The 112,817-nt window shown below is 67.9% G+C and carries 102 protein-coding genes, 2 tRNA genes and 1 riboswitch (2 of these 105 cut by a window edge); of the genes, 56 read left to right on the top strand and 48 right to left on the bottom strand.

Annotated elements, in window-relative coordinates; translation table 11 throughout:
• The 3 genes in view from ABLE38_RS09880 to ABLE38_RS09890 are tightly spaced (at most 1 nt apart) and all read right to left on the bottom strand, a layout consistent with a single transcriptional unit that may run on beyond the window.
• A protein-coding gene (locus ABLE38_RS09880; protein ID WP_348973978.1) for an ImmA/IrrE family metallo-endopeptidase crosses the window boundary here: on the bottom strand, positions 1-486 show its 5' end (the start). The gene continues 642 nt to the left of window position 1, outside the view; only the first 486 of its 1,128 coding nucleotides appear in the window; it begins with the start codon at positions 484-486; its stop codon lies beyond the left edge, outside the window.
• 1 nt (position 487) lies between these two features.
• On the bottom strand, positions 488-1,063 hold the full coding sequence (locus ABLE38_RS09885; protein WP_348973979.1) for a hypothetical protein: 576 nt from the start codon (positions 1,061-1,063) through the stop codon (positions 488-490).
• Positions 1,060-2,142 (bottom strand): hypothetical protein, encoded by a 1,083-nt coding sequence (locus ABLE38_RS09890; RefSeq protein WP_348973980.1) that lies wholly within the window; start codon positions 2,140-2,142, stop codon positions 1,060-1,062. Before ABLE38_RS09890 ends, ABLE38_RS09885 begins: the two co-directional genes overlap by 4 nt.
• A gap of 669 nt (positions 2,143-2,811) precedes the next feature.
• Between ABLE38_RS09890 and ABLE38_RS09895 the strand changes: the two genes are divergently transcribed.
• Complete coding sequence (locus tag ABLE38_RS09895; RefSeq protein WP_348973981.1) at positions 2,812-3,258, top strand: SHOCT domain-containing protein; 447 nt, start codon at positions 2,812-2,814, stop codon at positions 3,256-3,258.
• 159 nt (positions 3,259-3,417) lie between these two features.
• Here ABLE38_RS09895 and ABLE38_RS09900 read toward each other — a convergent pair whose 3' ends face one another.
• Complete coding sequence (locus tag ABLE38_RS09900) at positions 3,418-3,987, bottom strand: hypothetical protein (protein ID WP_348973982.1); 570 nt, start codon at positions 3,985-3,987, stop codon at positions 3,418-3,420.
• Positions 3,987-5,021, bottom strand: coding sequence for a hypothetical protein (locus ABLE38_RS09905; RefSeq protein ID WP_348973983.1), 1,035 nt, complete (start codon positions 5,019-5,021; stop codon positions 3,987-3,989). The genes ABLE38_RS09900 and ABLE38_RS09905 overlap by 1 nt, the downstream gene beginning before the upstream one ends.
• 589 nt (positions 5,022-5,610) lie before the next feature.
• Here ABLE38_RS09905 and ABLE38_RS09910 point away from each other — a divergent pair.
• The 3 genes from ABLE38_RS09910 to ABLE38_RS09920 all read left to right on the top strand — a co-directional run bounded on the left by ABLE38_RS09910 (position 5,611) and on the right by ABLE38_RS09920 (position 7,164).
• Positions 5,611-6,057, top strand: coding sequence for a hypothetical protein (locus tag ABLE38_RS09910; RefSeq protein ID WP_348973984.1), 447 nt, complete (start codon positions 5,611-5,613; stop codon positions 6,055-6,057).
• Between the two features lie 112 nt (positions 6,058-6,169).
• Entirely contained in the window at positions 6,170-6,595 is a 426-nt protein-coding gene (locus ABLE38_RS09915; protein WP_348973985.1) for a hypothetical protein, read from the top strand.
• A 431-nt stretch (positions 6,596-7,026) separates the two neighbouring features.
• The gene (locus ABLE38_RS09920) at positions 7,027-7,164 is read left to right on the top strand and encodes a hypothetical protein (protein WP_348973986.1); all 138 of its coding nucleotides are present in this window, start codon (positions 7,027-7,029) and stop codon (positions 7,162-7,164) included.
• 150 nt (positions 7,165-7,314) lie between these two features.
• On the opposite strand, the gene ABLE38_RS09925 is transcribed toward ABLE38_RS09920, so the two are convergent.
• Positions 7,315-7,388: transfer RNA gene (locus tag ABLE38_RS09925), tRNA-Gln, on the bottom strand.
• A 189-nt stretch (positions 7,389-7,577) separates the two neighbouring features.
• On the opposite strand from ABLE38_RS09925, the gene ABLE38_RS09930 reads away from it, so the two are divergent.
• Genes ABLE38_RS09930 through ABLE38_RS09940 form a run of 3 tightly spaced genes read left to right on the top strand, consistent with a single transcriptional unit; the run spans position 7,578 to position 9,576 of the window.
• Positions 7,578-8,609 carry a Ppx/GppA phosphatase family protein gene (locus ABLE38_RS09930; RefSeq protein WP_348973987.1) on the top strand — a complete coding sequence of 344 codons (1,032 nt, stop codon included), beginning with the start codon at positions 7,578-7,580 and terminating at the stop codon, positions 8,607-8,609.
• A complete protein-coding gene (locus ABLE38_RS09935) occupies positions 8,606-9,292 on the top strand; it encodes an RlmE family RNA methyltransferase (RefSeq protein WP_348973988.1) in 687 nt (228 codons plus the stop codon). The genes ABLE38_RS09930 and ABLE38_RS09935 overlap by 4 nt, the downstream gene beginning before the upstream one ends.
• On the top strand, positions 9,289-9,576 hold the full coding sequence (locus ABLE38_RS09940; RefSeq protein ID WP_348973989.1) for a hypothetical protein: 288 nt from the start codon (positions 9,289-9,291) through the stop codon (positions 9,574-9,576). Before ABLE38_RS09935 ends, ABLE38_RS09940 begins: the two co-directional genes overlap by 4 nt.
• Positions 9,577-9,581: 5 nt before the next feature.
• On the opposite strand, the gene ABLE38_RS09945 is transcribed toward ABLE38_RS09940, so the two are convergent.
• Both ABLE38_RS09945 and rpoZ read right to left on the bottom strand, forming a co-directional pair.
• Positions 9,582-9,806, bottom strand: a complete 225-nt coding sequence (locus ABLE38_RS09945; protein ID WP_348973990.1) for a hypothetical protein — start codon at positions 9,804-9,806, stop codon at positions 9,582-9,584.
• A gap of 90 nt (positions 9,807-9,896) precedes the next feature.
• Positions 9,897-10,241 (bottom strand): DNA-directed RNA polymerase subunit omega, encoded by a 345-nt coding sequence (gene rpoZ, locus ABLE38_RS09950; RefSeq protein WP_348973991.1) that lies wholly within the window; start codon positions 10,239-10,241, stop codon positions 9,897-9,899.
• A 227-nt stretch (positions 10,242-10,468) separates the two neighbouring features.
• Between rpoZ and ABLE38_RS09955 the strand changes: the two genes are divergently transcribed.
• Positions 10,469-11,638, top strand: coding sequence for a phosphatidylserine/phosphatidylglycerophosphate/cardiolipin synthase family protein (locus ABLE38_RS09955; protein ID WP_348974483.1), 1,170 nt, complete (start codon positions 10,469-10,471; stop codon positions 11,636-11,638).
• Between the two features lie 139 nt (positions 11,639-11,777).
• Here the strand turns inward: ABLE38_RS09955 and ABLE38_RS09960 are convergent, their stop codons facing one another.
• Complete coding sequence (locus ABLE38_RS09960) at positions 11,778-12,239, bottom strand: Lrp/AsnC family transcriptional regulator (protein WP_348973992.1); 462 nt, start codon at positions 12,237-12,239, stop codon at positions 11,778-11,780.
• Positions 12,240-12,337: 98 nt separating this feature from the next.
• On the opposite strand from ABLE38_RS09960, the gene putA reads away from it, so the two are divergent.
• From putA to ABLE38_RS10010, 10 genes are all read left to right on the top strand, one after another.
• A complete protein-coding gene (putA, locus tag ABLE38_RS09965) occupies positions 12,338-15,919 on the top strand; it encodes a trifunctional transcriptional regulator/proline dehydrogenase/L-glutamate gamma-semialdehyde dehydrogenase (protein ID WP_348973993.1) in 3,582 nt (1,193 codons plus the stop codon).
• A 51-nt stretch (positions 15,920-15,970) separates the two neighbouring features.
• Positions 15,971-16,076, top strand: a riboswitch (SAM-I-IV-variant riboswitch).
• A 54-nt stretch (positions 16,077-16,130) separates the two neighbouring features.
• Positions 16,131-17,186: a low specificity L-threonine aldolase gene (locus ABLE38_RS09970; protein ID WP_348973994.1), complete on the top strand. Its 1,056-nt coding sequence runs from the start codon at positions 16,131-16,133 to the stop codon at positions 17,184-17,186.
• Positions 17,187-17,263: 77 nt separating this feature from the next.
• On the top strand, positions 17,264-18,184 hold the full coding sequence (locus ABLE38_RS09975) for an NAD-dependent epimerase/dehydratase family protein (RefSeq protein ID WP_348973995.1): 921 nt from the start codon (positions 17,264-17,266) through the stop codon (positions 18,182-18,184).
• 38 nt (positions 18,185-18,222) lie between these two features.
• A complete protein-coding gene (locus tag ABLE38_RS09980) occupies positions 18,223-19,029 on the top strand; it encodes an undecaprenyl-diphosphate phosphatase (RefSeq protein WP_348973996.1) in 807 nt (268 codons plus the stop codon).
• Between the two features lie 123 nt (positions 19,030-19,152).
• Positions 19,153-20,604, top strand: a complete 1,452-nt coding sequence (locus ABLE38_RS09985) for an NAD(P)-dependent oxidoreductase (RefSeq protein WP_348973997.1) — start codon at positions 19,153-19,155, stop codon at positions 20,602-20,604.
• Between the two features lie 8 nt (positions 20,605-20,612).
• Entirely contained in the window at positions 20,613-21,314 is a 702-nt protein-coding gene (locus ABLE38_RS09990) for a DUF2059 domain-containing protein (RefSeq protein ID WP_348973998.1), read from the top strand.
• Positions 21,314-22,057, top strand: coding sequence for a hypothetical protein (locus ABLE38_RS09995; protein ID WP_348973999.1), 744 nt, complete (start codon positions 21,314-21,316; stop codon positions 22,055-22,057). Before ABLE38_RS09990 ends, ABLE38_RS09995 begins: the two co-directional genes overlap by 1 nt.
• Positions 22,058-22,092: 35 nt before the next feature.
• The gene (gene gltB, locus ABLE38_RS10000) at positions 22,093-26,562 is read left to right on the top strand and encodes a glutamate synthase large subunit (RefSeq protein ID WP_348974484.1); all 4,470 of its coding nucleotides are present in this window, start codon (positions 22,093-22,095) and stop codon (positions 26,560-26,562) included.
• Positions 26,563-26,623: 61 nt separating this feature from the next.
• A complete protein-coding gene (locus ABLE38_RS10005) occupies positions 26,624-26,992 on the top strand; it encodes a hypothetical protein (RefSeq protein ID WP_348974000.1) in 369 nt (122 codons plus the stop codon).
• 42 nt (positions 26,993-27,034) lie between these two features.
• Positions 27,035-27,463, top strand: a complete 429-nt coding sequence (locus ABLE38_RS10010) for a hypothetical protein (protein ID WP_348974001.1) — start codon at positions 27,035-27,037, stop codon at positions 27,461-27,463.
• A 3-nt stretch (positions 27,464-27,466) separates the two neighbouring features.
• Here the strand turns inward: ABLE38_RS10010 and ABLE38_RS10015 are convergent, their stop codons facing one another.
• Complete coding sequence (locus ABLE38_RS10015) at positions 27,467-27,814, bottom strand: hypothetical protein (RefSeq protein ID WP_348974002.1); 348 nt, start codon at positions 27,812-27,814, stop codon at positions 27,467-27,469.
• Between the two features lie 75 nt (positions 27,815-27,889).
• Here ABLE38_RS10015 and ABLE38_RS10020 point away from each other — a divergent pair, with 75 nt between their 5' ends.
• Positions 27,890-28,561, top strand: a complete 672-nt coding sequence (locus ABLE38_RS10020) for a glutathione S-transferase family protein (protein WP_348974003.1) — start codon at positions 27,890-27,892, stop codon at positions 28,559-28,561.
• Positions 28,562-28,710: 149 nt separating this feature from the next.
• A complete protein-coding gene (locus tag ABLE38_RS10025; protein ID WP_348974004.1) occupies positions 28,711-29,322 on the top strand; it encodes a YbhB/YbcL family Raf kinase inhibitor-like protein in 612 nt (203 codons plus the stop codon).
• A gap of 181 nt (positions 29,323-29,503) precedes the next feature.
• On the opposite strand, the gene ABLE38_RS10030 is transcribed toward ABLE38_RS10025, so the two are convergent.
• From ABLE38_RS10030 to ABLE38_RS10045, 4 genes are all read right to left on the bottom strand, one after another.
• Entirely contained in the window at positions 29,504-30,355 is an 852-nt protein-coding gene (locus tag ABLE38_RS10030) for an SDR family oxidoreductase (RefSeq protein ID WP_348974005.1), read from the bottom strand.
• A 527-nt stretch (positions 30,356-30,882) separates the two neighbouring features.
• Positions 30,883-31,899: a GGDEF domain-containing protein gene (locus tag ABLE38_RS10035; protein WP_348974006.1), complete on the bottom strand. Its 1,017-nt coding sequence runs from the start codon at positions 31,897-31,899 to the stop codon at positions 30,883-30,885.
• Positions 31,900-32,024: 125 nt separating this feature from the next.
• The gene (locus tag ABLE38_RS10040) at positions 32,025-32,570 is read right to left on the bottom strand and encodes a peroxiredoxin (RefSeq protein ID WP_348974007.1); all 546 of its coding nucleotides are present in this window, start codon (positions 32,568-32,570) and stop codon (positions 32,025-32,027) included.
• Between the two features lie 32 nt (positions 32,571-32,602).
• On the bottom strand, positions 32,603-33,670 hold the full coding sequence (locus tag ABLE38_RS10045) for a phospholipase A (protein ID WP_348974008.1): 1,068 nt from the start codon (positions 33,668-33,670) through the stop codon (positions 32,603-32,605).
• Positions 33,671-33,735: 65 nt separating this feature from the next.
• On the opposite strand from ABLE38_RS10045, the gene hisN reads away from it, so the two are divergent.
• On the top strand, positions 33,736-34,533 hold the full coding sequence (gene hisN, locus ABLE38_RS10050) for a histidinol-phosphatase (protein WP_348974009.1): 798 nt from the start codon (positions 33,736-33,738) through the stop codon (positions 34,531-34,533).
• Between the two features lie 284 nt (positions 34,534-34,817).
• Here hisN and ABLE38_RS10055 read toward each other — a convergent pair whose 3' ends face one another.
• Positions 34,818-35,918 (bottom strand): VWA domain-containing protein, encoded by a 1,101-nt coding sequence (locus ABLE38_RS10055; RefSeq protein ID WP_348974010.1) that lies wholly within the window; start codon positions 35,916-35,918, stop codon positions 34,818-34,820.
• 54 nt (positions 35,919-35,972) lie between these two features.
• A complete protein-coding gene (locus ABLE38_RS10060) occupies positions 35,973-38,117 on the bottom strand; it encodes an AsmA family protein (RefSeq protein ID WP_348974011.1) in 2,145 nt (714 codons plus the stop codon).
• Positions 38,118-38,283: 166 nt separating this feature from the next.
• Here ABLE38_RS10060 and rpmI point away from each other — a divergent pair, with 166 nt between their 5' ends.
• The 7 genes from rpmI (at position 38,284) to ABLE38_RS10095 (ending at position 45,646) form a co-directional block, all read left to right on the top strand.
• Positions 38,284-38,487, top strand: coding sequence for a 50S ribosomal protein L35 (gene rpmI, locus ABLE38_RS10065; protein WP_056616276.1), 204 nt, complete (start codon positions 38,284-38,286; stop codon positions 38,485-38,487).
• Between the two features lie 14 nt (positions 38,488-38,501).
• Positions 38,502-38,867 (top strand): 50S ribosomal protein L20, encoded by a 366-nt coding sequence (rplT, locus tag ABLE38_RS10070; protein WP_180146221.1) that lies wholly within the window; start codon positions 38,502-38,504, stop codon positions 38,865-38,867.
• A gap of 97 nt (positions 38,868-38,964) precedes the next feature.
• The gene (locus ABLE38_RS10075) at positions 38,965-40,674 is read left to right on the top strand and encodes a molecular chaperone HscC (protein ID WP_348974012.1); all 1,710 of its coding nucleotides are present in this window, start codon (positions 38,965-38,967) and stop codon (positions 40,672-40,674) included.
• Entirely contained in the window at positions 40,671-41,651 is a 981-nt protein-coding gene (locus ABLE38_RS10080; RefSeq protein ID WP_348974013.1) for a hypothetical protein, read from the top strand. The genes ABLE38_RS10075 and ABLE38_RS10080 overlap by 4 nt, the downstream gene beginning before the upstream one ends.
• A 67-nt stretch (positions 41,652-41,718) precedes the next feature.
• Entirely contained in the window at positions 41,719-42,819 is a 1,101-nt protein-coding gene (gene pheS, locus ABLE38_RS10085) for a phenylalanine--tRNA ligase subunit alpha (protein ID WP_348974014.1), read from the top strand.
• Entirely contained in the window at positions 42,816-45,227 is a 2,412-nt protein-coding gene (pheT, locus tag ABLE38_RS10090; protein ID WP_348974015.1) for a phenylalanine--tRNA ligase subunit beta, read from the top strand. The genes pheS and pheT overlap by 4 nt, the downstream gene beginning before the upstream one ends.
• Positions 45,227-45,646, top strand: a complete 420-nt coding sequence (locus ABLE38_RS10095; RefSeq protein ID WP_348974016.1) for a hypothetical protein — start codon at positions 45,227-45,229, stop codon at positions 45,644-45,646. The genes pheT and ABLE38_RS10095 overlap by 1 nt, the downstream gene beginning before the upstream one ends.
• On the opposite strand, the gene ABLE38_RS10100 is transcribed toward ABLE38_RS10095, so the two are convergent.
• Together ABLE38_RS10100 and ABLE38_RS10105 are read right to left on the bottom strand one after the other, a co-directional pair.
• Positions 45,617-46,144: a hypothetical protein gene (locus ABLE38_RS10100; protein ID WP_348974017.1), complete on the bottom strand. Its 528-nt coding sequence runs from the start codon at positions 46,142-46,144 to the stop codon at positions 45,617-45,619. The genes ABLE38_RS10095 and ABLE38_RS10100 overlap by 30 nt on opposite strands.
• Positions 46,145-46,152: 8 nt before the next feature.
• Positions 46,153-46,467: a hypothetical protein gene (locus ABLE38_RS10105; protein ID WP_348974018.1), complete on the bottom strand. Its 315-nt coding sequence runs from the start codon at positions 46,465-46,467 to the stop codon at positions 46,153-46,155.
• Positions 46,468-46,540: 73 nt separating this feature from the next.
• On the opposite strand from ABLE38_RS10105, the gene ABLE38_RS10110 reads away from it, so the two are divergent.
• From ABLE38_RS10110 to ABLE38_RS10120, 3 genes are read left to right on the top strand one after another with little or no spacing between them, the layout of a single operon-like run.
• Complete coding sequence (locus ABLE38_RS10110; protein ID WP_348974019.1) at positions 46,541-47,275, top strand: SDR family NAD(P)-dependent oxidoreductase; 735 nt, start codon at positions 46,541-46,543, stop codon at positions 47,273-47,275.
• A 7-nt stretch (positions 47,276-47,282) separates the two neighbouring features.
• Complete coding sequence (locus tag ABLE38_RS10115) at positions 47,283-48,164, top strand: aldose 1-epimerase family protein (protein ID WP_348974020.1); 882 nt, start codon at positions 47,283-47,285, stop codon at positions 48,162-48,164.
• A gap of 18 nt (positions 48,165-48,182) precedes the next feature.
• Positions 48,183-49,754: a peptide chain release factor 3 gene (locus ABLE38_RS10120; RefSeq protein WP_348974021.1), complete on the top strand. Its 1,572-nt coding sequence runs from the start codon at positions 48,183-48,185 to the stop codon at positions 49,752-49,754.
• Here the strand turns inward: ABLE38_RS10120 and ABLE38_RS10125 are convergent.
• From ABLE38_RS10125 to ABLE38_RS10135, 3 genes are all read right to left on the bottom strand, one after another.
• Positions 49,751-50,329: a septation protein IspZ gene (locus tag ABLE38_RS10125; protein WP_348974022.1), complete on the bottom strand. Its 579-nt coding sequence runs from the start codon at positions 50,327-50,329 to the stop codon at positions 49,751-49,753. The two genes, ABLE38_RS10120 and ABLE38_RS10125, sit on opposite strands and share 4 nt — an antisense overlap.
• Before the next feature lie 198 nt (positions 50,330-50,527).
• Positions 50,528-51,787 carry an MFS transporter gene (locus tag ABLE38_RS10130; protein ID WP_348974023.1) on the bottom strand — a complete coding sequence of 420 codons (1,260 nt, stop codon included), beginning with the start codon at positions 51,785-51,787 and terminating at the stop codon, positions 50,528-50,530.
• Between the two features lie 75 nt (positions 51,788-51,862).
• On the bottom strand, positions 51,863-54,211 hold the full coding sequence (locus ABLE38_RS10135) for a TonB-dependent receptor (RefSeq protein ID WP_348974024.1): 2,349 nt from the start codon (positions 54,209-54,211) through the stop codon (positions 51,863-51,865).
• Between the two features lie 130 nt (positions 54,212-54,341).
• Here ABLE38_RS10135 and ABLE38_RS10140 point away from each other — a divergent pair, with 130 nt between their 5' ends.
• Both ABLE38_RS10140 and ABLE38_RS10145 read left to right on the top strand, forming a co-directional pair.
• On the top strand, positions 54,342-54,980 hold the full coding sequence (locus ABLE38_RS10140) for a TetR/AcrR family transcriptional regulator (RefSeq protein WP_348974025.1): 639 nt from the start codon (positions 54,342-54,344) through the stop codon (positions 54,978-54,980).
• Positions 54,981-55,038: 58 nt separating this feature from the next.
• The gene (locus ABLE38_RS10145) at positions 55,039-55,518 is read left to right on the top strand and encodes a hypothetical protein (RefSeq protein ID WP_348974026.1); all 480 of its coding nucleotides are present in this window, start codon (positions 55,039-55,041) and stop codon (positions 55,516-55,518) included.
• A gap of 39 nt (positions 55,519-55,557) precedes the next feature.
• Here ABLE38_RS10145 and ABLE38_RS10150 read toward each other — a convergent pair whose 3' ends face one another.
• Both ABLE38_RS10150 and ABLE38_RS10155 read right to left on the bottom strand, forming a co-directional pair.
• Positions 55,558-56,109 carry a YceD family protein gene (locus ABLE38_RS10150; RefSeq protein ID WP_348974027.1) on the bottom strand — a complete coding sequence of 184 codons (552 nt, stop codon included), beginning with the start codon at positions 56,107-56,109 and terminating at the stop codon, positions 55,558-55,560.
• Entirely contained in the window at positions 56,106-56,615 is a 510-nt protein-coding gene (locus ABLE38_RS10155; protein WP_348974028.1) for a ubiquinol-cytochrome C chaperone family protein, read from the bottom strand. The genes ABLE38_RS10150 and ABLE38_RS10155 overlap by 4 nt, the downstream gene beginning before the upstream one ends.
• Before the next feature lie 120 nt (positions 56,616-56,735).
• On the opposite strand from ABLE38_RS10155, the gene ABLE38_RS10160 reads away from it, so the two are divergent.
• Positions 56,736-57,221, top strand: coding sequence for an outer membrane protein assembly factor BamE (locus ABLE38_RS10160; RefSeq protein WP_348974029.1), 486 nt, complete (start codon positions 56,736-56,738; stop codon positions 57,219-57,221).
• A 186-nt stretch (positions 57,222-57,407) separates the two neighbouring features.
• On the opposite strand, the gene pbpC is transcribed toward ABLE38_RS10160, so the two are convergent.
• Together pbpC and ABLE38_RS10170 are read right to left on the bottom strand one after the other, a co-directional pair.
• Positions 57,408-59,504 carry a penicillin-binding protein 1C gene (gene pbpC / locus ABLE38_RS10165; protein WP_348974485.1) on the bottom strand — a complete coding sequence of 699 codons (2,097 nt, stop codon included), beginning with the start codon at positions 59,502-59,504 and terminating at the stop codon, positions 57,408-57,410.
• Between the two features lie 152 nt (positions 59,505-59,656).
• Complete coding sequence (locus ABLE38_RS10170; protein ID WP_348974030.1) at positions 59,657-65,419, bottom strand: MG2 domain-containing protein; 5,763 nt, start codon at positions 65,417-65,419, stop codon at positions 59,657-59,659.
• 160 nt (positions 65,420-65,579) lie between these two features.
• On the opposite strand from ABLE38_RS10170, the gene ABLE38_RS10175 reads away from it, so the two are divergent.
• Together ABLE38_RS10175 and ABLE38_RS10180 are read left to right on the top strand one after the other, a co-directional pair.
• Entirely contained in the window at positions 65,580-66,965 is a 1,386-nt protein-coding gene (locus ABLE38_RS10175; RefSeq protein ID WP_348974031.1) for a glycosyl transferase family protein, read from the top strand.
• On the top strand, positions 66,962-67,957 hold the full coding sequence (locus ABLE38_RS10180; protein ID WP_348974032.1) for a hypothetical protein: 996 nt from the start codon (positions 66,962-66,964) through the stop codon (positions 67,955-67,957). The genes ABLE38_RS10175 and ABLE38_RS10180 overlap by 4 nt, the downstream gene beginning before the upstream one ends.
• Before the next feature lie 3 nt (positions 67,958-67,960).
• Here ABLE38_RS10180 and ABLE38_RS10185 read toward each other — a convergent pair whose 3' ends face one another.
• From ABLE38_RS10185 to ABLE38_RS10200, 4 genes are all read right to left on the bottom strand, one after another.
• Positions 67,961-69,631 carry a DUF87 domain-containing protein gene (locus tag ABLE38_RS10185; protein ID WP_348974033.1) on the bottom strand — a complete coding sequence of 557 codons (1,671 nt, stop codon included), beginning with the start codon at positions 69,629-69,631 and terminating at the stop codon, positions 67,961-67,963.
• A gap of 69 nt (positions 69,632-69,700) precedes the next feature.
• Positions 69,701-70,420, bottom strand: a complete 720-nt coding sequence (locus ABLE38_RS10190; RefSeq protein WP_348974486.1) for a TIGR02186 family protein — start codon at positions 70,418-70,420, stop codon at positions 69,701-69,703.
• A gap of 86 nt (positions 70,421-70,506) precedes the next feature.
• Positions 70,507-71,421 (bottom strand): sulfite exporter TauE/SafE family protein, encoded by a 915-nt coding sequence (locus ABLE38_RS10195; RefSeq protein ID WP_348974034.1) that lies wholly within the window; start codon positions 71,419-71,421, stop codon positions 70,507-70,509.
• 472 nt (positions 71,422-71,893) lie between these two features.
• Positions 71,894-73,369, bottom strand: a complete 1,476-nt coding sequence (locus tag ABLE38_RS10200; RefSeq protein WP_348974035.1) for a M23 family metallopeptidase — start codon at positions 73,367-73,369, stop codon at positions 71,894-71,896.
• Between the two features lie 253 nt (positions 73,370-73,622).
• On the opposite strand from ABLE38_RS10200, the gene ABLE38_RS10205 reads away from it, so the two are divergent.
• From ABLE38_RS10205 to ABLE38_RS10230, 6 genes are all read left to right on the top strand, one after another.
• A complete protein-coding gene (locus ABLE38_RS10205; RefSeq protein ID WP_348974036.1) occupies positions 73,623-76,112 on the top strand; it encodes a helicase-related protein in 2,490 nt (829 codons plus the stop codon).
• Complete coding sequence (locus tag ABLE38_RS10210) at positions 76,105-76,407, top strand: S4 domain-containing protein (protein ID WP_348974037.1); 303 nt, start codon at positions 76,105-76,107, stop codon at positions 76,405-76,407. The genes ABLE38_RS10205 and ABLE38_RS10210 overlap by 8 nt, the downstream gene beginning before the upstream one ends.
• Before the next feature lie 60 nt (positions 76,408-76,467).
• A complete protein-coding gene (gene fdxA, locus ABLE38_RS10215) occupies positions 76,468-76,806 on the top strand; it encodes a ferredoxin FdxA (RefSeq protein WP_348974038.1) in 339 nt (112 codons plus the stop codon).
• A 248-nt stretch (positions 76,807-77,054) separates the two neighbouring features.
• Positions 77,055-77,588 (top strand): CarD family transcriptional regulator, encoded by a 534-nt coding sequence (locus ABLE38_RS10220; protein WP_348974039.1) that lies wholly within the window; start codon positions 77,055-77,057, stop codon positions 77,586-77,588.
• Positions 77,589-77,700: 112 nt separating this feature from the next.
• A complete protein-coding gene (locus ABLE38_RS10225; RefSeq protein WP_348974040.1) occupies positions 77,701-78,429 on the top strand; it encodes a head GIN domain-containing protein in 729 nt (242 codons plus the stop codon).
• Between the two features lie 37 nt (positions 78,430-78,466).
• Positions 78,467-79,171: a DUF2807 domain-containing protein gene (locus tag ABLE38_RS10230; RefSeq protein WP_348974041.1), complete on the top strand. Its 705-nt coding sequence runs from the start codon at positions 78,467-78,469 to the stop codon at positions 79,169-79,171.
• A gap of 212 nt (positions 79,172-79,383) precedes the next feature.
• Here ABLE38_RS10230 and pdeM read toward each other — a convergent pair whose 3' ends face one another.
• The 6 genes from pdeM to ABLE38_RS10260 form a co-directional block, all read right to left on the bottom strand.
• Positions 79,384-80,046, bottom strand: a complete 663-nt coding sequence (gene pdeM, locus ABLE38_RS10235; protein WP_348974042.1) for a ligase-associated DNA damage response endonuclease PdeM — start codon at positions 80,044-80,046, stop codon at positions 79,384-79,386.
• Positions 80,047-80,077: 31 nt separating this feature from the next.
• Positions 80,078-80,509, bottom strand: coding sequence for a hypothetical protein (locus tag ABLE38_RS10240; protein WP_348974043.1), 432 nt, complete (start codon positions 80,507-80,509; stop codon positions 80,078-80,080).
• 41 nt (positions 80,510-80,550) lie between these two features.
• Positions 80,551-81,960, bottom strand: coding sequence for a M20/M25/M40 family metallo-hydrolase (locus ABLE38_RS10245; RefSeq protein ID WP_348974044.1), 1,410 nt, complete (start codon positions 81,958-81,960; stop codon positions 80,551-80,553).
• An 83-nt stretch (positions 81,961-82,043) separates the two neighbouring features.
• Positions 82,044-83,168: an N-acetylglucosamine-6-phosphate deacetylase gene (gene nagA, locus ABLE38_RS10250; RefSeq protein ID WP_348974045.1), complete on the bottom strand. Its 1,125-nt coding sequence runs from the start codon at positions 83,166-83,168 to the stop codon at positions 82,044-82,046.
• Entirely contained in the window at positions 83,168-84,199 is a 1,032-nt protein-coding gene (locus tag ABLE38_RS10255; protein ID WP_348974046.1) for an SIS domain-containing protein, read from the bottom strand. Before ABLE38_RS10255 ends, nagA begins: the two co-directional genes overlap by 1 nt.
• 4 nt (positions 84,200-84,203) lie before the next feature.
• Positions 84,204-84,947 (bottom strand): GntR family transcriptional regulator, encoded by a 744-nt coding sequence (locus tag ABLE38_RS10260; protein ID WP_348974047.1) that lies wholly within the window; start codon positions 84,945-84,947, stop codon positions 84,204-84,206.
• 227 nt (positions 84,948-85,174) lie between these two features.
• Here ABLE38_RS10260 and ABLE38_RS10265 point away from each other — a divergent pair, with 227 nt between their 5' ends.
• The 4 genes from ABLE38_RS10265 to nagE all read left to right on the top strand — a co-directional run bounded on the left by ABLE38_RS10265 (position 85,175) and on the right by nagE (position 94,414).
• Positions 85,175-87,853 (top strand): TonB-dependent receptor, encoded by a 2,679-nt coding sequence (locus ABLE38_RS10265; protein WP_348974048.1) that lies wholly within the window; start codon positions 85,175-85,177, stop codon positions 87,851-87,853.
• Between the two features lie 143 nt (positions 87,854-87,996).
• Positions 87,997-90,264 carry a family 20 glycosylhydrolase gene (locus tag ABLE38_RS10270; RefSeq protein WP_348974049.1) on the top strand — a complete coding sequence of 756 codons (2,268 nt, stop codon included), beginning with the start codon at positions 87,997-87,999 and terminating at the stop codon, positions 90,262-90,264.
• Positions 90,261-92,714, top strand: coding sequence for a phosphoenolpyruvate--protein phosphotransferase (ptsP, locus tag ABLE38_RS10275; RefSeq protein ID WP_348974050.1), 2,454 nt, complete (start codon positions 90,261-90,263; stop codon positions 92,712-92,714). The genes ABLE38_RS10270 and ptsP overlap by 4 nt, the downstream gene beginning before the upstream one ends.
• Positions 92,711-94,414, top strand: coding sequence for an N-acetylglucosamine-specific PTS transporter subunit IIBC (nagE, locus tag ABLE38_RS10280; RefSeq protein ID WP_348974051.1), 1,704 nt, complete (start codon positions 92,711-92,713; stop codon positions 94,412-94,414). The genes ptsP and nagE overlap by 4 nt, the downstream gene beginning before the upstream one ends.
• Positions 94,415-94,466: 52 nt before the next feature.
• Here nagE and ABLE38_RS10285 read toward each other — a convergent pair whose 3' ends face one another.
• On the bottom strand, positions 94,467-94,910 hold the full coding sequence (locus ABLE38_RS10285) for a hypothetical protein (RefSeq protein WP_348974052.1): 444 nt from the start codon (positions 94,908-94,910) through the stop codon (positions 94,467-94,469).
• 118 nt (positions 94,911-95,028) lie between these two features.
• Between ABLE38_RS10285 and ABLE38_RS10290 the strand changes: the two genes are divergently transcribed.
• Both ABLE38_RS10290 and ABLE38_RS10295 read left to right on the top strand, forming a co-directional pair.
• A complete protein-coding gene (locus tag ABLE38_RS10290; protein WP_348974053.1) occupies positions 95,029-96,216 on the top strand; it encodes a hypothetical protein in 1,188 nt (395 codons plus the stop codon).
• Positions 96,217-96,339: 123 nt separating this feature from the next.
• Positions 96,340-96,507, top strand: a complete 168-nt coding sequence (locus ABLE38_RS10295) for a hypothetical protein (RefSeq protein ID WP_348974054.1) — start codon at positions 96,340-96,342, stop codon at positions 96,505-96,507.
• A gap of 111 nt (positions 96,508-96,618) precedes the next feature.
• Here the strand turns inward: ABLE38_RS10295 and ABLE38_RS10300 are convergent.
• The 4 genes from ABLE38_RS10300 to ABLE38_RS10315 all read right to left on the bottom strand — a co-directional run bounded on the left by ABLE38_RS10300 (position 96,619) and on the right by ABLE38_RS10315 (position 98,517).
• A tRNA-Arg gene (locus tag ABLE38_RS10300) sits at positions 96,619-96,695 on the bottom strand.
• A gap of 46 nt (positions 96,696-96,741) precedes the next feature.
• Positions 96,742-97,398, bottom strand: coding sequence for an endonuclease III (gene nth, locus ABLE38_RS10305; RefSeq protein ID WP_348974055.1), 657 nt, complete (start codon positions 97,396-97,398; stop codon positions 96,742-96,744).
• Positions 97,398-98,126, bottom strand: coding sequence for a 4-hydroxy-tetrahydrodipicolinate reductase (gene dapB, locus ABLE38_RS10310; protein ID WP_348974056.1), 729 nt, complete (start codon positions 98,124-98,126; stop codon positions 97,398-97,400). The genes nth and dapB overlap by 1 nt, the downstream gene beginning before the upstream one ends.
• Positions 98,127-98,166: 40 nt before the next feature.
• On the bottom strand, positions 98,167-98,517 hold the full coding sequence (locus ABLE38_RS10315; protein ID WP_348974057.1) for a hypothetical protein: 351 nt from the start codon (positions 98,515-98,517) through the stop codon (positions 98,167-98,169).
• A 212-nt stretch (positions 98,518-98,729) separates the two neighbouring features.
• On the opposite strand from ABLE38_RS10315, the gene ABLE38_RS10320 reads away from it, so the two are divergent.
• The 3 genes from ABLE38_RS10320 to ABLE38_RS10330 all read left to right on the top strand — a co-directional run bounded on the left by ABLE38_RS10320 (position 98,730) and on the right by ABLE38_RS10330 (position 100,168).
• Positions 98,730-98,927 (top strand): excalibur calcium-binding domain-containing protein, encoded by a 198-nt coding sequence (locus ABLE38_RS10320; RefSeq protein ID WP_348974058.1) that lies wholly within the window; start codon positions 98,730-98,732, stop codon positions 98,925-98,927.
• A 49-nt stretch (positions 98,928-98,976) separates the two neighbouring features.
• Complete coding sequence (locus ABLE38_RS10325; RefSeq protein ID WP_348974059.1) at positions 98,977-99,681, top strand: NAD-dependent deacylase; 705 nt, start codon at positions 98,977-98,979, stop codon at positions 99,679-99,681.
• Positions 99,682-99,904: 223 nt separating this feature from the next.
• Complete coding sequence (locus ABLE38_RS10330; RefSeq protein ID WP_348974060.1) at positions 99,905-100,168, top strand: antibiotic biosynthesis monooxygenase; 264 nt, start codon at positions 99,905-99,907, stop codon at positions 100,166-100,168.
• A 19-nt stretch (positions 100,169-100,187) separates the two neighbouring features.
• Here the strand turns inward: ABLE38_RS10330 and ABLE38_RS10335 are convergent, their stop codons facing one another.
• The 5 genes from ABLE38_RS10335 to lepB form a co-directional block, all read right to left on the bottom strand.
• Positions 100,188-101,171, bottom strand: a complete 984-nt coding sequence (locus ABLE38_RS10335; protein ID WP_348974061.1) for a nitrilase-related carbon-nitrogen hydrolase — start codon at positions 101,169-101,171, stop codon at positions 100,188-100,190.
• Positions 101,168-102,088, bottom strand: a complete 921-nt coding sequence (gene era / locus ABLE38_RS10340; RefSeq protein ID WP_348974062.1) for a GTPase Era — start codon at positions 102,086-102,088, stop codon at positions 101,168-101,170. Before era ends, ABLE38_RS10335 begins: the two co-directional genes overlap by 4 nt.
• Positions 102,089-102,096: 8 nt before the next feature.
• Entirely contained in the window at positions 102,097-102,417 is a 321-nt protein-coding gene (locus tag ABLE38_RS10345) for a GIY-YIG nuclease family protein (RefSeq protein ID WP_348974063.1), read from the bottom strand.
• A gap of 64 nt (positions 102,418-102,481) precedes the next feature.
• Positions 102,482-103,153, bottom strand: coding sequence for a ribonuclease III (gene rnc / locus ABLE38_RS10350; protein WP_348974064.1), 672 nt, complete (start codon positions 103,151-103,153; stop codon positions 102,482-102,484).
• Positions 103,150-104,004: a signal peptidase I gene (lepB, locus tag ABLE38_RS10355; protein ID WP_348974065.1), complete on the bottom strand. Its 855-nt coding sequence runs from the start codon at positions 104,002-104,004 to the stop codon at positions 103,150-103,152. The genes rnc and lepB overlap by 4 nt, the downstream gene beginning before the upstream one ends.
• Before the next feature lie 105 nt (positions 104,005-104,109).
• Between lepB and pgi the strand changes: the two genes are divergently transcribed.
• The 3 genes from pgi to gorA all read left to right on the top strand — a co-directional run bounded on the left by pgi (position 104,110) and on the right by gorA (position 107,447).
• Positions 104,110-105,606, top strand: coding sequence for a glucose-6-phosphate isomerase (pgi, locus tag ABLE38_RS10360; RefSeq protein WP_348974066.1), 1,497 nt, complete (start codon positions 104,110-104,112; stop codon positions 105,604-105,606).
• Complete coding sequence (locus ABLE38_RS10365; RefSeq protein ID WP_348974067.1) at positions 105,603-105,902, top strand: alkylphosphonate utilization protein; 300 nt, start codon at positions 105,603-105,605, stop codon at positions 105,900-105,902. The genes pgi and ABLE38_RS10365 overlap by 4 nt, the downstream gene beginning before the upstream one ends.
• 198 nt (positions 105,903-106,100) lie before the next feature.
• Positions 106,101-107,447: a glutathione-disulfide reductase gene (gorA, locus tag ABLE38_RS10370; protein ID WP_348974068.1), complete on the top strand. Its 1,347-nt coding sequence runs from the start codon at positions 106,101-106,103 to the stop codon at positions 107,445-107,447.
• A 110-nt stretch (positions 107,448-107,557) separates the two neighbouring features.
• Here the strand turns inward: gorA and ABLE38_RS10375 are convergent, their stop codons facing one another.
• Both ABLE38_RS10375 and ABLE38_RS10380 read right to left on the bottom strand, forming a co-directional pair.
• A complete protein-coding gene (locus tag ABLE38_RS10375) occupies positions 107,558-108,646 on the bottom strand; it encodes an AbrB family transcriptional regulator (protein ID WP_348974069.1) in 1,089 nt (362 codons plus the stop codon).
• The gene (locus ABLE38_RS10380; protein ID WP_348974070.1) at positions 108,643-109,911 is read right to left on the bottom strand and encodes a dicarboxylate/amino acid:cation symporter; all 1,269 of its coding nucleotides are present in this window, start codon (positions 109,909-109,911) and stop codon (positions 108,643-108,645) included. Before ABLE38_RS10380 ends, ABLE38_RS10375 begins: the two co-directional genes overlap by 4 nt.
• Before the next feature lie 72 nt (positions 109,912-109,983).
• On the opposite strand from ABLE38_RS10380, the gene glmM reads away from it, so the two are divergent.
• On the top strand, positions 109,984-111,324 hold the full coding sequence (glmM, locus tag ABLE38_RS10385) for a phosphoglucosamine mutase (RefSeq protein ID WP_348974071.1): 1,341 nt from the start codon (positions 109,984-109,986) through the stop codon (positions 111,322-111,324).
• A 39-nt stretch (positions 111,325-111,363) separates the two neighbouring features.
• On the opposite strand, the gene ABLE38_RS10390 is transcribed toward glmM, so the two are convergent.
• Positions 111,364-112,542 carry a heme-binding protein gene (locus ABLE38_RS10390; RefSeq protein ID WP_348974072.1) on the bottom strand — a complete coding sequence of 393 codons (1,179 nt, stop codon included), beginning with the start codon at positions 112,540-112,542 and terminating at the stop codon, positions 111,364-111,366.
• A 218-nt stretch (positions 112,543-112,760) separates the two neighbouring features.
• Between ABLE38_RS10390 and ABLE38_RS10395 the strand changes: the two genes are divergently transcribed.
• Positions 112,761-112,817, top strand: partial view of a DUF1272 domain-containing protein gene (locus ABLE38_RS10395; protein ID WP_348974073.1) — the 5' portion only. It continues 168 nt past the right edge of the window; 57 of the gene's 225 nt are visible here — the first part of the coding sequence; it begins with the start codon at positions 112,761-112,763; its stop codon lies beyond the right edge, outside the window.

The raw sequence follows: 112,817 nt of genomic DNA on the forward strand, positions 1-112,817 counted from the left end.
TAGGCGACTGACAATGACGCCCTCGAGCGACCCCAGAACGAGAAACAGGTCGCTAGCCGGTTGCTCTTCGTGATCCTCAAACACCATCCGCCTGAACTGCTTCGCTAGCCGATCAGCCTCGGCATAGGTTCTCTCGCCCGCTCCGATTGCTTGAAGCCAACCCGGAAGCCCGGACCTAGGTGGTAAGATCTCCAGCGCCGCTTCAATGAACGACGCAACCTTCTCAACGGTAAGGTCGTAGGAGGCCTGTCCTTTCTTTGTATCGCGAAACAGGGGGCGCACCGAGGTGGCTTCGCTAGCCGGGCGCGCGCGGGCGAGGAGATGCAACGGAACGCGCAAGCCTGCGGCGATTGCCCGGACCTCAGATAGCGCGGCATTTTCGCCCGACAATATCGCCTCAACGCGCTCAAGAGGCAGCCTTGAACGGTTCGCGATCTCTTTTGGGCTAATTTTCAGCCCGCGAAGCGCATCGGCGACAGCAGTCACGTCACTTTGCCGCAGTTTTTATGCCGCGAAGCCAATCCATCAAACCGTGAACCTGATCCTCATTCAATCTGCGATGGCGACCGAGAATGTCGATGGCTCGGTTTCCTGGTCGCTCGAACATCTCAGAAAGCTTCCGCAATGAGCGTTCTCTCCCGAGTTCGATTTCTCTTGCGGTCTGCAGCGCAGCGGACTGATCACCCACGATATAGTTTCGAATACGCCGTTCAAAGGTGTCGGGTTTGTGATGATCCAACGGATGTTGGCGGCCTTGCGCGTCGACGATGATATTACCGCGAACGAAGCCATTCTCATCACGCCTGAGGCGATTTTGGGGGAAGCGTCCGTAAGCGGCTAACGCGTCGAGCTTCTCAGCAACGCGCATTCCCCCGATAACGTACTGCTGCACGTTCTCAGCCTTGCCAGACACAACAAACAGATAGTCGCCTGGATCGACAAATTGCCGAAGATTAGTCATGCATGCGCCCAAGGTCGGCGGATCGCCGAACAATGGGTCGTCGAGGTTGTTGTGCAGCCCTGGATCAGCGCCGGTGCCAGTGATGTAGATGTAACCCTTCACGCAACCTGCCCCTTCGTTCTCTTGGCCGCCTTAAGCGCTTTTATCGTCGTCACAAAGGGATTGCACACTACACGCCGGCGGCCCGCCGTGGAAAACTCGGTCCCGCAACTTTCGCATTGATGCTCGTTGTGGGGGCGGAAAGCGAAGTCGCCGCGATCAAAAAGCTCGGCCCCGCAAGACGGGCAAGATAGATGGACGACCTTCCCCTTAAGATAGGTAAGTGCATTTTGCGCCATGAAGGTGCGCAGATGCTTCTCGTCCAACTCAATGCCGTCAATTCTTACATTGCTGAAGGTGCCGTCGAGCTTCGGATTTACCCCTGGTTTTACCCAGCCGTGGACGTGGATGCCTTCTTGCTCGCTTCTATCGGAAGTCCACAGCAGTGCGGGATTGGATGCCCAAATTTGCAGCCCCCCGGGATAATCAGACTGCCCGATATCAATGCTGCCCTTGGCTCGCCGCATCTTTGCGGCCGGTGCGATCGCGTTCAAATGGTGATGCACCATCTCCAACGGATTGGAGACGCGCTTCTGCTCCTCGCGGAAAAGCCTATTACAACCGTGACACAGATGGACGCGATGCGGTTTCACAGCGAACCAATCGGAATCCAAGTGGGGCGTGCCGCAGTGGTGGCAAAATAGGCCAACAATATTCCTGCCAAGGAAACGACTAATGTAGTAAGCAACCGCTGTCTCAGCGGTGATGAGAACTCGCTCCTGATTGAAAAGGTCACGGTTTACTGCAAGCTCAACCGCGTCAAAAGTAGCGTCGATGTCCTTCTTTCCGCCTGGCCGCTGTCGAGCATGCACATGGATACCTCGGTCGGCGGGCTCGTCGGCGGTATTGTAAACTGGCTCGACTGCCCCCCAAAGCGCGACTCCACCCGGAAAGTCATCTGGATTCAGCCGGAAGCGCCGAAAGTCCGCGATCGTTTGATATGCACCTTCGCACCGGACCATTCGCCCGCCGAAACGCGCAGTTGCGGATGCATTGTGCGAGAAACACCAAAAGCGCGGTTTCCCGCCCCGAGGCTTCGGCACCGCATGGATATGGCAATCATCAGCAATAACGCTCGCCATCTAAGTATTGCCTCCCGGACAATAATCGGAATGTAGGAATCGTAAGTGCGGTTGTCGAGCGCAACGGTGCAGCCTGAATCGTTTCGTGGAAGTCGTGGCGACTTCTGAATGATGACGAGGTTCCCGCACGAGCTGGCCGGCCCAATGCCGGACAGGAGAGATGAGTTCGGGGTTGCGTTACTATTCGATTCTTGCCAGCCCTAAGGCTAACCGAAGCCGACCAAACCATTTCCTATCTCATTCGAACAGCGATCGTTCGCGAGGGCGACTTGGGCTTTAATGGCAAGGCGCTGAATATGAATATGCGATGGAAAGTAAGCGCTGACCCGCCGGGACCGACCGACACAACAGCACCGGATCGACCTCCATCGAGCTGGTCAGCGCGATCGGAACCGACCGATATCCTACCGACAGCCTGATACGCCTCCGATAGCTATTCAATCGTCAGAGGGGGGAATGGAGATCGCCAGCTTAAAGGTCGAGAATTTCAGAGGCGTGCAGAACGGTGTGATCCGTTTCTCGCCGCACACGGCGCTTGGTCATCCAACACGCGGGGCTTCGTTGCGCGTGCAGCGAAGCGCCGGCCGGCAACACAAAGGGTGGGGGGCGAGCAGCGGCCTAGACATAGTCCCGGGCTACAAATAGCTTTGCCCGCAATGGGGGAAGCAAATGATCGATGAAGCGCAGCCACTAAAGGCAGGTGGAATTACGATTTGGACCGAGGGCGACCTCCTGGTCCTTAAATACTCTGCTTGGTTTTATGGTTTTCTGGGCACTAAGCGTGTCCCGCGCGCAAACATCACTTCGGTTTCATGGAAGGAGCCAGGTGATTGGGTAGCGGGCTTTATGGTACTGGATATTCTGGGGGAACAACGCCCATCGCCCCACGCCAGCCCGAACGTCCAGAATCAGAATCGCCTTCAATATGATCGGGCTGATCGGGACAAATTTGCAGAACTTCGCGACTGGATTGAAGCTGGGCGAACAAGCAAGGCCGACCCTCCCTCTGTCGGCCTCTCCGTCGCGGACGAAATCGCTAAGCTCGGCGCGCTGCGGCAGCAGGGCTTATTAACGGACGAAGAGTTCTCCGCCCAAAAAGCAAAATTGTTGGGCTGACGTTGAACATTTTCAGCGAGCCCGTGTTCGAGGCCCGACCAAGCCTTTGCACAACAGACACCGCGCGATGCGATGCCAGCAGCGGGCTAATTCCCACCACCGGCCCAAAACCAATCGATAAAGATATCCAGCTTTCGGGGAAAGAATCGCAACCACCGCTTACTCTCCCCACGCCTTCGGCGGTTGCACTGTCACGGGCCGAACGTTCGCCGCCCGGATGTTCGCCACCTTACCGTCCGCGAGCTTTCCTTGCTGCTCCGATGTCTCGCGCGAAGCCGCGCCGTCGATGAGTCGCTTCTGCAAACGGACGATGTCGATGTCCCGCCAAACCACGTAGCCCATGCGCGCCGCGCAAAGGCTAACAAGTCCGCCGACCGCACCCGAGACCGCCCGGCGGCCCCACACCGACCAAAGCGCGGCGTCGGCCTTTCCGATCACCGTGAGCGTCACCAGCCCACCAAGCACGATTGCGATGATGCTTATTATCCAGCCGTACTCAGTGGTGACGCGGAGGATTGCCGCCGTGAGGCCCTGCCGCTCCCCGGGGTCGAGGCTCTTCCACTCCAAAGTCGGCATTCCGCGATTCAAGCGGACGAAGACCGCTGCGACCATGATCGAGAGCGCGGTAATCAGCGGCGTGAACGCATCGAACAGGCGCGCGAGCGGGACCGCCCAAGCGAAGAGCCCGGCCGCCAGCACGGTAACAACAATGGCAATCGTTCGGGCCATCAGGCCTTGATCTTTCCGTCCTTCACGAACCGAGAATATACCTCTTGGAGCTGATCCGCGACGTTGTCGAACTCCAACAGATTGCTGCCCTCGTGCGGCAAATTGAACGGCATCCGGGTCCGCAAGATGGCGTCGCCGTCAACGACCTTGCCGTCCTTACCCTCAATCTCGACCTTGGCGTCCGACGCATCGGCCAAGTCGTTTGCAATGGCCTGGAACTGCTCGCGCGACTTCTCCGTCCGGCGTCCCCGGACCTTCACCGACGCCTCTACCGCTAGATATTCCTCCGGACCGAGGCTTTCAACGAGCGAGGCCGTCTTCGTCTTGCCGAAGATCGCCTCCACGATCGGCACCGCCTGCTGCATTTCCGCGAACCTGTCGGCGATGCGCCGCGAGGTTTTCACCTCGCGCTCCTTCGGCTCGACCGGAACGGATATGGCCTGCGGGGCAGACTTACCCGTCACGCGCAGGTTGCGTATCTCACCAATGTCGCCAGCCGTCATCGTGTTGTCGAATTCAGCATTCAACGCGAACGAGAGCGAGGGATCGACCACAGCGCCGCCCTTCTTGAGAAGCCAGTCAAGATAGAGCCTGACGAGTTCAGGCGTCATGGAGTGCGTCTTCACGAACAGAACGTGGTTTCCGATGGCGATCCAGTAGGCGAGCCCGCGGATGAACTGCGACCCCGCAGGGGCTTCGCTCTCGTTGAGGTCGTAAACCGTTGCCGTGGTCAGGTCCGAAAGCTCGACCTCCGAGGGCTCCATCTTGAGCAGCGCCTGCAAGTCCTTCGCTTGCGCTAGACACATCTCGCCAAATACCGCGCTGGACAAGTCCGCTACCTTGTTCAGGAATATCTTGCGGCCATCGCCATCTGTCACGTCGAACACGCGATCCTCGGGCCTTGCCCACAAGGCGGCAGCCCCCTTTTGACTATTCAGCGCCTCCCGACAGAGGCCTTCCAGGGTCTGTCCCTTCAACTGCTTCGCATCTGCCTCGAAACGCCGATAGTGTACCATGTGATAGGCCGTGCTCATCATCCCCCCTGCGTCGCGATATTTCTGCGGGGGAACTGTATTGCGTCCGCCAGGGAAATTGCCAAGGAACTTAGAAGTCCGCTTCGCGCCGCTGGACTTTACACCGCGTAGGAACTCGCGTCCGCCACCTTCTTGCGGCACTCACCGCACAACCGATTGCCCACGCCGGTACTGTGGAAATCGCCGCGACATCACAGGCACGCGCGGCGCGTCGTGGTGCACGGGGTTGCCATCGAGGTCGCGGGAGGCTCGGCCGAATTTCAGGCGCGTCTCATCCGCCAGCAGGCGCTGCGCCTTGAGCTTGGCATAGCGCAGATGAGCCGGCAGCGGCGGGGTTTGTCCCTCGGCGGCTCTCGGCCCGCTCCCGCGCCTGGGCGAAGTCGCGGAGCGGCGTGTCGCTGGATAGCACCTCGCAAGCGCTTGCTCCGGCGTGCAGCCCCGCTGAGCGCACTTTTCATAATGCCAAAAACTAGATTGGCACGGTCAAATACCCGTTTGACAAAGACAACCATAATCGCCAAATCTTGTGTTGAGGGAGCCAAACGGCTATTTGGCTCCCTCAAATGGCAAACTGATAATGGAGAATACCATGCTCATGCTTACCAAAGACGATATTCGCAACCTTTCGCCATCGGCGCAAGAGGAGCTTAAGCAACTCTTGTTCGCCAAGCCGACAGTGGACGTGACGGGGCTGCCCGACGGCCTCACCGCCGACGACTTCGAGGATGTGGTCGATCTGAACGCGGACCAGATGGAGGACTTCATGGCGGGCTGTTCCGCCGAGACGATCGCTGGCCTGAAGATCATTGCCGAGAACGGCCCAGTCATCCACGCTAGCCAACTCGACGCCGCGGGCATCGATAACTACGGCCACTTCCAAGGTCGCGTGACCAAGCGGACGCGCACCATCACCGGCAATCGCAACGCGTACCTGTTCACGTGGGACGACTGGACGCAGCAGCCAGGCGGCGTCGGCCACTACGTTGTCACCCCGGCGACGTTCCGGTCGCTGCGCATTTACTTCAAGCTCGACTGATCGTCGAGCGCGCTGCCGACGCGAAGGGCGGTCCCGGCGGGCCGCCCTTTTTGTTGTGCGCTCCACACTTCGGTCCGATAACGCGGGCGGGGCATTGCAGCGGGGGATAGACTTGCGTCACCAACTGACCGGCAACGCTGGCCTGTACCACGTCGCCCGTGAGCTATCCCGACGCGGCTGGCACGTCATGCCTACCGTCCGCAATGCTCGAGGCGCTGACCTCTACGCCGCCAGCGACGACGAGGCGACGGTTCTGCCCATCCAGTCCAAGGCGCTGTCGAAGCGCGACCCGGTGCCGCTTGGTGGATCGCTTGACGCCCTCCGCTCGCCTTGGTGGATCGTCACCATCAGGGCGAACACGGCCGCGCCGACCTGCTACGTCCTCACGCTCGACGAGGTGAAGGCCCTTGCCCACCGCGGCGTCAGCCCGGCGACCGGCGCGGTCTCGTTCTGGTTGCAGCCCAAGTCCTACGCCCAGCCGAAATATGAGGAGGCGTGGCATCGACTGGGAGAACCGGGCGGAGCGAGCTGTAGATAACCCGTCCGATTACCCGGGCGTGGCGCGCGGCGACGCAAACGCAACATATCCTCACGGTTGCACACCCAGAGCTGAGCCTAGAGGAGAATCGGCTTCGGGCGGCCGTCGAGTGATCACCCGCCAGGAAATATGCAACTTATTGCGCAAACGCCCTCTCCGGCAGTGGCAATCGGTGGTTATGGTCGCGACTGCGCCCAAACCGGTTTTGAGCTAAACGAATGACCGCGTCTGGCGAAACGAAGCTGACGGCCGATCGGCGGGTGTGGGGGCGCAAAGCGGACCCGTCCCGTACCGCGCCGCTCTATAAAATCTCACGTCAGGTGTGGGGAAAAATGTGGGGTAGCCCCTGGTGGGATCGAGAAATTGATTGCAAAATCAATTCACTGTCTCGGGATCTGAGATCCCTCCCGCGTTTGCGAACTATCTCGGTTGTGTCCACGCACTACCCACAGGCCGTCGGCGAAGAAGCGTGCGTCACCGCGCTCGACATCGTCGTCCGCCGCTTCCGGCTCAAGACCGGAGCGTCGCCAACTTTCGAGCTGCTCTGGCGTGCGGACCCTTTCGAATGACGGCGAACTGTCGAATCGTCAGGAAGGCCCAAACTTCGGGCTGCGAAGCAGGCAAAACCGCATAGCTAACGCGCTGTGGGAACCGATGAGGGGGCGGTTTGAGCGGCATTTCAGTAAGTCACTGAAAGGCAACGGAATTTTTTGGTAGATTGGATGCCCCGTGAGGATTCGAACCTCAATTAACGGAGTCAGAGTCCGTAGTCTTACCTTTAGACGACAGGGCATCACGCGGTGTCGAAACCGCAGGGGGCGCGCAATAAGGCGGCTCCGCGGCGCTGTCAACGCCCGGAAAATCCCCGCTGCCTTGCTCCTTGCCCCAGTCTCCGCTAGCCTCGCTCGCAAGCACCGGCGGCAAAAAGCCGTGACGGAATAGAACATAAGCGAGTGATATTATGGGGGATGGCTCCGCCAACATGCCCCGCGGCCGTGCTCCCGGCAAAGCCCGGAAGCCCGCGCCGCCCCCGGAGCGGCCGATTCGCGGCCGCTGGCCCGAAGCGCGCCACTATGCCGCGCTCGATCTCGGCACCAACAACTGCCGCCTGCTCATTGCTCGCCCGCAGGGGTCGGGTTTCGCGGTGGTCGACGCCTTTTCGCGCATCGTCCGCCTCGGCGAGGGCCTCGCCACCAGCGGCAAGCTCTCCGATGCGGCGATCGAGCGCACCATCGCGGCGCTGCGCATCTGCGCGGAGAAACTGAAGCGCCGCCACGTCATCCTCGCCCGCTCGGTGGCGACCGAGGCCTGCCGCCAGGCCTCGAACGGTTCGGAATTCATCGAGCGCGTCTACCGCGAAACCGGCATCGCGCTCGACATCATCACGGCGGAGGAAGAGGCGCGGCTGGCGGTACTCGGCTGCCACGCGCTGCTCGAGCCCGGCGACGGCCCGGCTCTGGTGTTCGACATCGGCGGCGGCTCGACCGAGCTGGTGCTGGTCGATTCGCGCGGCGAAGTGCCCCGCATCCTCGACTGGCACAGCGCGCCCTGGGGCGTGGTCTCGCTTACCGAGGCATCGGGCGGCGCCGAGACTCCCGAGGAGCGCGCCGCGCTCTATGCCAGCATGCGCGCCCGCGTCGCCGAGAGCTTCTCCCCCTTCGCCCGGCGCCTGCGCACCCCGCGCGGCACGCGGCGGCTGCTCGGCACCTCGGGCACCGTCACCACGCTCGCCAGCGTCCATCTCGGGCTTGCCGCCTATGATCGCTCGGTGGTCGACGGGCTGATCGTCCCCGCCGCGGCGATGCGCGACGTCAGCCAGCGCATCGCGGGCATGAGCATGGGCGAACGCAGCCAGGTGCCGTGCATCGGCTCGGAGCGCGCCGACCTGGTCGTCGCCGGCTGCGCTATCCTCGAGACGATTCTCGATCTATGGCCCGCCGAGCGGCTGGGCATCGCCGACCGCGGCATCCGCGAAGGCATTCTTCGCCGCCTGATGAACGGGAGAGTTTTGTGAGCAGGGGTGGGGGCCGCGGCCATACCCGCGTGCTGACGGCACGCAAGCGCACCGCGCAGTCGACGCGCTGGCTCGAACGCCAGCTCAACGATCCGTACGTCAAGAAGGCCAAGGCCGAGGGCTATCGCAGCCGCGCGGCCTACAAGCTCACCGAGCTCGACGAGCGCTTCGGCTTTCTCAAGGGCAAGAAGCGCGTGCTCGATCTCGGCATCGCGCCTGGCGGCTGGACGCAGGTGGTGCGCCGCAAGCTGCCCAAGGCGGCGGTGGTCGGCATCGACCTGCTCCCGGTCGATCCGATCGACGGCGCGACGATCCTGATGATGGATTTCATGGACGATGCCGCGCCCGGCCGGCTGATCGAGGAACTGGGCGGCTCGCCCGACCTGATCATCTCGGACATGGCGGCCAACACCGTCGGCCACCCGCAGACGGACGCACTCAGGACCATGGGCCTGGTCGAGACCGCGCTCGATTTCGCGATCCAGGTGCTCGAGCCGGGCGGCGATTTCGTCGCCAAGGTGTTCGCCGGCGGCGCCGATTCGGCGCTGGTCGCCGAGATGAAGCGCAACTTCGCCACGGTGAAGCACGCCAAGCCGCCCGCCAGCCGCAAGGGATCGGTGGAGTGGTTCGTGGTGGCGCAGGGCTTCAAGGGTCGCGCCGCGCCGCCGCCTGCCGAGGCATGATCGTCGACCTGCTCTGGACGGCGGTGATCCTGCTGCTCGGGCTCAAGCTGATCGCCACCATGATCCTGCTCCCGCGCCCGCGCGCGGAGCGTCTGGCCGATCGGCAAGGAGTCTGGCTGTGGTGGGCGACCAAGATCACCCCGATCCTCGCCGTGCCCTGCATGATCGCGATCGCGTGGATCGAGAACGATCGCGGCGGGCTATGGGTCTATCCGCTGCTGATGGTCTTCGTGCTCGTCGCAGTGCCGGTGATGGTCTGGCGGCGGTTCGGGCGAACCGCGTAGCGCGCCTATTTCTCGCGCGCGTGCACGCCCCACACGATGGATTTCCAGCTGCGCCGGTTCACGACGCGCTGATAGAAAAGCATTGCGATCAGGGCACAGACCAGGCTGGCCATCGTCATCCCGAAGCCGAGCCAGCGGCTCGTCAGCCAGGCGATTGCCGAAAGCACGAGATACCCGACCAGCCACTTGCGCCATGCCTTGGCGATGGTAACGACGGGCGCTTGCGACATGGCGTGCAGCCTAGGCGTGAACGGGTCCAAGCAAAAGGGCCCCGGAATCGCTTCCGGAGCCCCTTGCTTGATTAGCGATTCGCCGGCGAATCAGCCGTCGTAGTCGCCGCCCAGATTCTGGTTGCGCGGCGGGGCTGCGGCGGTGAGGCGCAGCGCCTCGGCCGAAGCGGCGATCGAGCCGACCTCGTCCGGGGCCTCCTCGTCGTCGATCTGCACGCGCTGCAGGCTCGAGACCACCGATTCCTCGAGGTGAGTCGGGCGCACCGTCTCCTCGGCGATCTCGCGCAGCGCGACGACCGGGTTCTTGTCGCGGTCGCGATCGATGGTCAGATCGGCGCCGCCGGAGATCTGGCGGGCGCGCTGCGCAGCGAACAGCACGAGATCGAAACGGTTGGGAACCTTGTCGACGCAATCTTCGACAGTGACGCGCGCCATCTGTGCTTCCTTGAAAACGGAGTATCCGGGAAAGGCGGCGATCTAGGGTTGGCGCGCGGAAAAGTCAAGAAAATGGGAGGCGCCGTTCCCGGGCGAACCGAATCGCGCACGGCGCGTTGGGAACGCAGCCGCAACGATACGGCCGAACGATACGGATAGTCATGCAAGCCCCAGCCCCCCTCGCCGTCCCCCTTGCCGCCGCGCCGCCGGTCCCGCATCACCCCCGGATGCGCTTCAACCAGCCGAGCTTCACCGTCGACGGCAACCGGCTGACCCTGCTGCCCGACGGGCCCGAGCGGATGGCGGCGCTGCTCGACCTGATCAACCGCGCCGAGCGCTCGCTGCGCGTGCTCTATTACATCTATGTCGACGACGAGGCCGGCGCCGCCGTGCGCCAGGCATTGCTCGATGCCGCGGCGCGCGGCGTGACGGTCAGCCTGATCGTCGACGGGCTCGGCAGCGAGCATGCCCAGAGCCACCGCTTCTTCGATCCGCTGCGCGAGGCGGGAGTGGAGGTGTGCCGCTTCGTGCCGCGCTGGGGCCGGCGCTATCTGCTCAGGAACCACCAGAAGCTCGCGCTCGCCGACGAAGAGCGGGTGATCGTCGGCGGGTTCAACATCGAGGACAGCTATTTCGGCACGATCGCCGAGGAAGCCTGGCGCGACCTCGGCCTGCTCGTCGAGGGCCCGGCGGCGGGCCGGCTGGTCGGCTATTTCGATGCGCTGTCCAATTGGGCGAAGCGCCCCAAGCCGTCGCTGCGCAAGCTCGCGCGGACGCTGCGCACCTGGAGCGAGCCCGAAGGCGCCACCCGCTGGCTGCTCGGCGGGCCGATGCGGCGATTGTCGCCCTGGGCGCGCGAAGTGAAGCGCGACATGGAGCGCGCGCAGTCCATCGACATCATCGCCGCCTATTTCGCCCCCAACCCGGCGATGCTGCGCCGGCTCGATCGCGCCGGACAGCGCGGACGGGTTCGGTTGGTGCTGCCGTCCAAGCTCGATCACGGCGCCGCGATCTGGGCGGCGCGCTTCACCTATGCCGGGCTGCTGCGCAAGAAGGTGCAGATCTACGAATACCAGCCGACCAAGCTCCACGCGAAGCTGTTCCTGCTCGACGACGTCGTGAACATCGGCTCGGCCAATTTCGACATCCGCTCGATGTTCCTCAACCTCGAGCTGATGTTCCGCGTCGAGGACGCTGCCTTCGCCGCCTATGTCCGCGCCTTTGTCGACGGCGAAGTGGCGCGGTCCGAGCGGATCACGCCCGAGCTCTACAAGGCGCGCACCGGCGTCTGGACGCGGGTGAAGCAGGCGGCGGCCTATTTCGTGATGGCAGTGCTCGACTATAACGTCACGCGCCGGCTGAACTTCGGCCCGCGCGGCGGACGCAAGCAGGGCTGAGGGGATATCTTACCACCGTTATCCCGGCCTTGCGCCGGGATCCCGCTTCTTCTTTTCGGGAAACGGTAGCGGGACCCCGGCGCAAGGCCGGGGGTGACGGTCCAATATTTGCAACCTCGCGCCGCGCGACTTTGCAAACTCAATCCTTCACCGTCTCCATCGCCACATAGGTGGAGGTGCTGGCGACATGCGGCAGGCTCGAGATCTTCTCGCCCAGCACGATCCGGTAGCGGCGGATATCGGCGGTGCGCACCTTGAGCAGATAGTCGAAATTGCTCGCCAGCATGTGGCATTCCTCGACCTCGGCGATGCGCCGGACGGCGGCGTTGAACTCCTGCAGCGCCTTTTCCCGCGTGTCGGCCAGCTTCACTTCGGTGAAGGCGATATGGTCGAGCCCCATCCGCGCCGGATCGATGATCGCGCGGAAGCCGCGGATCACGCCCGAATCGGTCAACCGCTTGAGCCGCACCTGCGCCGGGGTCTTGGACAGGCCCACCTGTTTCGCCAGCTCGGTCACGGTCATCCGGCCATTTGCGACCAGAGCGTCCACGATCTTCCGATCGAACTCATCCAGTTCGACTGCCGGGGCATCCTTTTTCATGCATCCTGCCTAGCAGATGTCCATCAATATAGCCATATTGCCTGAGACGGACGCCCGATAAGTCGGATCGACTACCGGTCTGGGTGTATACCTGGCGTATGAACCCGTCCGCTCCGTTCGCCGCGTTCGCTCCGCCCGTTCGCCCGGCGACGCCGCTCCGCCAGGCTATCACCGCCGCCTATCGCCGTGACGAGCGCGCGGCGCTGGCCCCGCTGCTCGACGCCGCGACGCTCGACGACACCACTCGCGCTGCGATCCGCGAGACCGCGACTCGGCTGGTAACCGGCCTGCGCGCCCGGCGCCGCAGCGGTGCGGTCGAAGCGCTGGTCCAGGAATATGCGCTGTCGAGCGAGGAGGGCGTCGCGCTGATGTGCCTTGCCGAGGCGCTGTTGCGCATCCCCGACGACGCCACCCGCGACGCGCTGATCCGCGACAAGATCGCCGATGGCGACTGGCGCGCGCATCTCGGCGGCAAGCCGCTCTTCGTCAACGCCGCGACCTGGGCGCTGGTGGTAACGGGCAAGCTGGTGAGCACTGCCGACGACAAGGGCCTAGGCGCCGCCCTCATGCGCCTCGTCGCCCGCGCCGGCGAGCCGGTGATCCGCCGCGCGATCGACATCGCGATGCGGATGATGGGCGAGCAGTTCGTCACCGGCGAGACGATCGCCGAGGCGCTCAAGCGCGCCCGGCACGAGGAGGCCAAGGGCTTTCGCTACAGCTATGACATGCTCGGCGAGGCGGCGACCACCGGCGCCGATGCCGAGCGCTATTACCGCGATTACGAGAACGCGATCCACGCGATCGGCAAGGCCTCGGCCGGGCGCGGCATCTATGAAGGGCCGGGCATCTCGATCAAGCTCTCGGCGCTGCATCCGCGCTATGCCCGCTCGCAGGCGGACCGGGTGATGGGCGAGCTGCTGCCCCGGGTGAAGACGCTGGCGGCGCTTGCGCGCAGCTATGATATCGGGCTCAACATCGACGCCGAGGAAGCCGACCGGCTCGAGCTCTCGCTCGACCTGCTCGAGAGCCTGGCGCTCGATCCGGACCTGGTGGGCTGGGACGGGCTCGGCTTCGTCGTCCAGGCCTATGGCAAGCGCTGCCCGTTCGTGCTCGACTGGATCATCGATCTCGCCGAGCGCGCCGGTCGCCGGATCATGGTCCGGCTGGTCAAGGGCGCCTATTGGGATGCCGAGATCAAGCGCGCCCAGGTCGACGGGCTGGCCGACTTCCCGGTCTATACCCGCAAGCTCCACACCGACGTCTCGTACATCGCCTGCGCGCGGAAACTGCTCGCGGCTACCGACCGGGTGTTCCCGCAATTCGCCACGCACAATGCGCAGACGCTGGCGACGATCTACCAGCTCGCCGGGCCCGATTTCGCGGTCGGCAAGTACGAGTTTCAGTGCCTGCACGGCATGGGCGAGCCGCTCTACGAGCAGGTCGTCGGTGCGGACAAGCTGAACCGCCCGTGCCGCATCTATGCGCCGGTCGGCACGCACGAGACGCTGCTCGCCTATCTGGTGCGCCGCCTGCTCGAGAACGGCGCCAACTCGTCCTTCGTCAACCGCATCGCCGATCCCGAGGTCGCGATTGCCGAGCTGGTCGCCGATCCCGCCGAACAGGTCCGCGCGATGCCCGATCCGGGCGCGCCTCACGATCAGATCGCGCTGCCTGGCAGTCTCTATCCCGATCGCCGCAATTCGGACGGGTTCGATCTCAGCGACGAGAATGCGCTCGCCTCGCTGAGCGAAGCGCTGCGCAACAGTGCGACGATCGACCGGCGCGCCGCGCCTGCGGACGGGCAGGGCACGGAGCGCAAGGTCCTCAATCCTGCCGATCACCGCGACATTGTCGGCGTGGTGGTCGAGGCCTCGCCGGACGCGGCAGCCGCCGCCGTCGCCCGCGCCGCTGCGTCCGATTGGCACCGCACCCAGGTCGAGGAGCGCGCTGCGATGCTCGAGCGTGCTGCCAGCGCGATGCAGGCGCGCATGCCGCTGCTGCTCGGCCTGATCGTGCGCGAGGCCGGCAAGTCGCTGCCCAATGCCATCGCCGAAGTGCGCGAGGCGATCGACTTCCTGCGCTATTATGCTGGTCAGGCGCGCGTCAGCTTCGGCCCGGTCCAGGCGCCGCTCGGACCGGTGGTCTGCATCAGCCCGTGGAATTTCCCGCTCGCGATCTTCACCGGCCAGGTCGCCGCCGCGCTCGTCGCGGGCAATCCGGTGCTCGCCAAGCCCGCCGAGGAGACGCCGCTGATCGCCGCCCAGGCCGTGGCGCTGCTCCACGAGGCCGGCGTGCCGGCGGATGCGCTCCAGCTCGTCCCCGGCGACGGCAGGATCGGCGCGGCACTGGTCGGCGCGGCGGAGACGGCGGGGGTGATGTTCACCGGCTCCACCGATGTCGCGCGGCTGATCCAGCGCCAGCTCGCGTCGTGCCTCTCGCCCTCGGGCAAGCCCATCCCGCTGGTCGCCGAGACCGGCGGCCAGAATGCGATGATCGTCGATTCGTCCGCGCTCGCCGAGCAGGTGGTGGCGGACGTCATCGCCTCGGCGTTCGACAGCGCCGGCCAGCGCTGCTCGGCGCTGCGCATCCTCTGCCTGCAGGAGGAAGTCGCCGATCGCACGCTGGCGATGCTCAAGGGCGCGCTCAAGGAGCTGCGGATCGGCCGCACCGATGCGCTCGCGGTCGATACCGGCCCGGTGATCACCGCCGAGGCGCAGGGCAATATCGAGCGCTACATCGCGACGATGCGCGGCCGCGGCCACCGAATCGAGCAGCAGGAGCTGCCGGCGAGCGCCGCGCACGGCACCTTCGTCGCCCCGACGATCATCGAGATCGGCCATATCGCCGATGTCGAGCGCGAGGTGTTCGGCCCCGTGCTCCATGTGCTGCGCTACGCCCGCGAGGACCTGTCGGCGCTGGTCGATGCGATCAACGCCACCGGCTATGGCCTCACCTTCGGCTTGCACACCCGGCTCGACGCGACGATTGCCGAAGTGACCGCGCGAGTGAACGCCGGCAATCTCTATGTGAACCGCAACGTGATCGGCGCGATCGTCGGCGTGCAGCCTTTCGGCGGGCACGGGCTTTCGGGCACCGGGCCGAAGGCGGGCGGGCCGCTCTATCTCGGCCGCCTCGCCGAGGTGGCGCCCGCGGTGCTGGCAGCGGCGCCGTCGCCGCTGCTCGCCGAATTCATTGCCTGGCTCGAAGCCCAGGGCGAGGCCGAGGCGGCCGCCGCGGCGCGCGCCCAGGCCGCCCCGCTCGGCCTCGAGCGCGAGCTGCCTGGCCCGGTAGGCGAGCGCAACCTCTATGCGCTCCATCCGCGCGGCCGGGTGCTGCTTCGCCCCGAAACCCGTGCGGGCCTGTTCGCCCAGATCGCCGCGGTGCTGGCGACCGGCAATCGCGCGACGGTGGAGGGCATGGCGCTCCCCGCCGACCTGCCGCCGCACATCGCTGCGCTGTTCGTCCCCGATGCCGCCGAGCCCTTCGCCGCGGCGCTCGTCGAAGCCAGCGCACAGGTCGCTGCGCTGGCCGAGGAGATGGCGGCGCGCGAAGGCCCGATCGTCCCGGTGCTCGCCGCGGGCGCCACGGGCTATCCCGCCGCGATGCTGCTCGCCGAAGTCTCGGTCTCGATCAACACCACCGCTGCCGGCGGCAATGCGAGCCTGATGACGCTCGATTGACGCACTGCACAACAATAATCTTGCGCGGCCCCGGTCCGGCTTCTAGATGCAGTCCCGCATCAAGAGTCGGACCGAAGTTCGACGCCAACCTGCTCCCGAGCAAGGTGGCGCTCTCGCAAGAGGGGATGTGGCCGGACCGGCAAACAACGGGACCCCATGCCGCATTTTCGTCGATCCGATGCCTGGTGCCGAACCAAGCAAGGACCCGATCATGACGACCCAGCCCCAGCAATTCGCAAGCGACAATTATGCCGGCATCTGCCCGGAGGCGCTCGATGCGATGCTGGCGGCCAATGCCGGCTCGGCGGTCGCCTACGGCGATGACGAATGGACCCAGCGCGCCGCAGATGCCTTCCGCACGCTGTTCGACGCCGATGCCGAGATATTCTTTGTCTTCAACGGCACCGCCGCCAATTCGCTCGCGCTCGCCTCGCTCTGCCAATCCTATCACAGCGTGATCTGCGCGGCCTCGGCGCATGTCGAGACCGATGAGTGCGGCGCGCCCGAATTCTTCTCCAACGGCTCGAAGCTGCTCGTCGCCCAGACCGCCGATGGCAAACTGACTCCCGACGCGATCCGCGCGCTGGCAACCAGCCGCTCGGACATTCATTTTCCCAAGCCGCGCGTCGCCACGATCACCCAGCCTACCGAGACGGGGCAGGTCTATACGATCGACGAGATCCGCGCGATCTCGGCGGTCTGCCGCGAGCTCGGCCTCAAGCTCCACATGGACGGGGCGCGCTTCCCGCATGCCTGTGCCACGCTCGGCTGCACGCCTGGCGAGATGACCTGGGGCGCCGGCATCGACGTGCTCTGCTTCGGCGGCACCAAGAACGGCATGGCGGTGGGCGAGGCGATCCTGTTCTTCGATCGCGCGCTCGCCGAGGATTTCGACTATCGCTGCAAGCAGGCCGGGCAGCTCGCCTCCAAGATGCGCTTCCTGTCCGCGCCCTGGATCGGGCTGCTCGAGAGCGGCGCCTGGCTGCGCAATGCCGAGCATGGCAATGCCCTGGCGCGCGGGTTCGCGGCGCAGGTGGCGGACCTGCCCGGCGTGCGGCCGATCTTCCCGGTCGAATCGAACTCGGTCTTCCTCGAGGCGCCCGCCGCGGTGCTCGACCGGCTCGCGGCGCGCGGCTGGCGCTTCTATACCTTCATCGGCGGCGGTGCCCGCTTCATGTTCGCCTGGGACGCCCAGCCCGAGCGCGTCGCCCAGCTCGCGGCGGACCTGCGCGAGGCGGTCGGCGCGGAGACGGCGCAGGCCGCCTGATCGGCGCGGAGGCTTGCCACTCCGCCCGCCGCGCGGCATGGGATCGGCAAGCCAGTTTTAGCGTCAGGACCAAGCGCATGAAGGACAAACTCGTAGTGCTGATCGGCGGCGGCGGTTTCGTCGGCCGCTATGTCGCGCAGGAGCTGCTCGCCGCGGGCGCGCGGGTGCGCGTCGCCCAGCGCCGGCCGCGCGACGCCTGGTTCCTCAAGCCGCTGGGCGGCCTCGGCCAGACCCAGTTCGTCGCCGCCGACGTCACCCAGCCCGAGACGATCGCGGCGGCGGTCGCCGGTGCCGATGCGGTGGTCAACCTCGCCGGCGTGCTCAAGGGCGATTTCGACGCCGTGAATACCCAGGGCGCGCGCAATGTCGCCGCGGCTGCCCAGGCGGCCGGCGTCAAGGCGCTCGTCCATTTCTCCGCGCTCGGCGCCGACGCCGAATCGCCCTCCGCCTATGGCCGCTCCAAGGCGGCGGGCGAGGCAGCGGTCCGCCAGGCCTTCCCGGCGGCCACCATCCTGCGCCCCTCCTTTGTCTTCGGGCGCGAGGACCAGTTCACCAACCGCTTTGCCGCCCTGGTCGGCGCCGGTCCGGTCGTCCCGGTCGTCCGCGCCGAGGTCCGCTTCCAGCCGGTCTATGTCGTCGATGTCGCCAAGGCAGTCGTCGCCGCGCTCGCCGATCCCGAGGCGCATGCCGGCAAGGCCTATGCGCTCGCCGGGCCGGACACGCTGACCATGGCCGGCCTGTTCCAGTGGCTTGCCGCCGCGACCGGTCACAAGCCTGCCTTTGCCGAGCTGCCCGATCCGATCGGCGCGCTGATCGCGGCGCTGCCCGGCACGCCGATCACGCGCGACCAGTGGCGCATGCTCCAGGCCGACAATGTCGCGGGCGATGCTCCCGGCCTTGCCGCGCTCGGCGTGCGCGCGACTCCGCTCGCCGGCGTCGCGCCGGCATGGCTGGTCCGCTATCGCCGCCACGGCCGTTTCAGCAAGGTCGCTGCCTGAACCTGTCCGCGCCCCGGCGCATCGGAGCCTAGCCCAGCATGAGCGAAACCCTCGTCGCGATCCTCCTCGGCATTGTCGAGGGGATCACCGAATTCCTGCCCGTCTCCTCGACCGGGCATCTGATCCTCGCTTCCGAGCTGATGGGCTATGACGCCGCCACCTGGGCGATGTTCAACGTCGTCATCCAGCTCGGCGCGATCCTCGCGGTGGTGGTGCTCTATTGGCGCACCTTCTGGGCGGTGGCCGAGGGGCTCCTCAAGCGGAACCCGGTCTCGTGGCGCTTCCTGCGCAACCTGGTCGTCGCCTTCATCCCCGCCGCGGTGATCGGCCTGGCGCTGCACAAGCATATCGAGGCGCTGCTCGGCAAGCCGATGGTGGTCGCCTGGGCGCTGCTGCTCGGCGGCATCGCGATCCTGGTGATCGAGCGGCTGGTGAAGAGCGCGACGATCCACGGCATTGCCGAGATCCCGCTGGTCCGCGCGCTCGGCATCGGCTTCATCCAGTGCATCTCGATGATCCCGGGCGTCAGCCGCTCGGGCGCGACGATCATGGGCGCGCTCAGCCTGGGCGTCGAGCGCCGCACCGCGGCCGAGTTCAGCTTCTTCCTCGCCATCCCGACGATGCTCGGCGCGACCGTGCTCGAACTCGCCAAGAACCACGACTCGATCACCAGCGGCCGAGTCGGCTGGAGCGAGATCGGCATCGGCTTCGTCACCGCCTTCCTGGTCGCCATCGTGGTGATCAAGCTGTTCGTCGGCATCGTCTCCAAGCACGGCTTTGCGCCCTTCGCCTGGTATCGAATCATCGCCGGCGCCGGGGCAATTGCCTGGCTCTCCCTACGGTAAGGTCCGGATCGGCCGTAAATTGGCGCAATAATCTTTCAAATTGCTGCGGCCTAGGCCAGAAAATGCAATAAAGGTCAGCATTGCTGCCTTTTACCGACTCGCCAGCGGCGTTAGGCGCGCCCTATGGCGGAAACGATGCTCAAATTCGTTGGAACGGCGCAGGCTTATCCGGGCAAGCGCGAGGCTGAACTGCGTGCGGAGGATTTCCGCGAGATCGCGGATCGCTATGCGGTGCCTACGGCCGAGGAACAGGCGAGCCGCTGCTCGCAGTGCGGCGTGCCCTATTGCTCGGTGCATTGCCCGCTGCACAACCACATCCCCGACTGGCTGCGCCTGACGGCCGAAGGGCGGCTGCGCGAGGCCTATCAGCTGTCGAACAGCACCTCGACCATGCCCGAGATCTGCGGCCGCATCTGCCCGCAAGACCGGCTGTGCGAAGGCAATTGCGTCATCGAATTCTCCGGCCACGGCGCCGTCACCATCGGCTCGGTCGAGAAGTTCATCACCGATACGGCGTGGGAAGAAGGCTGGGTCGAGCCGGTCGCGGTCGGCCCTTCGCGCGGCCAGTCGGTCGGCATCGTCGGCGCGGGCCCGGCGGGGCTCGCCGCTGCCGAATATCTCCGCGAATATGGCTATGACGTGCACGTCTATGACCGGCACGACCGCGCCGGCGGACTGCTCACCTACGGCATTCCGGGTTTCAAGCTCGAGAAGCAGATCGTCATGCGGCGCATCGAGCGGCTCGAACAGGGCGGCATCGTCTTCCACATGGGCTTCGAGATCGGCCGCGATGCGAGCCTCGACGAGCTGCGCAAGCGCCACACCACGCTGCTGATCGCCACCGGCGTCTACAAGGCGCGCGGCATCCAGGCGCCGGGCGTCGGCGCGCAGGGGATCGTCGAGGCGCTCGACTATCTCACCGCGTCAAACCGCAAGGGCTTTGGCGACGCGGTGCCGGCATTCGACGACGGCACGCTCGATGCGAACGGCAAGCATGTCGTGGTGATCGGCGGCGGCGACACCGCGATGGACTGCGTGCGCACCGCCGTGCGCCAGGGTGCCGCCTCGGTGAAGTGCCTCTATCGCCGCGACCGCGCCAACATGCCCGGCTCGCAGCGCGAGACCGCCAATGCCGAGGAAGAGGGCGTCGAGTTCGTCTGGCTCTCGGCGCCGGAAGCGTTCGATTCCAAGGACAATGGGGGCACCGACAAGGTCAGCGGCGTGCGCGCCACGCGCATGCGCCTCGGCGCGCCCGATGCCTCGGGCCGCCGCGCGCCCGAACTCGATCCGGGCGGCGCCTTCCAGCTCCAGGCCGATCTCGTCATCAAGGCGCTTGGCTTCGAGCCAGAGGACCTGCCTCGCCTGTTCGGTGCCGAGGCGCTGGGCGTCACCCGCTGGGGCACGCTGCGCACCGACGGGCGCACGATGATGACCAGCCTCGACGGCGTTTTCGCAGCCGGCGATATTGTCCGCGGCGCGAGTCTCGTCGTCTGGGCGATTCGCGACGGCCGCGATGTTGCGGCGCATATGCATGCCTGGATGCGCGCCCGCGCCGATACGGCTCGGGCTGCTTGATAAGGTTGATGTCGATGAAGCCGTTCCTTGCTGCCCTTGCCCTTGGTGTCGCCGCGCTTTCTCCCGCCCAGGCCTTTGCCGGGGCGCCGATCGCCGCGCCGGTGGCCGATGGCGATGTCCAGAAGCTCGTCGCGCTGATGGCGCCGGAGGATTCGATCACGCGCCTTGCCGGCCGCGCCTTCGATACCGGCATGGATCAGGAAATCGCCGCCGACGCCAAGATGAAGGCGGTGTTCGATGCCAATCCGGGCCTGCGCGAGCAGGTCGGCGCGCGGCTGCGCACCGAATTCACCACGATCCTGGTCGGTGCGCTGCCCTCGCTGCGTGCCCAGCTCAGCGGCATCCTCCAGGCCGAGCTGACTCCGGCCGAAGTGACCGACACGCTCACCTTCTTCTCCAGCCCGACCGGCGCCAAGGTGCGCGCCTCGGTCTATGAATCGATGGGCGAGGCGCCGGGCCAGTCGCAGGCGGAGATGCAGCAGGCGGCGATCCAGGCGGTGATGAGCAAGATGACCGCGGAAGACTATCCCGCGCTGATGGCATTCGGTGGCAGCACCGCCGCGCAGAAGATGAACACGGTCAACCCCAAGATCCAGGCAGCGAGCCAGGCCTGGGCGGAGAAGCTCGTCGTCGCCAACAAGCCCCGGATGGAAGCGCTCGCCACCAAGCTGACTGCCGACTATCTCGCCGGCAAGCAGAAGGCCAACTGATGCGCACCGCGCTCGCCGTCTCGCTATGCCTGTTGCCGATGCCGGTGCTCGCCCAATCGGCACCGGCACCGGCGCCGATTGCCGTGATCCCGGCGGAGAATCTCGCGCTCGCGCGCCAGCTCGCCCAGGTCACCAACAGCGAGGCGATGACGGCGGCGCAGGTCACCCGCATGATCCGCGAGGCATTGCCGCCGATCTTCGCGTCCGATCCGGACATGCAGGCGCTGGAAAAGCAATATCCCGGCATCACCAAGCGGCTGCTCGATGCCGCCGAGCCGATGCTGCGCGAAGAGTCGATGCGCAGCCTGCCCAAGCTCTGGGACCGGCTGGCGGCGCTCTATGCGGCGCGGATGACGCCCGCCGAGCTTCGCGAAGTGATCGCCTTCTACAGCGGCGGCATCAAGGAACGCATGATGGCGGCGGCGACCAACGGCGCGCTCGATACCACGGGGCTGATCAAGGAGGCGATGGCATCGCCCGAGGGGACGATCAGCAAGGACAGCGTGATGTCGACGGTGACGCGCGGCGCGAAGGACGTGGTGGCGAACCTCTCCCCGGCGGACCGTGCGGCACTGGTCCGCTTCGGCGCGACGCCGGCCGGCCGCCATTACAACGCGCTGATGCCCGAAGCCGTCACGATCGCGACGGCATGGGCGAACGAGCCCAGCCCGGAGACGGACGCGAAGCTGATGAAATTGATGACCGGCATGATCGAGCAGGCCGGCAAGGAGTCGTCGAAGTGAACCAGACCGAACGCGAACGCCTTGCCCGCGAGGGCATGTACCGTCCCGAGTTCGAGGGCGATGCCTGCGGCGTCGGCATGGTCGCCGCGACCGACGGCCAGCCTTCGCGCCGCGTCGTCCAGTCGGCGATCGATGCGCTCAAGGCCGTGTGGCACCGCGGCGCGGTCGACGCCGATGGCAAGACCGGCGACGGCGCGGGCCTTCATGTCGACCTGCCCGTGCGCTTCTTCGATGACGCGATCGCCGCGGGCGGCCACCGGGTGCTGCCGAACCGGCTCGCCGTCGGCATGATCTTCCTGCCGCGCACCGATCTGGGCGCGCAAGAGGCCTGCCGCACGATCGTCGAGTCCGAGATCATCGAGGCTGGCTACACCATCTATGGCTGGCGCCAGGTGCCGGTCGACGTCTCGGTGATCGGCATGAAGGCGCAGGCGACGCGCCCCGAGATCGAGCAGATCATGATCGCCGGTCCGCTGCCCGGCACGATGGACGCCGCCGAGTTCGAGAAGGAGCTCTATCTCGTCCGCCGCCGGATCGAGAAGGCAGTGATCGCCGCGCAGATCAACGGCTTCTACATCTGCTCGCTGTCGACACGCTCGATCATCTACAAGGGCCTGTTCCTCGCGGAATCGCTGTCCGACTTCTATCCCGACCTCAAGGACGAGCGCTTCACCAGCCGCGTGGCGATCTTCCACCAGCGCTATTCGACCAACACCTTCCCGCAATGGTGGCTGGCGCAGCCGTTCCGCTGCCTCGCGCACAATGGCGAGATCAACACGATCCGCGGCAACAAGAACTGGATGCGCAGCCACGAGATCAAGATGGCGAGCATCGCGTTCGGCGAGCGCAGCGAGGACATCAAGCCGGTGATCCCCGCCGGCGCATCGGACACCGCCGCGCTGGACGCGGTGTTCGAGGCGATCTGCCGCTCGGGCCGCGATGCCCCCACCGCCAAGCTGATGCTGGTGCCCGAGGCGTGGGACGAGCACACCCCGGCCAAACATCTCGAGATGTACAAATATCTCGCCTCGGTGATGGAGCCGTGGGACGGCCCCGCCGCGCTGGCGATGACCGATGGCCGCTGGGCCGTCGCCGGCGTCGACCGCAACGCGCTGCGCCCGCTGCGCTACACCCGGACCAGCGACGGCCTGCTCATCGTCGGTTCCGAGACCGGCATGGTCCAGATCCCCGAATCGACCGTGCTCGCCAAGGGCCGGATGGGCCCGGGCCAGATGATCGCGGTCGACCTCGACGAGGGCGTGCTGCTCGGCGATTTCGAGATCAAGGACCGGATCGCCGGCGAGCATGACTATGCCGGGATGATCGGCGAGTTCGTGACGATCGCCGATCTCGCCGCGCCCGAAGCCGCGCCGCTGCATTTCGATCGCGCCGACCTCACTCGCCGCCAGGTCGCCGCGGGGCAGACGCTCGAGGACATGGAGCTGATCCTCGCGCCGATGGTCGAGACCGCCAAGGAAGCGATCGGCTCGATGGGCGACGATACGCCGCTCGCGGTGATCTCGGACAAGCCGCGCCTGATCAGCCAATTTTTCCGCCAGAACTTCAGCCAGGTCACCAACCCGCCGATCGACTCGCTGCGTGAGCGCCAAGTGATGACGCTCAAGACGCGCTTCGGGAACCTCGCCAACATCCTCGATGCCGATGGCGGCGGCTCGAAGGTGCTGGTGCTCGACAGCCCGGTGCTGACCAATGACGATTGGGAGCGGCTGCGCGCCTATTTCGGCGGCCAGTGCGCCGAGATCGACTGCACCTTCCCGGTCAGCGACAATCCCGACGACCTGCGCGAGGCGATCAAGCGCATCCGCTACGAGGCCGAGCAGGCGGTCCGCGCCGGCTGCACCGAGCTGTTCCTCACCGACGAGCATGTCTCGGCCGAGCGCGCCGCCATCGCCGGGGTCCTCGCCGCCGCGGCCGTGCACACGCATCTCGTCCGCCGGGGTCTCCGCTCCTACGCGTCGGTCAACGTCCGCAGCGCCGAATGTCTCGACACGCATTATTACGCGGTGCTGATCGGCGTCGGCGCGACCACGGTGAACGCCTATCTCACCGAGGCATCGATCGCCGATCGTCTCGGCCGCGGCCTGTTCGGCGAGATCAGCCTCGAGGAGTGCCTCAAGCGCCACCGCAAGGCGATCGACGAGGGCCTGCTCAAGATCATGTCGAAGATGGGGATCGCGGTGATCTCCTCCTATCGCGGCGGCTATAATTTCGAGGCGGTCGGCCTCAGCCGCGCGCTGGTCAACGACCTGTTCCCCGGCATGCCCGCCAAGATCTCGGGCGAAGGCTATGCCTCGCTCCACCTCTCGGCGATGATGCGGCATGCCAAGGCCTATGATCGCGGCGTCGCGACGCTGCCGATCGGCGGCTTCTATCGCCAGCGCCACGGCGGCGAGACGCATGCCTATTCGGCGCAGCTGATGCACCTGCTGCAGACCGCGGTGTCGACCGACAGCTACTCGTCCTACATGGCCTTCTCGCGCGGCGTGCGCGACATGCCGCCGGTCTATCTGCGCGACCTGCTCGAGTTCAACTTCCCGATCGAGGGCATCCAGATCGACCAGGTCGAGGCGATCACCGAGATCCGCAAGCGCTTCGTCACCCCCGGCATGTCGCTCGGCGCGCTGTCGCCCGAGGCGCACGAGACGCTGGCGATCGCGATGAACCGCATCGGCGCCAAGGCGGTGTCGGGCGAGGGCGGCGAGGACAAGCTGCGCTACACGCCCTATGAGAATGGCGACAACGCCAACTCGACGATCAAGCAGATCGCCTCGGGCCGCTTCGGCGTCACCGCCGAATATCTCAACGCCTGCGACGAGATCGAGATCAAGGTCGCGCAGGGCGCCAAGCCCGGCGAGGGCGGCCAGCTGCCCGGCTTCAAGGTCACCGAGTTCATCGCCAAGCTGCGCCACGCGACGCCCGGCGTCACGCTGATCAGCCCGCCGCCGCACCACGACATCTATTCGATCGAGGATCTGGCGCAGCTCATCTACGACTTGAAGATGATCAACCCGCGCGCGCGCGTCTGCGTCAAGCTGGTCAGCTCGGCCGGCATCGGCACGGTTGCCGCTGGCGTCGCCAAGGCGCATGCCGACGTGATCCTGATCGCCGGCCATGTCGGCGGCACCGGCGCTTCGCCGCAAACCTCGGTCAAGTACGCCGGCACGCCCTGGGAAATGGGCCTGACCGAAGTCAACCAGACGCTGACGCTCAACGGCCTGCGCGGCCGGGTCAAGCTGCGCACCGATGGCGGCCTCAAGACCGGGCGCGACATCGTCATCGCCGCGATCCTCGGTGCCGAGGAGTTCGGCATCGGCACGCTCAGCCTGGTCGCGATGGGCTGCATCATGGTCCGCCAGTGCCATTCGAACACCTGCCCGGTAGGCGTCTGCACCCAGGACGAGAAGCTGCGCCAGAAGTTCGTCGGTACGCCCGAAAAGGTCATCAACCTGATGACCTTCATCGCCGAGGAAGTCCGCGAGATCCTCGCGCGGCTCGGCTTCTCCAGCCTCGACGAGATCATCGGCCGCACCGAGCTGCTCCGCCAGGTCAGCCGCGGCGCCGAGCATCTCGACGATCTCGACTTGAACCCGATCCTCGCCAAGGTCGATGCCGACGATGCCGAGCGCCGCTTCAGCCTGTCGACCTTCCGCAACGAAGTGCCCGACAGCCTCGATGCGCAGATGATCAAGGATGCCGCCCCGGTCTTCGCGCGCCGCGAGAAGATGCAGCTGACCTACAATGTCCGCAACACCCACCGCGCGGTCGGCACCCGGCTCTCGTCCGAGATCACCCGCCTCTACGGCATGTCGACGCTGGCCGATGGCCATGTCCATGTCCGTCTGCGCGGCTCGGCCGGCCAGTCGCTCGGCGCCTTCCTGTGCAAGGGCGTCACGCTCGAGGTGTTCGGCGACAGCAACGACTATGTCGGCAAGGGCCTGTCGGGCGGCATCATCGTGGTGCGCCCGCTGGTCAGCTCGCCGATCGAAAGCTGGAAGAACACGATCATCGGCAACACCGTGCTCTACGGCGCGACCTCGGGCCGGCTGTTCGCCGCGGGCCAGGCGGGGGAGCGCTTCGCGGTGCGCAACTCGGGCGCCGAAGTGGTGGTCGAAGGCTGCGGCGCCAATGGCTGCGAGTATATGACCGGCGGCACCGCGGTGCTGCTCGGCCAGGTCGGCATGAACTTCGGCGCCGGCATGACCGGCGGCATGGCCTTTGTATATGACGAGGACGCCAGCTTCGAGGGCCGCGCCAACCCCGAGAGCATCGTCTGGCAGCGCCTGTCCTCCGCGCATTGGGAGGAAAAGCTGCGTGGCCTGGTCGAGGCGCATGTGCTTGCTACCGACAGCAAATGGGCCGCCGGCCTGCTCGAGGACTGGAACCGCGCGCTCGGCCATTTCTGGCAGGTCGTGCCTCGGGAAATGCTGACCCGCCTGCCGATGCCGCTCAACGACGACTCACCCGAGGCGGTGGCGGCTGAATAAGGTCCCGGCCCGCTACGTCCCGCTCCTCCTCTGGGAGTATCGGCGTGACTGGGGCGCGGCCGTGGCGGGGCTCGCCATCACCGCGCTGCTGGGCTGGTTCGCATGGGAACGGTTGCCCCGCGCCGGGCGCCCATCGACGGTGGTGACCGGGACTGTTCGCGATATGCGGCGCGGCTGGCAGCCCCAAAGCAAGTATCTCCTGGTGCGCAAGCCGCTCGCCGAGATCGACGTCACACTGCCCGGTGGCGGGACGGAGCTGCTGGCAGGCGATATCGGCCTGCTCGACCAGTGTCGGCGCGGCGGCCCGATCCGATTGCTGCGCCAGCAGACCAATAGCGGCTGGACGGACTGGGCCTTGATGGCGAACCCGTGCCCGCAGCGTGCGAACGGCTCGTCGCAACCGGACTCACCTGTCCGCAAGTCCTTGTGATATAAAGCCACGCAGATCCTGACCCCGACTCGGGAGAGTTCCATGCGTCTCGCTATCACCGCCGCCTTGTTCTGCGCCGCCGCCACCCCGGCCCTCGCCCAGCAGGCGCAGCCCCAGCCGACCACCCGCGACAAGGCCGAGGCGCTCGCCAAAGCGCTCAACAATCCGATGGTCCAAGAAGCCGGCGCCGCGATGCTGAGCAACCTCGCCGGCATCCTCCTCGATACCCGTGTCGGCCCCGCCGCCCATTATGTCGATCCGACGATCGGCGAGCAGGAAACGCTTCGCGACATCCAGCGCCGCAACGATCCCGAGTTCGAGAAGCGCTTCCACGATCAGGCCCGCCGCGCGGTCGCCACCGCCGGCAAGCTCACCCAGGACGGCATCGCGATGCAGGACTCGCTCGACCAGACCGCCGCGCGCCTGCGCGCCGCGCTGGCGCCGCTGCGTGGGATGCTCAACGCCAAATAAGCCTCAGCCGATGATCGTCGCGCTCACCCGCGGCGCCGGGGCGATGCCGAGCAGAAGGCCGAAGATTCCGAAGACCATCAGCTTGGCGACGCGCTCGCCCAGCTCCTCGTGTATGCCGGTCGCCTCGCGCTCGGCCGCTTCGGTGAGCAGCGCGCGGGCTTCCGCCGCATCGTCGCGCATCACCCGGATCGGGATGCCGCCCAGCGCCAGCGTCAACGGGCAGGCGGCGCGCGCATGCTCCAGATTGCCGGCATAGGCGAGCAGGCCATTCCACTCGAACAATGACAGGATCACCAGCGCCTGTGGCTGGCTATAGGCAATCGCGACCGTGTCGAAAGCATCGTCCCCCATGCGATGAGGCTCTCAAATGCACGGCTCGCCTGCAAGCGCTTTACGCGAGCGCATCCCGAGTCCTAAAGCGGGCCGATGTGGCAGCTCTATCAATTCCCGCTATGTCCCTTCTCGCGCAAGGTCCGGCTGCTGCTGGGCGAGAAGGGCGTCGGCTATGAGCCGGTGCGCGAATCGCCCTGGCTGCGGCGCGACGAGTTCCTCGATCTGAACCCCACCGGCCAAGTGCCGGTGATGGTCGATGACGAGCGCGGGGTCACGCTGATCGATTCCACGGTGATCTGCGAGTTCTTCGAGGAGACGGTGAACAAGGCGCCGATGCTCAACGGCACCGCCACCGATCGCGCCGAGATCCGCCGCCTGGCGATCTGGTTCGACACCAATTTCTATGCCGAGATCACCGCGCCCTTGCTCCACGAGCGCATGCTTAAGCGCGTCGTCTACAAGCAGTCGCCCGACGGCCAGGCGCTGCGCAACGCGATGAAGGCGGCGGTCAACCATCTCGATTATATCGATTATCTGCTCGATCACCGCACCTGGCTGGCCGGCCCGACGATGAGCCTCGCCGATCTTGCCGCCGCGGCGCAGATCTCGATCGCCGACTATCTCGGCGGCATCGACTGGAAGAGCCATGAGCAGGCCAAGGGCTGGTATATCCGCATGAAGAGCAGGCCCAGCTTCCGCCCTCTTTTGAGCGAGCGCATGGAAGGCATCCCGCCGCCCGCCGACTATGAGAAGCTCGACCTTTAGGGTGTCCTTCCCGTCACCCCGGCCTTGAGCCGGGGTCCCGCTACCTCGACCAGCGAGAAGAAGGCGGATTCGGCTCAAGGCCGGGATGACGAACTGGAAACGCGGGAGCCTCACGCCTTCTCATCGGTTCATCAGCCGAGGAGAAAGCGATGCTCGAACATCTTCCCCATTGGCTCGGCAAGGCGCTGAGCCCGCTGCGTGCCGGCGCGGACAAGCTGGTGATCGTCCGGCCCGAACTGGCTGGCGACGGCGTGATCCATCTCGCCAGCCCGGCCTTCGCCAATGGCGCGCGCCTGCCCGATCGCTTCACTGCGGACGGCGAGGGCGTTTCGCCGCCCTTGTTCTGGACCGGGGTGCCCGAGGGCACCGAGCGGCTGGTGTTGATCGTCGAGGATCCCGATGCGCCGACGCCCCAGCCCATGGTCCACGCGATCGTCTGGGGTCTGCCGCTCTCCGGCGATCTCAAGGAGGGCGATATCCGTCCAGACGAGGGCGAGGCGCTCGGCGAGGATGTCGGCCGCAACAGCCGCTTCGCCGAGGGCTGGCTGCCGCCCGATCCGCCCAACGGGCATGGCGAGCACAATTATGCCTTCCAGCTCTTCGCGCTGGGCGCCGGCCCCGAACCGGGCGAGAATCCCGGCCGCGGCGAAGTGCTGCGCGTCATGGAAGGGCGGGTGCTGGCAGCAGGGCTGCTCACTGGCACCTATTCGCGCGGCGAGGAAGCGCCGCTCGGGCCGGTCGGCGCGGGTGCGGTGGCCTGAGCTTGCACTGTAGGATTTTGCGTGTTGCTGTGGTGCGGCCGGGTCAAATGCCCGGCCGCTCTTTGCAGGGTTGATAATGCGTGCGGCTGGTCTCGCGGAACCAGGCCCGACGTCCAAAGCGAATTGCCTCGCGCGCGCACGCGCGTGAATGTCCTGGCTTTCGTGACTTTCCGGGCCCGGCTCAGCCGTTCACGATCGTCCCGCCATTGGGATGCAGCACCTGGCCCGACATGTAGCTGGCATCCTCGCAGGCCAGGAACAGGAAGGCCGGCGCCACCTCATTGGGCTGGCCCGGCCGGCCCATCGGCGTGTCCTCGCCGAAATGTTCGAGCTTCTCCCGCGACGCGCCGCCCGAGGGGTTGAGCGGCGTCCAGATCGGTCCCGGTGCCACCGCGTTGACGCGGATACCCTCGCCGACCAGATTCTCGGACAGGCTGCGGGTGAACGCCGTGATCGCGCCCTTGGTGCTCGAATAGTCGAGCAGTTCCTTCGAGCCCTGGTACATGGTGATCGAGGTGCAGTTGACGATCGCCGCGCCCTTTTTAAGGTGCGGGCGCGCGGCCTGGGTCAGGAAGAACATCCCGAAGATGTTGGTCTGGAAGGTGCGCCGCAGCTGTTCCTCGGTGATGTCGGTGATGTCCTTGTCGGGATGCTGCTCGCCGGCATTGTTCACCAGCACGTCGATCCGGCCGAACCTCTCGATAACCTGGGCGACTGCCTGGTCGCAGAAGCCCTTCTCCCCGATATCGCCGGCGATGGTCAGCGCCGCGCGGCCCTCGGCGCGGACGATCTCCGCGGTCTTCTCCGCGTCGTCATGCTCGCACAGATAGAGGATCGCCACATCGGCGCCCTCGCGCGCATAGAGCGCGGCGACGGCGCGGCCGATACCGCTGTCGGCGCCGGTGATCAGCGCGACCTTGCCCTGGAGGCGTCCGGAGCCGGGATAGCGCGGCTCCCATTCGGGCTTGGGCTCGAGCGCGCTCTCCTGTCCGGGCAGCGCGTCTTCGTGGATCATCTCGGCGGTTTCGCTCATCGGGGCATCCTCGTGGAATGCCTTGGGAAACCGGTGTGGCGGGCCGAGGTTCCGCCTTGTCGCGGCCGCCGCCGCCGGCTCGCAGGGGTTCAGCCGATGTGGCTGAAACCCTGCAGGCCGACCGTGGCGATCGTCATTGCGGTGAGCGTGAACGATGCCACACCGATCATCAGGCTACGGGTCATGCTTATCCTCTCCCTTCCGTCCGGTCCGCCGCCGATCATGCGACCGGAAGCGCCGACGCCGAGAAGAGCAGGATGCCATAGCTGAGAACGACTGCGCCGATGACGGCAACACTGTGCTGAAGCGAGCTGATACGTACGGCCATTTTAACTTACTCCCTGTGTGTTCGGCTTGCCGGACCATCCGGCCTGCCGATGCCAGATGATTTGCAGGGAGCGTGCCAGTTTTCTAAGTGCTTGATTTTACTAGAGGCGCGTTAGAAAGTTACACGCGGTTGGGAAATTTCACACCAAGCTATGGTGGATTTCACCAATCAAAGGCGGACAGTGACTGTCCGATTCCGGTCAGTCGACGCGGATGCAGTTCCGCCCGCCATTCTTGGCGGCATAGCAGAGCTGGTCGGCGCGGTGGAATACGGTGCCGAACACCTCGCCGGGCTCCGCGGCGCTCAGGCCGGCGGAGAAGGTGATCTCGCCGAGCGGCGCGTCGGTCTCGCGCAGGCGATAGCGCTTGGCGGAGACGGCGACGCGGGCGCGGTCGAGCACGTCGCGCGCCGCCTTCGGGGCGAGGCCGGTGAACAGCACGACGAATTCCTCGCCGCCATAGCGGGCGACGAGATGGCCCTTGCAGGTGTCCGACAGCGCTTCGCCGAGCGCCTTGAGCACGCGGTCGCCGACGACATGGCCGAACCGGTCGTTGACCGACTTGAAGTGATCGACGTCGCACACCGCCATGCAGATCTTTGCGCCGGCGGCGGCCTTGGCCGCATAGGCCTCCTCAAAGGCGCGGCGGTTGGGCAGCCCGGTCAGCGGGTCCTTGCGGGCATTGTCGCGCGCTTCCTCGAGCTTGGTGCGCAGCTCATTGGCTTCGCGATTGGCGCTTTCGAGCCGTTCCTCGGCGCTGCGGACGCGCTCGATCATCGTCGCGGTGATCCGGCCGATCTCGATGCCGTCGCCGCCCGAGCTCTGCATCGCCTGCGCGCTCGCCGCCAGGTCGCGGCCGAAATCCTTGGTCTCGGCGCGCATCGCGCTGACCATGTCCTGAAAGCCCTCGACCTGCATCTGCGTCGCGGCGACCAGGCCCTGGGCCTTCTCGATCGTCGCGCTGGGCGTGCCGGCGACGGGGGCGTCGCAGCCCAGCGTCTCGATGTCGCGCCGGGTCAGCCGGATGCCGCCATCGGTGAGCGTGTGGACGGCGCGGGCGAGCGGCCCGTCGGGATTGGCGAGCAGCTGATAGGCAAAGGCATAGTTGGCCGGATCGGGATCCAGCCGCTGATCGACCAGGAATTCACCGATGCGGTCGTACAGGTTGCGGGCGGCATCGCTGCCGCTTGTCGCCCGGACGGCCTTGGCCGCGACCATGTGCCTCAATGCCTCACCAGAAGTTCGTCCCACGGCAATAGGCTGCCGTGCGGCGGCAAATTACCGTCGAACTGCTAACATAGGATGAGCAAAATCGGCGCGGTCACCATTATTGCACCCGTATTTCAACGGGTGTGGGCCGCCCGATACTTCTGCACGGCTTCGAGCGACAGGCGAATATGGTCGGCCGGGCTCATGTTCGAATGGACGAACAGCACCTTGCCGTTCGGCGCGATCACATAGGAGGTGCGGCTGGTGATCTTGGTCACCGTGCCGTCGGGCTTGGTGAGCGCGACATCATACTTCTTGATGATGTCCGGGCTTGCCGCGGCGACGGCGAACTTGCCCGCGCACTTCTCGGCCGAGAAGGCTTCGAGCTTGTCGATATTGCCCGCGGTCATGCCGATCACGCTGGCGCCGGCCTTCTGGAAATCGGGCAGCGCCTCGGCGAACGCATGCGCCTCGGCATTGCAGCCATCGGTGAAGGCGGCGGGGAAGAAATAGAGGACGACCGGGCCCTTCTTGAGCGCGGTCTTGAGGTTCACCGTGAAGGGCTTGCCGGCCATCGCGCCGGGCGCGGTGAAGTCGGGCGCGCGCACCCCGGTGTTGAGCGATGCCGTGGCCGGCACGGCAAGCGTCAGGGCAGCAGCGGCGATCAGCAATTTGCGCATGGCGATCCTCCTTCTTCCTTCAGTCCCGCCGGCTAGCGCGTGAATGCGATGCCGATCCGGGCGTGGGTGTCGTTCTTGCGATAGTCGTCCAGGGCTTCACCATAGCCGGTAAAGACCTGGCCGAAGAGATAGAAACCGACGCCCTTGGCAACCCGGGCGAGCGGATAGGAAACGAACAGCTCGGCCGCGCCCTTGCGCGTCTCGACATTGCCCCGCCCGGTGAGCGAGAGCTTCAGCCCGTCCTGCTGGCCGATCGCCGCGGTGAGCGAGGTATAGCCGAAATAGTCCTTCACATCGGGCGCGCTGCGGATCTGGCCGACATAGAACCAGGCCTGGGGCGCGATATCGAGATGCCAGTCGCCGCCCAGGTCGAAGCTTTTCTCGGCGCGCAGGAACACGCGGTTGAGATCGACCGAATCGAGCTCGCCCCGCCCGTTCGAATCATGCCGATAGCCGATCGCAACCTTGGTCGTGTCGTTGAACGGGATGTCGGCGTAGATCTCGGGGCTGTAGTTGGTCGAGCGGAACGGCCCCGACGGCTGGTTCAGCGCCCAGAACATCGTCTGGGTGTAGGCGAAGCGCAGATTGCCGAGCTTGAGCGGGGCATTCTCGGCAAAGGGGCGGAAGGCGAAGCTCACCTGCAGCTTGCCGCCCGAATCCTTGAGCCCGAACGCGCCATAGACCGGCTCGTGCGGCTCGAAGCGGTCGACGAACGCCGAGGAGCTGCCGGTCGAACTCTGCACCACCGTCTCGCCCTCGGGAATCTCGGCGGCCGCATGCTGCTCGGCGGGCGGCACCGCGCGGCCGGCAACGCTGACCGGCACGTAACGTGCCTTGGCGAAGCCGTGCGGCGCCACGGTTGCCAGCGGCCCCGGCGCGCGCTCGAGCACCAGCCGGGTGCCGTCGATCGCGGTGATCTCGATCTGGCGCGGACCGGCGTCGGTCACCGCCACATCGCCCTCGTTGATCAGGAACACCTCCACGCCGCGCAGCGCCTCGGTCTCGGAGGCGGGCTGGGCGGGCACGGCGCGCAGGCTCTGAGCCGCGGCGGGCGTGGCGCAAAGCAGCGCGGCAGGGATCAGCAGGCGGCGCATGGGCATCGGCGGGTTGAGTGGCAGGGGTTTGTGACCTTGGCGAGTCAAAATCGGAGCGCTAGGGCATCCCCATGCCAGTGACCGCCGCCGATATCGCCCTTGCCGAACGCCTTGCCGATGCGGCGGGCGCGGCGATCCTCCCCTATTTCCGCGCCGAGCACGGCGTCGAAGCCAAGGACGACCAGTCCCCGGTCACCCTTGCCGACCGCGCCGCCGAGGAGGCGATGCGCAAGCTGATCATCGCCGAGCGGCCGATGGACGGCATCCAGGGCGAGGAGTTCGGGGTGCGCGAGGGGACGAGCGGTCGCGTCTGGGTGCTCGATCCGATCGACGGCACGCGCGCCTTCATCGCCGGCCGCCCGATCTTCGGCACGCTGATCGCGCTGATCGAGGAAGGATGGCCGCTGCTCGGCATCATCGACCAGCCGGTGACCAAGGAGCGCTGGCTCGGCGTGATGGGCCGCCCGACGCTGTTCAACGGCAAGCCGGCCGAGACGCGCCGCTGCCGCGACCTCAAGGACGCGATCCTCGCCACGACCTCGCCCGCCCTGTTCGGCGACGACCAGCTCCATGCCTTCGAGCATCTCGACGCCGCGGTGATGAGCGTGGTGCTCGGCGGCGACTGCTATAATTATGGCTGCGTCGCCAGCGGCTGGATGGACGTGGTGGTCGAGGCCGGGCTCAAGCTCCACGACTTCGCGGCGCTGGTGCCGATCGTCGAGGGCGCGGGCGGGCGGATGTGCGACTGGCAGGGCGATCCGCTCCACGCCGGCAGCAACGGCGAAGTCGTGGCGGCGGGCGACCCGGCGCGGATCGACGACATCCTCGAGGCGCTGGCCTGCCGCGGGGATCACCAACACGGACATTGAGCGCGCGACTCGAAAGGTCACGAAGGCCGCACCAATGGCGATTTTTCCGGCGCCTATTTTCCCGGTTTTCCCGCGATAACGCAAGTTTCTTGCGCGCGGCTTTTCCTATATTTCCAACAGTTTAAAGAGCGGCCGGATGCCGATCCGGCCGTGGCAGCCAAGCAGGCGAAATCCTACATTGCAAGCCTTGGCGTGCATTGGCAGGCGCCGGGTTCAGGCTCGCTGCCAGCGCCCGCGATCCGTTCCCTGCTGCTTCCCGCAGGGCTGCGTGGGTGCTGCGTGATCTAGCGGACGGCCTCGGCCGCAGCGTCGATCGTTTCGCGCGCATGCGATTCGTTGCCCTGCAAGCGCTCCCGATAGCGCTTCAGCCGAACCTGCAAGGCATTGTGACGCGCTTTGAGCAGCGCCTCGGCAGTATGGCGGAATGGCAATGCCGTGCCCTGCAGGGCCCGAGCCGACAGGTCGTTGCTCATCCGGAGGGTCTCGCCGCTTATTATGTTGTTGACGCAGAGCACGGCGCCGCTGGTCGCGTTCGAGGTACGCAGGATATTGCCGGAGACGGCGTTGCTCCGGCGCAGGACATTGCCGGATTGACGATTGGCCTCGCGCAGCCGCGCGAGCGTCTCGTCATAGTCGGCGCGGCTGTTGACGTTGACGAAGCTGCCGCCGCCGGCATCGGAGACTGCCTTCAGCGCTGCCGCTTCGCTCGATGGCAAGCCGAAGCCGATGATGTTGACGACTGCCCGGGTCTTGCCGCTGTTGATCCTTCGCGCGGTCGCCACCGGATCGCCTCCGCACGTCTCCTCGCCGTCGGAGACGACATAGATGACCTGTTCTCCTGCGGTGGACGAGCGGGCGAGCAGCGCCTCCGCTCTTGCCAGGCCAGCGGCGAGCGGCGTCCAGCCCACCGCCCGAATCCGCGAGACCGCGGCACCAAGCTGCGTGCGATCGTTCGACATGGGAGCCAGAAGATCGACGCCCGCGCAGGACCTGGCCTTGCCCGCCGCGCTGTTGTCGCCCTGCTGCCCGAAGACGAGCAGCGACGCCTCCACGGACGACGGCAGCCCATCGACGAAGCGCGTGGCGGCCTCGCGGGCGAGCGCGAGCTTGGTCTGTCCGCCGATCCGGCCCGCCATCGAGCCCGAGCCGTCGATCGCCACGACGACCCGAACCGGCGGAACGCGGGGCCCGATTCCGTCGCTCTTCCGTGGCTCCAACTCCGGCCGGTCCAGCCCGACTTCCTGGAAGCAGCGATCCGGATTTTCGGTGACGAACCGGCCGACATAGGCGCGCGCCTGCGCGGCCTCGCCGGCGTTGACGTTCTCCAGCGCCGCCGCCGCGTCCTTGGTGCCGTTCTGGGGGCCGCCGCATCCGCTTACGGCCATTGCCAGGAGACCGTAAACGCAGCCACGAGCGATCTCCCTGCACCGATCCACGGCTCAATCCTTCTTGCGGAACGCCTTGCGCTGGTCGTGGCGCTCGTCCTTCGATCGCTTGCCGCTCTCCGACTTGGCGGTGGTGCCCTTGCCGACATCGTCGCGCGGGCGGCCCTTGGTGTCGCGCTGGGCGGCGGCGCGGGCGCCTTCGAGGACCGGGCCGCAGGCCGCCGCCTTGGCATCGCCGACATCGACAAAGGCGATGATCGCCGCGAACGGGCTGGCGAAGACGCCGAGGCCGAGGCCCACGCCGGCGCGGGCGACCAGCTCGGGCGAGATCACGTCGATGCCCGGCCTGGCGAAATAGCCGTTCACGCCTACCGGCGACTGCGCCGAGAACAGGCTGAACTTCTTGGCGTCGGCGCGGAAGGCGAGGTCGATCGATTCGTTGCGGAAGCTGAAGCCGCCGCGGCCGAGCATCACGTTCTTCTGCGTGTCGATCAGGATCGGGTCCGCCGCCGCCACGCCGTTGCGCACGGTGAAACCGATCAGCCCGCAATTGATCTGCACCGGCTCCTTCAGCTTCTTCTCGAACATCTTCTGGACGAAGGTGCCGAGATCGAGCTCGGCGAGCTGGACGTTGCGCGTCCAGAAGGTGCCGCGCGGCAGGATGATCGCGATGCGGCCGTTCGAATGGGCGAGCGATTCGCGCACGCTGTCGCCGCTGCCGGTCATCTGCACGCGCGCCTTGATCGTGCCGCTGGTGCCGCTCTGCTCGACGCCCCAGCCGGCGAGCAGCGTTCCCATCGGCGTGGGCGAGAGGCGGATGTCGTAATCGGTGAAGACCGGCTGCTTGCGCGCGTTGATCGTGATGTCCGAGCTTACCGTGCCGCGCGCCATGCTGAAGTTGAGCGGGCTGAGCTTGAGCAGCATGTTGTCGAGATCGAGCCCGAGCTCGATGTTCGAGACGGGCAGGCTGGGCGCGCGGACGTTGCGCACCGTCCAGTGGACCTTGGCGTCGAAATTGCGCAGCGCATCGACGCGCAGCTTGGCGTCGGGCAGGAGGCGCGGGGTGCCGGCGACCTGGGTCACCGCGCCGGCCGCGCCCTTGGCCGCCAGGGTGTTGGGATTGTAGCCGATGAACGGGCCGGCATCGACGATGTCGAGCGTGTCGGTGGCGAGCTGGGCGGTGACGAGCAGGCGCGGGCGCGTCATCTTCACCGCCATCTTGCCGGCGATGTCCGAATCGCCGAACCGGCCCTTCAGCCCGGTGAAGCGCCATTCGTCGCCCGCCTTGGTCAGCGCCGAGCGGATCCGGTAGGTGCGGGTATCGGGCACGGCGATGCCGGCGAGCAGGAAGATGTCGGCAAGGTTCTGGCCGCGCATGTCCATGTGCAGGTCGGCGCCCTCGATCTCGGTGGCGCCGGGCAGCGTGCCCGAGACATCGACCTGGGTGCGCACGCCCTCGGCATGGAGGCGGAGCTGGTTCTTGCCGCCGGTCACGGTGGCGTTGGGCGTGAGCAGCGCGCCGTTCAGGGTGAAGCGGGTGCCGCGCGCGGTGCCGCCGCCGTCGAAGCGGATCGTCGAGGCGAACTGGGTGTCCTTCGCTTCGACCGTGTGGATGCGGATGCCCGCCTCGATCTGCATGCGCGGATCGACATAGCGGATCATCGTGCCCTGGAGCAGTGCGCGGCGGATGACCGGCAGGTCGAGCGGCTCGCCCTTTTCCTCGCTGAACGTCCAGGTGTTGCGCTTGCCGGCCTTGTCCCATTGCAGGTCGACCTGGCCGTTCTCGAGGCTGAGCCAGTTGACCCGCCGCTTGCCGGTGATCAGCGACCAGGTCGAGATGCGCGAATCGATGCGGCGCGCCTCGAAGAAATTGCCCTTGCCGGCCCATTCGGGGTTGGCGATGTGGATCTTCTCGGCGACGAACTTGACGTTGAGCGGATTGAAATAGAGCTGGAAGTCGCCCTCCACCTTCACTTCGCGGTGCGTCTGGCCGGCGACGATGCGCTCGAAGGTATGGCGCAGGAAGCGGCCCTTGGTGACGAACAGGATCGTCCAGGCCAGCACCAGCAGGCCGAGGATCGTCGCGACGACGGCGATGACGCTGGCCAGCGGGGTGCCGAGCGCGCGCAGCGGCCGGGCCGGGGCGTCGGCCGGCGGTGCCGAATCGGCGGCGACAATGGGGGCTTCGCGATCGGCCATCGGATAGAAAAGTCCCGCGGGCCGAATGAGTTCCGCGGCGAGCGCAGACTCCGGTTGCACCGCCCCACGCTTTGGGCTAGGGGCCCCGCTTTCCGCGATCGAGGAATACGCCGGCTGTATGGGCTGCCGCGCGCATTCGCAATCGTCGAACCATAAGGAGACGAAAATGCCCAAGCTCAAGACGAAGAGCGGCGTCAAGAAGCGCTTCAAGCTCACCGCCACTGGCAAGGTGAAGCACGGAGTCGCCGGCAAGCGCCACCGCCTGATTTCGCATAACGCGAAGTACATCCGCCAGAACCGCGGCACCTCCGTGCTCGCCGACGCCGATACCGCCCGCGTTATCGCGTGGGCGCCGTACGGCCTGAAGTAAGGAGGGCCTAGAAAATGGCACGAGTTAAGCGTGGTGTAACCACCAAGGCCAAGCACAAGAACATTCTTGAGCAGGCAAAGGGCTATCGCGGTCGTCGCAAGAACACGATCCGCATCGCCCGTCAGGCCGTCGAGAAGGCCGGCCAGTATGCGTATCGCGACCGCAAGGTTAAGAAGCGGACCTTCCGCGGTCTGTGGATCCAGCGCATCAACGCCGGTGTCCGCGCCGAGGGCCTGACCTATTCGCAGTTCATGCACGGGCTGAAGCTCGCCGGCATCGAGCTGGACCGGAAGGTCCTGGCCGATATCGCGATGCACGAAGGCGAAGCCTTTACCGCCATCATCGCCCAGGCGAAGGCGGCCCTGCCCCAGGCCGCCTGAGGCAAGCAACCGGATAGAAAGGGGCCGTGGATCATCGATCCGCGGCCCCTTTTCTTTTGCCCCGGCATCGGCCTATCCCCCGTTCCAAGGGGGAATCATGATTGTCGGTATCGATCTTGGCACGACCAACAGTGCCATCGCCTGTTTTCGCGACGGTGCGCCGCAGCTCATCCCCAACGCGCTTGGCGACCTGCTGACCCCTTCGGCGGTCAGCCTCGGCAAGGACGGATCGCTGCTCGTCGGCCTGGCCGCGCGCGACCGCCAGTCGACGCATCCGGATCTGACCGCCACCGCGTTCAAGCGCCACATGGGCACGCGCAAGCGCTACACGCTCGGCCGGCGCGCCTATGGCGCCGAGGATCTCTCCGCGCTGGTGCTCGCCAGCCTCAAGGCCGATGCCGAGCGCTTTACCGGCGAAACGGTGACCGGCGCGGTGATCACTGTGCCCGCCTATTTCAACGATCAGCAACGCAAGGCGACTCGCCGCGCGGGCGAGCTGGCTGGGCTCAAGGTAGAGCGGCTGGTCAACGAGCCGACGGCGGCGGCGCTCGCCTATGGCATCCATGAGCGTGGCGACCGCGAACCCTTCCTGGTCTTCGACCTGGGCGGCGGCACGTTCGACGTATCGATCGTCGAAGTGTTCGACGGGGTTGTCGAGGTGCGCGCCTCCGCCGGCGACAACCGGCTGGGCGGGGAGGACTTCAACGACATGGTCGCCAAGCTCGCCCGTGCGGCGATCGACCCCGAGGGAACGCTGGTCGCGCGCGGCAAGGAATCGCTGTTCCACGAAGTGCTCCGCGCCGCTGCCGAGCGCACCCGCCGCGCGCTGAGCGAAGCCGAAGACGCGCTGTTCGAGATCGTGTGGGAAGGCAAGGCGTATAGCCACCGCATCACCGCCGCCGAATTCGAGGCCGCCGCCGATCCGCTGATCCAGCGGCTGCGCGATCCGGTGCTGCGCTCGATGCGCGACAGCAACATCGCGGTCGGCGGGCTAAGCGAAGTGGTGCTGGTGGGCGGCGCGACGCGGATGCCGGTCGTGCGCCGGGCGGTCACCCGGATGTTCGGCCGCTTCCCCAATCACAGCCTCCACCCCGATCACGCGGTCGCGCTCGGCGCGGCGGTGCAGGCCGGCCTCAAGGCGCGCGATGCGGCGCTGGAGGAGATCCGCCTCACCGATGTCTGCCCCTTCACTTTGGGCGTCGACACCGCGATGCGCGATCCGACCGGGCGGCTGGTGTTCGGCGTGTTCGCGCCGATCATCGAGCGCAACACCGTGGTGCCCGCCAGCCGCGTGCACCGCTTCCAGACGCTCGCCGAGAACCAGAAGCAGGTCGAGTTCAACATCTATCAGGGCGAGGCGCGCGCGGTCGCCGACAACGTCCATCTCGGCCAGGCCGTGGTGCCGGTGCCGCCGCGCCCAGCGGGCGAAGTCGTGGTCGATGTGCGCTTCAGCTATGACGCGAGCGGGCTGCTCGAAATCGATGTCAGCGTGCCGCTGAGCGGATTGCAGCGGCAATGGGTGATCAGCAGCGGCGACGGCGGCGACTCGCCCGAGGAAGTCGCTGCCCGCCGCGCCGCGCTTGCCGAGCTCAAGATCCATCCGCGCGATCAGGCCTCCAACGCCGCGACGCTGGCGCGCGCCGAGCGATGTTACGAGAATTTCATCGGCGAGCGGCGGCAGCATATCGCCGAGATGATCCTGACGTTCGAGGCGGTGCTCGCGCGGCAGGAGCCGCATTCGATCGACGACATGCGCGCGCAGGTCGAAGCGGCGCTCGACCAGATCGAAGGCGAGCGCTTCCTGTGAGCGGATCGCCCTGGGCGCTGCTGGGGATCGCCAGCACGACCGACGCGCTCGCGATTCGCCGGGCCTATGCGCGCACGCTGAAGACGATCGATGTCGATAGCGACCCCGCGGCGTTCATCGCGCTGCGGAACGCGCTCCACGCGGCGCAGATGCATGCCGCGCAGGCGGCGGCGCAGGTGCAGCAGCCTGTCCTCGCCGACGGGCCGTGCGAGCTTGCGCCCGAGGCGGAGTCTGCGCCTGAGGACGAGGCGATTGCGGCCGAGCGCCCGGCCTGGGTCGACGATATCGAGGCGATCCAGGCGCTGATCTATGGCGACCAGCCGCGCGAGGCGATCTTCGCCGAAGTCGGCACGCGCGCAGAGCGGCTGTTGAATGGCCCCGAGATGGCGGAGATCCAGCACGCCGCGCAGATCGAGCAATGGGCGGCGCAGGTGATCCTTTCGGGCATTCCGCGTAGCAACGGGCTGCTGCTTCCCGCGCTCCAGCGCTTCGGCTGGCGCCAGCGCGCCGAGCAATGGGATTACCACCCAGCGATTCGCGCGATCGTCGATCGCTATATCGATTGCCAGTATCTCAACGATCTGCGCGACGGCAGGAGCCCGAACGCCGCGGTTTTCCGCCGCATCTATGAAGGCGCCAAGCCGCGCAGTGGGCAGCTCGCCGCTGCCGAGGAATTCCTCAATATGGTCCGCCGCGATTTCTCGACGCTGCCGCACGAGTTCCCGGCCGACTCGCTCGCCGCCTGGGACAAGGCGATCGCGCGGCGCAACAACCGGCTGATCGCCAGATGGGGCCGTGCCCGCAACGCCTTCTGGGTGAAGTTCGTGCGCTTCGCGCGGCGCTACAAGCTGAACTATATTGGCGGCGGGCTGGCCATCGCGGTCGCGATCCTGCTGGGCCTCGGTGCTATCGTTGCCACCAATGGCTTTGCGTTGATCTTCATCCTCGCCGGGCTGGCCAGCAGCCGCAGGAAGTAGCGCCAGAAACAGGGCGGTGCACGCTCGGCCATTGCGCCGGGCGCGGCCTTTTGCTTTGGGGCAGTGCATGAGCACTGATCTCGACCAGCTCCGCGCCGATTTGCTCGGCTCCATCGACGCCGCCGCCGGCCTCGACGCGCTCGAAGCGCTTCGCGTGCATGCGCTCGGCAAGCAGGGGGCGATCACCGGCCTGCTCAAGACGCTGGGCGGGATGAGCCCCGAGGCGCGCCAGGTCGAAGGGCCGCGCATCCACGCGCTGCGCGAGGCGGTGACCGAGGCGCTCGCCACCCGCAAGGCGGGGCTGGAGAAGGCGGCGCTCGATGCGCGGCTGGCCAGCGAGACGCTCGACATGACGCTACCGGTCGACGGCGTGCCCGCGGGCTCGGTGCACCCGGTCAGCCAGGTGATGGACGAGCTGGCGGAGATCTTCGCCGATCTCGGCTTCGCGGTCGCCACCGGGCCGGAGATCGAGGACGACTGGCACAATTTCACTGCGCTCAACATCCCCGAGACGCACCCGGCGCGAGCGATGCACGACACCTTCTATTTCCCTCCCGAAGCCGATGGCAGCCAGAAATACCTGCTGCGCACGCATACGTCCCCCGTGCAGATCCGCACGATGATGCAGGGCACGCCGCCGATCCGGATCATCGCGCCGGGCCGCGTCTATCGCTCGGACTCGGATGCGACGCACACGCCGATGTTCCACCAGATCGAGGGGCTGGTGATCGACAAGGGGATCACGCTCGGCCATCTCAAGTGGACGCTCGAGACCTTCCTCAAGGCGTTCTTCGAGCGCGACGATATCGTGCTGCGGCTGCGCCCGAGCTATTTCCCGTTCACCGAGCCGGGCGCCGAGGTCGATGTCGGCTTCACCTGGCAGAACGGCAAGCGCGTGATCGGCGGCGATCCGCGCAAGTCGGACAATGGCGGCTGGATGGAAGTGCTCGGCTCCGGGATGGTCCACCGCAAGGTGATCGAGAGCTGCGGCCTCGACCCGAACGAGTGGCAGGGCTTCGCCTTCGGCACCGGCGTCGACCGGCTGGCGATGCTCAAATATGGGATGGACGACTTGCGCGCCTTTTTCGACGGCGATCTGCGCTGGCTCAAGCATTATGGCTTCTCGGCGCTCGAAATGCCCACGCTGAGCGGGGGAGTGGGCGCATGAAGTTCACCCTGAGCTGGCTCAAGGAGCATCTCGACACCACTGCCTCGGTCACCGACATCGAGGAGGCGCTGACCCGCGTCGGCCTCGAAGTGGAGGGCGTGGAGAATCCGGGCGAGAAGCTGAACGGCTTCCGCGTCGCCAGGGTGCTGACCGCCGAGCGGCATCCGCAGGCGGACAAGCTGCAGGTGCTGACGGTGGATACCGGCGAGCAGGTGCTGACCGTGGTCTGCGGCGCCCCCAATGCGCGCGCGGGACTCGTCGGCGTGCTTGGCACGCCCGGCGCGGTGGTGCCGGCCAATGGCATGCAGCTCAAGGTCGCCGCGGTGCGCGGGGTCGAGTCGAACGGCATGATGTGCTCGACGCGCGAGCTGGAGCTGGGCGACGATCATGACGGCATCATCGAGCTGCCGGCGGATGCGCCGGTCGGCACTGCGTTTGCCGATTATGCCGATCTCAACGACCCGGTGTTCGACGTCTCGATCACCCCGAACCGCCAGGACTGCATGGGCGTGCGCGGCATCGCGCGCGACCTCGCCGCGGCGGGCCTGGGCACGCTCAAGGCGCTGAACGCAGATCCGGTCGCAGGCGAAGGCGCGGGGCCCGACGTGAGGATCGAGGCGCCCGAGGGCTGCCCGGCTTATTACGGCCAGACGGTCAGCGGCGTCACCAACGGTGCCTCGCCCGAGTGGATGCAGCGCCGGCTGAAGGCGATCGGCCAGCGGCCGATCTCGGCGCTGGTCGACATCACCAACTATGTGATGATCGACCTCGGCCGTCCGCTCCACGTCTACGACAAGGCCAAGCTCAGCGGCGCGCTGGTCGCGCGCAAGGCGAAGGCCGGCGAGCAGGTGCTGGCGCTCAACGAGAAGACCTACACGCTCGACGAGAGCATCACCGTGATCGCCGACGACAGCGGCGTGCACGATATCGGCGGCATCATGGGCGGCGAGGACACCGGCGTGTCCGAGACCACCACCGATGTCGTGATCGAATGCGCCTATTTCGATCCGGAGCATATCGCCCGGGCCGGGCAGAAGCTCAACCTGACCAGCGATGCGCGCACCCGCTTCGAGCGCGGCGTCGATCCGGCCTTCCTCGAGGACGGCATCGCGATCGCGACGCGGCTGGTGCTCGCGCTGTGCGGCGGCAAGGCAAGCGAGGTGACGCGCGTCGGCACGCTGCCGCAGGTCGGCGCGACGGTCGGCTATGATCCCAGGCTGGCCGAGACGCTGGGCGGCCTCGCCGTGCCGGCTGCGCGCCAGGTCGAGATCCTCGAGAGCCTGGGCTTCACCGTCCAGCCGCTCGACGGCAATGGCGATCCGGTCGAGCTGGCCAGCGGCTTCGAGGCCTTCCGCATCACCGCGCCGAGCTGGCGCCGCGATATCGACGGTCCGGCCGACATCGTCGAGGAAGTGATCCGCATCGAGGGCATCGACAATGTCCCCTCGACGCCGCTCTCGCGCGTGCCCGGGGTCGCCAAGCCGACCGCGACGCCCGAGCAGAAGCTGGAACGCAAGCTGCGCCGCAACGCCGCCGCCCGCGGTCTCAACGAAGCAGTGACCTGGAGCTTCGTTTCCGACGCCGAGGCCGCGCCCTTTGGCGGCGGCGCGTGGACGCTCGCCAATCCGATCAGCGAGGACATGAAGGTGATGCGCCCTTCGTTGCTGCCGGGCCTGCTCGGCGCTGCCGAGCGCAACCTCAAGCGCGGCGCGACCTCGGTGCGGCTGTTCGAACTCGGCCGGCGCTATCTGGCGGAGGGTGAGCGCGTGACGCTCGGCGTGCTGCTAGCGGGCGCGAAGACGCCGCGCGGCTGGCAGGGCGGCAAGCCCCAGGCCTTCACCGCGTTCGACGCCAAGGCCGAGGCGCTGGCACTGCTCGAGGCTGCCGGCGCGCCGGTGGCGAACCTGCAGGTGATGGGCGAGGCCGGCGACGTCTGGCATCCGGGCCAGTCGGCGACTTTGCGGCTCGGGCCGAAGACGGTGCTTGCGGCCTTCGGCATGCTGCACCCGAGCGTGCTCAAGGCGTTCGACCTCGATGGCGATGTCGCCGCGGTCGAGCTCTATCTCGATGCGCTGCCGGCTAAGCGCGGCGGGACCGGCTTCATGCGCACGGCGTACACGCCGCCGGCGCTGCAGGCGGTGACGCGCGATTTCGCCTTCCTGGTGCCGGCCGAACTCGCGGCGGGCGACCTGGTCCGCACCGTGAAGGGCGCGGACAAGGCGACGATCGTCGACGCGCGGCTGTTCGACGTCTTCACCGGCACCGGCGTGCCCGAAGGGCAGAAGAGCCTCGCCATCGAAGTCACCCTCCAGCCGGGCGAGAAGAGCTTCACCGACGAGGAACTGAAGGCGGTGGCGGACAAGGTTGTCGCCGCGGCGGCGAAGCTGGGGGCGGTGCTGCGGGGCTGATGGCAATGGATACCCGGACGTTCGAGCGGATGCGGCGAACGCTGGGTATCTTCGCGACCGAGTGCAAGGGCATCGCGGAGACGGACGAGATCCATCCGGTCCGCGTTCTCGATGCGATGCATCCGCCGGCGGTTGCCCGCAAGGGCCTGCAAATGGCGGTCAGCGACATCGTCGAGGAGCTGTCCAGCGTGTCGCGCGACCATGTCGCGCGGCTCGATGCGCGCCTGGCCGAATGCGACGCGATGACCCTGAGCGAGGCGCGGCTGCTTTTCTCGCGCAGGCTCCGGAAGGTCCGCAAGCGCGGCGTCATCGCGAACGAGGACGACTATTATCTCGTCCGCAACGCCATCGATTTCGCCGAGGAAGACGAGCGGGATGCGTTGTGGGTGCTACTCGCCGACTTCGAGGGACGCGGCTGAGATTCGGCGCTGCCGCCAGGTCCAGGCCATCAACCCGAACCCGCCGAGCAGGCCGCCGGCATAGCTCGCACTGTGCGCCCACAGGTCGGCGAGGAAGGCGACATGCTTTTCCCGGGGCACGGCCTCCGCAAGCCAGCCGACAAGCCAGACCCAGTCCATCGCGGCACCGATCGCCCCGGCGATTCCCGCCAGCAGCGCCAGTATGCCACAGCCGAGCATCAGCAACAGGATCGGCCGGCGCAACTCGGCGAGCCCCAGCTTGGGCGCGCGCCCGAACCGTGCCGCCACGGCCAGTCCGATGCCCAGCGGCAGCCCGACCCACCAGGTGGCGATCACGCCCCAGCCCAGTGCCAGCAGAAAGGGCGAGCCGGTCGGGAAGATCGGCGGGTGGCCGATGGTGAAATATTCGACGCAGAGATGCGCGGTCACCTGATCGTGCAGCACGCCATACATAATCGCCGACAACACGGCGAAGCCGATGATTTTCGCGCTTTCCATGCCGGCGTTCAATCCAGCGGCGCGAAGGTAGCGAACATGTCCTGCGCCTCGGGCAACTCCGACAGAGGGACATAGTCGCACACCGCGGCATATTCCTCCCACATGGCGAGGATCTCGGGGTTCTCGTGCGCAGTGGCGACGGCGCCTTCCTTCCACTCGAACGCCTCGATGATCGTGCCGTCCTTGCCGCGCATGATCAGCGCCGGGCGATCGGTGGCGAGGCCGAGGCGGCGCAGAAATGGCACGTGATCGCGGGCCAGCGTTTCCAGCGCAGCTGCCTTGCCCGGCTTGGGCCGGTAGGCAACGATGACCATGTCCCCCATCGCTCTGCTCCTTCGCGCGCTTGACGGCACCGCGCCGCCCGGCAAGGAGCGAGCAAACAGCAGGAGACTCGCGATGGCAACCGCACTCATCACCGGCGCGACCGCGGGGATCGGCGAGGCATGCGTCCATGCCTTTGCCGATGCGGGGTGGAACGTCGTCGCCACCGGTCGGCGCGAGGAGCGGCTGGCGAAGCTCGTGCGCGACAATGTCCACACGCTCGCCTTCGACATCCGCGACGAGGCGGCGCGCGACGCCGCGCTCGAGTCGCTGCCCGAGGGCTTTCGCGACATCGATCTGCTGGTGAACAATGCCGGGCTGGCGCTCGGCCTGGAGCCGGCGCAGCAGGCCTCGCTCGCCAACTGGAAGACGATGATCGACACCAATGTCGTGTCGCTCGTCTCGATCACGCACAAGCTGCTGCCCCAGCTGATCGCGCGCAAGGGCGCGATCGTGAACCTGTCGTCGGTGGCGGCGAACTATCCCTATCCGGGCGGCAACGTCTATGCCGCGACCAAGGCGTTCGTCCGCCAGTTCAGCCTCGACCTGCGCGCCGATCTGCATGGCACCGGGGTGCGCGTCACCTCGATCGAGCCGGGCATGGTCGAGACCGAGTTCACGCTGGTGCGCACCGGCAGCCAGGAGACCTCGGACAAGCTCTATGGCGGGGTGAACCCGATGACCGGCGAGGACATCGCCGAGACGATCCTGTGGGTGGCGACGCTGCCGCCGCACCTCAACATCAATGCGCTGGAGCTGATGCCGGTCAACCAGAGCTGGCAGGGTTTCGCCGTACATCGCGAAGGGTGAGGACAGCATGGCCGAGCAGCACTGGATCGAGATCGCGTCGGATGGGCTGCGCGCGGCGATCAATCCGTTCGGGGCCGAGCTTTCGTCGCTGAAGGACGGCGAGGGCCGCGAGTTGATGACCGATGCGGACCCCGCCTTCTGGACCGGGCGGGCGCCGCTGCTGTTCCCGATCGTCGGCAAGCTGAACGGCGACGCCTACCGCGTCGACGGGAAGCGCTACCCGCTCCCCCAGCACGGCTTCGCGCGCAAGCAGATGTTCCTGCTGACCGAGAAGCTCGAGGATCGCGCGCGCTTCCTGCTGACCGACAATGAAGCGACGCGCGCCGTCTATCCCTTCGCCTTCGCGCTGGAGGCGGCGTTCGTGTTGCAGGGCGCGACGCTGGTGATGACGATCACCGTCACCAATCGCGGCACCACCGACATGCCGGCGAGCTTCGGCTTCCACCCGGCCTTTGCCTGGCCGCTGCCCTATGGCGCGCCGCGCGAAGCGCACCGGATCGAATTCGCGCATGACGAGCCGGCATCGCTGGCGGCGATCATCCCGGGCGGGACGATCGGCGAGGAACGCTGGCCGAGCCCGCTCGAGGGGCGGATCCTGAAATTGGCGGATGCGGATTTCGCGCGGGACGCGCTGGTCTGGGACGAGCTGGTCAGCCAGTCGCTCGTCTACGGGCCCGAACAGGGCGCGCAGCTGCTCGTCGAATTCCCCGACACGCCGATGCTCGGCATCTGGACCAAGCCCGGTGCGCGCTTCCTGTGCATCGAGCCTTGGCACGGCATCGCAGACCCGCACGGCTTCACCGGCGAGATCTGGGACAAGCCCGGCATCCTCCGCTTTGCGCCGGGCGAGGCGCGCAACTTCTCGATGCGAGTGACATTGCGCACCTAAGGGTCTAGGGGCGCGCGCATGACTTCCCCCAGTGACCGTCGCACCTTTGCGATCATTTCCCATCCTGACGCCGGCAAGACGACGCTGACCGAGAAGCTGCTGCTGTTCGGCGGCGCGATCCATTTGGCCGGCGAAGTGAAGGCGCGCGGCGCCGCACGGCGCGCGCGCTCGGACTGGATGAAGATCGAGCAGCAGCGCGGCATCTCGGTCACCTCGTCGGTGATGACCTTCGAGCGGAACGGCGTGACCTTCAACCTGCTCGACACGCCGGGCCACGAGGATTTCAGCGAGGATACCTATCGCACGCTCACCGCGGTCGACTCGGCGGTGATGGTGATCGACGTCGCCAAGGGCATCGAGAGCCAGACGCGGAAATTGTTCGAGGTCTGTCGCCTCCGCAACGTGCCGATCATCACCTTCGTCAACAAGGTCGACCGCGAAGGCCGGCACGTGTTCGAGACGCTCGACGAGATCGCCGACCTGCTCGCGCTCGACGTGTGCCCGATGACTTGGCCGGTCGGCATGGGCGGGACGTTCGAGGGGATCTTCGACCTTGCCACCAACCGCCTGCTGCTGCCCGAGGGCGACAGCCGCGAGTTCCACGGCAAGGTCGTGCAGACGTCGGGCCTCGACGATCCGCAGCTCGACGCGATCCTCTCGGCGGAAAACCTCGCCAAGCTGCGCGAGGATGTCGAACTCGCCCAGGTCGGCTATCCGGCGTTCGACGGCGAGGCCTATCGGAGTGGCGACCTGACCCCGGTCTATTTCGGATCGGCGCTCAAGGAATTCGGCGTCGATTCGCTGATCGAGGCGATCGCGACGCATGCGCCGCCGCCGCACGCGCTGCCCGCCGAGCCGGCGCCGGTCTCCCCCGATGCGGGGCAGGTGACGGGCTTCGTGTTCAAGGTCCAGGCGAACATGGACCCCAACCACCGCGACCGGATCGCGTTCATGCGGCTGGTCTCGGGCACCTTCAAGCGCGGCATGAAGCTGACGCCAAGCGGGCATGGCAAGCCGATCGCGATCCACTCGCCGATCCTGTTCTTCGCGCGCGAACGCGAGCTGGCGGACGAGGCGTTCCCGGGCGACATCATCGGCATTCCGAACCACGGCGTGCTGCGCGTCGGCGATACGCTCTCCGAAAAGGCCGATGTGCGCTTCACCGGGCTGCCCAATTTCGCGCCCGAAATCCTGCGCCGCGTGGTGCTCAAGGATCCGACCAAGACCAAGCAGCTGCGCAAGGCGCTGGACGACATGGCCGAGGAAGGCGTGACTCAGGTCTTCTATCCGGAGATCGGATCGAACTGGGTGATCGGCGTGGTCGGCCAGCTGCAGCTCGACGTGCTGCTCAGCCGGCTCGATGCCGAGTACAAGGTCGCGGCGGGGCTGGAAGTGGCGCCGTTCGAGACGGCGCGCTGGATCTCGGCCGAGGATCCCAAGGACCTGACCGAGTTCATGTCGCTCAACCGCGGCGCGATGGCCAAGGACCGCGACGGCAACCCGGTGTTCATGGCCAAGTCCAACTGGGAAGTTGGCTATATCGCCGATCGCTATTCCAAGGTGAAGTTCGCGGCGACGCGCGAGCGCTAGGGTGCGGGCGCCTGCGCGATGCGCGAGCGATAGGCGCGGCCGGCGCGCAGGCGCAGCACGGTGTATTGCCCGCCGAACAGCGCGAGCTTGGAGGCGATAGCCCAGATCGCAAAGCACAAGGCGGCGCGCTTCGGCGCGAGCGTGGCGACCAGCACGATGTTGAGCAGCGCAGTGCCCAGCGTCAGCGCCGCCCAGCCCCAGCCGACCCGGTCGAAGGTCGATTGCGGGAGCAGCTCGCGGGCGATCTCGGGCACATAGCGCGTCACCCAGCCGCGCGGCAGCATCGTCGTGCCGATCGCGGCATAGATGATGCTCGGCTTGAGCAGCATGAAGCGCGCGTCATGGGTGAAGAAGGTCATCGTGCCGAGCGCCGCGGTGAGCGCGACGCCCATCAGCAGCAGCACCGGGACCGGCTGGCGGCGCAATACGTGCACCGCGACCTGGAGCACGCCGATCGCCAGCCCGATGGCCGCGGCGAGCTGGGCCGAGCCGGTGGCGAGGTAGAGGAAATAGAAGGCGAGCGTGCCGGCCAGGTCCTCGAGGATGGGTCGTGCCGATGCCAGGAAATATCGCATGCGCCGGCCCCCTTCCGGGAAGCCTTATGCCATGCGGTCGGCCGCTATCCCAAGCGAAGTTCGCGGGCGGTTCAGGGAAGGTGCCGGGCGGGTACATCCCCGCCCGGCGGCCCCGTAGAGCGATCCCTCGGAACCCCTGCATCATCGCGCAATTGCCGGTCCGGCGCGATTCCGGAATCCGCCGACTCGGCAAAATACCTAGTCGATCCAACCCTTTCGCACATGCTTCGCGGCGAGCAGCGCGAGGATGCCGGCAAGCACGTAGAAGCCCAGGCAGAACACCGCGCCATAGCGCAGCGCATCGGCGCCGTAGCTTGCCTTCAGCTCCTCCGACAGGAAGCCCATCAGCAGCGGGCCGACGCCAAGCCCGATCAGGTTGTTGATCATCAGGAAGCTGCCCGAGGCCGTGGCGCGCATCTGCTGCGGCACCATGTGCTGCACGGCGGTGGTCACCGGGCCGAGCCACAGGATGTTGAGCCCGTTCGGAATCAGCAGCAACGGCCAGGCGATCCACGGGTTCGAGGTGAGCAGGCCGATCGCGAAGGTCGGCGCGGTGATCAGCCAGGCGATGGCGGGCAGCCGCGCATACCAGGCGCGGTCGGCCTTGCCGAGCCGATCGGCGAACCAGCCGCCGGCGAACACGCCCACGGTGCCGCCGATCAGCAGCAGCGAGGCCATGAACTGGCCAGTCGTCACCAGGCCGAAGCCGAAATTGCCCATCAGCACCAGCGGCGTCCACAGCGCCAGGCCATAGCCGCAGAGCGAACTGCACGAGGCGCCGAAGGCGAGCAGCCAGAAGCCGGGCTTGCGCATCAGGATGCCGAATACCGGGCTGACGCGGGCATCGCTCCCGGCCATGGGCGCACGCGGCACGTCGCGGACGACCCAGCGGAAGATCGGCGCGATCAGGATGCCGAGCACGCCCATCGTGATGAACGCCGCCCGCCAGTCGACCAGCGCCGCGATGATCGCGCCGACCAGCGTGCCGAGCGCGAGGCCGACCGGGATGCCGAGCGAATAGATGGCGAGCGCGCGGGCGCGGCGCTCGGGCGGGAAATAATCGGCGATCAGCGCATAGGAGGGCGCGACGCCGCCTGCCTCGCCGATGCCGACGCCGAGGCGGAACAGGAAGAGCTGCCAATAGCCCGTGGCGATGCCGCATAGGCCAGTGAACAGGCTCCACACCGCCAGCGAGCCGGCGATCACGCCCGAGCGGCTCGTGCGATCGGCCAGATAGGCGAGCGGCACGCCCAGCACCGAATAGAGGATCGCGAAGGCGAGGCCGCCGATCGCGCCGAACTCGGTGCGGCTGAGGTGCAGGTCCTCCATGATCGGCTTGGCGAGGATGCCGAGGATCTGCCGGTCGAGGAAGTTGAACGTGTAGACGAGCAACAGCATCGCCAGCACGAGGCCGGGAGCGCGGGAACGGCTGGCGGGGTTTGCGGCGGGGGCGTTCATGACCATACCTCGACATCAAAAGAGCCGGACGTCAAGGGACGCCCGGCTCCGGAACTTAGGTGCAGTGCACCATACTCAGAATTTGAGGCTGAACGACCCGAAGATCTGCCGCGGGTTGCCGTAAAAGGCAGTCGCGACGCCTTCCTTGCCCAGCGTCGGCGTGTAGCCGCCCGCCGGGGTGAGGATCGGCACGCCGGCGATCGTCGAGTTGATATATTGATAGCCGGCGGTCTTGTAGTGCTCGTTGGTCAGGTTCTTGCCGTGGATGCCGATCGAGTAGCGGCCATGCCCGAAGCTGTAGACCAGGTGCGCATCGAGCAGCGTATAGCCCGGCTGGTCGAGGAACGGGCTGGCCGTCTCGAACTGGTGGGTCAGGCTGCGGTACGACAGCGTGGTTGTCGCCGAGAGATCGCCCCCGGCGACGGGCAGCGCGCCGCCCAGCGTGCCGGCCAGCGTCCAGTCCGGCGTGTTCTGGAAGACGCGGACCGCCGAGACGTCGACGCCCGTCGGGCCGATGAACTTCTTGTACTTGGCGTCGATATAGCCGAGCGCGCCGGTGAAATAGATCCGCGAGCCCGCGCCGGCGAAGCCGCGCGCCAGCGTGGCGGTGGTCTCGAGCTCGACGCCCTTGATCTTGGCCTTGGCCGCGTTGGTGGTGATGCCGCAGAAGCTCTGGACGTTGTTGATCACGCAGCCGACCGAGCCCGGGATCTGGACGTTGGAATAGTCCGAATAGAAGCCGTCGAGCGCCCAGGTCAGGCGACGGTCGAAGGCGGCGCCCTTCCAGCCGATCTCATAGCTCTTCACCGTCTCCGGATCGAAGGAGAGGTAGTTGTAGATGTCCTGATAGCCGATGCCCGGCACGCCGTCGGTATTGGGTGCCGAGGTGCCCGAGCCGCGCGGATCGAAGCCGCCGCCCTTGAAGCCTTCCGAATAGGACGCGTAGACCATGTGATCCGCGCTCGGCTTGAAGCTGATCGTCGCGCGCGGGGTGAAGCGCTTGAAGTTGGCGGTGCCGCGGAAATCGGTGGAAGGCGCGCCGACGGGGATCGGCGTGCCGCCGAAGTCCGGGGTCAGCCCGAGATAGCTCGCCTTGAAGACATAGCTCTTGCGCTGGTCCCAGGTGTAGCGGCCGCCGACCGTCAGGCTCAGCTGCGGCGTGACGTCGTAGGTGAAGTCGCCATAGATCGAGCTGGTCTCGGTGCGCACGTCGCCGGCGGTATAGGCGTTGAACCCCGCCAGCGTGGTCGAGAGCAGCACGCCGAACCCGGTCGTCGCCTTCGCGCCCAGATAATAATAGCCGATGATGCCGTTCAGCTTGTCGCTGTGGATCAGCGCCTGGAATTCCTGGCTGGTCTGGTTGTTCTTGTAATAGGCCGGCACGTCGACATCGACCGACGGCGTCGAATCGAAGTCGATCGGGGTGTAGGAGGTGTCCTCGCGATAGGCGCTGATGCTGCGCAGCGTGATCCAGTCGGCCACTTCGGCATTGATCGTCATCGAGATGCCGCCCGCCTCGACATCGTTCTTCGGGTTCGCGAGCCCGGCATTGGTGTCATAGACGTTGGGCAGCGACGGCGAGCCGGTGAGCAGGCCGGCGAACAGCCGGTGGCCGTTGCGCGCGTTCGACTTGTCATGCGTGTAGTCGCCGGTGATGCGCACCGACATGCGGCTGTCGGGCGTCTCGAACTCGAGCGTGCCGCGCGCCGCCCACACATTCTTGTTGTAGTTGTCGATGTGGAGATTCTTGTTCTCGCCGAAGCCGTCGCGGGTCAGCCGGGCGCCGGAGACGCCGATCTTGAACATCGAGCCGATCGGCGTGGACGCGCTGACGATCAGGTCGACCTGGTTGTACGAGCCGTAATTGCCCTTGATCGTCGCGGTGGGGACGTCGTCGAGCTTCTTGGTGACGTACTTCACCGCGCCGCCGATCGTGTTGCGGCCATAGAGCGTGCCCTGGGGGCCGCGCAGCACCTCGATCCGGTCGACGTCATAGATGTCGAGCACCGAGGCCTGGGGCCGGTTGAGGTACACATCGTCGAGATAGATGCCGATGCCGGCCTCGAAGCCGGGGACCGGATCCTGCTGGCCGACGCCGCGGATGAAGGCCGCGAGCGTCGAGTTGGTGCCGCGCGCGTCCTTGAGCGTGGTGTTGGGCGAGGCGATCTGCAGGTCGGTCAGGTCGACCGCGCCGGCCTGGTCGAGCTGGGCCGAGGTGAGCGCGGTGACCGCGGTCGGCACGTCGAGCAGCTTTTCCTCGCGGCGGCGCGCGGTGACGACGATCTCGCCATTGTCGCCCGGCGCGGCTTCATCGGCGGCCGGGGCGGCTGCCGGCGTATCCTGGGCGAAGGCTGGAGCGGCGGTCAGTGCGGCGAGCGCAGCGCCCGCGAACAGAATCGTGCGGGCAGAGTTCAGGCGTGTCATCGAATTTCCTCCCCTCCATCGAACCCGTCTTGGACGCGGGTTGCGTGTGGTCGCCCAACGCTATACTGAAACCTGAACCGGGTTTCAACTTGGATCGACAGGGGAAGATGCAATGGCTAGGGTGCGTGGCATGGGAGCCACAGCCTCGGACCTGCAGGGCGGCGAAGCGGCCAGCGCGGGCAAGGAACCGCGCACGGCACGCGGGCGGCGCACGCTGCGCCTGATCCTCGATGCCGCGGCCGAGGAATTCGGCGCCAAGGGGTTCCACGAAGGCTCGATCAGCGGGATCACCCGGCGCGCCGGCGTCGCGCTCGGCAGCTTCTACACCTATTTCGATTCGAAGGACGACGTGTTCCGCGCGCTGGTGCGCGACATGAGCGATCAGGTGCGCGAGCATGTCGCCCCGGCGATCAAGGGCGCCACCGGCGGCCAGATCGCGGCGGAGCAGGCGGCGCTGCTCGCGTTCATCCGCTTCGCGCGCGAGCACAAGGAGATCTACCGGATTATCGACGAGGCCGAGTTCGTCGATCCCGAGAGCTTCCGCATGCATTATGCGACCACGGCGGAGCGCATCGCCCGGCGCCTCCAGGCCGCGGCGGCGCGCGGCGAGGTGCGCGAGGATGTCGGCGAGGTCCATGCCTGGGCGATCATGGGGATGAACGTGTTCCTCGGCCTGCGCTACAGCGTGTGGCAGGAGGATGTGGACCCCGAGGCGATTGCCGACATCGTGGCGACGATGCTTGCGCGCGGGATCGGCACCGGGAAATAGGGGCGTGAAATAGGGCCGCGCCATTGCGGCGGCGGCCCTGCTGCCGCATCTAGGCGGCATGGATTTCAGCGACTGGCATGCGGCGCGGGCAAGGGCGCTGTTCACGGTGCTCGCCGAGCGCCACGCGCTGCGCACGCGCGGCGCCGATGCCGGGCCCGACTATCTAGAGCTCGAGCTGCCCGTCCAATATGGCCTTCGCATCGCGCTGAAGCTGGTCTGGGCACGCGACCTGCTGCTGATCCGCAGCGCGCTGTTCACCGCCGAATTCCATCTCGACGCCGATGCCGAGGCGGAGGCGAAATTCATCGAGACGCTGGAAGGGCTGGTGACCGGCGAGATCCGGCTGCACCTGTTCTACTGGCCGCGCGCCAGGCGGCCGTACAAGACGCTGCTCCAGCGCGCCGAGGGACCGGGCGAGGACGCGACGTGGAGGACGGTCTACACCTGGTTCCGCTGGCTGCCCTGGTCGCCGATCGCGCGCGAGGACGTGTTCGTCAACGCACCCGCCGCGCATCTGCGTGTGGTCGGGCACGCGTAACTACTAGCTCCTCCCGAGCAAGGTCGGGGAGGAATTGATTCAGGCTCCCCCGAGCTTGTCGCGCAGCGCCGCCAGGCCGCCGAACGGGCCGCTTTCCTCGGCGAGGCGCTTGGCCTCCTCCTCGCTGATCACGCCGGCGTCGCGCAGCGCAGCCTCGGCATTGGCGCTGCGCGGATAGGGGTCGAGCGCCAGCGCCAGCGTTTCCGCCGCGGCCTCGCCCAGGTCGATCGCGCCGCCCGAATAGAAGACGATGTCGCACTCGTCCTCGCTCAGCTCCATTTCGTCGTCGCCGCCGTTGCCCTCGGTCTCCGGCAGGAAGCGAATCGCGAAATCCTCCTCGATCTTCGCCGGCACCGGCTCGTCGGTGATGATGCAGGCCTGGGTGACGCGCGCGGAGAGATGGCCGGTGGCGACGATGCCCTGGGCGTCGCGGCGGATGCGGTAGGTCGCCGCGAGGCTGTCGATCGCCTTGAGCCCGAAGCGCGCGGCCAGCGCAGTGCGCTCGGCCGGCTCGGCCTTGACCTGGACGTCGCTTTCGCCGGCGCCGATCGTGTCGAGCCGCTGCGGGCGCATGAATTCGGTCTGGATCATGCAAGGTCTCCGGCGAGCAGCGTGGCGACGGGCGTATCGGCCAGCGCCGCGTGGAATGTGCGCAGCGCCGTCTCGACATGGGCGAGCGCCTCGGGTGCCGGCGCCGCGCCGCGATAGAGGTTGCGGACCAGGGCCTCGCCGAGATCGCCCCCCGCCAGCGCCTCGCGGTACGCGCCGAGCCGGCCGCCTAGCATCCCCATCATCTTGCCGACATGCTTGCCGACGACGATGTCGCCGATGCCGATCTGGCGCAGCTGCCCGTCCATGTCGTGGATGAACACCTCGGTGAGCTGGGTGCTGAAGGGGATCGCTTCCTCCGCCTGCTCGAGCCGCAGCAGGACGAGGCTCATCACTGCCGCGATCATGTCGAACCGGCCGTCGATCGTGTCGGGCACCTGGCCCTTCTCGTACCAATGGGTCTCGCGGCCGCGTGCGACGATCGCGGCGTAGAGCGTGGGGGCGGTGCCGCGGTCGGGCGCCTGGAAGAGCCGCTTGAGCAAGCGCATGTGCCGGGTTGGTCCTGCATTCTGGGGTCGCGACCTTGTTTGGCCGCATTTTGCCGCATATTGAGGCGAACGGCCCGCGATGCAATGCGCTGGCTGGTATGCGTTTGCCTGGAGACTAGAATGTCGATTCCCGCCCGTGCGCTTGGCGCCGCCCTGCTGGCAGCCGCGCTTGGCACCACCGCCTGCGTGCCGGTGCGCACGCACCAGGGCTATATCATCGACAAGGAGCTGGTCGATTCGGTGCAGCCGGGCATCGATACCCGCGAATCGGTGCTGCAGACGCTGGGCCGCCCGACCTTCACCAGCCAGTTCAACGAAGGCGAGTGGTATTATATCTCGCGCCAGAGCTCGAACCTTGGCTACCAGTCGCTCAAGCCCAAGGACCAGACCACGCTGCGCGTCCGCTTCGATGCCAAGGGCAATGTCGTCGCGGTCGACCGGATGGGCAAGGAGCTGATCGCGTCGGTCGATCCGTACGGCAAGACGACGCCGACGCTCGGCCACAAGCGCAGCTTCTTCGAGGACCTGTTCGGCAATATCGGCACGGTCGGCGCGCCGGGCACCGGCGGTCCGGGCGGCGGTGCCGGTGGCGGCAACGGCCCCTAGTCCCTGGCGGGCCTGAAACCGGGCCTGCTTTGATGCTAAAAGTCTGATGTCAAAGGCTTCGGCCGCGCCGCTTGCGAGACGGCGCGGCCGGTGCCGCTTGGCACGGTCCCGAAAGGGGTAGAAGGGACCGACAAAGGGAACGCGCGACCTAGTGTTTCGCTCCCTCAACAGTCCCCATTTTGACGGCTATCGAATGGTGAACAGCACCTGGTCGATCACCTTGCCTTCGAGGTCGATCAGGGCGAGGCGATGCTTGCCCGGCGGGGCGAGGATCAGCGGGTGCGAATCGGCGGTGCCGAGGTCGCGCTTGTCGAGCAGCAGCCGGTGGCCAAGCGCCTGGCCCGACACCGAAATCGCCAGCCGCTGATTGTCGACCGGGATGTCCGGGTCGAGCGCATAGACGCTGCCGCCCACCGGATTGGTGATGCGCGGCCGGCGCGATTCGGGCGGGGCATAGGCGACCCGGTCGAAGCCGGTGCCCTTCAGGAAATATTCGCGGCGCGGCTGCTCGATGCCACCGGCGAAGCGGATCTGGCGCGCCTCGATTCCCTCCGGCCGCGGCGGCGCCTTGCCGGGATCGGCCTCGTTAAGCGCCAGCATCACGTCGCGCCACACCGGCGCCGCGCCGCTGGTGCCCGAGACCGCGCGCATCGGATCGCCTTCGAGATTGCCCACCCACACGCCCACGGTGAAGCGATCGGTGAAGCCGACGCACCAATTGTCGCGCATCGCCTTGGAGGTGCCGGTCTTCACGCCGGCCCAGAACGGCAGGCGCAGCGCCGAATCGATCCCGAAAGTGCCGGCGCGGGCATTGGGATCGGCGAGCATGTCGGCGACGATCCAGGCGGCCTGGGGCGTCGTGGTGCGGCGCAGCGGCTCGGTCCTGGCGTCCATGGTGAGGCGGAGCGGCGACCAGCGGCCTTCGAGCGCGAGGCTGCGATAGGCGGCGACCTGCTCCATCAGCGTGACTTCCGCCGATCCGAGCGCAAGCGAATAGCCATAATATTGGCCGTCCTCGACCAGCCCGCGATAGCCGGTATCCCATAGGCGGTCCCGGAAGGAATCGACCCCGGTGAGCAGCAGCGTGCGCACCGCCGGCACGTTGAGCGATCCCGCCAGCGCGATCCGCGCCGAGACCGGGCCCTTGAACGCCTTGTCGTAATTCTGCGGGACATAGAGGCCCGAGGCGGTGTCGAGCTGGACGGGCGAATCGTCGAGGATCGAAGCGGCTGTAAGATAGCCCTTCTCGATCGCCTCGGCATAGAGAAACGGCTTCAGCGTCGATCCCGCCTGGCGATAGGAGGACGCGCCATCGACCGCGGGCGCGGTGCTCTCGCCGCCGATGCCGCCGACATAGGCGAGCACGTCGCCCGATGCATTGTCGACCACCACCACCGCGCCGTCGCGCGCGCGCGATCCGCCGAGCCCCTGGAGCTGGCGCTTCAGGGCGGTGATCGCCGTGCGCTGGATGCTGGCATCGAGCGTGGTGACGATCCGCGCGCCGGGCCGGGTCAGCAATTCGGCGGAGAGATGCGGTGCGAGGCCGGGGTCGAGCGCGAGGCTGCGCGCCGGGCCGAGCATCGACGCGGCGGCGCCGGCGAAGCGCATGCAATCCTGCTCCCGGGCAAGCGCACAGGCGCGGCGCGCGACCTCGGACGGGTTGGCCTGGGGATTGGGCAGCAGCGCGGCGAGCAGCAGCGCGTCGTCGCGGGTCAGCGTCGCCGGAGTCTTGCCGAACAGCCCGAGCGCCGCGGCGCCGATGCCCTGCGCCTCGCCGCGAAAGCCGGCGAGGTTGAGATAGGCCTCGAGGATCTCGTCCTTGCTCCAGCGCGATTCGAGGCTCCACGCCGCGCGCATCTGGCGCAATTTGTCGCGGATGCCGCGGCTGCCGGGAGCGGAGAGATCGGGCGCGAGATAGGCGGCGACCTGCATCGACAGGGTGGATGCGCCGCGGCCGCGCTTGCCCTCGATCCGGTCGCGCGCGGCGCCGCTCAGCGCCATCCAGTCGACCCCGCCATGCTCGCGGAAGCGGCGATCCTCGGCGGCGACCAGGATGTCGCGCGCGACCGGGGAGACGTCCTTGAGCGGGGTCCAGGCAAGGCGGCGGGCCTGATAGTCGATGCGGCTAGAATCGATCAGCACGCCGTGCCGGTCGTAGAGCCAGGCCTCGGACGGATGCCAGCCGGCGCGGACCGAGGCATAGTCGGCGAGCGCGGGCGGGCGCGTCACCCACCAGCCGCTGGCAGTGAACGCGAAGACCAGCGTCAGCGCCGTGCCGACCACCCGCGACGGGGTGAGGACGCCGCGCCAGCCCTTGTCCCGCCACGCCGCCCGCTCCCGGCCAAGCCAGGCGCGCGCCGCCTCGGGCGCATCGTCGATACGCTTCGTCCAGCGGCGGGCGAAGGCGAGGAGGCGGTCGAGCGCTTCCTTCGCCGTCACCGCTGCGCCACGGCCATCACGGCATTGGGCAGCTGCGCGCGGATCTCCGGCGCGTACATCGCCTCGACGCGGGTGGCAGGCAGGTTGAACTTGCCCGCCGCATCGAGCCGCATCACGTACGACACCGTGAAGCTGCCGCGTGGCACCCAGCCGTAAAAGGCGCGCCAGCTGTCGTTGCCGCGCTCGACATAGCTGGGCGAGACGCCCTCGCTGCTGTCCGCCTTGGCCGCAAGCATCTCGGACTGGCCGCCCAGGTTGCCGACGATCGTCGCGCCCGCCGGGATCGGATCATTGACCACCACCCAGTTGCGCTCGGCCGAAGCCTCGACGCTGATCGTCACCTTGACGACGTCGCCGCGCGACCAGCTGCCGGGCACCGCCTGTTTCACCGCCTCGACCTTCTTGGTCATCTTGTAGCCGGCCATCAGCGGCTGGGTGAGCGGCACCGCCGCCTTGACCCGCACGAACGCCCAGGGGCCGCTGCCGCCGGCCTGGTTCATCACCAGCGGCGTGGCCTGTGCCGGCAGCGGGAAGCTGAACTGGCGTTGCGGCTCGGCCAGCGGCCAGGTCAGGCTGAGCGGCGTGGCGCTGCCGAAGCTGGCGGTAGTGACGCCCGCGATCGATTCGGCCGGGTAGACGCTCATGAAGCGCCGCGCGAGGATCGTGCCCCAGGCGTTCGACGTGGTCGTGTCCCAATGGCCGCGCTGCTGGCGCGCGGCGATGCCGACCATCAGCTTGGCCGAGTCATTCTCCCAGCCGGGGCGGCCGAGCGTGGCGAGCAGCAGCTTGATCGCGGCCTCGTCGTCCGACGACATCAGCCACCAGGCCATGCGGCCCTTGTCCGACAGGTCGACGCGCGTGCCCTCATAGACGAGGCGGCTGCGCAGGATCTTCTCGGCATCGATGCGCAGCTGCTGGCCATTGGCGAGCCCCGGCACCTTGCCGAGCGCCACGGCATAGTCCGCGAGCGACGACGTGGGCATCTCGCCCGGCGCCATGCCGATCTGGCCGAGCATCGCGGAGGTCGCCGCGCCCTGGCGTGCCAGCGCCGTGAAGGCGGCGACGCGCTGCAGGCGGACGTCGCCATAGTCTTCATGGCGAAGCCGCCCGTCGAGCACGGCCTTCATCGCATCGAGCATCTTGGCCTTGGGCCCTTCGGGCAGCGGCAACCCCGCCTCGGCGCTGGCCGAGAGGATATAGGCGGTCAGCGCTTCCGATCCGGGCCAGTCGCCCGGCCAATAGCGCAGCAGCCCCTCGCCATCCTGATAGGCGGGGATGTCGCTGGCGATCAGGTTCCACATACCCGTGTCGCCCAGCGCGATCGCGCGCGAGGTGCGCTGCTCAAGGCAGTTGTACGGATAGGCGGACATATAGTCGCGCACGCCCGAGAGCGGCGGCGCGAGCGTGTCGGTGAGCGTCACGTCGACCGAGCCGAAGCCGGGCAGCGCGCCGGCAGGCGGGGCGATGGCGAACTGGGTGCCGGTGCCGACGCGGGCGAGCGTCGCCGCCCAGGTCTCGACCGGCACGGCGGGCGCGACGACCTGCGCCACCGTCACCCGGTCGGCCGACTTGCCGTCAGCGGTCTTGGCCGAGACCGTCCAGCTCAGCTTGCCGTCCTTGGGCGGCGCGGTGAGGTTCCACACCACCGGTGCGGCGCCGCCGGCCGGGATGTCGACGGTCAGCGGCTTGCCGGTGGCATAGGCCGGACTCAGCGCGACGGTTGCCGTCACCTTCATCGGCTTGTTCGAGCCGTTCCTGAGCGTGAACATCGCGCCATATTGGTCGCCGGTGCGCACCAGCTGCGGCACGCCGGGATAGATGGTCAGGTCCTGCGACGAGCGGATGCTCGCCATGCCGGTGCCGAACAGCTGCGGGCCGGAGGTGGCGACCGCGACGAGCTTGAACGAGGTCAGCGCATCGTTGAGTACCACCGGCACCCTGGCGTGGCCGTTCGCGTCGAGATCGACCTTGCCCTTCCACAGCAGCACCGGCTGGAAATTCTCGCGGTTGAGCCCGGAGAGATCGCCGCCGCCACCGCCGCCGCCGGCTTCCACGGCCTTCTTGCCATAGTGCCGCTTGCCGACCACTTGGGTCTGCGCGGTCGAGGTGAGCACCGAGATCGGGCGGTCGCCCATCATCGCGTCGAGCAGGTTCCAGCTGTCGTTGGGCGAAAGCTGGAGCAGCGCCTCGTCGACCGCGACGAACGCGACGTCGGCGCTGGCGGCGGGCTTGCCGTCGGGACTCTTCACCGTGACGTCCACGTTCGCGGTGTCGCGCGCGGCATAGCTCGCCTTGTCGGCCTTCACCGCGACGTCGAGCTTATGGCCTTCCCAGCCGACCTTCACCTTGGCGATGCCGAGGCGATAGGCGGGCTTGGCGAGATCGACGAGCGCGGTCGGCTCGCCGCCGTCCTTCGACCAGGGGCCGCCCCAGTCGCGCGCGATGCTCGAGCGCCAGTTCTGCCAGCCCGAGACACGCCCGCGCACCGCCATCACCGATACGAACACGTCGGGCGCATAGTCCGCCGGCATCGGCACTTCGATCACCGGATCCTTGCCGGTCAGCCCGACGACGAAGCTCGACAGCACGCCCTCGCGCTCGACCGTGACCAGCGCGGTCGCGTCGCGGAAGGGCATGCGGACCTGGAACTTGGCGGTCTCGCCGGCCTTGTACTCCAGCTTCTCGGGGATGACGTCCATGCGGTCGCCATTGTCGCCGCCGAACCACCAGTCGTCGTCGCCGACCAGCCAGGTCGACTTGGTCGCGCGCGCGACATTGCCGTTCGCGTCCTTGGTCGTCGCCACCGCATAGACTTCGCCCGATACGCCGGGGCTGAGCTGGCACGTCGCCAGGCCCTGGGCATCGGTGGTCGCCGAGCAGGTTGCGCTCAGCTTGGTCGTCTTCATCTGGTTGTCGTACGCGTAGAAGCCGCCGATCAGCCGGCGCCGCGCAGTCAGGATCTCGCGGCTGTAGAGCTCGACCGAGATCGCCTGGTTGGCGAGCGGCTTGCCCGCGGTATCGAGCGCGACGAAGCGCAGGCGCAGGTCGTCCTGCTTCATCAGCCAGCCATCGGTCTTGACGCCGAGCTGCACCGCCGAGGTGAAGATCGGGATGCGCCGCGACGAGGTCAGCACCTGGCCGTTGGCGTCCTGGTAATCCATCTCGACCAGCATGTTGGTGTTCTGGTCGAGCGTCTGCGGCACCTCGGCGTTGATCCGGCTGGTGCCGTCCGCGCCCAGATTGGCGGGGAGCGTCTGGGTCGGCGGCAGCTGGACCTGCTCGTCCTCGCCCTCGCCGTTCATCGCCTTGGTGCCCTCGGTCATCGCGCGGCCGCCGAAGGTGTAACCGTCATAGCCGTCGGGCGTCGGGAAATCGCCGAAATAGCCGATCCGCGTCTCGACCGGCAGGTTGGCCGCGCCGCCGCCGGAGAGATAGCCGACGAACAGGTCGAGCGGCAGCGTCGCCGGGCGCACCGCGGCGTCCTTGGGACCTGCGACCGAGGCCTTCATCGTCGGCAGCTTGTATTCGTCCACCTTGAACGACTGGCCGGTATAGTGCGTCTCCTCGCCGCCGGTGGCGTTCTTGGTGATCAGCTGGACGTCGTAATCGCCCATCTTCGCGCCCTGCGGCGCGGTCCATTCGGTCTCGCCGGTGCCGTTCGCATCGATGCTGAGCGGAATGTCGTACTGGGTGTCCGAGCCGCGATGGCTGAGCCGCAGCGTGCCGGTGAAGGCGCCCGACGCACCGAAGCCGGTGGCGACCGGCTGGCGGACGATATGCTTCATGTGGATCGTCTCGCCCTGGCGGACGAGCGAGCGGTCGAACACGGTGTGGAAGATCTGCTCGGGGGCCGACCAGCCATAGTTGAGGTCGAAGTCGAACGGGCGGATGCCCTCGCCCCACTGGGTGAGCGTGAAGCTGAAATCGTCGGCCTTGCGCGCCGAGACCATCAGCGGGCTGGCATTGCCGCTGTCGCAGTTCGAATAGGTCTCGGGCTCGGGCAGCCCGGCCGGCACGCCGAGCCGGCCCGAGGCGTCGGTCTTGCCCTTGGCGAGCAGCTGGCCGGTGCAGCTGTCGGTGATGCGCACGTCGGCGTCGCCCACGCCCTGGCCGCTGTCGAGCGCGGTCACCCAGACCAGCGACTGGTCGCGGCCCCATTTGAAATGGACGCTCATGTTGGTGACGAGCGCGCCGGCGGCGACGTAGCGCGGCGCCTTGCGGCCGAGCAGCGCCTCGCCCAGCCGCGGGCTGGCGAGCTCGACGATGTAGAAGCCGGGCTGGCCGAGCGGGATGCCGACCACCTCGAAATCCTTGCCCTTGCCGGGCAGGCCGAGCTTGAGCGGCTTGCCTGTGGCCGCGGTGAGCAGCGGCTTGGCGCCGGTCTGGTTGATCCGCACGGTTTCCTTGCCGCGCGTCACTTCGTCGGACTTGTCCTCGGCCGCATCGCCGAGCGCGCGGAACCACTTGGCGATCTCGCCGTCGCCGCCCTCGACCTTCAGGCTCTGGCCGTTGACTGCCATCTGCGTGCCCTGGAGATCGGGCTCGACGTTGCGGACGGTGACCGGGAGGACGCCGCCTTCCTTGGCCTCGAGGATACCGAAATTGCCGGCGAACTTCACCAGCGGCGGCGGCGCATCGAACTTCACGTCGAGCGGAAAGCGCTCGGCATTGGCGAGGCTGCGGCCGCTTTCGTCCTTCACATCGGCGGGGAAGACGACCTTGGCCGTCGTCTCGGCCGGCAGCGGCGCCTTGAACTTCAGGTCGGCGACCATCGCCTTGTTCTTGTCGTCGTCGGTGAAGATCGGCGCCAGCTCCTTGCCGTCCGCCGTCTTGATGCGCACCGCCTGCGCCGTTGCCTTGGGAACCGGCGCGGAGAAGCGCACCCAGGCGTCCTCCACTGGGCTGCAGCCGGCCTGCGGATTGACGCGCGAGCATTCGAAGCGCGCGCTGAATTCCTTGCGCACGGTGAAATCGAAGCGCTGATCGGTGCCCGCGGCGCGACCCGAGGGGCTCTTGATGTCCTTGCCCCACACCAGCGCCATGTCATGCCCCGGCGGCAGCGGGCGGCGGCACTTCAGTGCGACGACGCTGGCGAGCGACTTGGCGCGGTCCTCGGCCTTTTCGGGCAGCGCCTGCGGCAGGCCGGCATCGTTGAGGAAGCTCTGCACTTCCCAGCGATCGGTGCCGAGATCGGCGAGCAGCTTGGGCGCGACGTCGCCGGCGAGCACGTCGACCGGGATCTTCTCGCCCAGGCCGTCGACCGAGCAATAGGCATTGGCGGCGACCGAGGCGGGATCGGGCGCAAGGTTCGCCGCGACGACGAAGACCTGGTCCTCCTCGATCTCGCTGCCATAGCGGCTGGGCAGCACCGCGCGGGCGATCGGGCCGCCCGAATCGACGGTGAATTCCTTCTGCCCCTCCACGGCATAGCCCGACAGGCTCTTCAGCCCGTCGCGCAGCGTGAACTTGCAGGTGACGCCGCCGGGAAGCGCGGTGGCGAATTCATGGACATAGGTCTGCTGGTCGACCCAGCGGCCCTGCCCGCCGGTGGGGCAATCGACCTTGAAGGGCGATTCGGCGCGCGGATCGCCGAGCGGGACCATCGCGACGTTGAAGCGGGCGGTAAAGCGCTCGATCGCGCCGTCGCCGACACCGGGCGTCGCCATCTCGACCTGGGGGCTGTTGTTGCCGAAGGCGGCGACCGCGCCGATCGGCGCCAGGACCAGAGCCAATACGCCAAGACGGGCAACAAGCTTCATGGTCAACCTCCCCACAGGCAGCGGCGCGCACGATAGCCGGGCCCCGGTACGAGTCCAGCAACGAATTAACCGCCTCCGATTCGGAGTTAAATACGCGATCCCGCTTGATCGTTCCGAGAGCGGCACGGTTTAATTCCCGCTCCGAATCGGAGGGACTGCGGTGCCGGCTGGGGAGGCGCTGATCGCTGCGATGGACGCAGTCGCACGCGAGACGACGCTGTTCGCCGCGCTGTGGTTCGTCGTCGGCGGGCTCGACGACCTGCTGGTCGACCTGATCTATCTCGCGCGCCGACTGGGCGGGCGGCGGCCGAAGCTGCTGGCGCTCGAAGGGCCGGTGCCTGCCGGCCGGATCGCGGTGTTCGTGCCCGCCTGGGACGAGTCCGCCGTGATCGGCAGGATGCTGCGCGCCGCGCTCGCCCGCTTCGATCATCCCGACTACCGCATCTATGTCGGCGCCTATCCCAACGACCCTGCGACGATCGCCGCGGTGGCGGACGTGGCGCTGGACGACGCGCGGGTGCGGCTGGTGATCGGCCCGCGTCCGGGCGGCACGACCAAGGCCGATTGCCTCAACACGCTGTGGCGCGCGCTGCTGCGCGACGAGGCGGCGGAGGGCTTCACGGCAAGCGCCGTGGCGCTGCACGATGCCGAGGACGTGGTGCACCCGCTCGAGCTGCGCGTCTATGCGCGCCATCTCGCGAAGGTGGCGGCGGTGCAGCTGCCGGTGCTGCCGCTCGCGCATGTCCATTCGCGCTTTTTCGCCGGCCATTATCTCGACGAGTTCGCCGAGACGCATGGCCGCTCGCTCGTCGTGCGGCAGGCAGTGCGGGCTGCCCTGCCCTTTGCCGGCGTCGGCTGCGCGATCCGGCGGGACGTGCTGGGCCGGCTGGCGGCGACGCGCGGCGGCGCGCCCTTCGACCCGGACAGCCTGGTGGAGGATTACGAGCTCGGCCTCGCGATCGCGGCGCTTGGCGCGCCGGCGCGGCTGGTGCGCGTCGCGGAGGCGCCCGGCGGCCCGCCGGTCGCGGTGCGCGCCTATTTCCCCGATACGATCGAGGCGGCGGTGCGCCAGAAGGCGCGCTGGATGATCGGCATCGCGCTGGCCGGCTGGGACCGGACCGGCTGGGGCGGCTGGCGGCAGATCGGCGACAACTGGATGCGGATGCGCGATCGCCGCGTTACGCTCGAGATACCGGTGCTGGCGCTAGCCTATCTCGCGATCCTGCTCTGGGCGCTGTCGTTCGGCGCGCACCTTCTCACCGGCCGCGCCGCGCCGGACATGCCCCTGCTGCTGCGCGTGCTGCTCCTCGCCAATCTCGGGCTGCTGTCGTGGCGGCTCGCAGTGCGCGCGGCATTCGTTGGCGGAGCCTATGGCTGGCGCGAGGCGCTCTGGTCGGTGCCGCGCATCTTCTCGAGCAATGCCGTGGCGCTGCTCGCCGCGCGCCGGGCGCTGTTCGACTATGTCCGCATGCTCGGCGGCGGCGCGCCGCGCTGGGACAAGACCGCGCACCAGTTTCCCGATCTCAGCCCGGCCGACGCGTCTTGAAGGGGCGGGGCCGCCCGCTGCGCTTCCTCGGGATGGTGATGCTCGCCTGGATCGGCGCGCGCGTCGCGATGCTCTGGCCGCAAACCGGTTCGCTGCCCGCAGCGATCCGCGCGGCGCTGCCGCTTGCGCACGCCGCGCCGGTGGTGCGGGCGCCGGTCCTGCCCGCGCCGTGGCAAGCCAAGCGGCGGATTCCGACGGGGCTCCCGCCGCTCCCCGCCTTCCGCGCCCCGCTCGGCGAAGGCGATCCCCGGGTGCAGCTCGCGCTGATGGGGCTGATGCAATATGGCGCGCCGGGGAGCGGGCCTGCCGGGATACCCCCGACGGCGCTCACCCAATTGCCGCCGATGGCGATGCCCGCGCCCGAAAGGCTCGATCCGCTGCCCGATCGCTGGTCGCTGAGCGGCTGGGTGGTCGTCCGCGCCGGAGGCGCCGGGCTGGCGGCGGCGCCGGGCGGGCAACTCGGCGGCGGCCAGGCGGGCGCGCGGCTCGCCTGGCTGCTCGCGCCGCGCCAGCGCCTCGCCGCCTATGGCCGCGTCACTGCGCCGCTCCAGGGCAAGGGCCGCGAGGCGGCGCTCGGGCTCGAATGGCAGCCGACCCGCGCGCCGGTGCGGCTGATCGCCGAGCGGCGCTTCGGGCTCGACGGCAATCCGGGCGGCACCGGGCTCGGGATGATCGCGGGCATCGACACCGAAGCGCGCGGCTTCCGGCTGGAGGCGTACGGCCAGGTGGGCGCGGTGCTCCGGCGGCGCGCCGATCCCTATGCCGATGGCGCGGCGCGCGGCGTTCGCATGCTGGGAGACGGGCCGGCCCGGATCGGCCTGGGTGCCGGCGCCTGGGGTGCGGCGCAGCGCGAGGCGCAGCGGCTCGATATCGGCCCCTCGGCGACGCTGGTGGTGCGCAATCTGCGCTTCGCGCTCGACTGGCGCCAGCGCGTCGCCGGCGAGGCGAGGCCGGGGTCCGGCCTCGCGCTCACCCTGGGCGCCGATTTCTGAGGCTTACTTCCCCTGCGAGCGCCAGCGCCGGATCGTGCGCTCGAGGATCTGCTCCTCGCCGCCGGTATCGCGCCACAGCTCGGAGAACAGCGGGTCGTCCGAAGCCGGGCGCTTGTTGTCCTCGAGATTGTCGAACAGCAGGCGGATCGGCGTCGCGACGCCTTCGCCCACTGCGATGCATTCGCGGTTCCTGAGCGCCGGGATCGAATCGAGGAAGCCGCGCGCGCCTTCGGGCATCGCCGCCTTGACGAAGGCCTGGTCGCGCTCGTTGTTCAGGCGCATCGACAGGATCGTGCCGCACTGGGAGAGCACGCCTTCGGCCAGGTCCGACGGGCGCTGCGTGATCAGGCCCAGCGAGACGCCGTATTTGCGGCCTTCCTTGGCGATCCGGCTGAGGATCTTGCCCACGGAGGAGTTGTCGGCGTTGCGCTCGTTGGGAACGTAGCGGTGCGCTTCCTCGCAGACGAGCAGGATCGGGCGCTTGCTCTCGCCGCGCGACCAGATCGCATAGTCGAACACCATGCGCGACAGGACGGCCACGACCACCGAGGTGATCTCGCTCGGCACGCCGGAGACGTCGATGATCGAGATCGGCTTGCCGTCGCCCGGCAGGCGGAAGACGCGCGAGAGAAAGCTCGCCATCGTGTCCGCCACCAGCATGCCCGAGAACATGAAGGCGTAGCGCGGGTCGCCCTTGATCTCGTCGATCTTGCCGCGGATGCGCAGATAGGGCGCGGTGTCGGTCGCCTTGTCCATCTTGCCCATTTCCAGCTGCAGGATCTGGGTCAGGTCGCTCAGCAGATAGGGGATCGGCGCATCGACGGTGAGCTTGCCGATCTCCGCCGCGAGCCGGTTCTTGCCCTTGGCGAGCAGGATGCACTTGGCGAGGATGTCCGCATCCACCTGCCGGTCCGAGCCGGCGGTGTTGAGGAACACTTCGCAATGCTCCTCGAAGTTCATCAGCCAGTACGGCATCTGCAGGTTGCTGACGTCGTAGAGCGCGCCGGTGGACTTGAACGCGCTGGCATATTCGCCGTGCGGATCGACCATCACGACATGGCCCTGCGGCGCCAGCTCGCAGATCCGGTGGAGGATCAGCGCGGCCGCGGTCGACTTGCCGGTACCGGTCGAGCCGAGCAGCGCGAAATGCTTGCCGAGCATCGCATCGACATAGAGCGCGGCGCGGATATCCTTGGTCGGATAGACATTGCCGATCTCGATATGCGCGCGGTCCTCGGCGGCGTAGATCTGCTTGAGATCCGCGGTCGAGACCGGGAACACCGGCGCGCCCGGCGTCGGATAGCGCGTCACGCCGCGGCGGAACTTGTAGAGCTTGCCGGTCAGCCGCTCCTCGTCGCCTTCGCCGAGAAAGTCGATATAGGCGGCGATATGCTCGCCCTGGAGCTTGAGCGAGCGGACATTGGCGATCAGCCAGGTCGCGCCGACGCGCACCTTCACCTGGCTGCCGACGCCGCCGGCATTGGCGACGGTGGGATCGCCGCTGGCGGAAAGCGCGTTCAGCGCGGCCGGATCGATCAGCACCTGGCTCGACGAGCCGGCGATCTCCAGCACCACGCCGATCGGCTCGATCGGCGCGCGCGAGGGCAGGCCCTCGGTGGATGAAACTGACGGCGCCGCGCCTTCGAACCCGCGCGCACCAAATTGGCCGTCCATCGGCTGCTCCCCGTTACCGCTCACAACTATGCGTCGGGGGAAGTAAAGATTGGGTGAGTTTGGAAGCTTTTAGAATCGTTTCCAAAGTGCCCCGGCGCCCCATCCAAATAGGATCGACAGGGCCACCGCGATAATTCCGTAGAGCACCGAATAGTGTTCTGCCGAATGGGCGACGAAGCGTTCGAAGCCCGATTTGCGGATCTCGATGCCGCGCACCGCGGCGGCGAGCACGCGGCCGTCGCGGATCAGGAAGGTCTCGGCGGTGAACTTGCCCACCGGCACGCGCGCCGGGATGACGAGCCGGGCGCGGTAGAGCACGCCGTCGGTGATCTCCACCGTGCCGGGCGACTGGTAATAGAGCCCGGCGCGCGCGCGCAGGTCCTCCAGCCCCTGGTCGAAGCGGGTCTGCACCTCGGGCGCGGCACCGGATGCGGGGGAGAGCTGCAGGCTGTCGACGCCGAGCTCGTAGATCGCGCGGGTGCGCTCGTCGACGATCTTCTCGATCGGGCGCGACGAGGCGATCGCATAGAAGCTCGGCGCCGAGCGATAGCGCATCCGCTCGGCATTCACCCAGATGCCGGCGACCTTCTCCTTCTCGCGCACCTGCACCGATTGGGTGGGGCCCTTCACCACCACCACGATGTCTGCGGGCTTGTCGCGGTTCGGCTCGCGGCTGCCGGGATAGAGGATCGCGCCGAACAGCAGCAGCTCGGCGCCGGTGAACGAATAGGCGATCTCGATGTCGCGCTGCGAGACGTCCGGCACGAGCGTCGGCTTGGCCTGGCCCATCAGCAGTGGGGCCAGCAGGATCAGCGGCGCCTTTCTGAGCGCGGTGCCGCCCTTCCGCGCAGCGGAGACCCAGACAAACAGCTTCTTCACAGCAGCTCGACCGAATAGATCTCGTCGGGCTGCCAGGCGAGGCCGAGCAGCATGCGGATGGCGACGAGCAGCACGATCACCGCGAGGATCAGCCGGAGATATTCGGCCTTCACCTTCATCGCGAAGCGCGCGCCCATCTGCGCGCCGACCACCGAGCCGAGCAGCAGCAGCGCGGCGAGGACGATGTCGACGGCCTTGGTGGTGGTGGCGTGGACCATCGTCGCCGCGGCGGTGACGAACAGGATCTGGAACAGCGAGGTGCCGACCACCACCTGCGTGCCCATGCCGAGCAGGTAGAGCATCGCCGGCACCAGGATGAACCCGCCGCCGACGCCGAGCAGCACGGTGAGGATGCCGGTGAACATGCCGAGTAGCAGCGGCGCGAGCGGCGAGATGTAGAGGCCCGAGGAATAGAAGCGCCAGCGGAGCGGCAGCATCGCCACCAGCGGGTGGTGGCGCCTTTTTCGAGGACGCGGCGGGCGGGCGCCGCGGGTGGTGCGGATCGCCTGCACCGATTCATGGAGCATCAGCCCGCCGATCGAGCCGAGCATCACCACATAGAGCACGCCGATCACCACATCGATCTGGCCGCTCTTCTGGAGCAGGGTGAACAGCATCGCGCCCAGGATGCTGCCGATCACGCCGCCGACGACGAGGACCACGCCCATGTGCACGTCCACCCCGCCACGGCGGAAATGGGCGATCACGCCCGAGACGCTGGCACCGGTCACCTGGCTCGCGGCGGAGGCGGCGGCGACGGTGGGCGGGATGCCGTAGAAGATCAGCAGCGGCGTGGTCAGAAACCCGCCGCCGACCCCGAACATGCCCGAGAGCAGCCCGACGCCGAAGCCCAGCGCCACGATGACGAGCGCGTTGACCGACAGGTTGGCGATCGGGAGGTAAAGGTCCATTTCGCCGCAGCGATACCGCGTTTGCGGTGCAGTGCAAAAGGGGACTGCGCAATTCCTCCCTCGCGAAGCGGCGAAGGGGACCGCGGCGCGCCGCGTCGAGGTGGAGAGGCGCGCCGGCCCCTCCACCACCGCCTTTGGCCATGGCCCCCCCTCCCCGAGACGAGCTCGGGGATATCAATCCTCGGCGCCCTTCACCGCGCCCTGCCTCGCCGGCACGCGCCCGCTTGCAATGTAGGATTTCGCCTGCTTCGCTCGCGGTGCCGGGTCACGATCCGGCCGCTCTTTGCTTTGTTGGAAATATAGGATCCTTGCCGCGCAAGGATGTTGCGAGATGCGGCGCGTTTGCGGGAACTGTGTCAACGCAAGCGCCGGCCGAAACCGCTCGAGGCGCGTACTTCGTGAACTTTGGCGAGTCGCGCCTGCCGGCGCTGTAGGAAACGAGGGGCCGGCATTCGCGGAATGCCGAGCCGCCTCAGTCCTCCGCGTCCTTCACCGCGCCATGGCCCACCGGCACGGCGAGCAGCCGGTTGAGCTGCGCCTTGAACTCTCCAAGGTCGCCGCCGGTCAGCTGCTGGGTACTGGTGAACGACACCGAGCGCGGGTTCACCGCGACGCCGTTCTTGTAGAGCTCGTAATGGAGGTGCGGGCCAGTCGACAGGCCTTCATTGCCCACCGCGCCGATCCGCTGGCCGCGGCGCACGCGCTCGCCGACGCGCACATAGATGCGGCTCAGATGGCCATAGCCGGTGCCGTAGATGCCGCCATGGTTGATGCGGATCAGATTGCCATAGCCGCTCGCGCGCCCGGCGGTCTGGACGACGCCGTCGCTCGCGGCGAACACCGGCGAGCCCCAGGGCGCGGCGATGTCGATGCCCTTGTGCATGCGGACATAGCCGAGGATCGGGTGGCGGCGCATGCCGAAGCCCGAGGAGAAGCGGCCATTTGCCGGCATCGCCATCGATCCGGTCGAGCCGCCCTTGCCGCCGCCGTCGAACCAGCTGGTCTTGCCGCCCTGCTCGAACGGCGCGAGCTGCACCTTGTTCGCGCAACCGGTGACGCCCGCGTACATCAGGTTGCCCATCTGCACTTCGCCGGTCTCGGCGCGGGCCTGGCCGACGATGATGTCGAACTTGCAGTCCGAGCCGAGCCGCGACACGGCGGTGCGCGTCGCCAGCGTCTTGATATAGCTCTCCACCGCCTTGGCCGGAGCACCCGCGGCGCGGGCCGCGCGGTAGAGCGACGAGCCGATCGTGCCCTGGATGCGCAGTGGCGTCCGGTCGATCGCGATCGGGATCTGCTTGAGGCTGAGCGCGCCGCCATTGCGCGCGACCTCGAGCTTCAGGTCGAAGCGGGCGCGCATCGCCAGCTTCTCGAGCGGGCGCGGCTGCGACTTGTCGACGCGGCGGCCGAGCGTCAGGTCGAGCATCGTGCCGGGCTGGAGGTCGCCGCTCGCCACCGCCTTGGTGACCAGCTGGTCGACCAGGTTGGCGTCGGTCTTGCCGACGCCCGAGCGCAGCAGCGAGCCGAGCAGCGAGCCGGTATATTTGGTGTCGAGCTCGACGAGCGGCCGCTCCGGCGTGTCGGTCAGCGGCGTGACGAGGCTGGTCGCGGCGACATGGACGCCGGTGGCCGAGCCCATGCCGATCGGCTTGATCGCCTGCGCCTGGCTGGCATCCCATTCGGCGCCGGCGAGCGGGGCGGGGACTTCGCCATAGATCGGGTTCTCGAAGCCGGGTGCGAGCACCAGCGCGGCGGCAATCAGGCCGACACAGGTCGCGGCGCCGCGATACCAGGTCAGCGAGCCGATGCGCGAGCCCAGGTCGGGGGCGAATTCGAAGTCGGGGAAACGCTCGTTGAAGCGTGCGACGAAGCCGCGCGCCGGCGCCTTGGCGCGCGCAGATGCGCCGCCGCCAGCCAGGCCTTCTCCATGGTCACTACGCAAATACAAGGCGCAACGCCCCCCAAAAGGTCGTCGATGTCGTGCCGTAAACCCCCGGCTAACGACGAGATCACTGTGGAAGGCAGGACTTAAAGTCAAATTAAGTACCCTGTTCGGGGCCGACTCGTGCGGCGAGTTGTGCCACGCTGCGGATGAAGCGAAGCTTTCAGCATATTCGCTAGTCTTTCCAACATGGTTAAGGCGAAAGTCCAACCCGGGGGAGTTGCTTAAGGGGCGACTCGGAACGATCTTGGCAGGTGCAATGAGTCGTTTCGCGCGTTCCGAGATCACCGCCGTGCTGGGCCCCACCAACACCGGCAAGACGCATCTGGCAGTCGAGCGGATGGCGGGTCATGCCAGCGGCATGATCGGTTTCCCGCTGCGATTGCTGGCGCGCGAGGTCTATGATCGCGTCGTCCGGATGAAGGGTCGGGCGGACGAAGTCGCGCTGATCACCGGCGAGGAGAAGATCCTGCCGCCCAAGGCGCGCTGGTTCCTGTGCACTGCCGAATCGATGCCGCTGGAGCGCGACGTCGCGTTCGTCGGATTGGACGAAGCGCAGTTGGGCGCCGATCCCGAGCGCGGCCATGTCTTCACCGATCGGCTGCTGCGCGCCCGCGGCCGCGAGGAGACGATGATCCTCGGTTCGGATTCGCTGAAACCCATGCTCAAGGCGCTGGTCCCCGAGGCCGAAGTGATCGGCCGGCCGCGCTTCTCGACGCTCTCCTATGCCGGCGCCAAGAAGCTCTCGCGGCTCCCCCGGCGCAGCGCGATCGTCGCGTTCAGTGCCGAGGAAGTCTACGCCGTGGCCGAGGCGCTTCGAAGGCTCCGCGGCGGCGCGGCGGTGGTGATGGGCGCGCTGAGCCCGCGCACCCGCAACGCCCAGGTCGAGATGTTCCAGGCCGGCGAGGTCGACTATCTCGTCGCGACCGATGCGATCGGCATGGGGCTCAACATGGACGTCCACCATGTCGCCTTCGCCTCGCTCAACAAGTTCGACGGGCGCCGCCAGCGGCGGCTGACCGTGGCCGAGATGGCGCAGATCGCCGGCCGTGCCGGGCGCCACCAGAAGGACGGCAGCTTCGGCGCGCTGCACGAGCAGGGTCCCAACGCCTTCACGCCCGAGGAAGTGCTGGCGATCGAGGCGCACCGGGTGCCGCCGCTCGAGAAGCTCTACTGGCGCGAGGGCGAGCCGCGTTTCGACAGCGTCAAGGCGCTGATCGCCAGCCTCGAGGCCAAGCCGCACCACGAGGTGCTGCGTGCCGCACCCGAAGCGATCGACCTCGCGGTGCTCAAGCGGCTGTCGGAGGAGGATTGGGTGCGCCAGCGGGTGCGCTCGCCAGCGATGGTCCAGCGGCTCTGGGCCGCCTGCGGCCTGCCCGATTTCCGCAAGCTCGGCGCCGAGCCGCACAGCCGCTTCGTTGGCCGCCTGTTCGGCCACCTCTCCGAAGCGCGCGGACACGTGCCGCACCAATGGTTCGCCGACGAGATCCAGCGGCTCGACAATATGGGCGGCGATGTCGAGACGCTCGCCGGCCGGATCGCCGCGGCGCGCAGCTGGGCCTATATCGCTCACCGCGCCGATTGGCTGGAGGACCCGGTCCACTGGGCCGAGCGGACGCGCGCGATCGAGGAGAAGCTGTCCGACGCGCTCCACGCCAGCCTCACCCAGCGCTTCGTCGACAAGCGCACCACCGTGCTGCTCCGCCAGATCGGCGCCGATGCCTCGAACCTGCCGGTAACGATCGGGCTCGAGGGCGAAGTCAGTGTCGAGGAGCATCCGCTCGGCACGCTGCAGGGCTTCCGCTTCACCGTCGCTCCCGATGCGCGGGCGGCGGACAAGCGCATGCTGCTCGCGGCGGCGGAGAAAAGGCTCGGCAGCGAGTATCGCAAGCGCGGTGCGGCGCTGGTGGAGGCGTCCGATGAGGAGATCCGCCTTATTTCCCGACGAACGCCGGGTAACCTCGAGTGGAAGGGCGTCGAGGTCGCCGCTCTTGAGCCCGGCCCCAATATCGCCCGCCCGCGCATCCGCCTCGATCGCGCGCTCGACGTCCTCGACCAATCCGCCAAGGCCGCCGTCCAGGCCCGGCTCGAGCGCTGGTTCGCCGATCAGATCGCCCGGCACCTGCCCGTGCTCGGCAAGCTCGACGCAGCGACGCGCGATCCCCAGGCCGGCTCGCCGCTGCGTGCGCTCGCCAATGCGCTGCTCGAAGCCGGCGGGCTGCTGCCGCGCCGTGCTGCCGCGACGCTGGTCGAGGCGCTCGATCCGCCCGCCCGCCAGCGGCTCCGCAAGATCGGCGTGACCATCGGCACGCTCGACATCTTCGCGCCCGCCCTGCTCAAGCCCGCCGCTGCGCGCTGGCGGCGCGAGCTGATGGGGCTGGCCGATGCGCCCGGCGAAGGCGCGAGCGTGCTCGCCCGGGGTGCGCCCGGCGCCGATCTGCCGCACGGCTATCGTCCGCTCGGTGCCCAGGCGGTGCGCGTCGATCTGGTCGAGCGGATCGCCCGCGCCGCGCACGACGCGCGCCAGGGGCGGAAGCCCTTCGCCCCCGATCCCGCGCTCGCCACCTCGATGGGGCTCACTCCCGCGACGCTGGCCCGGCTGATGGCCCAGCTCGGCTTCCGCACCGCCCGTTCCGCCGAGGGCCAGCCGCCGCGCTGGATCTGGCAGGGCCTGGTCGCCGCGCCCACGCCCAAGGCGCCGCCGCGCGACAATGCCTTCGCCGTGCTCGCGGAGCTCAAGCATGGCTGAGGGCGCGGCAATGCGGATCGACCGGTTCCTGTGGTGGTCGCGCTTGGCCTCCACGCGCTCGGCAGCGCAGGCGATCGCCGAGAAGGGCACGCTGCGCATCGACGGGCGCCGCATCGAGCGGAGCTCGGCATCGGTGCGGGTCGGGTGCGTCGTCGCCTTCCCGCTCTATGGCAAGGTGCGCGTCGTCCGGGTCGAGCAACTCCCTGTCAGGCGGGGCCCGCCGGCAGAGGGAAGGGCCTGTTATCAGGACCTCAGCGTCGCTGAGAACGTCTCGCAGGAAGCGCCAACTGATTGACGTCTGGAATCGACGGGCATAGCAGAACCGACAGTTCGTCGTTCCAAGGGGCCAGTTTCCATGACCTATGTCGTCACCGACGCCTGCATCCGGTGCAAGTACATGGACTGCGTCGAAGTCTGTCCGGTCGACTGCTTCTACGAGGGCGAGAACATGCTCGTCATCAACCCGAACGAGTGCATCGACTGCGGCGTCTGCGAGCCCGAATGCCCGGCCGAGGCGATCCTGCCCGACACCGAGAACGGCCTGGAAAAGTGGCTGGAGCTCAACCGCACCTATTCGGAGAGCTGGCCCAACATCACCCAGAAGGGCGACGTGCCGGCCGATGCCGATGCGATGAAGGACGTCGAGGGCAAGTTCGAGCAGTTCTTCTCGGCCGAGCCCGGATCGGGCAGTTAGGCTTACCCGATTTGGCGGTTAATCCCGCGAAATCCACATAAACCTGCGAGAAACCGCATTTTGGCGGGGTCGAACGGTGACGTTTGGCTGGTAATTTTATTGCAAGCGTGTTAAATGGGGCGCGACGGAGGAAGACTCACCTCCGCCCGGAGAAACAAAAAGAAGTCGCCCCGACCAGCCCGCCCTGCACTCCCGCCGGGGTGGACACCGCACCCGTTGGGGCCGGTTACACGAAAGGTTCCTCGCACATGGCTGCCAAGGCGCTGTCCTTTGATGTCGGCGATTATGTCGTTTACCCCAAGCACGGCGTTGGCCGTGTTATCGAGCTCCAGAAATCTGAAATCGCGGGGATGCAGCTCGAGCTTTACGTGCTGCGTTTCGAAAAGGAGAAGATGACCCTCCGCGTTCCGACCAACAAGGCGGAAAGCGTGGGCATGCGCAAGCTGTCGAGCGACAAGACGCTCAGGGAAGCGCTCGATACGCTCAAGGGCAAGCCCAAGGTCAAGCGCACCATGTGGTCGCGCCGCGCCCAGGAATATGAAGCGAAGATCAATTCGGGCGACCTCGTGTCGATCGCCGAAGTGGTCCGCGACCTGTTCCGTGCCGACGACCAGCCCGAGCAGAGCTATTCGGAGCGCCAGATCTTCGAAGCGGCCGCAAGCCGCCTCGCCCGCGAGCTCGCGGCGATGGAAGAGATCGACGAGCCGGCCGCGCTCGAGAAGATCCTCGACATCCTGCGCAAGGCAGCGGTGACCTGGAACAAGGACAAGGTTCCGGCCTGATCTCGATCAGCAACGGAAACCTGAGGAGGGGCGGCCTTGAAAACCGCCCCTTTTCCTTGTCCGCACGTTGGTGTATTGTGCCTACAACACACATAGTTCGGGAGGAAACGACATGCGCGCATTGTTCGCCCTGGCCCTGGTGCCGCTGATGGCGACCACCGGCTGCCACGCCAGCTGGGAGAAGGAAGGCAAGGCGGTTCCGCCGAGCGGCACCGGCGTCAGCCGCAGCTTCGCCGCCAGCGGCTTCACCAAGGTCGACCTGCGCGGCCCCGACGATGTCGACGTGAAGAACGGCGCCCAGTTCGCCGTCACCGCCGAGGGCGACGCGGCCACGCTCGACAAGCTCGAGATCCAGGTGGTCGACGGCACGCTGCGTGTCGGCCGCAAGGACCAGCATGGCTGGTCCTCGTCGAGCGACCGGGGCGTGAAGGTCCATGTCACGCTGCCTACGCTCAACGGCGCGACGATCGGCGGCTCGGGCGATCTCAGCGTCGACAAGGCGCAGGGCGATTTCAGCGGCGCGGTCGCCGGCTCCGGCAATCTCAGCATCGCCGCGCTCACCGCCAGCAATGCCGATCTCTCGATCGCCGGCTCGGGCGACATCAAGGTCGCCGGCAGCGGCGGCGCACTCAAGGTGTCGATCGCCGGGTCGGGCGATGTCGATGCCAGCAAATACAGCGCGGCGGGCGGCAGCGTCTCGATCGCGGGCTCGGGCAGCCTCAACGGCGTGATGAAGGGCGATGTCTCGGTGTCGCTGATCGGCTCGGGCGACGTGACGCTCACCGGCGGCGCGAAATGCGCGGTCACTTCGCTGGGCTCGGGCGAGGCGCATTGCTCCTGAGCTTGCCCAGGCGCTGAAACCGGGCGAGGGTGGGCCGATGCACCGGCTTGCCCTCGCTCCGCTCTTCCTGCTCCTCGGTGCCGCCGCGCCGGGGGACGAGCGCGTGGTGATGGTCACCGGCTTCGACCGGCTGCGCATCGACGGGCCCTTCGCGGTCGAGGTCGTGCCCGGTTCGCCCGGCGTGACGATCAGCGGCCCGCGCGCCGCGCTCGACCAGGTGGCGGTGCGCGTCGATGCCGGCACGCTCATCCTCAATTCCGGGCTGTCGAGCTGGGAATCCACGGCCGGCAAGGCGGCGAGCGCGGCGCATATCCGCGTCAGCGTGCCAGGGCTGCGCGTGGTGCAGACCAATGGCGGCACCACGCTCCGCATCGCCGAGATGCGCGGCACTCGTCTCGACGTTGCGCAGAACGGCAGCGGACGGATCGATATCGGCACGGTCGACGCGCAGGACATCAGCCTCACGCTGGCTGGTGCCGGCACGATGGCGCTCGCCGGTACTGCGCTGCACACGCGCGTGCGGCTCTACGGATCGAGCAGCCTCGATGCGAGCGGCTTCACCAGCGCGGACGCGGTGCTGGTCTCGGGCAGCAGCGGCGAGCTGGTGATCAACGTGCGCTACAACAGCCAGGTCAGCGCCACTTCGAGCGGCGCAGTGCGGGTGATCGGCAACGGCAAATGCGCGGTGACCGGGGCCGGGCCGGTGGAATGCGCCAATATCGAGGGGCGCCCGGCGGACTAGGCGTTTCCTACAGCGTGCGCTGCGCCGATTTGCCAAAGGTCACGAAGGCCGCACCAATGGCGAAAATTCGCGACGCCATTTCCTGCAAAATCGCCGTATTTCGCAACATTCTTTCGCGCGCGCGATCCTATCTTTCCTACAGGTCAAAGAGCGGCCGGGTTCGGGCCCGGCTGCACGAGCCAAGCAGGCAAAATCCTACATTGCAAGCGCGGTCAGGCGGCGAGCGGAAAGCGCAGCAGCCGGTCCTCGAGCGCGACCAGCGCCTGGGCCTGGCTGCCGACGGCGCGGACGATCTCGGGGTGGTGCGCGTCGAGCCCGCCGGTGAGTGCGCCGAAGGCGGGCAGGATCAGCTTGGTCGGCGAGGCGACGAAGCAGCGCCGCGCGACCTGGCGCCCGCGGATGCGCAAGCGCAGCTTGGGATGGAAATGCCCCGACAGCTCGGGCCGCGAGTCGCCGGGCTCGGCCTCGTGGCGCAGGACCAGGCCATCGACTTCGGCTTCCTCGAGGATCGTGCCGCCGCAATGATCGACCAGCAGGCTGTCATGATTGCCGGTGATCCAGCGCCAGTCGAGCCGGGTGGTGAGGCCGGTCAGCAAGGCGCGGGCATCCGCCGGCAACCGCTCGCAGCCCGCCGAATCGTGGAAGCTGTCGCCCAGGCACCAGAGCTCGCGCGCGCCGGTGCGCGCCGCCAGCGCCTCGACCGCGTGCAGCGTCGCGATCGAATCATAGGGCGGCAGCATCTGGCCGCGCTGGGCGAACCAGCTGCCCTTCTCGAAATGCAGGTCGGCGACGAGCAGGGCATTTCGCGCCGGCCAGTAGAGCGCGCCCTCGGGCAGCGCCTTGAAATCATGGCCGGCGAACGAAAGGAGAACCATGAACCCGCTATCGTCCGCCGCGCCGCGCGCGTCAACAGCGCAGCATCGGCACCTTGCGGCCCTGATAGGTGATCGTGCCGTGATCCTGGTCGGTGCGCGCGATCGTGTAGCTGCGGGTCAGCGGCGGATCGACCTTGGCGGCATTCTCGCTGGCGGCGGCGTCATAGCGCTCGCGGATCGTCTCGGTCACCGTGTCGCCGGCCAGCGCCCAGCTGCCCATCTCGCCGCTATTGTCGAGGCTGCCGTCCGCCGCATAATGCGCGATGAAGTCGCTCGCGCAGCTCGACTCGAACGACCAGCTGCCGGCCAGCCAGTCCTTGAGCGGCGCATTGGCCGCAGCCGGCGCAGGCGCCACGGGCGCGCTTGCCTGGGCCTTCTGCGCGACCTTGGGCGCATCGGGCTTGCACGCGGCGAGCGCCGCGCAGCCGAGCGCAATGGCGATGATGTGAGCCCCCCTTCGCATGGCCCGAATCTACCGCAAGCGGCCGATTCGGGCCAGCGCGATCAGGCCGGCACCTTTGCCATCTCGCCGATCTTCGCGAGGATCCGCACCCAGGAGCGGATGCCCTTGTGGAAGCTCTTGAGGTCGTATTTCTCGTTGGGCGAATGGATGTTGTCGTCGGTCAGCGCGAAGCCGACCAGCACCGTGTCCATGCCGAGGATCTTCGAGATCGACGTGACCACGGGGATGCCGCCGCCGCAGCCGATCAGCGCTGCCTTGCCCCATTCGGCGTCGAGCGCCGCACGGGTCGCCTCGAGCGGCGGGCTGTCGCTGGAGACGGTCACCGCCGGGCTGCCCGGGCCGCGGCCGGTGAACTCCACCGTGCAATCGGCGGGCAGGCGGCTGCGGATATGGTCCTCGAACGAGGCCCAGACCTTTGCCGGGTCCTGGGTGCCGACCAAGCGGAAGCTCACCTTGGCGTGTGCTTCGGCCGGGATCACGGTCTTGAAGCCCTCGCCGGTATAGCCGCCCCAGATGCCGTTGATCTCGGCGGTCGGCCGCGCCCAGGCCTGCTCGAGCACGTCATAGCCCTTCTCGCCGGCGGGCACGCTGAGGCCGATCTCGCCAAGGAATTCCGCGCCGTCGAAGCCGAGCGCATCCCAGCTCTCGCGCACGGCCGGGGCCAGCTCGGGCACGCCGTCATAGAAGCCGGCGAGCGTCACGCGGCCGTCGGCGTCCTTGAGATCGCCGAGGATGTCGCAGAGCAGCTGGATCGGGTTGCGTGCCGGACCGCCATAGAGGCCCGAATGCAAGTCGCGCGAGGCGGCGCGGATCGTCACCTGGCCGGCGGCCATGCCGCGCAGGCCAATGGTGAGGCCCGGCGTCTCGGTGTCCCACATCAGCGTGTCGCAGATCAGGGCGAAATCGGCCTTCAGCTCCTCGGCATTGGCATGGAGGAAGGGCTCGAGGCTCTTGGAGCCCGATTCTTCCTCGCCTTCGAACAGGATCGTGACGCGGCAAGGGAGCCGGCCCTCGGCTTCCTTCCAGGCGCGGCATGCCTCGACAAAGGTGCGCAGCTGGCCCTTGTCGTCCGAGGCGCCGCGACCGACGATCTGCTTCGCCCCGTCGGCGCGCGCCTCGATCACCGGGTCGAAGGGATCGCGGGTCCACAGGTTGAGCGGATCGACCGGCTGCACGTCGTAATGGCCGTAGAACAGGATGTGCGGGGCGTTTTCGCCTTCCGGGCCGTCATGATACGCGACGACCATGGGATGGCCGGGCGTCGGGGCGACGCGGGCGGTGAAGCCGAGGCCGTTCAGCTCGTCGGACAGCAGCTGCGCGGCGTGCTGGCACTGGTCGGCATAGGCTGGATCGGTCGAGACCGAGGGCACGCGCATCAGCGCGAAGAGTCGGTCCAGGCTGTCGTCGAGATGCGCCTCGACATAGTCGAGCGCCTTGGTGGAGTCGGTCATGGCGACGGGCTACGCCTGTGGGCGCGGCGGGGCAAGCCGGGTGCTCTTTCTAACTCCCCTCCCTTGCAGGGAGGGGAATGGTGCTAGGCCCCGCCGATCCAGGTCGCGGCGACCTGGCCCGCGTCGTCGAGCAGCACCAGGTCCGCGGCGTAGCCCGGCGCGATCCGGCCATGCGTGCCGGCAAGGCCGATCAGCGCGGCGGGGCTCTCGCTCGCCATTGCCAGCGCCGTGGCGAGATCGGTGCCGAGCAGCTCGACGGTGTTGCGCACCGCCTGCGCCATGTCGAGATGCGAGCCGGCGAGCGTGCCGTCGGCGCCGCGGCAGACGCCGCCCTTCACCGTGATCCGCTTGCCCTGGAGCACGAACTCGCTCGCGTCCGAACCGACCGAGGGCATCGCATCGGTGACCAGCATGAAGCCGCTTGGCCGTTTGCAGCGTAGCGCCAGGCGAAGCGTCGCCGGGTTCACATGATGGCCGTCGACGATGATGCCGCAGACCAGCGCGTCCGAATCGAGGCTGGCGCCGACCATGCCGGGCTCGCGCGAGCCGAGCGGCGACATCGCGTTGAACAGATGGGTGACCCCGCGCATGCCCGCCGCCACCGCGGCCTTGGCCTGCTCGTAGCGCGCATTGGTGTGCCCGGCCGCCACGACCACGCCGGCGGCGACGAGCTGCTCGATATCGGCGAGGGTCACGCGCTCGGGCGCGAGCGTCACCAGCGTGCGGCCGCGCCTGAGGCCGGTCAGCGCGGCGATGCCCTCGGCATCGAGCGGGCGGATCTTGTCGGCGGAGTGGATGCCCTTGCGATCGACGTTGAGGAACGGCCCCTCGATATGGATGCCGAGCACGCCGGGCACGCCCGCCTCGATCGCGGCATCGACCGCGGCGACCGCGCGGCGGATCACCTCGAGATCGTCGCTGATCAGCGTCGGCAGGAAGCCGGTGGTGCCGAAGCGGCGATGCGCGGCGCCGATTGCGGCGATGCCCGCCACCGTCGGTTCGTCGTTGAACAGCACGCCGCCGCCGCCATTGACCTGGGTGTCGAGGAAGCCTGGCGCGAGCGTGCCGGCAAGGCGCTGTGTCTTGGCCTCGGCGGGAACCGCCTGGGCGGGCACCACGCCGAAGATGCGAGCGCCGTCGATCAGCACGGCGACGCCGGTTTGCAGCGCGCCGTCGACCAGCGCGCGAGTCGGGATCAGCGCCTGCATCAGATCGTCTCGGTCACCTTGGCGAGCGACGGCGGCCGGTCGGGATCGAAGCCACGCGCGATCGAGAGCGCGTTGGCGGCGCGGTAGAAGGCCTGGATCTGCAGGATCGGCTCGATCGCCGGGCCCGCGGCAGGGTGCGGCAGGTGGATCGCGCCGGGCACCGCGCCGCCGCTGACCAGCACTTCGCCGCCGCGCGCGAGCACGTCCGAGACGAGATCGTCGACGCCGTCGGCGGTGGCATCGTCCTGGCGGAAGACGAGCAGCGGGAAGCCGGGGCCGACCAGCGCCATCGGTCCGTGGCGGACCTCGGCGGCGCTGAACGCCTCGGCATGGAGGCCGCAGGTCTCCTTGAACTTGAGCGCGGCTTCCTGCGCCACGCCGAAGCCGATGCCGCGGCCGATCACATAGAGCCCGCGCGCATCGTGCAGCCGCTCGACCAGCGGCGACCAGTCGGCGTCCCAGGCTTGCTCGAGCAGGTCGGGCAGCGCGGCGAGGCCGGCCTTGAGCGATTCGTCATCGGCCCATTCGCCGACCAGATGGAGCTGGGCGGCGAGCGCGGCGATGTACGACTTGGTCGCGGCGACGCTGATCTCGGGGCCGGCGCGGAGCGGGACGCGCGTGTCCGATTCGGTGGCGAGCGGCGAATCCTCGACATTGACCATCGCCACGGTGCGCGCGCCGCTCTCCTTGGCCGCGCGCATCGCCGCCAGGATGTCGGGGCTCTTGCCCGATTGCGAGATGCCGAGCGCGAGCATGTCCGAATAGTCGGTCTCGACGCCGTAGACCGAGGCGATCGAGGGCGAGACCGAGGTGGTCAGCAGCCCCAGCCGGGTCTCGATCAGGTAGCGGCCGAAGGTGGCGGCATGGTCCGAGCTGCCGCGCGCGCAGGTGAGCACGCCGCGCGGGCGGCGGGCGCGCAGCTCGGCGCCCAATTCGCGGACCACTTGGCGATTGGCATCGAGCTGGCGGCGCACCACGGCGCCGGCCTCGCCGGCCTCGGCGAACATGCGGGTCGATTCGGGGTTGGTCATCCGGTCAGCCCCGCGTGTCGAGTTCGGCGACGAAGTCATAGGCGTCGCCGCGATACCAGCTGGTCGTCGCTTCGATCACCCGGCCATCGGCGAGGAAGCCGCGGCGCTCGATATAGAGCACCGGCGCGCCGACCTCGACGCCGAGCAGCGCGGCGCGCTCGGCGTCGCACAGCGCCGCGCGCAGCCGCTGGAGCGCGCGCACCGGGCGATTGCCGGTCGATTCGAGCGCGGCATAGAGCGACGAATCGACCATATCGAGGCTCGGCAGCCCGAAGCCCGGGATGATCGCGAATTCGAGCGCCATCGGCACGTCGTCGGCATAGCGGATGCGGTGGAAGCGATAGACCGCGGTGCCCGGGCTGAGCCCGAAGGTCAGCGATTCCTCGCCGGTCACCGCGCCCGCCTCGCGAATCAGCCATTCGCTGCGCACCGTGCGGCCGCGCGAGGCCATGTCCTCGGAGAAGGAGGAGAGCTTGGCGAACTGCTTCTCGACGCGGCCGGCGACGAAGGTGCCGGCGCCGTGGCGGCGGACGAGCAGCCCGTCGTCGACCAGCTTGTCGATCGCCTTGCGCAGCGTGATCCGCGAGACCGAGAGATCGGCGGCGAGATCGCGCTCGGCGGGGAGCGCTTCGTTGGGCTTGAGCAGATTGTCGCGCAGCGCCTCGCGCAACGCGTTCTCGAGCTGCCGGTAAAGCGGCCCCCTGCCTGCTCCTTCGAGCGGCCTCATCTTTTGCGCCAGCAGCGGCATCGGTTCCCCTAATCGGTCGGCTGTGTGCCTGATGCAACACTAATACCAATAACAGACCACATGCTAGCGAAAAATTACACCGGTCTGTAACTCAGGTGTAAGAATCCGTCTTGACGACCCCTGCACAGTGAGGAATGGTACAGGTATTGGTATGCGACTGGTATTCCAGCGCCATACCACAACGAATCATAAGTACGTTCAGAACCATCTGACCAAGGGGATGAGACATGGGGATCCGGGGATTTCTTATCGGCACGGCCAGTGCCATGGCGCTGCTCAGCGGCGCCGCGCATGCTCAAGACACCGCGCCCGCAGCGCAGGATGACGGCGAGATCGTCGTCACCGGCTTCCGCGCCTCGCTCGCCCAGTCGATCGAAGCCAAGCGCAAGGCCGATGCGATCATCGATTCGATCTCGGCCGAGGATGTCGGCAAGTTCCCCAACACCAATGTCGCCGAAGCGCTGACGCTGGTCCCGGGCGTCACCGTCGACCGCCAGTTCGGCCAGGGCGAGAAGGTCTCGATCCTCGGCACCGACCCGGCGCTCAACCGCACGCTGCTCAACGGCCAGACCGTCGCCTCGGCCGACTGGTTCATCCTCGACAATCCGGGCCGCACCTTCAACTACGCGCTGCTCGCGCCGCAGCTCGTCAACCGCGTCGACGTCTACAAGTCGCCCGAGCCGCGCATCGACGAAGGCTCGATCGGCGGCACCGTCAACGTGCTGACCCGCAAGCCGCTCGAGCTGAAGCCGCTCGTCGTCGCCGGCTCGCTCGGCTATCTCTACAACGACCGCTCGAAGAAGGGCGACGTGCAGGGCGCGGCGCTGGTCAGCTGGCACAATGACAGCAAGACCTTCGGCATCCTCGCCTCGTTCCAGCGCGCCAAGGACCGGCTGCGCCGCGACGGCCTGGAGAGCTACGGCACGATCACTGCCGACTTCTGGGCGGGCAACAACGATGCCGGCGCGGCCAATTCGAGCCTGTTGCCGACGGCCAACGGCACCGTGCCCGCGGCGTGCACGGGCACCTGCGCGACCACGCTGACCGCGAACCCGAAGGCGAAGTTCCCGAACGCGTTCGGCACCTCCTATTTCGCCCAAGACCGCGAGCGGCTGACCTATTCGGCGACCGCGCAGTGGAAGCCGGTCGACCAGCTGACGATCACCGCCGACTGGCTGCGCATCGACGCGACCTACGACAATCTCAACCAGTCGATGTACGCCTTCCCGGGCAATGTCTGGAACAGCGCGACCGGGCTCAACAGCCTGACCGTCGAGAACGGCATCGTGAAGAAGGCGAGCTTCACCAACGCGCTTTCGGTGCTCGACGCGCAGTACCGCGTCGCCGAGATGCACTCGCAGACCTTCCACGGCCAGGTCGGCTGGGACGACGTCCATTGGGACCTCAATGTCGAGGGCGGCGTCTCCGACGCCGACGGCGGCACCAAGAAGCAGGTGTTCCTCGAGTTCCTCAACAAGGCGAACTACACCGTCGACATCAGCGGCGCGCCCGACAAGCCCGGCACGATCAGCTACACCACCAACGTGCTCGGCAACCCGGCCGCCTTCGTCACCGACACCGGCTGGAGCGGCAACCTGGTCGACAAGCCGACCACCGACAAGGAGCGCTACGGCCAGGCGGATCTCGGCCTGAAGTTCGACGGCCCGCTGAAGCGCATCCAGATCGGCTACAAGTACCGCAAGCACGAGACCGCGCAGGAATATGCCGGCATCGCGCTCGCCAACCTCGCCGTGCCGGCCTCGCAGTTCGACACCAGCACCGTTGCCAGCAACTATCTGTCGGGCTTCAACGGCATCAACGACCAGATGGCCGGCCGCTTCATCATCAACGGCGACTCGATGGTGAACTATGTGCAGAGCCGTCCGGGCCTGCCGACGCCGTCGATCTTCGCGGCGAACGAGTTCACCGCGGGCAACTGGGACATCCAGGAGCAGATCCACGCGGCCTATGCCCAGGCGAACTTCGAGAGCGGCCCGGTGCGCGGCAATCTCGGCGTGCGCTACGTCCACACCGCAACCGACAGCGCGGGCTATGTCTGCAAGGCGGGCGCGACCTGCGCGGCGGCGACCGACTGGACCTGGCAGACGACCAAGACCCATTACAGCAACTGGCTGCCCAGCCTGAACCTGATCGCCAACCTGCAGCAGGACCTGGTGTTCCGTTTCGCCGCGGCCAAGGTCATCGCCCGTCCGAACTATGCCGACGAGACCAACTATTTCTGGCTCTCCGACCAGATCGGCAGCGGCGGCGGCGGCAACCCCAACCTGAAGCCGTACAAGTCGAACAACTTCAACGCGTCGCTCGAATGGTACCTGGCGCCGCACTCGATCCTGTCGGGCGAAGTGTTCTACAAGGACATCGGCAACTACATCCTGACCAAGACCGTGGCGGAGCAGCACTTCAACACGGCGCAGGGCAAGGTGACGACCTACAACATCGCCCGTCCGTTCAACGCCGGCTCGGCCAAGGTGAAGGGCTTTGCTGTCGCCTATCAGCAGAGCCTGCCGCTCGGCTTCGGCATCCTGGCCAACTATACCTATTCGGACGGCCACGGAGAGAATGACGCCGACCTGCCGTACAATTCGCGGCACCAGGCCAGCCTGAGCCCGTTCTTCGAGAGCGGCCCGGTGGCGCTGCGCGCGACCTATACCTGGCGCTCGAAGTACTTCACCGGCATCGACCGCGGTGACCAGATGTATGTCCGCGACTCCGCCAATGTGGACGTCTCGGCGACCTGGAACTTCACCAAGGAAGTCGGCCTCACGCTCTCGGGCATGAACCTCACCGACAGCCAGTATTACGCGTACGCCAACACGCAGCAGCTGCCGCGCGGCGTGTACAAGAACGGCCGCAAGCTGCTCGCGACCGTGAATGTGAACTTCTGATCTCCAACCTGGTGTAGTGCACTGGGGCGGCGGATGGACGAGCGATCGCACCACCCGCCGCCCCTTTTTCTTTGCGGTACGCCGCGATTGAGCGCCGGGCGAAACCGCCTAAGCTCGCCCGATCCAAGCCGGGAGCCTTGCGCGTGATTTCCTTCCGTCCCGCCCTGACCTTCATCGCCGCGCTCTACGCCGCGACCCCTGCCGCCGCGCAGCAGCTGCCGCGGCTGCTGCCCGTTCCGGCCGAGATGGCGCCCGTGCCGGGGCGTTTCGCGCTCACCGCGGCGACCGCGCTGGTCGTGCCCGCGCGCGACGCCGGTGCGCGCGCCGCGGCCGATCGGCTGGCCGAGCTGCTCAAGCTTTCGCGCGGCCTCACGCTGCGCACCGCCGTGGCCTCGCCGCACCCGGCGATCCGCTTCCTCCGCGCCCGGACCGGCAAGGCCGAGAGCTATGTGCTCGCGATCGACGGCAAGGGCGCGACGATCACCGCCGGCGACGATGCAGGGCTGCTCTACGGCGCGGTCACGCTGTGGCAGGCGCTGACCCAGCAGGGCGGCAAGGGCGCAGTGACGATTCCCGGCCTCAGCATCCACGACGCGCCGCGCTTCGCCTGGCGCGGCCTGATGCTCGACAGCGCCCGCCACTTCCAGTCGCCCGCCTATGTCCGCCAGCTGATCGACTGGATGGCGGTGAACAAGCTCAACACGCTCCACTGGCACCTGGTCGACGACCAGGGCTGGCGGATCGAGATCCCGAAATATCCCAGGCTCACCAGCATCTCGGCCTGGCGCATTCCCGCCAGCGCGCCGGGCGCGCCACAGCTGCCGCGGACCGGCGGCTTCTACACCCAGGCCGAGATCCGCGCGATCGTCGCCTATGCCGGCAAGCGCGGCATCACCATCGTCCCCGAGATCGAGATGCCGGGGCACGCGCTGGCCGCGATCCGCGCCTATCCCGAGCTGGGCATGGGCGTGCCGATTCCGCCGGGCACCGAGAGCGACTGGGGCGTCTTCCCCTGGCTCTACAATACCGACGACACGACCTTCGCCTTCCTCGAGGACGTGCTCACCGAGGTGATGGCGCTGTTCCCGTCGCGCTATATCCATGTCGGCGGCGACGAGGCGGTGAAGGACCAGTGGAAGGGCTCGCCCGCGATCCAGGCCAGGATGAAGGCGCTGGGGATCAAGGACGAGACCGCGCTGCAGGCCTGGTTCGTCCACCGCATCGCCGGCTTCCTCGAGGCGCATCACCGCAAGCTGATCGGCTGGGACGAGATCCTGGAGGGCGACGTTCCGGCCGACGCGACGATCACCTCGTGGCGCGGCATCGAGGGCGCGATCACCGCGGCCAAGGCCGGGCACGACGCGGTGCTGAGCCCGTCGCCGACGCTCTACATCAACCAGCGCCAGGGCACCGGCCCGAATGAGCCGCCGGGCCGCGGCGACGTGGTCGACCTCAGGACCGTCTATGCCTTCGATCCGGCGCCCCGCGAGATCCCGGCCGAGCAGCAGCACCATATCCTGGGGCTGCAGGCCAATCTGTGGACCGAGCATGTCCGCACCGAGGCGCGGGCCACCTGGCATTTCTTCCCGCGTGCCAGCGCCGTCGCCGAGATCGGCTGGTCGAAGCCGGAAGGGCGCGACTTTGCCGACTTCATCGACCGGCTGGTGCTGCAGATGGACCGGATGAAGCCGCTCGGCATGAACCCGGCGACCACCGCCTTCGCGGTGCGCCCCGCGCTCGACTACAAGGCGGGCGAGAAGACCGTCTCGGTCAGCCTCGCCAACCAGTCGGGCCTGCCGATCCGCTACACCACCGACGGCACGCCGGTGACGGCGCGGGCGCCGCTCTATGCCGGGCCGCTGGCGCTGCCGCTGCCGACGCGGCTGCGCGCCGCAAGCTTCCACGGCAGCGAGGCGCTGGGCGGCGCGATCGACCAGCCGTTCGATGCGCGCAGCGTGCGCACCCGCGGCGACGAGGACATGAAGACCTGCTCCAACCGCGTCGTGCTGGCGCTGGAGGACGATTATCCCGCCGCCGGCAAGCGCGCGGTGTTCCGCACCGACATCTTCGCGCCCTGCTGGCAATGGGAGGCTGCGCCGATCGGCGGGGCCAAGGCGATCGCGCTGACCGTCGGCCAGATTCCGTTCAACTTCCAGATCGGCAAGGACATCGAGAGCATCCATTTCCGCACCCCCGCCACGCCCGCCGGCGAGTTCGAGATACGTGCCGGCAGCTGCCAGGGCCCGCTGATCGCGACGCTGCCGCTGGCGCCGGCGGTGACCAATCCGGGGCTGACCCGCCTGCTCGCGCCGCTGCCGCTGCGCCCGGGCAATGAGAGCCTGTGCATCAGCTACACCGCCAAGGGCGTCTCGCCGATGTGGGCGCTCGAGTCGGTGGAGCTCGTCCAGTGAGCGACGCCGTGACCCTGCTTGCCCCGTTTGCCGGCTGGCTCGCGCCGCTGGAGGAGGTGCCCGACGCGGTGTTCGCCGAGCGGATGATGGGCGACGGCTTCGCGATCGACCCGACCGAAGGCGTGCTGCGCGCGCCGGCGGCGGGCGAGGTGATCAACGTGCCCGCGAGCGCGCATGCGGTGACGCTGCGGCTGGAGAACGGCGCCGAGCTGCTCCTCCATATCGGGCTGGAGACGGTGGCGCTGGCCGGCAAGGGGTTCGCGGCCAGGGTGGCGGCGGGCGACCGGGTGCAGGCGGGCGACGTGCTGATCGCCTTCGACCTCGATGCGGTGGCGACCGCGGCCAGGGCCCTGATCACTCCGGTCATTGTTGCTAGCCAAGGTTACACCCTGGAGCTCGAATCGCTGGGCCGTCTGATCGCGGCCGGGACGGTTGTCGGGCAGGTTCTGCGCAGCGACCGGGCAGGTGCGGACATCGTGCACGCGGATGTTGGCGCCGAGCGCCGCGTGCGCGTCACCGCGGCCAACGGCATCCACGCCCGGCCGGCGGCGCGCATCGCAGCGGCGCTCAAGCCCTTCCTCGCCGAAGTGACGCTCCACGCCGCCGAGCGCAGCGCCAATGCGCGCAGCACGATCGCGCTGCTCGGGCTCGGCGCCGGCAAGGACGACGAGGTGCGCATCGTCGCGCGCGGCGGCGACGCGCAGGCCGCGGTCGATGCGGTGGCGGCGCTGATCCTCGCCAATTTCCACGAGACCGCGCACGCATCGGCGCCCAAGGTGTCCGGAGCCGCCAGCGGGCCGGTGCGCGCCGCGCCCGGGCTCGCCATCGGCCAGGCCTTCCAGCTCAGGAGCGCCGATCTCGACGTGCCGGCGGACGGCGCCGGGATCGCCGCGGAACAGGCCGCGCTGGCCAAGGCGCTCGCCGCCACCGCCACCGCGCTGGACGGCGCGCACGGCACCGCCGCCGAGATCGCCGAGGCGCACCGCGCGCTGCTCGCCGATCCGGAGCTCGCCGCCACCGCCGCGCGCCATGTCGCCGAGGGGCGCAGCGCCGCTTTCGCCTGGCGCGCCGCGACCGCCGAGGCGGCAGGCGCGCTGCGCGCCACCGGCGACGCGCTGCTGATCGAGCGCATCGCCGACCTCACCGACCTCGAGCGCCAGGTGATCGCCCGGCTGCTCGGCCAGGCCGCGCCCGCCGCGCCCGCGCTGCCCAGGGGAGCGATCCTGCTCGCCGAGGACCTGCTGCCCTCGCAATTCCTCGCGCTCGACACCGCGAAGCTGGCGGGCATCGCCACCGCGCAGGGCGGGCCGACCTCGCATGTCGCGATCCTCGCCGCCTCGGCGGGGGTGCCGATGCTGGTCGCCGCGGGCGCACAGCTGCTGGGCATCGCCGACGGCACGCCGGTGATCCTCGACGCCGACGCCGCGACCCTGTCGGTCGATCCGGACGCCGATGCGCTGGCCGAGGCGAGCGCGCGGCTCTCCGCCCAGCGCGCCCGCCGCGACCACGAGCTTGCCACCGCGCATGCGCCCGCGCAAACGTCGGACGGCGTTCGGATCGAAGTCTTCGCCAATCTCGGCTCGGTCGGCGATGCCGCTGCCGCGGTGCGCGCCGGGGCCGAGGGCTGCGGGCTGTTGCGCACCGAATTCCTGTTCCTCGAGCGCGCGACCGCGCCGAGCGAGGAGGAGCAGCGCGAGACCTATTCGGCGATCGCCGCGACGCTGGGCGAGCGCCCGCTGATCGTCCGCACGCTCGATATCGGCGGCGACAAGCCGGTGCCCTATCTGCCGATGGCGGCGGAGGAGAACCCGGCGCTCGGCCTGCGCGGCGTGCGGCTGACGCTCGCCCGGCCCGACCTGATGCGCATCCAGTTGCGCGCGATCCTGCGCGCGGTGCCCGCCGGGCAGTGCCGGATCATGCTGCCGATGGTCGCGGATTTGAGCGACTATCGCCCGGTCCGCGCGCTTCTGGACGAAGTGCGCGCCGAACTTGGCATGGCCGATGTCATTCCGCTCGGCGTGATGATCGAGACGCCGGCCGCCGCGATGCTCGCGGGCCAGATCGCGCAGGAAGCCGACTTCCTCTCGATCGGGACCAACGACCTGACCCAGTACACGCTCGCCGCCGATCGCGGGAACGCTGCGGTGTCGCAGCGGATCGACGCGATGCACCCGGCGGTGCTGCGCCTCGTCCGCGAAGTGGGGCGCGGTGCCGCCGCGGCGGGCCGCATGGCCGGGATGTGCGGCGGGCTCGCTTCCGATCCGCTCGCCGCGCCGATCCTGGTCGGGCTCGGCATCACCGAGCTGAGTGCCACCCCGGCGCAGGTGCCGGGGGTGAAGGCCGCGGTCGCGCGGTTCGACAGGGCCGCCTGCATCGCGCTCGCCGAAAAGGCCTGCGCCGCCACTTCCGCGGCGGAAGTCCGCGCCCTCGCACTGGAAGCGTCCGCATGACCTTCAGCCCTACCGCCCTGCTCTCCAAGGCGCAGCCGCTCGGCCGCGCGCTGATGCTGCCGATCGCGGTGCTGCCGATCGCGGCGCTGCTGCTCCGCCTCGGCCAGGCGGACATGCTCAACATCCCGTTCATCGCCGCGGCGGGCGATGCGATCTTCTCCAATCTCGGCCTACTGTTCGCCGCCGGCGTCGCGGTCGGGCTCGCCAAGGAAAATCACGGCGCGGCGTCGCTCGCCGGCGTGGTCACCTATCTGGTCGCGACCGAGGGCGCCAAGGTGCTGCTCCATCTGCCGCCGGACCTCGTCTCGGCGACCGCGCTCGAGCAGGCGGCATACCGGGCGAAGGAGATTTCGAAGCTCAGCGTGCCGGTCGGCATCTCGTCGGGCATCGTCGCGGGCATGCTCTACAATCGCTTCCACGCGATCCGGCTGCCCGACTATCTCTCCTTCTTCGGCGGCCGGCGCTTCGTGCCGATCGTCTCCGGGCTCGCCGGCCTGGTCTTCGCCGCCGCCTTCGGGCTCGGCTTTCCCTGGATCGAGGCGGGGATCGATTCGCTCAGCCACTGGGTGCTCGGTGCCGGCTCGCTCGGGCTGTTCCTCTACGGGCTGCTCAATCGGCTGCTGCTGATCACCGGGCTGCACCACATCCTCAACAACATCGCCTGGTTCCTACTCGGCGACTTCCACGGCGCGACCGGCGACATAAAGCGCTTCTTCGCCGGCGATCCCACCGCAGGATCGTTCATGGCCGGCTTCTTCCCGGTGATGATGTTCGGCCTGCCCGCGGCCTGCCTGGCGATGTACCGCAACGCCCTGCCCGAGCGGCGCAAGGCCGTCGGCGGCCTGTTGCTCAGCCTCGCGCTGACCTCGCTGCTCACCGGCGTGACCGAGCCGATCGAGTTCAGCTTCATCTTCCTCGCGCCGGTGCTCTACCTGATCCACGCGGTGCTGACCGGCGTGGCGATGGTGGTGATGGACCTGCTCGGGGTGAAGCTGGGCTTCGGCTTCTCGGCCGGCCTGTTCGACTATGTGCTCAACTATGGCCTCGCGACGCGGCCGCTGCTGCTGTTCCCGGTCGGGATCGCCTATGCCGCGATCTATTACTTCACCTTCAGCTGGTGCATCCGCCGCTTCGACCTGAAGACGCCCGGGCGCGAGCCGATCGAGGAAGCCGCCGCCGAGGAAGTCGCCGGCGACCGCGGCACCGCGATCGCGCTGGCGCTGGGCGGGGCGGCGAACATCCGCTCGGTCGATGCCTGCACCACGCGGCTGCGGCTGGTGCTGGTCGACAACGCCATTGCCGATGAGTCGCGGCTGAAAGCGCTCGGTGCGCGCGGCGTGGTGAAGTTGCGCGATGGCGGGCTGCAGGTGGTGCTGGGGCCGATCGCCGACCAGGTCGCCGCCGAGGTGCGCGCCGCAGTGGGCGCAGGCGTGACGGCGCCGGTGGCGGTGGCCGCCGCGCCCGTGGCGGCGTCGCACGGCGATGCCAGCGGCATCCGCGCGGCGCTCGGCACGGCAAAGGTCCGCGCCGTCGCCGCCAATGCCACGCGGGTGCTGATCGATGTCGAGGATCCGGCGGCGCTGGACCTGGCACGCCTCCCCGTGCGCGCGGCAAGCCTTTCCGGCAATCGGCTGCACCTGATCGTCGGCGCCGGAGCCGAGGCGCTGGGCGCGCAGCTGAAGCGCGAGCTGCTGGGGTAAATGCGGAGAGCCGGCGCCGCCTCTTTCCCTATCCCCGGGGGGGAGCGGGAGACTAGCTCGCGACGTCTCCTGCAACCGCCTGGGCGGGCGCCGGTTCGCTCGGCGCGGGCGCGCTCCACGAGCCATGCTGCGGCGCGATCACCGGCGTGTCGTCCTCGGGCAATGCGGCGTCCTCCACCGGCGCTGGTGCGGCGTCCTCGATCCGGGCGGCGCGCTGATAGTCGGCGGGCTCGGCGGGGCGGGCGATGGTGAGCGCGCGCGGCGGGCTCGGATTCTCCGGATAGATCGGCGGCGGCGCGGCGGCGCGGCTCAGCGGATAATAGCCGGCGCTGTCGGCCGTTGCGGCCGCCCCGCCCCGCCCGGGCGGCGGCGTCTGCTTGTAGAAGTCGAACGCGCCCGACTGGGCGTAGGTGCCGAGACTCATGCCGGCCAGCCCGCCGCCGAGGACGGCGACCCCGGCGCAGATCAGCACTCCCTTTTGCAACGCAGTCGCCATGGGAACCTCCGCACGGCAGAACCGCCGGCGCGCCCTTGCTGTTCCTCGGGATTTCCTTGCGCCCAAAGCGGGATTGCCCCCGATGGCCGGCATGGGGGCGCTCCCCTAGCGCTGGGACATGCAAATCCGCGCGCTCCTGGCCCTGCCGCTAGCCCTTGTCGCCCTGCCGGCCGCGGCCCAGCAGGACGCGCCGCCGGACATGCAGGAGGCCCAGCCCGACGCGCCGGCCGCGCCGCCGCACAAGGGCTTCTTCGCGCGGCTGAAGGACGAGGAGGACGGCAAGTTCGACTTCTCCGACATTCTCGCCAAGGGCGGCTTCCTGCCGATGCCGATCCTCATCACCGAGCCGGCGGTGGATGGCGGGTTCGGGCTGGCCGCGGCGTTCTTCAAGAAGGATCCCGAGCATCCGCGCCAGATCACCAAGACCGCGGTGGCGGCGTTCAAGACCGGCAACGGCTCCTATGGCTATGGCGCCTTCCGCGCCGGATATCTGTTCGGCGGGCGGCTCGACTACAAGGTCGGCGTGGGGCGGGGGAAGATCACGCTGGCCACCTATCCGGGCTTCGCGCCCGGCGGCGTCGAATACACCAACCATTATGACTATGGCGTGCTCGGCTCGGCTATGTGGCACTTCGAGGATGCGCGCTTCTCGGCCGGGCCGCTGCTCGACTTCCGCAAGCTGCGCTCGCAGCTCGACCTCGGCAACGCGCCGCAGCTTCCCGACAAGTTCGCCGGCGATTTCAGCCGCACGCTGCATACCGGCGCGCTCGGCTTCGGCTTCCACTTCGACGATCGCGACAACCCGATCACGCCGACGCGCGGCACCAACGCCTATATGCAGGCCAAATTCAACCGCGGCGCCTTTGGCAGCGACCGCGATTATACCTTGTACGCGATCGAGAGCTACTCGTTCGACCGGATCGCGCCGCGATGGCGGATCGGCCAGAAGCTCGAGATGAAGGCGATCCGCGGCGACTTCCCCGCCTATTTCGCGCCGTCGATCGATCTGCGCGGGGTGCAGGCGGGGCGCTATCAGGGGATGAACATGGCGAGCTCCGAGCTCGAGCTGAGCTGGCAGGCGAGCCCGCGCTGGTCGCTGCTTGGCTTTGGCGGGGTGGGTGAGACCGATGGCGGCGACCGCCGCGTCTACAAGGACAGCGGCGCGATCTTCGCCGGCGGGGTCGGCTTCCGCTACCGGATCGCGCGCAAGCTCGGCATGGATGCCGGGGTCGACTTCGCCTATGGCCCGGGCGGCTTCGTCTTCTACCTGCAGTTCGGCCATGCCTGGTCGTTCGGCATGGACTGAGCGGGCGGTTCACCCCCGCTCTCGTCGCAGTCGCGACACGGCTCGGCGAGCCTTACGCACTTCTACGGAATGCGCCGGCGCCCCCAGATTCCTAGATTCGCGTGGATCGACGGGGTGAGGTGCATGACCGACAATCGCTATTACGCACAGCGCGCTTCCGAGGCGCGCGATGCCGCGCTGAAGGCCAAGGGCATGGCGAGCTTCCGGGCGCATATGGGCATGGCGCAGGAATATGAGCGCCGCGCCCGCGGCTTCGAAGCCCGCCACGCCGACAAGGTCGTGCTCGACTGAATTCGGCGAAATGCGGGGAAGAGGCGCACCCGGAGGGTGCGGCGTCGAACCTTCCAGGGCCCGCAAGCGCGAACGCGCGCCCGATCGTATGCGAGATTCTTCTGACGAAAATGGCGCACCCGACAGGATTCGAACCTGTGGCCTCTGCCTTCGGAGGGCAGCGCTCTATCCAGCTGAGCTACGGGTGCCTGGAAATGGGCGCCTAGCAAAGCCTTTGCCGCTGCGCCAGTGCCTTCAGTTCGCCTTTGCCCGCTTCGGCGGCGGGGTCTTGGGCTTGTAGGGGCAGAGATCCTCCACCACGCATCGCCAGCATTCGGGGGTGCGCGCCTTGCAGGTGTAGCGGCCGTGCAGGATCAGCCAGTGGTGTGCGTGGAGGCGGAAGGGCTGGGGGACGACCTTCTCCAGCTTCTTCTCGACCGCAAGCACCGTCTTGCCCGGGGCGAGCTTGGTGCGGTTGCCGACGCGGAAGATGTGCGTGTCGACCGCGAAGGTCTCCGCGCCGAACGCGACGTTCATCACCACGTTCGCGGTCTTGCGCCCGACGCCGGGCAGCGCCTCTAGCGCGTCGCGGTCGTTCGGGACCTCGCCGCCATGATCGCGGAGCAGCGCCTCGGACAGCGCGATGACGTTCTTCGCCTTGGTGTTGAACAGCCCGATCGTCTTGATGTGCTGCTTGAGCCCGTCCTCGCCGAGCGCAACCATCTTCGCCGGCGTGTCGACCTCGCGGAACAGCGCGCGCGTCGCCTTGTTCACGCCTGCATCGGTAGCCTGGGCGGAGAGCACCACCGCGACGAGCAGCGTATAGTCGTTGACCGATTCGAGCTCGGTCTCGGGATGGGGATTGTCCGCCGCGAGCCTGGAGAAGAACTCGAAGACGTCGTCCTTCTTCATCAGCCGCCCAGCACCTGGTCCATCGTGTAGCGCCCGGCCGGCTTGCCCGCGAGCCACAGCGCCGCGCGCACCGCACCGCGGGCGAAGATCGCGCGGTCGTCGGCGCGGTGGATGAGCTCGATCCGCTCGCCGGCGGTGGCGAAGACGACGCTGTGGTCGCCGACCACCGAGCCGCCGCGCAGGCTCGCCAGCCCGATCGTGCCGGACATGCGCGCGCCGGTCAGCCCGGCGCGGTCGGTCACTTCGGCCTCGGCGAGCGTCGTGCCCATGCCGGCGGCGGCGGCCTGGCCGAGCATCAGCGCGGTGCCCGAGGGCGCATCGACCTTGTGGCGGTGATGCATCTCGAGGATCTCGATGTCCCAGTCCGGTCCGAGCTGCTGCGCCGCCTCGCGGACCAGCCGCTGGAGCAGCCCGATGCCGAGCGAGGTGTTGCCGGTCTGGAGCACCGCGATCTCGGCGGCGGCCTGGTCGATCAGCGCGTGCTGCTGGGGCGAGAGCCCGGTGGTGCCGACGACGATCGGCTTGCCGGCGGCGCGGGCGGCGGCGAGATGCGCCTCGAGCGCCTGGGGGGCGGAGAAGTCGATCAGCACATCGGCGCCGGCGGCGATGCTGGCGGGATCGTCCTTGGCGTCGGCGCCGCCCGCGACCCGCGCGTTCATCTCGGGCGCCACCGCCGCGATCGCCTGCCCCATGCGGCCGAGGCTGCCGTAAATGCCGATGCTGGTCATGTCCGCTCCTCTGGCACAGGCCGGGGCCCGCGCGACAGGGTTATTTCGCGTCCGTATCCGCCTTGTTGGGCTTCTTGCCCAGCGGAATGGTGGCGGTGACGAACAGAGCGGGCACGCTTACCCCCGGCGCGATGCTGCGCTGGACGCCCTCAACCGTGCCCTTGCCGCCGCCGGGCAGCCGGAAATCGGGGCGCAGCGGCTTCTCCGCCCAGCGCGCCTCGTCGAGCGTCGGCAGGCGCATGCCATTGGGGTTGCCGCACACGGTGATCGTCTCGCCGCCCGGCCGGCACGGGCGCTTGGGCACCATCGCCGCGTCGCCCGCCTCGTCGGGGCTGGGAAAGACCGGCGCGCGGTCCGGCACGGCGACAGCGACGAGGAGGGCGGCGAGCATGGACGGCAGGTAACGCGCGATTTGCGGCGAAGACGTGGCCGGATGCGCGGTGCCAAGCTCGGGCTCATACTTTCTGTTTACCGAGATAATATTATCTTTGGCGAATGAGGACGGAGAGTCGACTTTCCCCAGTCACGGTTCTTCTGGCGGCTAGTCTGGTAGGAGCCGTCGCGGGTGTAGGCTCGCTTGCAGCCTCCGACCAAGGTCGCGCGATGATTGCGGCCAAAGGTAATGACCTGTCGATTTCACTCGGCTGGAAGCGGAAGCGCGAGCCGGTGGCGGGGGATTATTGGCACGGCTGTGACGACGCGCGTGACGCGGGCACGGCTCCGATCTACCGCGGCGAACCGGGATATCGCCCGGAAATGGATGGTGACGAGGACGGCATCGCCTGCGAGCCGATACGATAGCGCGAGTAGCCGATTGGCGGAGCCGCTCGCGTACGCCTATCCTGGACGCATGAGCCACACCCGCAACATCGTCATCCTCACCGGCGCCGGACTTTCGGCGGAGAGCGGCATCGCCACCTTTCGCGGCCCGGGCGGATTGTGGGAGGGGCACCGGGTCGAGGACGTCTGCACGCCCGAGGCGCTCGCCCGCGATCCCGAGCTGGTCCACCGCTTCTATGATGCGCGGCGCGCCAGGCTGGCCGAGGTAGCGCCCAATGCCGCGCATGTCGCGCTGGCGAGGCTCGACGCCGAATGGCCGGGGCAGCTGCTGATCGTCACCCAGAATGTCGACGACCTGCATGAGCGCGCCGGGGCGAACCGCCTGCTCCACATGCATGGCGAGCTCAAGTCGGCGCTGTGCGCGGCGTGCGGCGACAGCGCGGAATGGGAAGACAGCCTGCCGCCCGAGATCGAGTGCCCGAATTGCGGCACCCCGGCGCTCAGGCCCGACATCGTGTTCTTCGGCGAGATGCCGTACCACATGGAAGTGATCGAAACGGCGCTGTCGGACGCCGACCTGTTCGTCTCGATCGGCACCTCGGGCGCGGTCTATCCGGCGGCGGGGTTCGTCCAGACCGCGCGCCATCACGGCGCGCAGACGCTCGAGCTGAACCTCGATCCGAGCGCCGGGAGCAGCTTGTTCGGGGAAAGCCGGCTGGGGCCGGCGGGGACGCTGGTGCCGGAATGGGTGGCGGAGATGCTCGATCGGGGCTAGGCAGGCGGCGTCGAAAAGGACCTGAGCGGCATCGGTAAGCCCGCTCCCTCGCATGAGGCTCCGTGTCGCTCCCAAGCGAACCCGCGACAAGCAACCGGCGCCTGCCGCCGGGGCTTGGCGCATGCTCGTGTCTCGCCCCCGATGGCGGCGCCCCAATTGGGAGCACGCACATGCCGATCATCACCACGAACACCGATATCGTCACCCAGATCAACCTGTCACCGTGCCCGAGGGCGGGCAGGACGCGCTGATCGCCTATCTGCGCGAGGCCGCCGAGGTGGCACGGGAGGTCGAGGGCTGGCTGTCCGCGAGCCTGCATGCCAGCCTCGATGGCACGCGCGTCGTCAACTATGCCCAGAGCGCCGACGCCGATGCGGCGCAGCGCGTGTTCGCGCATCTCAAGGCGAAAGGGATGATCGATGGCAACAAGCGCTACGGCGAAGCGCATCCCGGGCTCTACCGGGTCGCCTTCACCTTGGAGAAATAGAGGGGAGACCTAGCTGGCGTCAGGCCGCCGCGCTCTCGTCCCCGCCGGCATGCTTGTCGACGATCCCGGCGCGCTCGCGGCGGTCGACGCTCAGCTCGAACACGTCGTGGCGCGCCTGGGCGCCGTCGACGTCCATCGTCGCGAGGCCGCGGCCGACTTCGTCGAGGTCGAGCTCCGCGATCAGGATCTCGGGCGCGGTGCCGGCCTGGGCGATGACGACGCCGTCGGGGGCGATGATCGCGCTGTGGCCGTGCTGGATCTGGCCCTCGGGCAGGCGATCGAGCAGCTTGCGCGCCGATCCGTCGCCGCCGGCCTGCTCATAGCCGGCGATCACTTCCTGCTTGTACTGGATCGTGCCCGCCGCGAGCACGAAGGCGCGGCCCTCATAGGCATAGTGCGCAGAGGCGAGCATCGCGATGTCGCCGACCTCGCTCCAGGCGGCGACATGCACCGTCTCGCCCTCGTGATGCATCGCCGCGCGGGCGAGCGGCATCCAATGCTCGGTCGAGGCGAGCTGGCCGAGCTTGCCCCATTTGGCGGCATGCACGCCGAGCGTCGAGCCGTCGCCCTGGCCGAGCATCAGCTTCTCGGCGGGCGAGAGCACCAGCTTGCGGTGGCGCAGCACCGGCGCCTTGGGGCTGAACAGGAACTGGGTGGCGTAGAGGCTGTTGCGGACGCGCTCATAGCCGCCGATCGAAATGGCGACGCCGGCGATGTCCACCGTCCATTGCAGCGGCTGGAAGCGCGGGTCCTCGCCGCGGATCGCCTGGTCGAGGAGCAGGCCGTGCAGCTCGCGCGTGCCGGGATGGTCCCAGAGCCGGGCCGGCGCGATATGCTCGAGCCAGACGGGATAGCCGCCGAGGAAACCCTCGCCGAACGCGATGACGCGCGCGCCCTTCTCGATCGCCTCGCGCGCCCGGGCGATGGCCTTGTCCAGCCCCGCCGCGAGCGCGAGCGGAACCGGTGCGTCCTGAACGATGGCAGTCTTCAGCTTTTGCGTCACTCGACCCAGTCCAACCCGATCTCACGATAAAGCGAACGGTCTTCCTGCCATTCGGGCCTTACCTTCACGTGAAGATAGAGATGGACCTTTACACCCATGAGACGGGAAAGCTCGGCGCGGGCGCGGGCGCCGATCTCCTTGATGCGGCTGCCGCCCTTGCCGAGCACGATCGCGCGCTGGGTCTCGCGCTCGACCAGGATCTGCTGGTGGATCTCGACCGACCCGTCCTCGCGCTCCTTGTACTGCTCGGTCTCGACCGCGCTCGAATAGGGCAGCTCCTTGTGGAGCTGGAGATAGATCTGCTCGCGCGTCACTTCAGCGGAGATCATCCGGTCGGTCGCGTCGGAAACCTGGTCCTCGGGGAAGTGCCAGGGGCTCTCGGGCATCGCGGCGGCGAGGACCGACTTCAGCTCGGGCACGCCGTCGCCGGTCTGCGCCGAGACGAAATAGGTCTCGTCGAAGGGCAGCAGCTCGTTGAGTTTGGCCGCATGGCCGAGCAGCCTGGGCTTGTCGGCGATGTCGACCTTGTTGAGGATCAGGATCTTGCGCTCGCGCCGGCTCTTCAGGCTCTCGATCACGGTCTGCACCTTGGTGCCGATGCCGCCCTTGCCATCGACCACCAGCGCGATCACGTCCGCACCCTCGGCGCCTTCCCAGGCCGCGGCGACCATCGCGCGGTCGAGCCGGCGCTCGGGGGTGAAGATGCCCGGGGTATCGACCAGGATCAGCTGCGCGTCGCCGTCGAGCGCGATGCCCATCACCCGGGCGCGCGTGGTCTGCGCCTTGGGGCTGACGATCGCGACCTTCTGGCCGACCAGCGCATTGACCAGCGTCGACTTGCCCGCGTTCGGGGCACCGACGATCGCGACGACGCCGCAGCGCTGGGGAGTGGGGGTGGTTTGATTCTCTGAAGTCATTCGGCCCCCTACACCGTTCGCCCTGAGCTTGTCGAAGGGCGGTTCTCCACCTGGCGATTGCGTGCGAGTTCGGAAATCCGCGCCCAGTCTCCGGCGATCAGCGCTTCCTTCTTGGCGCGGCTCCAGCCCTTGATCTGTCGCTCGGCGGCAAGCGCCTCGTAGCGGGTAGCGAACGCTTCGCACCAGACCAGTTCGACCGGCCGGCGTGTATGGGTATAGCCAGGCAGTGTCCCGCGCTGGTGTTGGGCGAGCCTGACGTCGAGGTCTTCGGTGTGTCCGATGTAGTAGCTGCCGTCGTTGCAGCGGAGCATATAGGTGTAGAAGCTCACCGGTCCGCGCTTGTGGCCCGGCGCCCTTCGACAAGCTCAGGGCGAACGGAGGGAAGGACCGTCCTCATTTTTTGAGTTTTTCCAGCAGCGCCGCCGCGGCCGCGGTCTCGGCTTCCTGCTTGCTCGTGCCTTCCGCGCTCGCCTCGGCGAAGGTGCCGATCGCCACCTTCACGGTGAAGCGCGGCGCGTGGTTGGGGCCCGAGCGGTCGGTTACTTCATATTCGGGCGGGCGGCGATTGTTCGCGGCGGCCCATTCCTGCAGCGCCGACTTGGGGTGGCGCGGCGCGCTGGCGTGCGCGTCGATATGCCTGGCCCAGGCCTTGCGCACGAAATCGCGCGCGGGGACGAGGCCGAATTCGAGATAGAGCGCGCCGATCAGCGCCTCCATCGCGTCGCCCAGCACATTGTCGCTGTCCGCCGCGCCGTCGCCGCGCGCCTGCTTGCCGAGGCGGAGCAGCGGCGCCACGCCGAGTTCGCGCGCGACATCGGCGCACATCGCGCCGGTCACCAGCGCGTTGAGCCGGCGCGACAGCGCGCCCTCGGGCTCGCCGGGGAAGCGCTCGTACAGCCATTCGGCGATGGCGAGGCCGAGCACGCGGTCGCCGAGGAATTCCAGCCGCTCGTAATTCTCCGCCGCCTGGCTGCCATGCGTCAGCGCGCGGGCATAGGGCGCCAGGTCAGAAGGGCGCTGGCCGAAAGTCTTCGCGATCCAATCCCCCAGGTCGGGAGTGCTCAAAAGCCCTCCCCCATGCGGCTCCAGCGGGCGGCGGTGAACCAGGTCCAGGGCAACAGCCAGGCGGCGCTGCCGTCGGTCGACCAGAAGCTCAGCACGGCCTTGCCCTCGATATTCTCCATCGGGACATAGGAGATGCCCTGGCCCTCGGGCGGCTGCGAGAAGCGGCTGTCGGTCGAGTTGTCGCGATTGTCGCCCATCAGGAACACATGGCCGGCGGGGACGTGATAGACTTCGGTATTGTCCTGCGGCGTCAGCCCCTGGTCGAGCACATTGTAGCTCTTGCCATTGGGCAGCGTCTCGCGGAACTGCGGCATCTTGCACACCGGATTGCCCTTGGCGTCGACCGCCTGGAACAGCGTCGGGCATTCGTGCACGTTCGGCGTGATCGGCAGCTCGAGGTCGCCGATGCGCTGCTTGGGGATCGCCTTGCCGTTGAGCATCAGCTGGCCGTTGACCATCTGGATGCTGTCGCCCGGCAGGCCGATCACGCGCTTGATCCAGTCCTCGCCGTCATGCCCCGGCGCCTTGAACACCACCACGTCGCCGCGCGTCGGGGTGCCCGCGAAGATCCGCCCCGGGATCAGCGGCACGCTCCACGGCAGCGAGTGCCTGGAATAGCCGTAGTTCCACTTGGTGATGAACAGATAGTCGCCCACCAGCAGCCGCGGCATCATCGATTCCGACGGGATCGAGAAGGGCGAGAAGATGAAGCTGCGCACGATGAAGACGATCAGCGCCAGCTTGACGAGGAAGACGCCGAGCTCCTTCCACTCGTTCTTGGGCTTTTCCTCCACGGCAGCGGGAGCCGGGGTGGCGGGCGTGTCGAGGGACTCGGCGGGCGTGTTTTCCATGGGGTGCTGCTCTGCTTGGGGCGGGCGGTGAGGTCAAGCCGATGAATGGAGTGGCGGCGGCGAGTTTGGGACGATAGGGGCCTAGCTGTTCCAAAGGAGATGAACATGGCCTTGCCAGACTGGTCCGCCGTAAAGTCGCTCGAAGCGGTGACGCTGACCGAGCTGTTCGCGCGCGATTCCGATCGGGTCGCCAAGCTCTCGGCCGATGTCGCGGGCATCCACTTCGACTGGTCGAAGACGCACCTCACGCCCGAGCTGATCGCCGCCTTCTCCAAGATCGCCGCGGACATGGGCCTGGTCGCCAAGCGCGACGCGCTGTTCGCCGGCGAGAAGATCAACGTCACCGAGGGCCGCGCGGTCGAGCATACCGCCGAGCGCGGCGAGGGTTCGCCCGAGAGCGTCAGCCGCGCGCAATCCTATCACGCCCGCATGCGCGCGCTGATCGACGCGATCGAGGCGGAGGCGTTCGGCCCGATTCGCAGCATCATCCATATCGGCATCGGCGGCTCGGCGCTGGGCCCGGACCTGCTCGTCGACGCGCTCGGCCGCGACGCCGACCGCTACGAGGTCGCGGTGGTCTCGAACGTCGACGGCGTCGCGCTCGAGACGGCACTCGACCGCTTCGATCCGGCGACGACGCTCATTGCAATCGCCTCCAAGACCTTCACCACCACCGAGACGATGCTCAATGCTGAGAGCGCGATCTCCTGGCTGATGCAGGGCGGCGTCGCCGATCCGTACGGCCAGCTCGTCGCGCTCACCGCGGCGCCCGAAAAGGCGATCGCGTTCGGCATCGACGAGACGCGTGTGCTGCCGTTCAACGAGAGCGTCGGCGGGCGCTATTCGCTGTGGTCGTCGATCGGCTTCCCCGCGGCGCTGGCGCTCGGCTGGGACGCGTTCGAGGAGCTGCTCGAAGGCGCCGCCGAGATGGACCGGCATTTCCGCCTCGCCCCGTTCGAGGCGAACGCACCGGTGCTCGCTGCGTTCGCCGACCTCTACTACACCCAGGTCCGCGGCTGCGAGACGCGCGCGACCTTCGCCTATGACGAGCGGCTCGGCCTGCTGCCCAGCTACCTCCAGCAGCTCGAGATGGAATCGAACGGCAAGCGGGTGACCGCGGAAGGGCAGCCGGTGGCCTACCCGACCGCGCCGATCACCTGGGGCGGCGTCGGCACCGACGCGCAGCACGCGGTGTTCCAGCTGCTCCACCAGGGCACGCGGCTGGTGCCGCTCGAGTTCATCGGGTCGATCGAGCCGGGCGATGGCCTCGCCGAGGAGCATCACCGCCAGCTGCTGCTCAACATGTTCGCCCAGGGCGCCGCGCTGATGGCCGGCCGCAAGAGCGACGACCTGGCGCGCGACTATCCGGGCGACCGCCCCTCGGCGACGCTGCTGCTCGACACCGTCGATCCGCGCACGCTCGGCGCGATCCTGGCGTTCTACGAGCAGCGCACCTTCGTGAACGGCGTGCTGCTGGGTATCAATTCGTTCGACCAGTTCGGCGTAGAGCTCGGCAAGGAAATGGCCAAGGCGGCGGGCGCGGGCGGCGAGACATTCGACGCCTCGACCAACGACCTGATCGCCCGGGCGTTCGGCGCATGAGCGGCGACGACGACTATGTCTATGACGAGGCGAGCGGCGAGTGGATCCCCGCCTCGGAGGCCGCGGCCAAGGCGGACGCGGGCGTCGAGGTACGCGATTCGGTCGGCAACCTCCTCCAGGACGGCGACCAGGTCACGCTGATCAAGGACCTGACCGTGAAGGGCGCGGGGCAGACGCTCAAGCGCGGCACGCTGATCAAGTCGATCCGCCTGACCGGCGACGCGCAGGAGATCGACTGCAAGTATGAGGGCATCAAGGGCCTGGTGCTGCGCGCCGAGTTCGTGCGGAAGCGCTGACTCCATTCCTAGACGTCACCCCGTGAAAGGGGGCCAGTTCCCGGACCATCCTGTCTCAAGGCGGTTGTGCGCCGCCGAGCGCGTTGGAGATGGGTCCCCGCTTTCGAGGGGGATGACGACAGGGCCGGAGTCTTCCCGCATTGGCATCTCGGGCGGCGCCCCCTATCTCCCGGCCTCGAAACGAGCGGAGGATTGCCGGTGGCCGAGTATGACTATGACCTTTTCGTCATCGGTGCAGGCTCGGGCGGCACGCGCGCCTCGCGCGTTGCCGCGGCCTATGGCGCCAAGGTCGCGGTCGCCGAGGAATATCGCATCGGCGGCACCTGCGTCATCCGCGGCTGCGTGCCGAAGAAGCTGCTCGTCTATGGCGCGCATTTCGCCGAGGACCTGAAGGACGCGCGCCGCTTCGGCTGGAACGTGCCTGAATGCGATTTCGACTGGGCGGTGCTGCGCGACAATGTCCTGGCCGATGTCGACCGGCTGAACGGGCTCTACACCCAGACGCTGCACAACAACGGCGTCGAGACGTTCATCGAGCGCGCCACCGTCACCGGCCCGCATGAAGTGACGCTCGCCAGCGGCAAGACGATCAGCGCCAAATATATCCTGATCGCCAGCGGCGCGCACCCGCATGTCCCCGATTTCCCGGGCAGCGAGCTCGGCATCACCTCGAACGAGGTCTTCCATCTCGACACGCTGCCCAAGCGCGTGCTGATCGCGGGCGGCGGCTATATCGCCAACGAGTTCGCCGGCATCTTCAACGAGTTCGGCAGCCACGTCACGATGGTCAACCGCACCGACGTGATCCTGCGCGGCTATGATCACTCGATGCGCGACCGGCTGCTCCAGATCTCGCTGATGAAGGGCATCGATTTCCGCTTCCACGCCGAGTTCAACTCGATCGAGCAGAATGCGGACGGCAGCTTCAAGGTGTCGCTGACCAAGCACGAGCCGTTCGACGTCGATTGCGTGGTCTTCGCCACCGGCCGCGTGCCCAACACCAAGGGGCTGGGGCTCGAGGAAGTCGGCGTCCAGATCGACAGCAAGGGCGCGGTGCAGGTCGATGCCGACAACAAGTCCTCGGTCGATTCGATCTACGCGGTGGGCGACGTCACCAACCGCGTGCAGCTCACCCCCGTCGCGATCCGCGAGGGCCAGGCCTTTGCCGACACGATCTTCGGCGGCAAGCCGCACCAGGTCGATTACAACTGCATCCCGAGCGCGGTGTTCAGCCACCCGCCGCTCGCCGCCGTCGGCATGACCGAGAGCGAGGCGCGCAACAAGCTGGGCTCGGTCGCGGTCTACACCGCTGACTTCCGCGCGATGAAGAACGTGCTGGCCGACCGCAACGAGCGCGCGCTCTACAAGATGGTCTGCGACGGGATGACCGGAAAGGTCGTCGGCCTCCACATGATCGGCCCGGACGCGCCCGAGATCATGCAGGCGGCGGCAGTCGCAGTGAAGGCCGGGCTGACCAAGGACGCCTTCGACCAGACCGTGGCGCTCCACCCGACGATGTCGGAAGAGCTGGTGCTGATGAAATAACCAAATCCTCCCCCAGCTTGTCTGGAGGAGGGGGACCGCCGCCGAAGGCGGTGGTGGAGGGGCGCGGCGGGCTACCGCCGCGTGTCCGCGGCGGCCCCTCCACCCCGACGCTACGCGTCGCGGTCCCCCTCCCCGAGTGAGCTCGGGGGGGAATAGGCTCTGGCAAACCGCACCGCCGCGAACCTTGCCAAACTGGGTCCCAGCGCCAGCACCGCGAGGAAACGCAGCGCCTGCATCGCCATCACGAAGGGCTGGTCGACCGGCACCGAGGTCGCGATGATCGCCACCGAGTCGAGCCCGCCCGGGCTGACCGCGAGATAGGCGCTCACCGGATCGATCCCGGTCAGCTTCGCGAGCAGCAGCGACAGCATCGCGGAAAAGCCGATCAGCGCGCCCGTCGCCAGCAGCACCCGCGGCAGCGCCCTGGCGGCCAGCGCCAGCGTCTCGCGGGTGAAGGCGAGGCCGATCCGCCAGCGGACCAGCGCATAGGCGACCGCCAGCAGCGGTTCGGGCAGGGTCATGCGCAGCACGCCGAGCGCATGGAGCGTGATCCCCGCCGCCATCGGCAGCAGCAGCGCGCCGCCCGGAATGCGCAGCCTGAGGCCGACGAACGCGCCGGCCGCCGCTACCGCCAGCGTCGCGAGCGACGGGACCAGCGGCGCGGGCGCCAGCATCGTCACCAGCCAGTCGCCGCTGCGATGCGCGCCGAGCGCCGCCGCCAGGATCGAGGCGACCGCCGCCACGCACACCACCCGGGTATAGGTCATGAACGCCACCAGCCGCGCATCGGCGCCGAACGCATCGGCCATCACCACCATTGCCGAGGCGGCGCCCGGCATCGATCCCCAGATCGCGGTGCTGCCCGGCAGCACCCGCCAGCGGCTGAGCAGATAGCCGAGCAGGCTGCTCGCGCCCAAGGTCGCGGCGGTCACCCCGACGAAGATCGGCCACTGCGTCACCACCCGCGAGAAGGTGCTGATGTCGAGCGTGCCGGCGATCAGGCAGCCGATCAGCGCCTGGGCGCCGACGAAGCAGGGTCGGGGCAGGCTGAGCCCGGCGCCGCGGGCCGAGAAGAGGATCGCGGCGAGCATCGGCCCGAGCAGCAGCCCGGCGGACAGTCCGGTCGCTTCCATCAGCACGGTGCCCACCGCCGAGGCGGCGAGCAGCGCCAGCCACAGCCCGGCGGTGCGCGCGCTCAACTGTCGTGCGCGAGGATCGTGTCCGCCTCGTCCAGCGGCACCGTGCCGGCGCGGCGCGCGAGCCAGGTCGCCGCGGCGATGTCCCAGGTGACGTTGCCGACGGTGCGCATGATGTCCGGCAGCGTCTCGACCGCGACGAGCAGCCCGAGCGGGCTCACCGGCGCGCCGATCGTCGCCGCCACCGGGGCGATCGCGCTGACATAGCTGACCGTGCCGGGCAGGCTGACCGAGCCGAGCGAGGTCAGCGTCGCCACCACCACGCCCACCGCCAGCGTCGCCGGGCTGAGCGGCACGCCGAACCATTCGGCGACATAGATGGCCACCGCGAAGTTCATCGCCGGGCCGGTCGCGCGGAAGATCGCCACCGCCAGCGGCAGCGTCACGCCCGACACCGCCACCGGCACGCCGAGCTTGCCCGAACCCTCGATCATCACCGGCAAGGTCGCCAGCGAGCTCTGCGTGCTGAGCGCCACCGCCTGGCTGGGCAGCGCGGCGCGGACATATTTGCCCAGCCCCACGCGCCCGCCGAACACCGCGACCGGATAGGCGAAGATCGTCACCGCCAGGCCGACGCCGGCGACGGTGAGGATATAGTGGATCAGCGCGCCGAACGCGCCGGTGCCGGCCTTGGCGCCGACGACGAGCGCGAGCGCGAACACGCCGAGCGGCCCGACCCACAGCACCCAGTCGATCACCACCAGCATCACGTCGCGCAGCGCCTTGAAGAAGTCGGTGAGCAGCCGTTGGGCCTCGCCGCCCACCCGCGTCATCGCGAAGGCGAAGATCAGCGAGAAGATGATCAGCGACAGGAAGGCGTTCTCGGCGGCGGCCTTGACGATGTTCGACGGCACGATCGCGGCGAGGAACTCGCCGATCGGCGGCACCGGGCCGATCTTCTCGGCGCCGGCAAGAGCGGCGCGCAGCGCATCGGCCGATTCGCGCGGCAGCGGCGCGATATGGAGGAAGAGCGGGGTCAGGATCGCCGCGGCGGCGGCGGAGAAGACCAGCACCACCACATAGAGCGCGATGGCGCGCGCGGCCAGGCGGCCGGCCTGCGCGGCCTCGGCGGTCGCGGCGACGCCGGTGATCAGCAGCGCCACGACCAGCGGCACGATCGTCATCTGCAGCCCGTTGAGCCAGGCCTGGCCGACCGGCTGCGCCCAATCGGCCGCGGTCGTCGCGGCGGCCGGGGCGAATGCGGCGAGCACCGCGCCGAGGATCAGCCCGGCAATCAACGACAATAGAATACGGGTTGGTTGCGACATGCTCGCCCTTTGAGAATTTCCGCGCTAATCCAGTGGCGGTTGAGGACCTGCAAGGTCGCGAGAAAACGGCACATGGCAAGAAAATATTTCGGCACGGACGGAATCCGGGGCGCCACCAACCTGTCCCCGATGACAGCGGCGATGGCGATGAAGGTCGGCATGGCGGCCGGCGCGCATTTCCAGCGGGGCGATCATCGCCACCGCGTGGTGATCGGCAAGGACACGCGGCTTTCGGGCTATATGCTTGAGAATGCGCTGGTCGCGGGCTTCACCTCGGTGGGGATGGACGTGGTGCTGGTGGGTCCCATGCCCACGCCGGCGGTGGCGATGCTCACCCATTCGATGCGCGCCGACATGGGCGTGATGATCTCGGCCAGCCACAACCCCTATGCCGATAACGGCATCAAGCTGTTCGGCCCCGACGGCTTCAAGCTCTCCGACGAGGACGAGCTGGCGATCGAGGCGCTGATCGACGGCGAGGTGCCGCTGGCGCCCTCCGCCGAGATCGGCCGGGCGCGCCGCGTCGAGGATGCGCGCGGTCGCTACATCCACTTCGCCAAGTCGACTTTCCCCGAGGACCTGACGCTCGACGGGCTCAAGATCGTGATCGATTGCGCCAATGGCGCCGCCTATCAGGTCGCCCCCTCGGCGCTGTGGGAGCTCGGCGCCGAGGTGATCGCGATCGGCGTCACCCCCAACGGCAAGAACATCAACGACGGCGTCGGCTCCACCGCGCCCGAGACCCTGTGCGAGACGGTGGTCGCCAGCGGCGCACATATCGGCATCGCCCTCGACGGCGATGCGGACCGGCTGATCGTCGTCGACGAGCAGGGCAAGGTGGTCGACGGCGACCAGCTGATGGCGACGATCGCCGGCGGCTGGGCGCGCCAGGGCCGGCTCGCCGGCGGCGGCCTGGTCGCCACCGTCATGTCGAACCTCGGGCTCGAGCGGCATCTCTCGGCGCAGGGCCTCGGGCTGATCCGCACCGCGGTGGGCGATCGCTACGTGCTCGAGAAGATGCGCTCGTCGGGCTATAATGTCGGCGGCGAGCAGTCCGGCCACATCATCCTGTCGGACTATGCCACTACCGGCGACGGGCTGGTCGCCGCGCTCCAGGTGCTCGCCGAGCTGGTCCGCGCCGGCGCGCCGGCCAGCGAAGTGCTCCACCGCTTCGATCCGCTGCCGCAACTGCTCAAGAACGTCCGCTTCAAGGGCGGCAAGCCGCTCGAGGACCCGCGCGTCAAGCAGGTGATCGCCGCGGCCGAGGCCGAGCTCGACGGCAAGGGCCGCCTGGTCATCCGCGCCTCGGGCACCGAGCCGGTGATTCGGGTGATGGCCGAGGGCGACGACCGCGACCAGGTCGAGGCGGTGGTCGACCGGATCTGCGACGTAGTGCGCGAGGCGGCGGCCTGAACGCGCCTCCCGCGCGGGCGGGAGGCGCGCAGCACCGCGTCAGGCCGCGGGCGCCGGGCCGGTACCCCGCCGCAACGTGTTCACGGTGACGTGCGGAAAGGTGATCACGTTCACTTCGCTCGTGCCCGGGAGCGTGACCGGGATCGTCAGCATGATCGTCTGCGAATATTGCAGCTGGTCGAAATTCCCCGAGCCATCGTCCTCGATCCAATAGGTCGCGGCATAATTTGCCACTTCGGCATGCTTCTGTTCGAAGCTGATATTGGCAGTCGTGCCGCCGCCGATATTGGTATCGACGTCGAACTGGAGGAACTGGGTGACGTTGCTCTGGGCGAGCGCGTCGACCAGCGCCTGGTTCGGGTTCAGCGTATAGGCCGGCACCGGGTTCTCGACCGACTGGGTGCCGTAAAAGGCCTGGATCGCCGCCGCGACGGGTGCCGGGATCATATTGCCCGGCACGTCCTGCGGCAGCACCACCGCCGCGGGGATTGTGGGCGCCCCGCTCTGCAGCTTGGGCGTCACGATCTCGAGCGGGGGGCCGTCGGTCTGCAGCAGCGGCTCGGTCACGAACGCCACATTGCCGGCCGCCAGCACCGAATTGCCGTGCGGCACCGAGATCTGCTTGAAGATGTTGTTGGGCTCGGGCGGCGGTGCGCTGCCGAAGCTGGTGGTGCCGATCGCATTGCCATCGTCGTCGCCATAGGGGCCGACCAGTTGCGCCGCCGGGCTCAGGAAGCCCCAGATGCCGTTCTCGAAATGGACGATCGTGTCCTTGGCCGGGCCATCCGCGACATAGACGCGCTGCTCGTAGAGAAGCGCGTTGGAGACCTGGGTGCCGGTGCCGCCACGGTTGGCCGCGGTGCCGTGGATCGGCGAGAAGGTGATCTCCTCGTAATAGGTCAGGTTCTTGAGGATGAAGCCGAGCGGGCCGCTGATGGCGCCCGGATCGTTCTGCGGCAGCGGCATCAGATTGTAGGAATAGGGATTCTCCGGCCCGCCCTTGCCGGGGGTCAGGTCCTTGTTGGTCCAGGTGCCGATCAGATAGGAGAGCGGCCCCACTTCCGCCGGCTGGTCCACCGCCGGCGGATTGGACTGGGCCGGCTCGTTGATCAGCGGCAGGCTGAGGTCGGGCGGTGTGATCGGCGCATCGGCAAGGATCACCTGCCCCTGCTGCCCGCCGCCGACGCGAATGCGGTTCGATGTAGGTGTCGTCGCCATTTCATTTCCCCCAAGTGGAAGTGCAGCAGTCATCACCCCGCATGCCACGCGGCAAAGCCACGCAGCACGTTGGTCCGGCTTACGGAAATGCGACCTGCTTCTCGGATTTTCCCGTAGCGGTTGAACATCGGATGCTGCGATGGACGCAATAAGGATTGCGCCGAAAGAACCGCATCGGCACAGATTCCCGGAGGATATTCTGCTAGGGCGGAGAAGCCATGCTCGAGATGCGCCCCGATTGCGAACGCTGCGGCACCGACCTGGCGCCCGATGAG

The sequence above is a fragment of the Sphingomonas sp. KR3-1 genome (genome assembly GCF_040049295.1).
GTDB lineage: Bacteria > Pseudomonadota > Alphaproteobacteria > Sphingomonadales > Sphingomonadaceae > Sphingomonas.

Bases quoted from the DNA above. Each gene is read 5' to 3' on its own strand.
- ABLE38_RS10100 (WP_348974017.1), bottom strand. From the start codon at position 46,144: ATGGAAAGCGCGAAAATCATCGGCTTCGCCGTGTTGTCGGCGATTATG.
- ABLE38_RS10075 (WP_348974012.1), top strand. From the start codon at position 38,965: ATGATTGTCGGTATCGATCTTGGCACGACCAACAGTGCCATCGCCTGT.
- ABLE38_RS10025 (WP_348974004.1), top strand. From the start codon at position 28,711: ATGCTCGAACATCTTCCCCATTGGCTCGGCAAGGCGCTGAGCCCGCTG.
- ABLE38_RS09985 (WP_348973997.1), top strand. From the start codon at position 19,153: ATGGCGGAAACGATGCTCAAATTCGTTGGAACGGCGCAGGCTTATCCG.
- ABLE38_RS10225 (WP_348974040.1), top strand. From the start codon at position 77,701: ATGCGCGCATTGTTCGCCCTGGCCCTGGTGCCGCTGATGGCGACCACC.
- ABLE38_RS10155 (WP_348974028.1), bottom strand. From the start codon at position 56,615: ATGCGCTTGCTCAAGCGGCTCTTCCAGGCGCCCGACCGCGGCACCGCC.
- hisN (WP_348974009.1), top strand. From the start codon at position 33,736: ATGCCAGTGACCGCCGCCGATATCGCCCTTGCCGAACGCCTTGCCGAT.
- pgi (WP_348974066.1), top strand. From the start codon at position 104,110: ATGGCCTTGCCAGACTGGTCCGCCGTAAAGTCGCTCGAAGCGGTGACG.
- ABLE38_RS10255 (WP_348974046.1), bottom strand. From the start codon at position 84,199: ATGACCAACCCCGAATCGACCCGCATGTTCGCCGAGGCCGGCGAGGCC.
- ABLE38_RS10285 (WP_348974052.1), bottom strand. From the start codon at position 94,910: ATGGCGACTGCGTTGCAAAAGGGAGTGCTGATCTGCGCCGGGGTCGCC.
- ABLE38_RS10240 (WP_348974043.1), bottom strand. From the start codon at position 80,509: ATGCGAAGGGGGGCTCACATCATCGCCATTGCGCTCGGCTGCGCGGCG.
- ABLE38_RS10095 (WP_348974016.1), top strand. From the start codon at position 45,227: ATGGCAATGGATACCCGGACGTTCGAGCGGATGCGGCGAACGCTGGGT.
- ABLE38_RS09890 (WP_348973980.1), bottom strand. From the start codon at position 2,142: ATGGCGAGCGTTATTGCTGATGATTGCCATATCCATGCGGTGCCGAAG.
- lepB (WP_348974065.1), bottom strand. From the start codon at position 104,004: ATGGAAAACACGCCCGCCGAGTCCCTCGACACGCCCGCCACCCCGGCT.
- ABLE38_RS10055 (WP_348974010.1), bottom strand. From the start codon at position 35,918: ATGGCCGTAAGCGGATGCGGCGGCCCCCAGAACGGCACCAAGGACGCG.
- ABLE38_RS10135 (WP_348974024.1), bottom strand. From the start codon at position 54,211: ATGACACGCCTGAACTCTGCCCGCACGATTCTGTTCGCGGGCGCTGCG.
- ABLE38_RS10150 (WP_348974027.1), bottom strand. From the start codon at position 56,109: ATGATCCAGACCGAATTCATGCGCCCGCAGCGGCTCGACACGATCGGC.
- ABLE38_RS10260 (WP_348974047.1), bottom strand. From the start codon at position 84,947: ATGCCGCTGCTGGCGCAAAAGATGAGGCCGCTCGAAGGAGCAGGCAGG.
- nagA (WP_348974045.1), bottom strand. From the start codon at position 83,168: ATGCAGGCGCTGATCCCGACTCGCGCGCTGGTCGACGGCGCGCTGCAA.
- ABLE38_RS09945 (WP_348973990.1), bottom strand. From the start codon at position 9,806: ATGTCGCAAGCGCCCGTCGTTACCATCGCCAAGGCATGGCGCAAGTGG.
- ABLE38_RS10020 (WP_348974003.1), top strand. From the start codon at position 27,890: ATGTGGCAGCTCTATCAATTCCCGCTATGTCCCTTCTCGCGCAAGGTC.
- gltB (WP_348974484.1), top strand. From the start codon at position 22,093: ATGTACCGTCCCGAGTTCGAGGGCGATGCCTGCGGCGTCGGCATGGTC.
- ABLE38_RS09940 (WP_348973989.1), top strand. From the start codon at position 9,289: ATGATCGTCGACCTGCTCTGGACGGCGGTGATCCTGCTGCTCGGGCTC.
- ABLE38_RS10145 (WP_348974026.1), top strand. From the start codon at position 55,039: ATGGATTTCAGCGACTGGCATGCGGCGCGGGCAAGGGCGCTGTTCACG.
- ABLE38_RS10035 (WP_348974006.1), bottom strand. From the start codon at position 31,899: ATGGTCGCGGCCAAGGCCGTCCGGGCGACAAGCGGCAGCGATGCCGCC.
- ABLE38_RS10140 (WP_348974025.1), top strand. From the start codon at position 54,342: ATGGGAGCCACAGCCTCGGACCTGCAGGGCGGCGAAGCGGCCAGCGCG.
- ABLE38_RS10190 (WP_348974486.1), bottom strand. From the start codon at position 70,420: ATGGGCCAGGCCAAGCCGACGCTCGTGCCGGACGTCTCGCAGCGCGAC.
- ABLE38_RS10115 (WP_348974020.1), top strand. From the start codon at position 47,283: ATGGCCGAGCAGCACTGGATCGAGATCGCGTCGGATGGGCTGCGCGCG.
- ABLE38_RS09930 (WP_348973987.1), top strand. From the start codon at position 7,578: ATGCCCCGCGGCCGTGCTCCCGGCAAAGCCCGGAAGCCCGCGCCGCCC.
- ABLE38_RS10185 (WP_348974033.1), bottom strand. From the start codon at position 69,631: ATGGACGGCCAATTTGGTGCGCGCGGGTTCGAAGGCGCGGCGCCGTCA.
- ABLE38_RS10295 (WP_348974054.1), top strand. From the start codon at position 96,340: ATGACCGACAATCGCTATTACGCACAGCGCGCTTCCGAGGCGCGCGAT.
- era (WP_348974062.1), bottom strand. From the start codon at position 102,088: ATGACTTCAGAGAATCAAACCACCCCCACTCCCCAGCGCTGCGGCGTC.
- ABLE38_RS10365 (WP_348974067.1), top strand. From the start codon at position 105,603: ATGAGCGGCGACGACGACTATGTCTATGACGAGGCGAGCGGCGAGTGG.
- ABLE38_RS10045 (WP_348974008.1), bottom strand. From the start codon at position 33,670: ATGCCCATGCGCCGCCTGCTGATCCCTGCCGCGCTGCTTTGCGCCACG.
- ABLE38_RS09960 (WP_348973992.1), bottom strand. From the start codon at position 12,239: ATGAAAAAGGATGCCCCGGCAGTCGAACTGGATGAGTTCGATCGGAAG.
- ABLE38_RS10160 (WP_348974029.1), top strand. From the start codon at position 56,736: ATGTCGATTCCCGCCCGTGCGCTTGGCGCCGCCCTGCTGGCAGCCGCG.
- ABLE38_RS09970 (WP_348973994.1), top strand. From the start codon at position 16,131: ATGACGACCCAGCCCCAGCAATTCGCAAGCGACAATTATGCCGGCATC.
- ABLE38_RS09975 (WP_348973995.1), top strand. From the start codon at position 17,264: ATGAAGGACAAACTCGTAGTGCTGATCGGCGGCGGCGGTTTCGTCGGC.
- ABLE38_RS10380 (WP_348974070.1), bottom strand. From the start codon at position 109,911: ATGTCGCAACCAACCCGTATTCTATTGTCGTTGATTGCCGGGCTGATC.
- ABLE38_RS09910 (WP_348973984.1), top strand. From the start codon at position 5,611: ATGCTCATGCTTACCAAAGACGATATTCGCAACCTTTCGCCATCGGCG.
- ABLE38_RS10245 (WP_348974044.1), bottom strand. From the start codon at position 81,960: ATGACCGACTCCACCAAGGCGCTCGACTATGTCGAGGCGCATCTCGAC.
- ABLE38_RS09905 (WP_348973983.1), bottom strand. From the start codon at position 5,021: ATGAGCACGGCCTATCACATGGTACACTATCGGCGTTTCGAGGCAGAT.
- fdxA (WP_348974038.1), top strand. From the start codon at position 76,468: ATGACCTATGTCGTCACCGACGCCTGCATCCGGTGCAAGTACATGGAC.
- nagE (WP_348974051.1), top strand. From the start codon at position 92,711: ATGACCTTCAGCCCTACCGCCCTGCTCTCCAAGGCGCAGCCGCTCGGC.
- ABLE38_RS10130 (WP_348974023.1), bottom strand. From the start codon at position 51,787: ATGAACGCCCCCGCCGCAAACCCCGCCAGCCGTTCCCGCGCTCCCGGC.
- nth (WP_348974055.1), bottom strand. From the start codon at position 97,398: ATGAAGAAGGACGACGTCTTCGAGTTCTTCTCCAGGCTCGCGGCGGAC.
- ABLE38_RS10265 (WP_348974048.1), top strand. From the start codon at position 85,175: ATGGGGATCCGGGGATTTCTTATCGGCACGGCCAGTGCCATGGCGCTG.
- ABLE38_RS10170 (WP_348974030.1), bottom strand. From the start codon at position 65,419: ATGAAGCTTGTTGCCCGTCTTGGCGTATTGGCTCTGGTCCTGGCGCCG.
- ABLE38_RS10125 (WP_348974022.1), bottom strand. From the start codon at position 50,329: ATGCGATATTTCCTGGCATCGGCACGACCCATCCTCGAGGACCTGGCC.
- ABLE38_RS10015 (WP_348974002.1), bottom strand. From the start codon at position 27,814: ATGGGGGACGATGCTTTCGACACGGTCGCGATTGCCTATAGCCAGCCA.
- ABLE38_RS10205 (WP_348974036.1), top strand. From the start codon at position 73,623: ATGAGTCGTTTCGCGCGTTCCGAGATCACCGCCGTGCTGGGCCCCACC.
- ABLE38_RS10120 (WP_348974021.1), top strand. From the start codon at position 48,183: ATGACTTCCCCCAGTGACCGTCGCACCTTTGCGATCATTTCCCATCCT.
- ABLE38_RS10060 (WP_348974011.1), bottom strand. From the start codon at position 38,117: ATGGCCGATCGCGAAGCCCCCATTGTCGCCGCCGATTCGGCACCGCCG.
- pheT (WP_348974015.1), top strand. From the start codon at position 42,816: ATGAAGTTCACCCTGAGCTGGCTCAAGGAGCATCTCGACACCACTGCC.
- ABLE38_RS09955 (WP_348974483.1), top strand. From the start codon at position 10,469: ATGCGCTTCAACCAGCCGAGCTTCACCGTCGACGGCAACCGGCTGACC.
- ABLE38_RS10110 (WP_348974019.1), top strand. From the start codon at position 46,541: ATGGCAACCGCACTCATCACCGGCGCGACCGCGGGGATCGGCGAGGCA.
- glmM (WP_348974071.1), top strand. From the start codon at position 109,984: ATGGCAAGAAAATATTTCGGCACGGACGGAATCCGGGGCGCCACCAAC.
- ABLE38_RS10390 (WP_348974072.1), bottom strand. From the start codon at position 112,542: ATGGCGACGACACCTACATCGAACCGCATTCGCGTCGGCGGCGGGCAG.
- ABLE38_RS10315 (WP_348974057.1), bottom strand. From the start codon at position 98,517: ATGCTCGCCGCCCTCCTCGTCGCTGTCGCCGTGCCGGACCGCGCGCCG.
- rpoZ (WP_348973991.1), bottom strand. From the start codon at position 10,241: ATGGCGCGCGTCACTGTCGAAGATTGCGTCGACAAGGTTCCCAACCGT.
- ABLE38_RS09980 (WP_348973996.1), top strand. From the start codon at position 18,223: ATGAGCGAAACCCTCGTCGCGATCCTCCTCGGCATTGTCGAGGGGATC.
- pheS (WP_348974014.1), top strand. From the start codon at position 41,719: ATGAGCACTGATCTCGACCAGCTCCGCGCCGATTTGCTCGGCTCCATC.
- ABLE38_RS09990 (WP_348973998.1), top strand. From the start codon at position 20,613: ATGTCGATGAAGCCGTTCCTTGCTGCCCTTGCCCTTGGTGTCGCCGCG.
- ABLE38_RS10030 (WP_348974005.1), bottom strand. From the start codon at position 30,355: ATGAGCGAAACCGCCGAGATGATCCACGAAGACGCGCTGCCCGGACAG.
- ABLE38_RS10320 (WP_348974058.1), top strand. From the start codon at position 98,730: ATGATTGCGGCCAAAGGTAATGACCTGTCGATTTCACTCGGCTGGAAG.
- ABLE38_RS10325 (WP_348974059.1), top strand. From the start codon at position 98,977: ATGAGCCACACCCGCAACATCGTCATCCTCACCGGCGCCGGACTTTCG.
- ABLE38_RS10040 (WP_348974007.1), bottom strand. From the start codon at position 32,570: ATGCGCAAATTGCTGATCGCCGCTGCTGCCCTGACGCTTGCCGTGCCG.
- ABLE38_RS09900 (WP_348973982.1), bottom strand. From the start codon at position 3,987: ATGGCCCGAACGATTGCCATTGTTGTTACCGTGCTGGCGGCCGGGCTC.
- ABLE38_RS10210 (WP_348974037.1), top strand. From the start codon at position 76,105: ATGGCTGAGGGCGCGGCAATGCGGATCGACCGGTTCCTGTGGTGGTCG.
- dapB (WP_348974056.1), bottom strand. From the start codon at position 98,126: ATGACCAGCATCGGCATTTACGGCAGCCTCGGCCGCATGGGGCAGGCG.
- ABLE38_RS10290 (WP_348974053.1), top strand. From the start codon at position 95,029: ATGCAAATCCGCGCGCTCCTGGCCCTGCCGCTAGCCCTTGTCGCCCTG.
- ABLE38_RS09895 (WP_348973981.1), top strand. From the start codon at position 2,812: ATGATCGATGAAGCGCAGCCACTAAAGGCAGGTGGAATTACGATTTGG.
- ABLE38_RS10195 (WP_348974034.1), bottom strand. From the start codon at position 71,421: ATGGACCTTTACCTCCCGATCGCCAACCTGTCGGTCAACGCGCTCGTC.
- ABLE38_RS10010 (WP_348974001.1), top strand. From the start codon at position 27,035: ATGCGTCTCGCTATCACCGCCGCCTTGTTCTGCGCCGCCGCCACCCCG.
- rplT (WP_180146221.1), top strand. From the start codon at position 38,502: ATGGCACGAGTTAAGCGTGGTGTAACCACCAAGGCCAAGCACAAGAAC.
- ABLE38_RS09995 (WP_348973999.1), top strand. From the start codon at position 21,314: ATGCGCACCGCGCTCGCCGTCTCGCTATGCCTGTTGCCGATGCCGGTG.
- pdeM (WP_348974042.1), bottom strand. From the start codon at position 80,046: ATGGTTCTCCTTTCGTTCGCCGGCCATGATTTCAAGGCGCTGCCCGAG.
- ABLE38_RS10105 (WP_348974018.1), bottom strand. From the start codon at position 46,467: ATGGGGGACATGGTCATCGTTGCCTACCGGCCCAAGCCGGGCAAGGCA.
- rpmI (WP_056616276.1), top strand. From the start codon at position 38,284: ATGCCCAAGCTCAAGACGAAGAGCGGCGTCAAGAAGCGCTTCAAGCTC.
- ABLE38_RS10230 (WP_348974041.1), top strand. From the start codon at position 78,467: ATGCACCGGCTTGCCCTCGCTCCGCTCTTCCTGCTCCTCGGTGCCGCC.
- ABLE38_RS10220 (WP_348974039.1), top strand. From the start codon at position 77,055: ATGGCTGCCAAGGCGCTGTCCTTTGATGTCGGCGATTATGTCGTTTAC.
- putA (WP_348973993.1), top strand. From the start codon at position 12,338: ATGAACCCGTCCGCTCCGTTCGCCGCGTTCGCTCCGCCCGTTCGCCCG.